96 protein-coding genes and 1 tRNA gene (1 of these 97 running past the window's edge) are annotated in these 115,343 nt (G+C 67.7%); 56 read left to right on the plus strand and 41 right to left on the minus strand.

Annotation, left to right across the window (positions count from 1 at the left end; genetic code table 11):
* The 8 genes from IP93_RS03315 to IP93_RS03350 form a co-directional block, all read left to right on the plus strand.
* Positions 1 to 380 carry the 3' portion of a YceI family protein gene (locus tag IP93_RS03315; RefSeq protein ID WP_242006716.1) on the plus strand. Its footprint begins 109 nt before the window's first position, so the window shows 380 of its 489 coding nt (coding positions 110-489); the start codon falls outside the window, past its left edge; its stop codon occupies positions 378 to 380.
* Entirely contained in the window at positions 377 to 2,365 is a 1,989-nt protein-coding gene (locus IP93_RS03320) for a phospholipase D family protein (RefSeq protein WP_144811969.1), read from the plus strand. Before IP93_RS03315 ends, IP93_RS03320 begins: the two co-directional genes overlap by 4 nt.
* Before the next feature lie 281 nt (positions 2,366 to 2,646).
* Positions 2,647 to 2,907, plus strand: a complete 261-nt coding sequence (locus IP93_RS03325; protein WP_144811971.1) for a hypothetical protein — start codon at positions 2,647 to 2,649, stop codon at positions 2,905 to 2,907.
* 44 nt (positions 2,908 to 2,951) lie between these two features.
* Complete coding sequence (locus IP93_RS03330) at positions 2,952 to 3,398, plus strand: hotdog fold thioesterase (RefSeq protein ID WP_144811973.1); 447 nt, start codon at positions 2,952 to 2,954, stop codon at positions 3,396 to 3,398.
* A gap of 81 nt (positions 3,399 to 3,479) precedes the next feature.
* A complete protein-coding gene (locus IP93_RS03335; RefSeq protein ID WP_144811976.1) occupies positions 3,480 to 4,283 on the plus strand; it encodes a lysophospholipid acyltransferase family protein in 804 nt (267 codons plus the stop codon).
* Between the two features lie 3 nt (positions 4,284 to 4,286).
* Entirely contained in the window at positions 4,287 to 5,273 is a 987-nt protein-coding gene (locus IP93_RS03340; RefSeq protein WP_144811978.1) for a YheT family hydrolase, read from the plus strand.
* A gap of 57 nt (positions 5,274 to 5,330) precedes the next feature.
* Positions 5,331 to 7,403, plus strand: a complete 2,073-nt coding sequence (locus IP93_RS03345) for a tetratricopeptide repeat protein (RefSeq protein ID WP_158636260.1) — start codon at positions 5,331 to 5,333, stop codon at positions 7,401 to 7,403.
* A gap of 77 nt (positions 7,404 to 7,480) precedes the next feature.
* Entirely contained in the window at positions 7,481 to 8,107 is a 627-nt protein-coding gene (locus IP93_RS03350) for a YbhB/YbcL family Raf kinase inhibitor-like protein (RefSeq protein ID WP_144811982.1), read from the plus strand.
* Between the two features lie 25 nt (positions 8,108 to 8,132).
* Here IP93_RS03350 and IP93_RS03355 read toward each other — a convergent pair whose 3' ends face one another.
* Positions 8,133 to 8,987, minus strand: a complete 855-nt coding sequence (locus IP93_RS03355; protein ID WP_144811984.1) for an undecaprenyl-diphosphate phosphatase — start codon at positions 8,985 to 8,987, stop codon at positions 8,133 to 8,135.
* A gap of 240 nt (positions 8,988 to 9,227) precedes the next feature.
* Between IP93_RS03355 and glnA the strand changes: the two genes are divergently transcribed.
* The 5 genes from glnA (at position 9,228) to IP93_RS03380 (ending at position 14,162) form a co-directional block, all read left to right on the plus strand.
* On the plus strand, positions 9,228 to 10,637 hold the full coding sequence (gene glnA / locus IP93_RS03360) for a type I glutamate--ammonia ligase (RefSeq protein ID WP_144811987.1): 1,410 nt from the start codon (positions 9,228 to 9,230) through the stop codon (positions 10,635 to 10,637).
* A gap of 400 nt (positions 10,638 to 11,037) precedes the next feature.
* Positions 11,038 to 11,760: a TorF family putative porin gene (locus IP93_RS03365; protein ID WP_144811988.1), complete on the plus strand. Its 723-nt coding sequence runs from the start codon at positions 11,038 to 11,040 to the stop codon at positions 11,758 to 11,760.
* A gap of 47 nt (positions 11,761 to 11,807) precedes the next feature.
* Complete coding sequence (locus IP93_RS03370; RefSeq protein WP_144811990.1) at positions 11,808 to 12,146, plus strand: P-II family nitrogen regulator; 339 nt, start codon at positions 11,808 to 11,810, stop codon at positions 12,144 to 12,146.
* 17 nt (positions 12,147 to 12,163) lie between these two features.
* Entirely contained in the window at positions 12,164 to 13,582 is a 1,419-nt protein-coding gene (locus tag IP93_RS03375; RefSeq protein WP_425480017.1) for an ammonium transporter, read from the plus strand.
* A 163-nt stretch (positions 13,583 to 13,745) separates the two neighbouring features.
* A complete protein-coding gene (locus IP93_RS03380) occupies positions 13,746 to 14,162 on the plus strand; it encodes a hypothetical protein (protein WP_144811993.1) in 417 nt (138 codons plus the stop codon).
* Between the two features lie 21 nt (positions 14,163 to 14,183).
* Here the strand turns inward: IP93_RS03380 and IP93_RS03385 are convergent, their stop codons facing one another.
* From IP93_RS03385 to IP93_RS03395, 3 genes are all read right to left on the minus strand, one after another.
* Positions 14,184 to 14,750 carry an NADPH-dependent FMN reductase gene (locus IP93_RS03385; RefSeq protein WP_144811994.1) on the minus strand — a complete coding sequence of 189 codons (567 nt, stop codon included), beginning with the start codon at positions 14,748 to 14,750 and terminating at the stop codon, positions 14,184 to 14,186.
* Between the two features lie 102 nt (positions 14,751 to 14,852).
* The gene (locus IP93_RS03390) at positions 14,853 to 16,277 is read right to left on the minus strand and encodes an amino acid permease (protein ID WP_144811997.1); all 1,425 of its coding nucleotides are present in this window, start codon (positions 16,275 to 16,277) and stop codon (positions 14,853 to 14,855) included.
* 129 nt (positions 16,278 to 16,406) lie between these two features.
* Positions 16,407 to 16,919, minus strand: coding sequence for a YybH family protein (locus IP93_RS03395; RefSeq protein ID WP_144811998.1), 513 nt, complete (start codon positions 16,917 to 16,919; stop codon positions 16,407 to 16,409).
* 204 nt (positions 16,920 to 17,123) lie between these two features.
* On the opposite strand from IP93_RS03395, the gene IP93_RS03400 reads away from it, so the two are divergent.
* The 5 genes from IP93_RS03400 (at position 17,124) to IP93_RS03420 (ending at position 23,266) form a co-directional block, all read left to right on the plus strand.
* Positions 17,124 to 17,384, plus strand: coding sequence for a DUF2249 domain-containing protein (locus tag IP93_RS03400; protein WP_144812001.1), 261 nt, complete (start codon positions 17,124 to 17,126; stop codon positions 17,382 to 17,384).
* A 99-nt stretch (positions 17,385 to 17,483) separates the two neighbouring features.
* Positions 17,484 to 19,613, plus strand: coding sequence for a GGDEF domain-containing protein (locus IP93_RS03405; protein ID WP_144812003.1), 2,130 nt, complete (start codon positions 17,484 to 17,486; stop codon positions 19,611 to 19,613).
* A gap of 320 nt (positions 19,614 to 19,933) precedes the next feature.
* On the plus strand, positions 19,934 to 20,128 hold the full coding sequence (locus tag IP93_RS16065; protein WP_084087489.1) for an MbcA/ParS/Xre antitoxin family protein: 195 nt from the start codon (positions 19,934 to 19,936) through the stop codon (positions 20,126 to 20,128).
* Between the two features lie 1,054 nt (positions 20,129 to 21,182).
* Entirely contained in the window at positions 21,183 to 21,848 is a 666-nt protein-coding gene (locus tag IP93_RS03415; protein ID WP_144812005.1) for a hypothetical protein, read from the plus strand.
* An 86-nt stretch (positions 21,849 to 21,934) separates the two neighbouring features.
* On the plus strand, positions 21,935 to 23,266 hold the full coding sequence (locus IP93_RS03420) for a nucleotidyl transferase AbiEii/AbiGii toxin family protein (protein WP_158636261.1): 1,332 nt from the start codon (positions 21,935 to 21,937) through the stop codon (positions 23,264 to 23,266).
* Between the two features lie 336 nt (positions 23,267 to 23,602).
* Here the strand turns inward: IP93_RS03420 and IP93_RS03425 are convergent, their stop codons facing one another.
* Both IP93_RS03425 and IP93_RS03430 read right to left on the minus strand, forming a co-directional pair.
* Positions 23,603 to 24,586: a hypothetical protein gene (locus IP93_RS03425; RefSeq protein WP_144812011.1), complete on the minus strand. Its 984-nt coding sequence runs from the start codon at positions 24,584 to 24,586 to the stop codon at positions 23,603 to 23,605.
* A 40-nt stretch (positions 24,587 to 24,626) separates the two neighbouring features.
* The gene (locus tag IP93_RS03430; protein ID WP_144812013.1) at positions 24,627 to 25,853 is read right to left on the minus strand and encodes a hypothetical protein; all 1,227 of its coding nucleotides are present in this window, start codon (positions 25,851 to 25,853) and stop codon (positions 24,627 to 24,629) included.
* Between the two features lie 141 nt (positions 25,854 to 25,994).
* Here IP93_RS03430 and IP93_RS03435 point away from each other — a divergent pair.
* A protein-coding gene (locus tag IP93_RS03435; RefSeq protein WP_144812015.1) for an IS3 family transposase occupies positions 25,995 to 27,130 on the plus strand; the annotation gives its coding sequence in 2 pieces (ribosomal slippage) (positions 25,995 to 26,253 and positions 26,253 to 27,130; 1,137 coding nt in all).
* Positions 27,131 to 27,156: 26 nt separating this feature from the next.
* On the opposite strand, the gene IP93_RS03440 is transcribed toward IP93_RS03435, so the two are convergent.
* The gene (locus IP93_RS03440) at positions 27,157 to 27,504 is read right to left on the minus strand and encodes a site-specific integrase (protein WP_242006717.1); all 348 of its coding nucleotides are present in this window, start codon (positions 27,502 to 27,504) and stop codon (positions 27,157 to 27,159) included.
* Between the two features lie 82 nt (positions 27,505 to 27,586).
* Positions 27,587 to 27,772 carry a hypothetical protein gene (locus IP93_RS03445; protein ID WP_144812018.1) on the minus strand — a complete coding sequence of 62 codons (186 nt, stop codon included), beginning with the start codon at positions 27,770 to 27,772 and terminating at the stop codon, positions 27,587 to 27,589.
* Between the two features lie 206 nt (positions 27,773 to 27,978).
* On the opposite strand from IP93_RS03445, the gene IP93_RS03450 reads away from it, so the two are divergent.
* On the plus strand, positions 27,979 to 31,488 hold the full coding sequence (locus IP93_RS03450) for a DUF4020 domain-containing protein (RefSeq protein ID WP_144812020.1): 3,510 nt from the start codon (positions 27,979 to 27,981) through the stop codon (positions 31,486 to 31,488).
* A 144-nt stretch (positions 31,489 to 31,632) separates the two neighbouring features.
* On the opposite strand, the gene IP93_RS03455 is transcribed toward IP93_RS03450, so the two are convergent.
* The 4 genes from IP93_RS03455 to IP93_RS03470 form a co-directional block, all read right to left on the minus strand.
* A complete protein-coding gene (locus tag IP93_RS03455; protein ID WP_144812022.1) occupies positions 31,633 to 32,133 on the minus strand; it encodes a hypothetical protein in 501 nt (166 codons plus the stop codon).
* Positions 32,133 to 32,921: a hypothetical protein gene (locus tag IP93_RS03460; protein WP_144812024.1), complete on the minus strand. Its 789-nt coding sequence runs from the start codon at positions 32,919 to 32,921 to the stop codon at positions 32,133 to 32,135. The genes IP93_RS03455 and IP93_RS03460 overlap by 1 nt, the downstream gene beginning before the upstream one ends.
* A gap of 5 nt (positions 32,922 to 32,926) precedes the next feature.
* Positions 32,927 to 33,391: a hypothetical protein gene (locus IP93_RS03465; RefSeq protein WP_144812026.1), complete on the minus strand. Its 465-nt coding sequence runs from the start codon at positions 33,389 to 33,391 to the stop codon at positions 32,927 to 32,929.
* Positions 33,392 to 33,663: 272 nt separating this feature from the next.
* Entirely contained in the window at positions 33,664 to 34,407 is a 744-nt protein-coding gene (locus tag IP93_RS03470) for a hypothetical protein (protein WP_144812028.1), read from the minus strand.
* Positions 34,408 to 34,901: 494 nt separating this feature from the next.
* Here IP93_RS03470 and IP93_RS03475 point away from each other — a divergent pair, with 494 nt between their 5' ends.
* The 10 genes from IP93_RS03475 (at position 34,902) to IP93_RS03520 (ending at position 50,537) form a co-directional block, all read left to right on the plus strand.
* The gene (locus IP93_RS03475) at positions 34,902 to 37,397 is read left to right on the plus strand and encodes a hypothetical protein (RefSeq protein WP_144812030.1); all 2,496 of its coding nucleotides are present in this window, start codon (positions 34,902 to 34,904) and stop codon (positions 37,395 to 37,397) included.
* A gap of 209 nt (positions 37,398 to 37,606) precedes the next feature.
* Entirely contained in the window at positions 37,607 to 38,389 is a 783-nt protein-coding gene (locus IP93_RS03480; RefSeq protein ID WP_144812033.1) for a hypothetical protein, read from the plus strand.
* A 686-nt stretch (positions 38,390 to 39,075) separates the two neighbouring features.
* Positions 39,076 to 39,780: a hypothetical protein gene (locus IP93_RS15835; protein ID WP_242006718.1), complete on the plus strand. Its 705-nt coding sequence runs from the start codon at positions 39,076 to 39,078 to the stop codon at positions 39,778 to 39,780.
* A gap of 125 nt (positions 39,781 to 39,905) precedes the next feature.
* Positions 39,906 to 41,954, plus strand: coding sequence for an N-6 DNA methylase (locus tag IP93_RS03490; protein ID WP_144812037.1), 2,049 nt, complete (start codon positions 39,906 to 39,908; stop codon positions 41,952 to 41,954).
* Positions 41,951 to 43,189: a restriction endonuclease subunit S gene (locus IP93_RS03495; RefSeq protein WP_144812040.1), complete on the plus strand. Its 1,239-nt coding sequence runs from the start codon at positions 41,951 to 41,953 to the stop codon at positions 43,187 to 43,189. The genes IP93_RS03490 and IP93_RS03495 overlap by 4 nt, the downstream gene beginning before the upstream one ends.
* A 25-nt stretch (positions 43,190 to 43,214) precedes the next feature.
* Complete coding sequence (locus IP93_RS03500) at positions 43,215 to 46,451, plus strand: type I restriction endonuclease subunit R (RefSeq protein WP_144812041.1); 3,237 nt, start codon at positions 43,215 to 43,217, stop codon at positions 46,449 to 46,451.
* Between the two features lie 213 nt (positions 46,452 to 46,664).
* Positions 46,665 to 47,876, plus strand: a complete 1,212-nt coding sequence (locus IP93_RS03505) for a two-component system sensor histidine kinase NtrB (RefSeq protein ID WP_144812044.1) — start codon at positions 46,665 to 46,667, stop codon at positions 47,874 to 47,876.
* Positions 47,873 to 49,429 (plus strand): nitrogen regulation protein NR(I), encoded by a 1,557-nt coding sequence (ntrC, locus tag IP93_RS03510; protein ID WP_144812047.1) that lies wholly within the window; start codon positions 47,873 to 47,875, stop codon positions 49,427 to 49,429. Before IP93_RS03505 ends, ntrC begins: the two co-directional genes overlap by 4 nt.
* Entirely contained in the window at positions 49,426 to 49,995 is a 570-nt protein-coding gene (locus IP93_RS03515; RefSeq protein WP_144812049.1) for a superoxide dismutase family protein, read from the plus strand. Before ntrC ends, IP93_RS03515 begins: the two co-directional genes overlap by 4 nt.
* A gap of 62 nt (positions 49,996 to 50,057) precedes the next feature.
* Positions 50,058 to 50,537, plus strand: a complete 480-nt coding sequence (locus IP93_RS03520) for a GNAT family N-acetyltransferase (protein ID WP_144812052.1) — start codon at positions 50,058 to 50,060, stop codon at positions 50,535 to 50,537.
* Positions 50,538 to 50,555: 18 nt separating this feature from the next.
* Here the strand turns inward: IP93_RS03520 and IP93_RS03525 are convergent, their stop codons facing one another.
* On the minus strand, positions 50,556 to 51,482 hold the full coding sequence (locus IP93_RS03525) for a hypothetical protein (RefSeq protein WP_144812054.1): 927 nt from the start codon (positions 51,480 to 51,482) through the stop codon (positions 50,556 to 50,558).
* Positions 51,483 to 51,716: 234 nt separating this feature from the next.
* Here IP93_RS03525 and IP93_RS03530 point away from each other — a divergent pair, with 234 nt between their 5' ends.
* Entirely contained in the window at positions 51,717 to 52,994 is a 1,278-nt protein-coding gene (locus IP93_RS03530) for an acetyl-CoA C-acetyltransferase (protein WP_144812056.1), read from the plus strand.
* Between the two features lie 107 nt (positions 52,995 to 53,101).
* Here IP93_RS03530 and IP93_RS03535 read toward each other — a convergent pair whose 3' ends face one another.
* Genes IP93_RS03535 through IP93_RS03545 form a run of 3 tightly spaced genes read right to left on the minus strand, consistent with a single transcriptional unit; the run spans position 53,102 to position 56,152 of the window.
* The gene (locus IP93_RS03535; RefSeq protein ID WP_144812059.1) at positions 53,102 to 54,355 is read right to left on the minus strand and encodes a heme biosynthesis protein HemY; all 1,254 of its coding nucleotides are present in this window, start codon (positions 54,353 to 54,355) and stop codon (positions 53,102 to 53,104) included.
* Between the two features lie 11 nt (positions 54,356 to 54,366).
* Positions 54,367 to 55,344, minus strand: a complete 978-nt coding sequence (locus IP93_RS03540) for a hypothetical protein (RefSeq protein ID WP_242006719.1) — start codon at positions 55,342 to 55,344, stop codon at positions 54,367 to 54,369.
* A 34-nt stretch (positions 55,345 to 55,378) separates the two neighbouring features.
* Entirely contained in the window at positions 55,379 to 56,152 is a 774-nt protein-coding gene (locus IP93_RS03545; RefSeq protein WP_144812064.1) for a uroporphyrinogen-III synthase, read from the minus strand.
* Between the two features lie 63 nt (positions 56,153 to 56,215).
* Here IP93_RS03545 and IP93_RS03550 point away from each other — a divergent pair, with 63 nt between their 5' ends.
* From IP93_RS03550 to IP93_RS03570, 5 genes are all read left to right on the plus strand, one after another.
* Positions 56,216 to 56,674 carry a YiiD C-terminal domain-containing protein gene (locus IP93_RS03550; RefSeq protein ID WP_144812067.1) on the plus strand — a complete coding sequence of 153 codons (459 nt, stop codon included), beginning with the start codon at positions 56,216 to 56,218 and terminating at the stop codon, positions 56,672 to 56,674.
* Positions 56,675 to 56,738: 64 nt separating this feature from the next.
* The gene (locus IP93_RS03555) at positions 56,739 to 57,158 is read left to right on the plus strand and encodes a hypothetical protein (protein WP_144812070.1); all 420 of its coding nucleotides are present in this window, start codon (positions 56,739 to 56,741) and stop codon (positions 57,156 to 57,158) included.
* Positions 57,159 to 57,373: 215 nt separating this feature from the next.
* Positions 57,374 to 57,811: a rhodanese-like domain-containing protein gene (locus IP93_RS03560; RefSeq protein WP_144812073.1), complete on the plus strand. Its 438-nt coding sequence runs from the start codon at positions 57,374 to 57,376 to the stop codon at positions 57,809 to 57,811.
* Between the two features lie 193 nt (positions 57,812 to 58,004).
* Entirely contained in the window at positions 58,005 to 58,523 is a 519-nt protein-coding gene (secB, locus tag IP93_RS03565) for a protein-export chaperone SecB (RefSeq protein ID WP_144812074.1), read from the plus strand.
* Positions 58,524 to 58,535: 12 nt separating this feature from the next.
* Complete coding sequence (locus tag IP93_RS03570) at positions 58,536 to 59,561, plus strand: NAD(P)H-dependent glycerol-3-phosphate dehydrogenase (RefSeq protein ID WP_144812077.1); 1,026 nt, start codon at positions 58,536 to 58,538, stop codon at positions 59,559 to 59,561.
* A 94-nt stretch (positions 59,562 to 59,655) separates the two neighbouring features.
* On the opposite strand, the gene IP93_RS03575 is transcribed toward IP93_RS03570, so the two are convergent.
* The 11 genes from IP93_RS03575 to IP93_RS03625 all read right to left on the minus strand — a co-directional run bounded on the left by IP93_RS03575 (position 59,656) and on the right by IP93_RS03625 (position 70,272).
* The gene (locus IP93_RS03575) at positions 59,656 to 60,273 is read right to left on the minus strand and encodes a hypothetical protein (RefSeq protein ID WP_144812079.1); all 618 of its coding nucleotides are present in this window, start codon (positions 60,271 to 60,273) and stop codon (positions 59,656 to 59,658) included.
* Positions 60,274 to 60,477: 204 nt separating this feature from the next.
* Positions 60,478 to 61,032: an OmpO family porin gene (locus tag IP93_RS03580; protein WP_144812082.1), complete on the minus strand. Its 555-nt coding sequence runs from the start codon at positions 61,030 to 61,032 to the stop codon at positions 60,478 to 60,480.
* Positions 61,033 to 61,183: 151 nt separating this feature from the next.
* On the minus strand, positions 61,184 to 62,461 hold the full coding sequence (locus tag IP93_RS03585; RefSeq protein ID WP_144812085.1) for a sensor histidine kinase: 1,278 nt from the start codon (positions 62,459 to 62,461) through the stop codon (positions 61,184 to 61,186).
* A gap of 41 nt (positions 62,462 to 62,502) precedes the next feature.
* A complete protein-coding gene (locus tag IP93_RS03590; RefSeq protein ID WP_144812087.1) occupies positions 62,503 to 63,906 on the minus strand; it encodes a sigma-54-dependent transcriptional regulator in 1,404 nt (467 codons plus the stop codon).
* Between the two features lie 98 nt (positions 63,907 to 64,004).
* Positions 64,005 to 65,228 carry an ABC transporter permease gene (locus tag IP93_RS03595; RefSeq protein WP_144812090.1) on the minus strand — a complete coding sequence of 408 codons (1,224 nt, stop codon included), beginning with the start codon at positions 65,226 to 65,228 and terminating at the stop codon, positions 64,005 to 64,007.
* Between the two features lie 17 nt (positions 65,229 to 65,245).
* Positions 65,246 to 66,556 (minus strand): ABC transporter permease, encoded by a 1,311-nt coding sequence (locus IP93_RS03600; RefSeq protein WP_144812092.1) that lies wholly within the window; start codon positions 66,554 to 66,556, stop codon positions 65,246 to 65,248.
* Positions 66,557 to 66,565: 9 nt separating this feature from the next.
* A complete protein-coding gene (locus IP93_RS03605; protein WP_144812095.1) occupies positions 66,566 to 67,306 on the minus strand; it encodes an ABC transporter ATP-binding protein in 741 nt (246 codons plus the stop codon).
* Positions 67,307 to 67,328: 22 nt separating this feature from the next.
* On the minus strand, positions 67,329 to 67,541 hold the full coding sequence (locus tag IP93_RS03610; RefSeq protein WP_144812098.1) for a hypothetical protein: 213 nt from the start codon (positions 67,539 to 67,541) through the stop codon (positions 67,329 to 67,331).
* Between the two features lies 1 nt (position 67,542).
* Entirely contained in the window at positions 67,543 to 68,835 is a 1,293-nt protein-coding gene (locus IP93_RS03615) for an efflux RND transporter periplasmic adaptor subunit (RefSeq protein WP_144812100.1), read from the minus strand.
* 238 nt (positions 68,836 to 69,073) lie between these two features.
* A complete protein-coding gene (locus IP93_RS03620) occupies positions 69,074 to 69,553 on the minus strand; it encodes a tRNA (cytidine(34)-2'-O)-methyltransferase (RefSeq protein ID WP_144812340.1) in 480 nt (159 codons plus the stop codon).
* 11 nt (positions 69,554 to 69,564) lie between these two features.
* The gene (locus IP93_RS03625) at positions 69,565 to 70,272 is read right to left on the minus strand and encodes an SDR family oxidoreductase (protein ID WP_144812103.1); all 708 of its coding nucleotides are present in this window, start codon (positions 70,270 to 70,272) and stop codon (positions 69,565 to 69,567) included.
* 244 nt (positions 70,273 to 70,516) lie between these two features.
* Between IP93_RS03625 and IP93_RS03630 the strand changes: the two genes are divergently transcribed.
* The 3 genes from IP93_RS03630 to IP93_RS03640 all read left to right on the plus strand — a co-directional run bounded on the left by IP93_RS03630 (position 70,517) and on the right by IP93_RS03640 (position 75,025).
* Complete coding sequence (locus IP93_RS03630) at positions 70,517 to 73,399, plus strand: M16 family metallopeptidase (protein ID WP_144812105.1); 2,883 nt, start codon at positions 70,517 to 70,519, stop codon at positions 73,397 to 73,399.
* Between the two features lie 149 nt (positions 73,400 to 73,548).
* On the plus strand, positions 73,549 to 73,872 hold the full coding sequence (locus IP93_RS03635) for a DUF4156 domain-containing protein (RefSeq protein ID WP_144812107.1): 324 nt from the start codon (positions 73,549 to 73,551) through the stop codon (positions 73,870 to 73,872).
* A 136-nt stretch (positions 73,873 to 74,008) separates the two neighbouring features.
* Positions 74,009 to 75,025: a 3-oxoacyl-ACP synthase III gene (locus IP93_RS03640; RefSeq protein WP_144812109.1), complete on the plus strand. Its 1,017-nt coding sequence runs from the start codon at positions 74,009 to 74,011 to the stop codon at positions 75,023 to 75,025.
* A gap of 155 nt (positions 75,026 to 75,180) precedes the next feature.
* Here IP93_RS03640 and IP93_RS03645 read toward each other — a convergent pair whose 3' ends face one another.
* Positions 75,181 to 75,813 carry a hypothetical protein gene (locus IP93_RS03645; RefSeq protein WP_144812112.1) on the minus strand — a complete coding sequence of 211 codons (633 nt, stop codon included), beginning with the start codon at positions 75,811 to 75,813 and terminating at the stop codon, positions 75,181 to 75,183.
* 260 nt (positions 75,814 to 76,073) lie between these two features.
* On the opposite strand from IP93_RS03645, the gene IP93_RS03650 reads away from it, so the two are divergent.
* The 7 genes from IP93_RS03650 to IP93_RS03680 all read left to right on the plus strand — a co-directional run bounded on the left by IP93_RS03650 (position 76,074) and on the right by IP93_RS03680 (position 86,306).
* Positions 76,074 to 76,997, plus strand: a complete 924-nt coding sequence (locus tag IP93_RS03650; protein ID WP_242006721.1) for a M15 family metallopeptidase — start codon at positions 76,074 to 76,076, stop codon at positions 76,995 to 76,997.
* Positions 76,998 to 77,082: 85 nt separating this feature from the next.
* Positions 77,083 to 78,129: a PAAR domain-containing protein gene (locus IP93_RS03655; RefSeq protein WP_144812115.1), complete on the plus strand. Its 1,047-nt coding sequence runs from the start codon at positions 77,083 to 77,085 to the stop codon at positions 78,127 to 78,129.
* A gap of 73 nt (positions 78,130 to 78,202) precedes the next feature.
* Complete coding sequence (locus IP93_RS03660) at positions 78,203 to 78,568, plus strand: hypothetical protein (protein WP_144812119.1); 366 nt, start codon at positions 78,203 to 78,205, stop codon at positions 78,566 to 78,568.
* Between the two features lie 341 nt (positions 78,569 to 78,909).
* Positions 78,910 to 80,466 carry a hypothetical protein gene (locus IP93_RS03665; RefSeq protein WP_144812122.1) on the plus strand — a complete coding sequence of 519 codons (1,557 nt, stop codon included), beginning with the start codon at positions 78,910 to 78,912 and terminating at the stop codon, positions 80,464 to 80,466.
* 22 nt (positions 80,467 to 80,488) lie between these two features.
* Positions 80,489 to 84,454 (plus strand): type VI secretion system membrane subunit TssM, encoded by a 3,966-nt coding sequence (gene tssM, locus IP93_RS03670; protein ID WP_144812124.1) that lies wholly within the window; start codon positions 80,489 to 80,491, stop codon positions 84,452 to 84,454.
* On the plus strand, positions 84,454 to 85,440 hold the full coding sequence (gene tagF / locus IP93_RS03675; protein ID WP_144812127.1) for a type VI secretion system-associated protein TagF: 987 nt from the start codon (positions 84,454 to 84,456) through the stop codon (positions 85,438 to 85,440). Before tssM ends, tagF begins: the two co-directional genes overlap by 1 nt.
* Positions 85,437 to 86,306, plus strand: a complete 870-nt coding sequence (locus IP93_RS03680) for an OmpA family protein (RefSeq protein ID WP_242006722.1) — start codon at positions 85,437 to 85,439, stop codon at positions 86,304 to 86,306. Before tagF ends, IP93_RS03680 begins: the two co-directional genes overlap by 4 nt.
* A 122-nt stretch (positions 86,307 to 86,428) precedes the next feature.
* Here IP93_RS03680 and tssA read toward each other — a convergent pair whose 3' ends face one another.
* The 5 genes from tssA to IP93_RS03705 all read right to left on the minus strand — a co-directional run bounded on the left by tssA (position 86,429) and on the right by IP93_RS03705 (position 91,241).
* Positions 86,429 to 87,496, minus strand: coding sequence for a type VI secretion system protein TssA (tssA, locus tag IP93_RS03685; RefSeq protein ID WP_242006723.1), 1,068 nt, complete (start codon positions 87,494 to 87,496; stop codon positions 86,429 to 86,431).
* Between the two features lie 275 nt (positions 87,497 to 87,771).
* Positions 87,772 to 88,467 carry an autotransporter domain-containing protein gene (locus IP93_RS03690; RefSeq protein WP_144812132.1) on the minus strand — a complete coding sequence of 232 codons (696 nt, stop codon included), beginning with the start codon at positions 88,465 to 88,467 and terminating at the stop codon, positions 87,772 to 87,774.
* A gap of 67 nt (positions 88,468 to 88,534) precedes the next feature.
* Positions 88,535 to 88,611: transfer RNA gene (locus IP93_RS03695), tRNA-Arg, on the minus strand.
* A 79-nt stretch (positions 88,612 to 88,690) separates the two neighbouring features.
* On the minus strand, positions 88,691 to 89,980 hold the full coding sequence (locus IP93_RS03700) for a putative bifunctional diguanylate cyclase/phosphodiesterase (RefSeq protein WP_158636263.1): 1,290 nt from the start codon (positions 89,978 to 89,980) through the stop codon (positions 88,691 to 88,693).
* Between the two features lie 10 nt (positions 89,981 to 89,990).
* Positions 89,991 to 91,241 carry an HD-GYP domain-containing protein gene (locus tag IP93_RS03705; RefSeq protein WP_158636264.1) on the minus strand — a complete coding sequence of 417 codons (1,251 nt, stop codon included), beginning with the start codon at positions 91,239 to 91,241 and terminating at the stop codon, positions 89,991 to 89,993.
* 151 nt (positions 91,242 to 91,392) lie between these two features.
* On the opposite strand from IP93_RS03705, the gene ubiA reads away from it, so the two are divergent.
* Positions 91,393 to 92,298, plus strand: coding sequence for a 4-hydroxybenzoate octaprenyltransferase (gene ubiA, locus IP93_RS03710; RefSeq protein WP_144812140.1), 906 nt, complete (start codon positions 91,393 to 91,395; stop codon positions 92,296 to 92,298).
* A gap of 3 nt (positions 92,299 to 92,301) precedes the next feature.
* Here ubiA and IP93_RS03715 read toward each other — a convergent pair whose 3' ends face one another.
* Positions 92,302 to 93,009 carry a ComF family protein gene (locus IP93_RS03715; RefSeq protein ID WP_425480021.1) on the minus strand — a complete coding sequence of 236 codons (708 nt, stop codon included), beginning with the start codon at positions 93,007 to 93,009 and terminating at the stop codon, positions 92,302 to 92,304.
* Between the two features lie 241 nt (positions 93,010 to 93,250).
* Between IP93_RS03715 and bioB the strand changes: the two genes are divergently transcribed.
* The 5 genes from bioB (at position 93,251) to IP93_RS03740 (ending at position 98,480) form a co-directional block, all read left to right on the plus strand.
* Complete coding sequence (gene bioB, locus IP93_RS03720) at positions 93,251 to 94,309, plus strand: biotin synthase BioB (protein ID WP_144812347.1); 1,059 nt, start codon at positions 93,251 to 93,253, stop codon at positions 94,307 to 94,309.
* Between the two features lie 3 nt (positions 94,310 to 94,312).
* Positions 94,313 to 95,512: an 8-amino-7-oxononanoate synthase gene (gene bioF, locus IP93_RS03725; protein WP_144812146.1), complete on the plus strand. Its 1,200-nt coding sequence runs from the start codon at positions 94,313 to 94,315 to the stop codon at positions 95,510 to 95,512.
* Positions 95,513 to 95,548: 36 nt separating this feature from the next.
* On the plus strand, positions 95,549 to 96,346 hold the full coding sequence (gene bioH / locus IP93_RS03730; RefSeq protein WP_144812350.1) for a pimeloyl-ACP methyl ester esterase BioH: 798 nt from the start codon (positions 95,549 to 95,551) through the stop codon (positions 96,344 to 96,346).
* Positions 96,347 to 96,463: 117 nt separating this feature from the next.
* A complete protein-coding gene (bioC, locus tag IP93_RS03735) occupies positions 96,464 to 97,384 on the plus strand; it encodes a malonyl-ACP O-methyltransferase BioC (RefSeq protein ID WP_144812148.1) in 921 nt (306 codons plus the stop codon).
* Positions 97,385 to 97,475: 91 nt separating this feature from the next.
* Positions 97,476 to 98,480, plus strand: a complete 1,005-nt coding sequence (locus IP93_RS03740) for a multidrug resistance efflux transporter family protein (protein ID WP_242006724.1) — start codon at positions 97,476 to 97,478, stop codon at positions 98,478 to 98,480.
* 48 nt (positions 98,481 to 98,528) lie between these two features.
* On the opposite strand, the gene IP93_RS03745 is transcribed toward IP93_RS03740, so the two are convergent.
* The 4 genes from IP93_RS03745 to IP93_RS03760 all read right to left on the minus strand — a co-directional run bounded on the left by IP93_RS03745 (position 98,529) and on the right by IP93_RS03760 (position 102,181).
* On the minus strand, positions 98,529 to 100,022 hold the full coding sequence (locus IP93_RS03745) for an ArnT family glycosyltransferase (protein WP_144812150.1): 1,494 nt from the start codon (positions 100,020 to 100,022) through the stop codon (positions 98,529 to 98,531).
* A gap of 78 nt (positions 100,023 to 100,100) precedes the next feature.
* Entirely contained in the window at positions 100,101 to 100,640 is a 540-nt protein-coding gene (locus IP93_RS03750) for a cytochrome b (RefSeq protein ID WP_144812153.1), read from the minus strand.
* Positions 100,641 to 100,772: 132 nt separating this feature from the next.
* Complete coding sequence (locus IP93_RS03755; protein ID WP_144812154.1) at positions 100,773 to 101,198, minus strand: ketosteroid isomerase-related protein; 426 nt, start codon at positions 101,196 to 101,198, stop codon at positions 100,773 to 100,775.
* Complete coding sequence (locus tag IP93_RS03760) at positions 101,195 to 102,181, minus strand: pyridoxal-phosphate dependent enzyme (protein ID WP_144812157.1); 987 nt, start codon at positions 102,179 to 102,181, stop codon at positions 101,195 to 101,197. The genes IP93_RS03755 and IP93_RS03760 overlap by 4 nt, the downstream gene beginning before the upstream one ends.
* Positions 102,182 to 102,318: 137 nt before the next feature.
* Between IP93_RS03760 and IP93_RS15750 the strand changes: the two genes are divergently transcribed.
* The 4 genes from IP93_RS15750 to IP93_RS03780 all read left to right on the plus strand — a co-directional run bounded on the left by IP93_RS15750 (position 102,319) and on the right by IP93_RS03780 (position 107,419).
* Complete coding sequence (locus IP93_RS15750) at positions 102,319 to 102,858, plus strand: hypothetical protein (protein WP_199747076.1); 540 nt, start codon at positions 102,319 to 102,321, stop codon at positions 102,856 to 102,858.
* A 498-nt stretch (positions 102,859 to 103,356) separates the two neighbouring features.
* A complete protein-coding gene (gene mnmG / locus IP93_RS03770; protein WP_425480018.1) occupies positions 103,357 to 105,282 on the plus strand; it encodes a tRNA uridine-5-carboxymethylaminomethyl(34) synthesis enzyme MnmG in 1,926 nt (641 codons plus the stop codon).
* Between the two features lie 118 nt (positions 105,283 to 105,400).
* Complete coding sequence (locus IP93_RS03775; protein WP_144812159.1) at positions 105,401 to 106,726, plus strand: sialidase family protein; 1,326 nt, start codon at positions 105,401 to 105,403, stop codon at positions 106,724 to 106,726.
* A gap of 81 nt (positions 106,727 to 106,807) precedes the next feature.
* Entirely contained in the window at positions 106,808 to 107,419 is a 612-nt protein-coding gene (locus IP93_RS03780; protein WP_144812161.1) for a response regulator transcription factor, read from the plus strand.
* A gap of 66 nt (positions 107,420 to 107,485) precedes the next feature.
* Here IP93_RS03780 and IP93_RS03785 read toward each other — a convergent pair whose 3' ends face one another.
* The 3 genes from IP93_RS03785 to glyS form a co-directional block, all read right to left on the minus strand.
* The gene (locus IP93_RS03785; protein ID WP_144812164.1) at positions 107,486 to 111,367 is read right to left on the minus strand and encodes a translocation/assembly module TamB domain-containing protein; all 3,882 of its coding nucleotides are present in this window, start codon (positions 111,365 to 111,367) and stop codon (positions 107,486 to 107,488) included.
* A 2-nt stretch (positions 111,368 to 111,369) separates the two neighbouring features.
* A complete protein-coding gene (locus tag IP93_RS03790) occupies positions 111,370 to 113,160 on the minus strand; it encodes an autotransporter assembly complex protein TamA (protein ID WP_144812166.1) in 1,791 nt (596 codons plus the stop codon).
* A 99-nt stretch (positions 113,161 to 113,259) separates the two neighbouring features.
* Positions 113,260 to 115,326, minus strand: coding sequence for a glycine--tRNA ligase subunit beta (gene glyS, locus IP93_RS03795; RefSeq protein ID WP_144812357.1), 2,067 nt, complete (start codon positions 115,324 to 115,326; stop codon positions 113,260 to 113,262).
* Positions 115,327 to 115,343: the final 17 nt, after the last annotated feature.

Consider the following 115,343-nt stretch of genomic DNA (forward strand, 5'->3'; position numbering starts at 1 on the left):
GCCGCCACCAGGTGCGGCTGAGCCTGTCGGTCGCGTCGATCGAAGTGGCCGACTCCCCGTACTACACGCAGATGGCGCGCGGGCCGGAATTCTTCGATGCCGCGCGCTTCCCTCATGTCGATTTCCTGTCCGAGCCGTATCGCCCGTCGCTGGCGCATGACGGCGGCAAGCTGCGCGGCAAGCTGACCCTGCGTGGCGTGACCCGTGCCGAGTTCTTCACACTGCAACCCGCGGAGTGCGCGCGGCCGGGGTGGGATTGCGACGTTGTCGCCACCGGCATCATCAATCGCGCCAACTACGGCCTGAGTGGCTACCGGCTGGCGCTGGCCGACCGGGTACGCTTCACCATGCGGATCAGGCTGAAGAACGAGGACGAATGACGGGTTTGCGATCCATCGTGGTCGCCATGCTGCTGCCATGGCTGGCAGCGTGTGCGACGTTGTCGTCGGCGCAGCGCGAACAGGCGGCCAGCGTGGCCGCGCAGGCGCGCACCACCACCGTGGACTGCGTCGCGGCCGATGCGTGCGCGCAGCCTTCACCACTGCGGCGACTGGCGGGCGAAGCATTCGCGACCTCCACCGCGGAGGCGCCGCGCCATTACGCCCTGATCCTGGACAACGGCCCCGACGCGCTGCTGGCGCGGATCAACCTGATCCGCAGCGCCACCACCGCCATCGACCTGCAGACCTACATCTTCAACGAGGATGACGCCGGCCGGCTGGTGATCGACGAGCTGCTGGTCGCCGCCCGCCGCGGCGTGCGCGTGCGGCTGTTGCTGGACCAGCTGTCGGCGCTGGAAAAGGTCGAGACCCTGGCCGCGCTGGCCGGCATCCACGCCAATTTCCAGGTGCGGGTGTACAACCCGGTGCTCGGCCGCGCGCGAATCACCTATCCGCAGTACGCGCTGGCCGCGGCCTGCTGCTGGCGGCGGCTCAACCAGCGCATGCACACCAAGCTGCTGCTGGTGGACGGCGCGGTGGGCATCACCGGCGGGCGCAACTACCAGGACGACTATTACGACTGGGACGCCAGCTACAACTTCCGCGATCGCGACGTGCTGGTGGCGGGCCCCGTCGCGCGCGAGATGGACGCTGACTTCGTGCGCTTCTGGGACGATGCGCGCAGCGTTCCCGCCGAGCGCCTGAGCGACGTGGGCCGCGAGCTGCTGGCACGCGGCGTGCCGACCCTGCCGCCCGCGCGGTTCCGGCGCCCCGAGCGCGCCGAGCGGATGCGCGCCGACGCCGCGGACAGCGCGTTGGTGGCGCAGCGCCTGGCCGCGCCGGCGTTGCCGGTGGGCGTGGTGGGCTACATCTCCGACACGCCGGCCAAGCACGAAGGCGATGGCTCCGGGCACGCCCGCGCCTCGCGTTCGATGCGTCGTCTGATCGAGTCGGCACGGGACGAAGTGCTGCTGCAGACGCCGTACCTGGTGTTGTCCGAGCCGGCGCAGGACATGTTCCGCGAATTGCGTGCGCGCGCCGATCCGCCGCGCATCGTGGTCTCGACCAACAGCCTGGCCGCGACCGATGCGTTCATCGCCTACGCGTTGTCGTACAAGTACAAGCGCCGCTATTTGCGCGAATTCGGATTCAACATCTACGAGTTCAAGCCGTTCCCGGCGGATGCGCCGATCGACGTGGCCGCCACCGGCGCCGAGTTGTCGCCCGTGGAAACGGACAATGGCGGCGAGCCGGGCACCACGCGGGCAGCGCCGGTAACCGCAGGTCCCGACGCGGCCGTGGCGCAGGCGCCGCCGATGCAGCGCGCGCGCCGCGATTTCAGCAGCGTGCGACGGCCGACGATCGCCTACCGCGCGCCCCTGTCGCGCGAACACACCGCGTTGCGCTTTGGTTCGCGCGGGGCCAACGAACCGGTGCCGCTGAAACGCGCCGGCGTACGCATCGGGCTGCACGCCAAGTCGCTGGTGATCGATGGCCGGATCGGCGTGATCGGCACGCACAACTTCGATCCGCGTGGCGACGACTACAACACCGAAAGCGCGGTGGTGATCGAGGATGCCGCGTTCGCGCAGGCGCTGGCGGCCAGCATCCGTCGCGACATCGCGCCGGCCAACGCGTGGGTGATCGCGCGCCGCGACCGTCCGCCGGTGTTGTCGGGACTGAACTATTCGCTGGGCAAGGCGTTCGAGGCGATGCCGGTGTTCGATCTGTGGCCGGTGCGCTACGCCACCAGCTACGAGTTCGTGCCCGGGCCCGAATGCCCGACGCCATTGCCGCCGGACGCGCCGGGGTTCCGCGCGTGCTACCGCCCGGTGGGCGACTTCCCCGAGGTCGACCTGGGGTTGAAGAGCCTGACCACGCGCATCTTCACCGCGTTCGGCGCGGGCCTGGCGCCGATCCTGTAGAGCGACGGCGCCGGGTAGCGCCCCCGCACGGAATCCGGGCATCTACCGGCGCAGCCCGGCGCCATTGGCACCGCCGTTCCGGGGCCGTGCCGGCGGCCGGCCCTGTCATCAGTCATGGCAACCAATCGCCCCTTGGGGCGATCCAAGTCCTTGATTCCGCAGTGTGCGATCCCCGTCTGCCACCAGGTCTTTGGTGGGGTGACTTCTGGCCCATGGCGGAATCGAATTGGTGTTGTACTTTACCAACACACCAGATCACACCCCACCCGAAGGACCCCGCCATGAACGCCATGACCATCGCCCACCTCCGCGCCGAAGAACGCCGCAACGCCGAACGCCGCCTGGTTGAACGCCGCATGTCGGCCAACCGCCGCCAGGCCGACCGCCAGGACGCCGCCCCCGCGCCGCTGGCCACCGTCACCCCGATCCGCCACCAGCACCGCGAGCGCGACTTCGGCGTCGGCTACGGCAACAGCAGCGGTTACGCAGCCCGCGGGCGCTACACCACCAACTGGAACCAGCCGCACTTCCGCGTTGCCTGAACCAGGGCTCGCCTGAGGGGAATGGGGTCCGTTATCGTGGGAGCATGGACCGCTCCCACGACCACCCGCCCTCGCCGTTCCGCCGTCCGCCGGACCTGGATGCGCTCAACGCGCTGTCCCGCGGCAACAGCATCGAAACCCTGGGCATCGTCTTCACCGACATTGGCCCCGACCACATCACCGCCACCATGCCGGTGGACGCCCGCACCCGCCAGCCTTACGGGCTGCTGCACGGCGGGGCCTCCGTGCTCCTGGCCGAGACGCTGGGCAGCAGCGCCGGCAACCTGTGCGTACCCGACGACCGCATCTGCGTCGGCATCGAGATCAACGCCAACCACCTGCGTGGCGTGCGCGACGGCGTGGTCACCGGCACCGCACGCCCGCTGCACGTGGGCCGCAGCACCCAGGTCTGGGAGATCCGCATCGAGGATGAAGCCGGCCGCCTGGTCTGCATCTCGCGCCTGACCCTGGCGGTCGTGCCGCGCGGTTGAAGCCGCGGCCCCAGACCCGCCCCCGCCACGGCGTGACACCGTGTCTGGTCGCGCCGCCGCCGCTTCGGTATCGTTTCCGCGATGAATGCGCCGTCTTCCCCCGCCGGCGTGCCGGCGCCCTCCGCGTCGCTGGCGCGCGCGTTCCGCTATGCCTACCGCGTGCCGCTGCTGTTGTGGCACCTGCTGGTCGACCTGCCGTTGACCTTGCTGGCCATGATGCCGGGCGTGGGTGCCTTGGAATTGCGCGGCGAACGCCTGGACCACCTGGCCGTGCGCTGGTGGTCGGCCGGGCTGATGCGCGTGTTCGGCTTCCGCCTGCGCCGGGTCGGCGAACCGTTGCGCGGCGGGGTGATGTTCGTCGCCAACCATGTCAGCTGGATCGACATCATCACCATGCATAGCCAGCGCATGATGGGCTTCGTCGCCAAGCGCGAGATCGAGCGCTGGCCGGTGGTCGGCTGGCTGGCCTCGCGCGGGCAGACCATCTTCCATCACCGCGGCAACGCCGAGTCGCTGGGCGGCGTGCTGCACGAAATGCTGGCGCGGCTGCGCGACGGCCACGCGGTGGGTGTGTTCCCCGAAGGCGGCACCCGGGGCGGCGGCGAGATCGGGCCGTTCCACGCGCGCATCTTCCTGGCCGCGGTCGAGGCCGGGGCGCCGGTGCAGCCGGTGGCGCTGCGCTACGGTGAGGGCGGCAGCGCGCAGCGCACGGTGGCGTTCGCCCCGCGCGAGCATTTCCTCGGCAATTTCCTGCGTCTGCTGGGCGAGCCGCCCCGCGTCGCCGAGGTGCACTTCCTCGAGCCGATCGTCGCCAGCGAAGCCGAAGGTCGCCGGCGCATCGCCGAAACCGCGCGCCAGCGCATCGTCGAGGCGATGACGGGCTGAACCATGCTCTCGGCCGCCGACTACCGTCCTGTGTGGTGGGCCCGCAGCGGGCACGTGCAGTCGCTGCTGGGCTCCAACCGCTGGCGGCAGTCGCTGGGCGAACAGCGACTGCAGGCGACCGGCGCGCAGACCCGCGAACACCTGCTCGACGCCGGTGACGGCGTGCGCCTGCTGGGCCTGCACAGCGTGGTCCCTGGGCGGACCCCGCGCGGCCTGGCGCTGCTGCTGCACGGCTGGGAAGGCAGTGCCGAGTCCAGCTACATGCGCCATACCGCCGCGCACCTGCTGGAGGCGGGCTTCGAGGTGTTCCGCCTCAACTTCCGCGACCACGGCGACACCCACCACCTCAACGAGGGCATCTTCCACTCCAACCGCATCGACGAGGTGGTGCGCGCGGCGGCGGAGCTGGCCCGGCATTTCCCGGCCCGGCCGATGGTCGCCGCGGGCTATTCGCTGGGCGGCAACTTCGCCCTGCGCCTGGCGATGCGCGCCCATGCGGCGGGGGTGCCGCTGCAGCGCGTGGCGGTGGTGTGCCCGGTCCTGGACCCCGCGCGCACCATGTCGGTGATCGAGCACGGGCTGCCGGTGTACCGCTGGTACTTCCAGCGCAAATGGACCGCGTCGCTGGCGCGCAAGCGCGAACTGTTCCCGCACCTGCACGACTTCGACGACCGCGTGCTGCGGATGGACATCCGCGCGCTCACTGGCTGGCTGGTGGAGCGGCAGACCGAGTTCGGCAGCCTGGAGCGCTACTTCGACGGCTACTCCATTGCCGGCGACCGGTTGGCGGACCTGCCCGTGCCCGCACGGATCCTGATGGCCGCCGATGACCCGGTGATCCCGGTGGACGATTTCCACCACCTGCAGCTGCCAGGCAGCGCCCGCCTGGAAATCTCCCGCTGGGGCGGGCACTGCGGCTTCGTCGAGGACGGGCATCTGGATGGATTCGCCGAGCGCTGGATCGCCGCGCAGCTGTTGGCCGGGGACTGACCGGCAGACCCTGCGGCTGCGGCTACAATGCGGGTTTGCCCCGTCTCCAGGCTGTTCATGTACGAAACCATCCTCCAGGCCCTGCGCAGCGGTGATGCCGCCGCCGGCGTCGCCGCCGCGCGCGACGCGGTCGCCGCCAACCCGCAGGACGCCACTGCCCACCGCCTGCTGGCCACCGCATTGCGCACGGCCGGCGAGCGTGACGCCGCCCTGGCCGCCATCGGGCGGGCGATCGAACTGTCCCCGGACGATGCCGGGCTGCACCTGGCGCATGCCGGCCTGCTGCTGGAGGAGCGCCAGCTGGGCGAGGCCGAGGCCGCGCTGGCACGCACGATCGGACTGGACCCCAACCAGTTCCCCGCGTACATCGTGCAGGGGCAGCTGGCGATCGCCCGCGGCGACCTGGACGAAGCCGAGCGGGTGGCCCGCGTGGCCGCGCGCATCGCGCCCGAACACCCGCACGTGGCCACGATCGTGGGCACGGTGGCATTGCGCCGCGGCGATGCCGACGGCGCGCTGGCGACCCTGGCGCGCGCGGCCGAGCGCGCGCCAGGCGACGAGCAGGTGCGACATGCGCTGGGCCTGGCCTACATGGCCAAGGGCCACCTGGCCTTCGCCGAGCAGGCGTTCCGCTCGCTGCTGGAGCTGCGCCCCGACTCGCGCCCGTTGCGCTTGCTGGTCGCCGACCTGGCCAACCAGCAGGGCCGCAAGGCCGAGGCCGCCGATATGCTGGCACCGCTGCTGGACGCGGGCGCCACGCCGGCGCTGCTGCGCACCTTGGGCATGCTGGAATACGACGGCGGGCGCGTGGAGCGCGCGCGCGAGCTGCTGCGCCAGGCCTTCGACGCGGCACCCACCGATCGCGCAACCCTGGCACCGCTGGTCGAGGTGTGGCGGCGCGAGGACCTGGCCGACGAAGCGCGCACCGCGCTCGATGCCGCGCTCGGCGCGCACCCGGCCGAGACCGCGCTGTGGCACGCGCGCCTGGTGTTCGAACCGTTTGCCGGCGACGAGGCGCGCGCGGTGGTCGAACGCTGGCAACAGGCCATGCCCGACACCCTGCCGCCGCTGATGGCGCAGTGGGCAATCGAGGATGCGTCCGGGGCCCTTGAAAAGGCCGATGCCATCGCCCTGCGCATCACCGAACTGGAGCCCGGCCACACCGCCGCGGAGATGCGGGTGATCGATGCGCTGCTGCGCACCGATCCGGATGCGGCGATCGCGCGCGTTGACATGCTGATCACCCGCGCCAGTGATGCAGGGGTCAAGCGCGCGTTGCGCCAGCTGCTGGGCCGCGCCTACGACGCGGCAGGCCAGCATGAAGCGGCCGTGGCGACGTGGGCTGAAGTCCACGCCGAAGTGGCCGATCAACGCCTGCCGTACCCGCCGCTGAGCACGGCGCGCAGTGACTGGCCGGAGCTGGCACCGCTGCCGGACGACGCCAAGGGCGTGCTGCTGCTGTGGGGCGCGCCGGGCAGCCTGGTGGAGCGGATCGCCGCCACCTTCGAAACCAGTGGCGCGCCGTTGCGGGCCGACCGCCTGGGCGCAAATCCGCCCAACGATTTCCTGCAGCGTTATCCGACGATCGAACAACTGTCGGCGGGCGATGCGGAAACCCGCGCCGAAGCGCTGGTGGACGAGTGGCGTTCGTTGCTGCCCACGCGTGGCATCGAGGATGGCAACGTGTTCGACTGGTTGCTGTGGTGGGATAACGCCCTGCTGGCCGCACTGCGCCCGCACCTGCCCGAGGCGGTGCTGATGGTCGCACTGCGCGACCCGCGCGACATGCTGCTGGACTGGCTGGCGTTCGGCGCCCCGGTGCCGTTCCAGCTGGAGTCGCCGGACGCCGGTGCGCGCTGGCTGGCCCAGGTGCTGGCGCAGGTGGCCTACCTGCACGAGCAGGACCTGTTCCCCCACCGCCTGGTCAGGCTGGACGACATCGCCCAGGACCCCAAGGGCATCGCCCAGGCCCTGGCCAACGCGCTCGAAACCCAGGTGCGTATCCCGCCGCAGGGCGTGCTGCAACCCGAGCGCTTTGCCGCCGGGCACTGGCGCGCCTACAGCGGGGCGTTGGCGGAAGCATTCACGCTGCTGACACCGGTGGCCAAGCGCCTGGGGTACCCCGAGTGAACCCATCGCGGGCACGGGCGGCCTCGTGCCGCGTGCGCCCGCGTCCCTGACCTGCCAAACGCGTTCCGGAGGCGACCATGCAGATCCGCAGCAACAGCTTCGAACACCGCCAGCGCCTGTCGCCGGAATTCGCCGCAGGCCAGCCCACCGCCGACGGCTTCGGCTTCGCGCCCAACCGCAACCCGCACCTGGCGTGGGACGAGGTGCCGGCCGGCACGCGTTCGTTCGTGCTGCTGTGCATCGATCCGGATGTGCCGACGGTGGCGGAAATGGTCGGCCGCAGCGATGTGCACATCCCGGTGGAACAGCCGCGCTGCGACTTCGTGCACTGGGTGATGGCCGACATCCCCGCCGACGTGCGCGAAATCGCGGCCGGTGCCTGCAGTGATGGCGTGGCGCCGCACGGCAAGGCCGAACCGGCGGGCCCCATCGGCAGCCGCCAGGGACTGAACGACTACACCGGCTGGTTCGCCGGCGACGAGGCGATGGCGGGCGACTGGCGCGGCTACGACGGCCCGTTCCCGCCGCCCAACGACCTGCGCCTGCACCGTTACTTCTTCCGGGTATTCGCGCTGGACGTGGCCGGCCTGCGGTTGCCCGAACGCTTCGCCGCGGCCGACGTGCAGGCGGCGATGCACGGCCACGTGCTGGCCGAAGCGGCGATCTACGCCACGTATTCGCTCAATCCCGGGGTCAAGGGCTGAGCGCCCCTGGTCGGGGCCGGTCGGATCAGTCCCCGGCCGGGACCAACGCCAGCAGTGCCACGCCCAGCACCACCCGGTATACCGCGAACGCGGTGAAGCGGCGCGACTGGATGTAGTGCAGCAGCCACTTCACCGCCACGAACGCGGTCACCGCGGACGCCACGAACGCCACGCCCAGCGCGGTCCAGTTTTCCTGGCCGATGCCGCCAGCGCGCGCCATCGACAGCAGTTCGTAGCCGGTGGCGGCGAACATGGTGGGAATGCCGACCACGAACGCGAACTCGGTGGCCGCCACGCGGCTGGTGGTGCCCGCCAGCAGGGCGACGAAGATGGTCGCCGCCGAGCGCGAGGTGCCCGGGAATACCCCGGCGACCACCTGTGCCACGCCCACCAGCAAGGCCGTGGTCCAGGCAATGTCGGTGCGCTCGCCCTCGCGTTCGGCGCGTCGGGCGGCGAGCTGTTCGGCCAGCACCATCCAGGCCGCGCCGATGATCAGCGCCCACGCGATGGGTTGCACGGTGTGGGGCAGTTGCCAGCCCAGCGCCTTGACCAGCACGCCACCGACCGCAGTCACGGCGAATGCGGCCAGCAGCTTGAAGGCGTAATCGCGCGATTGCGCCGGCGTGGCGGTCACGCCCAGCGGATCGTACGGCGCCGGGGCGTCATGGCCGAGGAACGCCACCAGCATGCCCCACAGCCGCTTCCAGTAGATCACCACCACGGCGAGGATCGCGCCGGCCTGGATGGCGATGTTGAACAGGTCGCTGCGGTGGCCAAGCCAGTGCTGGGCGATGAGCAGGTGGCCGGTGCTGGAGATCGGCAGGAACTCGGTGATGCCTTCGATGATGCCAAGCAACAGCGCGGCGAGCAGGTCGGTCATGCGGCTGGGTGCGGAAACGGGTGCGCCAGCATAGCCGATGGCCCGTTGCGGCCGCCGATGCACGATAATGGTGCAAATACGATTTTTCGCACAGTCATGGTGCAATTTCTCATTGTTGGCTTGCCCTACACCATGAAAATCAGTGTCTTGCGCGATGATCATGGCTGGCACACAACTTGCTTTGTCTACGCTGAGCCGCCCCCGCGGCCCTGACATCCCAATCCCAGCCGAGGCCACCCCATGTCGTTCGAACACGTCGAAAAGCTGATCAAGGACCACAAGGTCGAATTCATCGACCTGCGTTTCACCGACATGCGCGGTGTGTGGCACCACGTGACCTTCCCCAAGTCGGTGGTGGAACCGGGCCTGTTCGAGGACGGCAAGATGTTCGACGGCAGCTCGATCGGCGGCTGGCGCGGCATCCACCAGTCCGACATGGTGCTGCTGCCCGACGCCGGCAGCGCGTTCCTGGACCCGTTCACCGCCGACCCGACGCTGGTGCTGACCTGCGACGTGCTCGACCCGACCACCATGCAGGCCTACGAGCGCGACCCGCGCGGCATCGCCAAGCGCGCCGAGGCGTTCCTCAAGTCCAGCGGCATCGCCGAGCAGGCGTTCTTCGGCCCGGAGCCGGAGTTCTTCATCTTCGACAGCGTGCGCTACGCCAACGACATGGGCCACACCTTCTTCCACGTGGATTCGGAAGAGGCGGCGTGGAACTCGGGCCGTGAATACGAAGGCGGCAACACCGGCTACCGTCCGGGCGTGAAGGGCGGCTACTTCCCCGTCGCCCCGCTGGACACGCTGCACGACATCCGCGCCGAGATGTGCAAGACGCTCGAGGCCATCGGCATCGAAGTGGAAGTGCACCACCACGAAGTGGCCAACGCCGGCCAGTGCGAGATCGGCACCAAGTTCAGCTCGCTGACCCGCAAGGCCGACGAGTTGCAGATGATGAAGTACGTCATCAAGAACGTCGGCTACCGCAACGGCAAGACCGTGACCTTCATGCCCAAGCCGCTGGTCGGCGACAACGGCAGCGGCATGCACGTGCACCAGTCGCTGGCCAGGGGCGGCGTGAACCTGTTCAGCGGCGACGGCTACGGCGGCCTGAGCCAGATGGCGCTGTGGTACATCGGCGGCGTGTTCAAGCATGCTCGCGCGATCAATGCGTTTGCCAACTCGGCCACCAACTCGTACAAGCGCCTGGTGCCGGGCTACGAGGCGCCGGTGATGCTGGCCTACTCGGCCTCCAACCGCTCGGCGTCGTGCCGCATCCCGTACGTGTCCAACCCGAAGGCGCGCCGCATCGAGTTCCGCTTCCCGGATCCGGTCAACTCCGGCTACCTGACCTTCGCCGCGCTGATGATGGCCGGCCTGGACGGCATCCGTAACCAGATCGATCCGGGTGCGCCGAGCGACAAGGACCTGTACGACCTGCCGCCGGAAGAAGAGAAGAACATCCCGACCGTGTGCCACTCGCTGGACCAGGCGCTGGACGCGCTGGACAAGGACCGCGAGTTCCTCACCGCCGGTGGCGTGTTCACCAACGACTTCATCGATGCCTACATCGGGCTGAAGATGAAGGAAGTGACCCAGTTCCGCGCCGCGGTGCACCCGCTGGAATACCAGCTGTACTACACGATCTGACGCGAGTTCCGCCGCGCCTCCACGCGGGGCGCGGCGCGGCAGGATGCCGCTCGCCGTAGCGACACCGGCACCGCTTCACCCAGCACCACACAACAGGCTGCAATCCCGGCGCGACCTGCCCGAGCAGGCGCGTACGGGCGCGGCGCGGGGCGACTCGTGCCGGAAAACGCGACAAGCCACACCGAGTGCATAACCAGGGAGGGCCTTTCGAGGAGCCTGGTTCATGAAGTCTCGCAACACGACGTTCACTAACGCGACATCCAGCAGCACGGCATTCCGTTGCATGCAGTGTTGTTCCACTTCCGCCGCGCGCGTCGCCCGTGGTGTTCGCCCTAGCGGCCTCGGCGACGCGCCGGATCGACGGGGCAACTGCCCTGCCGCGCGCGCGATGGCGGGTGTGATGGCCTTGGCGATGATGGGATTCGCACCCGCACATGCCGGCGTCATCGGCTCGGTGACCTTGGCCAGTGACTACATCTTCCGCGGCGTATCGCAGACCAACGGCGATCCGGCCGTGCAGGCGGGCGTGGAATACGCCGCCGACAGCGGCGTCTACGCTGGCGCCTGGGGCAGCAACGTCAGCTGGCTGTCGGACTACGGCGCCACTGGCCTCGCCGTTTCCAACAGCCTGGAGCTGGACGTCTGCGCCGGCTATCGCGGCAAGCTGGGCGAACGCGTCAGCTACGACGTCGGCGCGCTGTACTACGGCTATCCGGGCGACTATCCCGCCGGCTTCAACCGTCCCGACACCGGCGAGGTCTACGCCGGCCTGACCGTGGCCGCCACCGACGCGTTGTCGCTGGGCGCCAAGTATTCCCATGCGGTCACCGACCTGTTCGGCTACGTCGACTCCGACGGCAGCGGCTACCTCGACGTGAACGCCACCTACGCGCTCGGCGGCGGTTGGACGCTGGTCGCGCACGGCGGCGAGCAGTGGATCGAAGGCAACGAGGCGTACGAGTACGCCGACTGGAAGCTGGGCGTGAGCAAGGCCTTCGACAACGGCTTCTCGCTGGGCCTGGCCTATACCGACACCGATGCCGACGAGGCGCTCTACACCAACGGCTATGGCCACGACATCGCCGGCAGCGCCGTGGCGCTGTCGGTCAGCAAGGGGTTCTGACGCATGCGCATTCGCAATCACGCATTCCATTGCCAAGGGGACAAGCGATGAAACTCATCACCGCCATCATCCGGCCGTTCAAGCTCGACGAGGTGCGCGAGGCGCTCGCCGAAGTGGGCGTGTCCGGCATCACCGTGACCGAAGTCAAAGGCTTTGGTCGACAAAAGGGACACACCGAGCTGTACCGCGGCGCCGAGTACGTCGTCGACTTCCTGCCCAAGCTCAAGCTGGAGTGCGCGGTCGCCGACACGATGCTCGACGCGGCACTGGAAGCGGTGCAGAACGCCGCCAGGAGCGGCAAGGTCGGCGACGGCAAGATCTTCGTCACCTCCATCGAACGCACGATCCGCATCCGCACGGGCGAGATCGACGAAGACGCGCTGTGAACCGGGGGACACGAACCATGATGAGCAATGACCTGGGCCGGCGCGCGCTGGCCGTGACCGCCCCGACGGGCAACCGGTTGACCAACCGTCTGGCACACGCTGTCTGGGGAGCGGCGGTGCTGGGTGCGCTGGCGGCATCGCTGCCGGCGCATGCGCAGGATGCCGCGGGGGTGGCGCAGGCCGCCACCTCCGCGGCCGCGCCGGTGGTGGAGAAGGGCGACGTGGCGTGGATGCTGACCTCCACGCTGCTGGTGTTGATGATGGTGGTACCGGGCCTGGCGCTGTTCTACGGCGGCCTGGTGCGCAGCAAGAACGTGCTGTCGGTGCTGATGCAGGTGCTGACCGTGTTCTCGCTGATCGTGCTGCTGTGGGTGGCGTACGGCTACTCGCTGGCGTTCGCTGGCGGCAACGCGTTCATCGGCACGCTGGACCGGGTGTTCCTGCTGGGCATCACCAAGGACTCGCTGGCGGCGACGTTCACCGCGGGGGTGTCGATCCCCGAGTACGTGTTCGTGGCGTTCCAGGCCACGTTCGCCGGCATCACCGGGGCGCTGATCGTTGGTGCGTTCGCCGAGCGCATCAAGTTCCGCGCGGTGCTGCTGTTCTCGGTGCTGTGGTTCACCTTCGCCTACCTGCCGATCGCGCACATGGTGTGGTACGCGCCGGATGGCTTCCTGTTCGCGAAGGGTGCGATTGATTTCGCCGGCGGCACGGTGGTGCACATCAATGCCGGCATCGCCGGCCTGGTGGGTGCGTACTTCGTAGGCCCGCGCACCGGCTACGGGCGTGACGCGATCAAGCCGCACAACGTGACCTTCACCATGGTCGGCGCGTCGCTGCTGTGGGTGGGCTGGTTCGGCTTCAACGCCGGCTCCAACCTCGAGGCGACCTCGGGCGCGGCGCTGGCCTTCATCAACACGCTGGTGGCCACCGCCGCCGCGGCGATCGCGTGGACGCTGGTGGAAGCGGTGCACAAGGGCAAGCCGTCGATGCTCGGCGGTGCCTCGGGCGTGGTCGCGGGCCTGGTCGGCATCACCCCGGCGTGCGGCACCGTCGGGCCGCTGGGCGCGATCGCCATCGGTGCGATCGCGGGCATCGCCGGCGTGTGGGGCGTGACCGGGCTCAAGCGCCTGCTGCGCGCGGACGATTCGCTGGACGTGTTCGGCGTGCACGGCGTGGGCGGCATCGTCGGCGCCCTGTTGACCGGCGTGTTCACCGCGCCGTCACTGGGCGGCACCGGCGCGGCCGATTTCTCCATCGCACACCAGGTCGGCGTACAGGCGCTGGGTGTCTGCATCACCGTGGCGTGGTCGGGCGTGGTGTCGCTGCTCGCGTTCGGCATCGTCAAGCTGCTGGTGGGCCTGCGTGTGCCGGAAGAGGCCGAGCGCGAGGGCCTGGACATCACCTCGCACGGCGAGGTCGCCTACGAAAGTTGACCGTGCCATGACAAGGCAATGAAGACGGGCTTACCCTCCCCCCGTTTTCGCACTTCGGGCCCGGTTTCCGGGCCCTCTTTTTCTGGCGACTGGAATTCCACGGAGGGTGTCGACACCCCGGTCGCGATGGGGATGCCGGTGAATTTCCAGTATCCGTGGCCGGTTGCTGGCGCTTTACACGTGGTGCAACCCCGATGCCATGGAAACTCCTGATGGCGCGGAAAAAGAGTTCAGCGTGACCACCGTTCTCCAGTTCGACCAACATCGTCGGCGCGCGGCAGACCCCGACGCCACCCCGGTCTCCGTCACCGCGTTCGGGTTCTGCGTCGGCCCCACGTTCGTGGCATGGCAGGCGGTGTCGACCATCCACGCTGGTCGCGTGCACGGCATGCCGTGCGACGACGTCGTGCTGGAGTTTGCCGCGCATGGCAAGAACTTGCCGGTGCGCGCCTCACAGCCGGGCTTTGCGGCGTTGGAGGCTGCCATGGTTGACGCCTTTCCGGACACGGCGGGTTGGCGTGAGGCGCTGCAGGCATCGCTGCGTCCGCGCGGGCGCATGCTGCTCTATTGCCGGCCGTGAGCCACTCCTGCGCCGCGGAGCCTAGCTTGTCGCCTTGTGCGCCGCGACGAATGCCGCGAACCCGCTGACGAAGGCCGCCAGCTGGCGTTGCACGAGGTCGTTGACCAGCGTGCCTTCGGCATCGAAGGCCTCGTGCGCGCGTGACACCATCAGCCGTCCGCCGGTCCAGTGCTGCGCGCCCAGCGTACGCAGCACGGGCAGCCAGGCGTTCTGCGAGAGGATGGTGCCGAAGCCGCCGGGTGAGGCCCCCAGCACGGCCACCGGCCGCCCGCCGAACAGCGCCGGGATCTCGCCGGCCGGGCGCGACAGCCAGTCGATCGCGTTCTTGAACACCCCGGGGATGCCGTTGTTGTACTCGGGCGTGACCAGCAGCAGGCCGTCACAGGCCAGCACGCGCGCCTTCAACGCCTGTACCGCCTGCGGAATGCCGTCACGCGCCTCGACGTCGCCGTCGTACAGGGGAATGCCGTGCAGCGTGGCGATATCCAGGGTGACGCCATCGCCGGTTGCGTGCTGCGCGGCGCGCAGCAGTGCGGTGTTGTAGGACTTGCTGCGCAGGCTGCCGGAAATGCCGAGAAGGCGGGTCATGGACGACTCCAGGGAGGGGGTGATGTCAGGCGCCGTCACGCCGCCCGATGCGGGCAGACGGCAGGATGGCCCGATCGTACGGGATGGCCCGTGAGTTGCCGATCACGCGGCGTTGCCGCGTGCCGCGACAGTCGCGCGTCGATGCTGCGCCCACCTGCACACCCCGGCAATCGCCAGCGTCAGCACCACCGTCGACAACAGTTGGGTGCGCGAGGCTGGCGACAGCAGGGTCAAGGCGAAGATCAGTGCGAGGATGCCCAGCCCGGCCAGGGTCAGCTGCGGAAACCCGGCCATGCGGAATGGCAGTGCCGTGCCCGCGCGGTCGGCACGGCGGCGCAACACCCACTGCGAGGCCAGCGTGATCGTCCACACCATCAGGCAGGTGGAACCGACCAGGTTGAGCAGTGCCGGCAACACCTTGCCCGGCCAGCGCAGTTCCAGCGCCGTCGTGAGAAAGCCGAAGGCCACGCTCGCCACCACCGCCGCCACCGGCACGCGGCGTGCGCTCAACCGGGCCAGCGCGCGCGGCGCCTCACCGCGTTGCGCCAACGAGTAGATCATCCGCGAGGCGCCATAGAGGTTGGCATTGAGCGCCGACAGCAACGCCACCACCGCCACCAGGGTGATCGCCGCGGCCGCGCCGGGGATGCGCGCCACGTCCAGCACCGCCGCGAACGGCGACTTCAGCGCCTCGCTGGTCCACGGCACCACCGCGATGATCACCGCCAGCGAGCCGAGATAGAACACCAGGATGCGCCATGCCACCGTGCGGATCGCCCGCGCCAGGCTGCGCCCCGGGTGTTCGGATTCGGCTGCCGCAATAGCCACGATCTCGGTGCCGCCGAAGGCGAACACCACCACCAGCAGCGCCGCGCCGATGCCGGCCCAGCCGTTGGGCGCAAAGCCACCATGCGCGGTGAAATGGGACCAGCCCGGTGACGCCACGTCCGGCAGCCAGTCCAGCAGCAAGGCGATGCCGATGCCGATGAAGGCCAGGATCGCCACCACCTTGACGATGGCGAACCAGAACTCGAACTCGCCGAAGTTGCGCACACCCAGCAGGTTGATCGCGGTGAACACCAGCATGAACCCCAGCGACAGCCACGGCACCGGCAACGCGGGCCACAGCGTGGCCAGCAGGCCCGCCGCGCCCACCGACTCGGCGGCGACGACGATCACCACCTGCAGCCACCACAGCCAGCCCACCGTGGCGCCAGCCACCGGGCCGAAGGCATCGGCGGCATACACCGAGAACGCGCCGCTGGCCGGCCGCGCGGCGGCCATTTCGCCCAGCGCATGCATCACGATGATCACCAGCGCGCCAGCGATCAGGTACGACACCAGCACTGCCGGCCCCGCGGCCTGGATGCCCACGCCCGAGCCGAGGAACAGACCCGCCCCAATGGCCGTGCCCAGCCCCATCATGATCAGTTGGCGCGGCTTGAGCGCGTGCTGCAGCGGGGCGCCCGCAGGGTCGGTCGAGGACTGGCCGCTCAGGCCGGGTGCGGTCGGGTCGAGGTGGGACATCGGTTGGAAGGACGCTTTATGGCGGATGGCGGGAAGGGCGTCACCTTACCGCGTCGACCACGGCCGCTGGGCGTCCGCCCGCGCCTGCGCCCATGCCATGCGGTGGCGCGGCGCCGCACGCGACCGGGGTCAGGGCGCTTTCGGCGCACATACCGGACTGCCCTTGTCGAAAACCACCTTCCACACGCCCGGCGCCTCGCGTCGCCAGATCGAGTTGAAGCGGGCGATGACCGTGCCGGTCGCATCGCGCACCGGTCCGGTGCTCAGCGCCAGCGTACCCGATGCCAGCACCTGCACCTGGTCGGGTTCCCACGAGAATGGGGGTGTCGGGCCCGCATACAGCCGCGCCCAGGATGCCGCCACCGCAGCGCGCCCGCGGGCGGCCTGCTCGCCGGAGAAGAACACCGCTTCGTCGGCGAGGAACCGCGCGAAGGCCGCGTGGTCGCGGTCCGCCATGGTCCGTGCGAAGGCGCGTTCGGCGGCCAACACCTCGGCTTGCGCGACCAGCAGCGCATCGCCTTCGGCCGCGGGCGCGGTTGCCGCCAACAGGACGGGTTCGCCGGAATCAGGGGAAGCCGACACGGGCAAGGCGAGTGTCGCGGCGAGGAGCGGCGGCAGGAACAGCGGGGCGCGGCGGACCATGGTGGCGGTTGGGAAGTGGAGAAGCGGCCAATACACGCCAATGCGGCGGCGCGGGCACGTCCCAAAGGTCGGGGTGCCTTCCTGTACCGTCACGGCGCCGGATGCGGCAAGCGCCCGCCAAAGGCGTCTGGCTGACCTGGGTCAGCGCGCGCTCGCCCGGAGGGTCGTAGCGTGGCGATTCCACCGCTTCTTCCGCATACCGCCATGTCCAACTGCAGCAGCGCCACCCCCAACCCCGAAACCGCCCACCTGTTCGACGCCCGCGGCGTGGCCCGCCGCTTCCGCCATTCCGCCATCTTCGGCGCACTGGGGGCCCTGTATCCGGGCGAGACCATGCGCTTCGTCAACGATCACGATCCGATCCCACTGCTGGGCCAGTTGCAGGAGAAGTTTGGCGATGCGCTCAGCATCACTTACCGCCAGCGCGAGCCGGGGGCGGTGGTGATCGATTTCACCGTGGTGTGACACCAGTCATGGATCGCATGCCCTTGGCGGATTGGGCGCCAGCGCTGCCGATACAATAGTACGCAGACCACGGCAGGATTTCGGTTCGTGGAAGGCGGCATGGGCAAACGGCGAAGCACACTCGCGTGGGGCATCTGGGTGCTGATGGTGGCTTGGCCGCTGTCGGCGGTGGGTGCCGAGCCCGCGATCCGGACGCTCCGCGATCCCCTGGAGTTGCGTGCATTGGGCGAGCCCCGGGCCGTGTTGCAGGAACTGCACGCGGCGTTGGCCGAGGCCAACCAGCACAACGACCGGCACCGCCGTGCCCTGTTACTGCTGGCCCGTGCCAACGCCTGCCGGGTGATCGCCGACTGGGATTGCCAGCGCATTGCAGGAACCGAAGTGCAGGCCATCGCACGCGGCCTCGATGACCCGTTGCTGGAAGTTCGCGGTCTGATCAACGAGGCGCTGGCGGACGTTGCGCAACGACAGTACAGCCACGCCGGGCAGAGGCTCGGGCAGGCCGAGCTGGTGCTGAAACGGCAGCCGGTGGACGTGCTGTATGCGGATATCCAGCTGGGTTTCTCGGCGATGAGCGCAGCCTCGGGCAAGCATGCGATGGCCGCCCGTTACGCCGAACGCGGATTGGCGGCACTCGGCGCCGGGCAGGTTTCGCCGATACGGGCGCGCTTGCTGCGCAACCTGGCGCAGGCGCAGATGGGACTGGACCAGTGGAGCGCGGCGCGCACGACCCTGGTACAGGCGCGACGGGCGGTGGAGGCAGTCAAGGATCCCAAGCTGGAGGCGGAACTGGCGCTGGCTTGGGCGCGTCTGGCGCGCACCAGTGGGCTCGTCGCTCAGCAGCGCGAGGAAGGCGAGCGCGTCCTCGCCATCGCTACGACCCTGGAAAACGCCCAGTTGGAAGCGATGGGCCGCGAGGTGCTCGGCAACGCGGCGGCCGATGCGGGTGACAGCGTGGCGGCAGCGCGTGAGTATGCTCGAGCCGCGGCGCTGTTCCGCCAATTGGACCTGCTGCGCGAGGAGCAGCGGCTGTTGCGTCAGCTGATCTCGGTCCAGGCCAGGTCTGGCGTACCCTCCGCGCTGCGCGAGGACGCTTTCGCGCGTTTCCTGGCCGTGGATGAAGCGGTGGAATTTGCCGATCGCGCGCAGGCCCTGGATGAATTCGAAGCGCAGCTGAAGTACGCCCAACAGGCGAAGGACGTTGCCAGGCTCGCACACGAGACCGAAGTCGCGCAGCATCGCGCGACCGCCCTGGCCGAACGCAACCGCCTGATCGTGGGGCTGCAGATCCTGACCGCGGTGGTCCTGATGCTGATGCTGGGCTCGTACCGGCAGGCACGCCAGCGCAACCGACGCCTGCGCGAGGCGCTGGACACCGTGCGCGAGCGTGAGGCGCAGACTTCGGGGCTGATGCGCGTTACCCGCGGCTGCGTGCTGCTGCACGACGTCGCGGGGCGGATCATCCTCGCCAACCCGGCCGCCGCCGAGGCGTTCGGCGCGGACAGCGTGGAGGCGATGCGGGGGCAGTCGTTGCAGGCCCTTCTGCCAGGGGGCGTGGCGGAAACCGTGGACGCCTACCTGGCGAAGGTGCGCAGCGAGGGAACCGGCGAGGGCGTGCTCGGGGTGCCGGTCGCGGCGGGTGGCAACCGCTACTGGCAATGTGCCAGCAGTTACGTCGAGCCCGCCGATGCCACGCCCTACATCGTTACCCAGGCGGTGGAGGTGACCTTGCACAACCTCGAACTGGAAGCATTGCGCGAGCAAGGGTTGCGCGACGCGCTGACCGGCGCCTACAACCGTCGCGAACTGGAGCGGTTCGAGCAGCGCCATGCCGATGGCGCCAGCTGGGCGGTGATCGCCTTCGACCTGGACGAGTTCAAGCAGATCAACGACCGGCAGGGCCACGAATTCGGCGACGCGGTGCTGAAGGCGACGGTGCGATTCCTCGCCGACCGGGTGCGGGCCGATGACGTGGTGGTGCGGATGGGCGGCGACGAGTTCGTGGTCCTGTTGCCGCACAGCGGCGCCGCGGCGCTGGAGCGCATTGTCGAACGCTTGCGCGAGGATGCCCGGCAGGCACCGTGCAGTTACTCGATGGGCAGTGCCCTGCGCGAAAACGGTGAGTCGCTGGTGGCGACGCTGGCGCGTGCCGACGCGGCGATGTACATCGGCAAGCGGGCGTTGGGCATGTCGCAGCGCAGTCAGACGGTACTGATCAGACAACCATAGGCCGAACCGGGAGCCAAGCATAGTTGCTACGCCGAACGCTCAGAAATGGCAGGACATTGATTGGGTGAACAGCCATAACGAGCGCAAAGTGTTTCAAATCAAGGGCATAAACCCCGAATCTCCCGTCGCCAAACAATCAAAGTGGGTGTCACTGAGTCCACGAGGCGAAGTACCAGCACGAGCACCACATGCGACTTGTCTAGGCGTAGAGTCATTCGTGCACCGTTCGCACGGTCCTGAATGCAGCCTAGAGATAAACAGGAGACGCCGACGTGAGGCATGCGAAGCCCCTGGGTTCAGATCTAGCCGACGCAAAGAGGATGCTCCGGGACGCCATCGCCGCGCAGGGAGGACCTTCAGTCGATTACGACGTCGACGCGTGGGTTGAAGAGTGGATCTTGCGGCCGCAGCCGGCATTGGGAGGCGTCTGTCCCTCAACTCTTCTGCAGACAGAGGAAGGGTTGGACCGCGTTCGTCGCCTACTCGGTGCAATTATTAGCGGCGCGTTTCAATAGTATTTCGTTCTGCATGAAGCCTAGGGCAGGTCCTAGAATGATCGCGCTGAACGGTGCATGGGAAAGGGCCATTTAGTGTGCGGCCAAAGTGGACGGCGGGCCCTGCCTGGCCTGCTCACGAACTTAAACACCTTGGCTGGTACTCATAACCGTACCGTCGGGAAGTGGGGATTGGTAATCTGATCCCGTAAAAGCTTGGGAGGCGAAATGGCTGAGAAGCACACGAACAACTTAGATGGATCAGTCTCGTCGGGCACGTCAGTTGACCCCCCGCAGGTCGGGTTGACGGAGGAGATACCAGAGTTCACTCCAGAACAGTGGGCATGGATCAAGGCTGAGTCGGCTCGTTACGAGCGAGGCTACAAGCCAACATCTTCGTTGATCGAAGGGCTTTAGGAACCTACCTCTTCTAGCGAGCACGCTCCTCCTGACTCAAAGCGTTCAGTGCCGGCCAAGCCGCGAGCTTAGCGGATCGCGCACGAGCGCAGAGCAGTGCGGCACGGCTTGGTCGAGCGCGTCGTAAAGCGCGCCGGCACGTCGTCCCCGCACGATCGATCTCTGAGCTTCGTAAGCGGGCCTGAGCTCAAGGCGACAGCACCTCGTATCAACCGGTGGGGCGCGGAAAGGATTGGTCCAACAAACTTGCAGTTCAGTACTGTGATCCGGTCGAGAAGGTACGAGTGATCATGCCTCGATGTGAAGTACTGAATCGACCTTTGTTCCTTAGGTGCCAGATGTTCGACTGTGGCCGCTAAGGACCTGGGCGCTTCCCGACCCGAAGCGGACACGAACATTCGAACTGCCTCTCCCGGTCAACTTATACGCGCAGTTATTGGCCGGACCCAGTCAATCTAAGATCGCCAGGGCAAGTCCATGCCCATTACGCGCTGTCGCGCGTGGTGGGCGACGCTCCACAATGTCCGCCGTGGACAAGCCGTACAGTTGGGTCCCTTGCATCCGGGTTCCCGCTAGTAGATGGTTCGTCACACGGGGGTGTGACACCTAGGATTTCTATGTCGAAGACGACACGAGTAGTCGCCATGAAGGGGGGAGAATGATCGAGAAGGTGCGCGTATCACTGTGGGACATCTTTACGTTCTTCATGACTGGCCTACTAGCCTCGGCGGCGACCACCGCATTTGTGGTGTACGTAGGACCGTGGACCGCTGGGGACCTCTTGTCTGGTCTATCGAAGGTTCCGGCCTCGATTACACTCGTCGTCGCCCCCTTGGTATTCACGCTACTCGGTATGCTGATTGAGCCACTGGCGAACTACGTTGATAGGTACATTCTCAAGTACGTGCTTGGCTGGGCAACAACCCCGAAAGCGCGTACGCGCGAAGCGGAGGAGAATCTGCTCAAAGAGGAAATCCGCGCGCGCTATCTCGGGGATCTGGGTGGGAAGATTGATAATCCATACCAGCTTTGCAAGGACTACGTTGAGCACAAGCAACTCAGCACAACTTTTATGGTGTTCCTTGCCCGATACGGTTTTTACCGCAACTGTGCTTTCATTTCTGTTGCTGCAGGCGTCGCCGCTGCGCTGATATCTACTACAGCGTGTGGGGCTATCTCGTCCCTGATCATTTCCCTTGTTGCAACGGTCATTTTTCGCAGGAGGGCTGAAGAGTTCTACAGCTATCAGGCTCCGGCCATCTATCGTGCATTCCTGCTAGACAAAGTCGCCTGGAAGATCCAAGAGCGGGAGGGTGCGACTTGATTGGGCGCGGGGAGATAGATGCCGCTGCAGAGAGTATGGGCGTCCACGTTGCGCATGTACAACGCGATTACGTCTTTGGTTGGCTGTTGAAGTCCATCTCAGAGGATGCATACCTTGGGCGTCTTCTGACGCTTAAAGGAGCAACGTGCTTCAGAAAAATATATCTCCCCGAATCAAGATATTCGGACGATCTAGATTTTTCTTCCGCAAGCGTGATTGATGAGCGCGCTTTTGCAGAGGCATTGAACAGATGTTGTTCAACCATTGAGGGTGTCACAGCGGTCCATTTCAATGTTGAGCGGACCAGCGTTGGGCTGCATCGCACGGTCGTTGGGCGCGACGAGGTCGTTAAAGAAGTTTACAGGGCGCGCCTGTTCTTCTCGGACTTCTACGGGAACGATGAAGAACTATCAATTGCTGTCCAAATGGATGTTTCTACGCTAGACACCCCGGTGCTGGCCTCCAAGTCGCTCCCCATCATCCACCCGTATTCCGACAGGGGTCTTTGTGCGGCGTCAATTCAATGTTTGGCCGTAGAAGAGTTGCTTGCAGCAAAACTCAAATGCCTTCTCCAGCGACGGCATGTCTTGGATCTTTTTGATATGGCATACGCCCACCTCTGGCGCAACGAGTTGGGCGTAGATCGAAGCAAGATTGTGTCTGCCTTTCTAAGGAAGACCATATTCGAGCGTAGCCCGGGTGCGGCACGGGAGATCCTGCTCGCTGTGCCAACTGACGGCCTTGAGGAAGACTGGCGAGACCGTCTGGTATGTCCAGCCGATAGCCGTTTCGATTTAAGGTCCGCTTCTGAGCGCCTGGCCGGCTTCGTCAGTGAGATCTTCGCCGGAACCGAAACCCGCGACGTAGAGACGGAAGCATTCTTCCCCGCTGCACTAAGGTTTCCGATACTCAGAGCAGGATCGGAACGGCGACTGATACGTCTAAATTACGACGGCACCTCTCGATTGGTGGAGCCGTATGCTCTTCTGTTCAAGAAGCCAGAAAATGCGCCTTCGAGAGAGTACTTCTACGCTTGGAATCTTCAAGGAGGAAGCAGTCCTCCAGGTTGGAGAAGCTTTCTTGGGCACAAGGTTCTAGGGCTAGAGCTGACCGATGTCGAGTTCGAGCCGCGGGTGGAGATCCAGCTTTATAAAGCAGCAGAGGCTTCCCGGGTCTCGAACTTCAGGCGGGAAAGTGGAAGGAATTCTGCTATTCGTTCCGCGATCACAAAACAGCCACGGCCCGTACGGCGGTTGAGCTCGAAGCCGTGGCCTTCATTCAAGGCATCCGAGTTCGTACTGCAATGTCCTTACTGCCAGAAGAAGTTCAAGAGAACGTCGCGCGATAGCACGCTGAGACCGCATAAGGCCCCCGGAGGCTACGTGTGTGGCGGGCGGCGCGGCACCTTCATAACCTGAGTTCCTTCCGCATATGCGCAGGGCTTTGTTCCCCCTTCGGTGCTGACGAGAATTCCTTGGGGCCTAGCAACGGCGACTACCCATGAATGGCGATGGGCGACGCGAACGGTAAGAGGAGCTCAGTCGATACGCAGACGAGAACCTTCGGCCGCTGTATCAGATGATTTACAGCCTCGCTGCTACCCTTCGGGAGGTTGGCGCCGCTGCAGTGCGAACCATTCTCCAAAAGCAAAACGGACACTTCTTCATCCCCGCCACCGTCAACACTGCCTTCGCTGTCGAACTGCTGTCCTACAGGGAGCTAGTCTGAAACTTCGACACGCAGCGGAGCGAAGGCTATGTCGTCCCGAGAACAGTACGGCACGCGTCACGAACTCGATAAAGGGTTTGGATATGTGGGGCGGCGCCAATCAAGAGGGCAGCGAGTTTCTCGTAGGTATTAGGGACGGCGGCCTTTACGCCGAAGTGGATGGTGTTCCGCGAATCTCGCACAGCGTCGCTCCATACCTGAACAAGGCGAAGGTCCTTTAAACGCACTTCGCAAGCCTTAGCAACGGGGCCGAACAAATCTTGGTGATCGTAGATCGCCAGCACTGCCTCGATCTTCTTCATTGTGCCGGCCATAGGATCCAGAAGTACGTCTCGCTGCCTTGAATACCTGCCCTCGTCTGCATTGGGAATGACGTCTACTAATGCTTCCCCAAGTTCAAGCCAAGCGCCCTCCGACGCTTTTCCCAGCATCGCGAAGGAAGCTGTGTAGAGTTCAGAGCGAAAGCATTTAACGGCTTCGCGAAACGCGCCAACAACATCGCCATGCATGGTGTCGACGCCGATGGTGCGGAGATACAAGTCTGGCTCGCTCAAGAACAGATCCTCCCCATTCTCGAGCGACGGGGCGCGGCGAACCAAGTTTGGAATCGGCAGCTTCGTGGCATCGAATCGCCAGCTAGACGACTCGCCGCCGCTGCCGGGTATTACTGTTGTCCATTGAACTGGTATTGCGTCTTCACCTGTGAGGTTGGCGCTGAGCGGTAACAAATAGCCCGAGTGGATCAGAGACCAAATTGCCTCTTTTCCTGCGAGAATCCACGAGAGCGCCTCAGCAGCGGCGGAAACTTGTCCTGCGGTGTCTGTCTTAGCATGCACGATCACCGGCCGTGGTAACTCAGCTGCATTCGCCTGTAACAGCTCTTCGACTAGCCTATCGCTAGAATTGTTTGTGCGTGCAAGGTTCAAGATTATTCCCTTGGCGATCGTCACGCGTTGCGGAGTAACTGAGATTCGCCTCTCGATTTCTGAGCGAGCTTCGTCTGGAGTCATGGGTAGGATCCTGGCGGTACTCAGGGGGAGGAGAAGCCAATCAATCAGGCCTGCTGTGCATCCAACATCGCAGCTGCAGCTGGTGGGACAGTACATGCGCAACCGCGCGATACACGTGCTCGTTGTAATCCAAAGACTGGCGGGATGGCCAGTCTTTCGGAACACTGATGTGTGCGCGACCATCGTAGGGTCCGGATGCAAGGTCGCTATTGAGCATGTATTGAACCAAGGGGTGAGTTACATCGCTGGTTGCGACATGCGCGTATCCGCAATACCCCTCATCCTTGGGATACATCTCGATGTACGCTTTCGCGGCGGATCGACCGGCATGAGTGGCCGCCGCAAAAGCAGTCGCAATCACTTGGCCGGCGTCGGGCGGCGGACTGCTTATTACGATAGGCGTAACCAGGTCGGCGTCTTCAAGGCCCTCGATTGTTTGTGCATCCAAGTTGCCGTTCTTCTCTACCGCTTCTATTACTTCCTGCAGAACGATAATTCTGCTATTCGCGATCACGGCTCTATCAAACGGAGTGCTGTAGTTGTTGTATCCAGCAAGGTAGTAGCCCGTCAGTAGCGATTGAATCTCGGTGGCCTCTTCCTTGCTCCACACAATGATGCAAAGTTTGCTGAAGTGCGCGCCTTCGCTTCTTCCCTTTAGCAACGGAAGGCCTGGGATCGGGCTGTAGCAGCCCTGTCCGTCCATTGACCATACGAACTCTTCATCTTTATCACGTACTCGCCAGCGCCATTCACGCTCGTGACTCCAATCGATCCAGTGGTCGCCACTCGGGCTGTACGCGACATATCTGTACTGTTCAGACCTGGGAAGGATGTGCTCGTGGAATATGCGGTGGTACGCATCGTTGTGCACGTATGTCACGTCTTCAGATGCAAGGCCATAGATGGCGGGCCGTCCTCCGGCGGCATAGAACTCCGCCTTCAAAAAGGCAATGCCGTATGCCGATACATTCTTTTGGTTAGACTGTTGTCTTGCATATAGAGCAAACGAGTAGAGCGGCATTTCTGTCGCACATACAACAGGTTGACCACCGTAGACAGTGGTTCTTCCCCTACGAAACGAGCGGCCGGGGATGAGTCCACCTAGGCGAATTATCGTCTGGAGGACGGCGAAAGCGCTTGCGTCCGGTTCAAGCTCGCCAACGACATTACTATCGCCATAATCCTCACCATCCCAAAATGGAAAGTCTTGGCTAGGGATGCGATCCCGAACAAAGTGGATTAGCCAAGCTGTATGGTCGCGACGCATGGGTGGCAGGTGATATTGAAAAGGTGACCAATTGTAGTGGGCTTTAGCCAAATGTAAGGGGCTTCTTGACGGGGTGACCTGCCCCCCGTTTTCAGGACCAGTCTGACTTAAGTAGAGTCCGTTCCCAAAGAGAGGACGGACATGAAGAAGCGGTTCACCGACGAGCAGATCATCGGTTTCCTGAAGCAGGCGGCGGCCGGCGCGCCGATCAAGGATCTGTGCCGCAAGCACGGCTTCAGCGACGCGTCGTTTTACTTATGGCGCCGCAAGTTCGGCGGGATGGACGTTCCCGATGCAAAGCGCCTGAAGTCGCTGGAGGCCGAAAATGCCAAGCTCAAGAAGATGCTGGCCGAGGCGATGCTCGACATCGAAGGTTTGAAGGTTGTCGCGCGGGGAAAATTCTAGGCCCGCAGGCACGACGCAACGCCGTCACGGCCATGCGGGCCAAGGTCCAGATGTCGGAACGGCGGGCGTGTCGCCTGCTGGGGCTCTCGCGCAGCGTTCTGCATTACGCTTCGCAGCGGAAAGAGGACGGGCTTCAGGAGCGCTTGGTGGAGTTGGCCGGCGAGCGTCGACGTTTCGGCTACCGTCGCCTGCACATCCTCATCGAGCGTGAGGGCTACGTGGTCAACCACAAGCGCGTGCATCGCCTTTACCGGGCGGCAGGGCTTGCCGTGCGCAAGCGCCGCAAGCGTGAACGCGTCGCGGTGGAGCGCAGGCCGCTACAGGTGCCGCCGGGACCGAACCACACCTGGTCGATGGATTTCGTGTTTGACGCACTGGCCAATGGCCGGCCGATCAAGTGCCTCACCGTGGTCGATGACTGCACCAAGGAAGCGGTCGAGATCGCGGTGGGTCGTCGCATCAATGGCCAGGGCGTGGCCGATATCCTCGAGGCAGTGTGTCGCTTCCGTGGCTATCCGGCGGCCATTCGCACCGACCAAGGGCCTGAGTTCACTGGTCGGGCACTCGATCAATGGGCCACGGGCAACGGCGTGCGGCTGATGCTGATCCAGCCCGGCAAACCGACGCAGAACGCATACGTCGAAAGCTTCAACGGCAAGTTCCGCGACGAATGCCTCAACGAGAACTGGTTCGTGTCGCTGGATCACGCCAAGGCCGCAATCTCCGCATGGCGACGCGACTACAACGAGGTACGCCCGCACAGCTCCCTTGGCAAGCTCACCCCTTCCGAGTTCGCAGCTCAACTTCGCGAGCACGGCTCCCTTCAACCCCACACGAGCGCTAAGCTCGCAACCTTGGACTCTACAAAGTAACGCGTGGCCCTAAGACTGGGGGCAGGTCACGAGGCCTTCAGATCGGCATGGGTGATCCAAGCCTGCACGGCCTCGCGAGTTGACTGGGTGATCTCGAACTGGACCGGTCGTCCGGTCTTCTGCTGCATCACCATGGCGCGGGACGCCATCTGACCGCCGTGTGAGACATCGGATACTCGGAGCTTCACCAAGTCGCAGGCGCGTAGCTTGGAATCGATCGCCAGGTTGAAGAGGGCGAGGTCACGAACCTTGTGGCCGAGCTGAAGGCGAATGCGAATAGCCCAGATGTCTTTCAGCTTGAGCGGGGCCTTCTGCCCGATTAGCTTGCCCTTGTTCCAGGGCTCGTGGTGCTGAGATGTGTGAAGAATGGCCATGACCAACTCCTGATGAAGGGTTGGTCAGGCTTCTCCTGGGCTCAGAAAAAAGGCGTGATGCGACCCTGAGCAGACATCGAACTTAACCAATTTCGTTGCTCAGGCGTGCAACGCTGTCTATGAGCGCGAACGCGGGTGATTGCAGACGCCGACTGCCGCCGAACTTCTCCACGTGGGCATGACGGCACCAGTTGTGGATCAGGCGTTTGGCGTCATGGTTGCGCTCGCCATGCCGAATCGTGCGCTCGATATCCCGATCCCGACTCACCAACTCGCTCCTGTCACGATTGTCTGTCTCCCCAGCAGAGTCTACCCGTCGCCTGCCCGGAGCATGCCTAGGCCCTCTTGGCCCTGCCACCACGTTCCATACTTTTGCGTCGCACGCACTTTACCTCCTCGAACCCAGTGTGATTCTTCCTGGCATAGACTGGACAGGGGTTCTGCCCGGAACCCGCTAGTCATAGAGAGAGAAGCATGCCGCGACTGGGAAACCTCGATTTCGACGATCGGATCCTTGATGCCATCAAGAACAGCCAGCTCGTCGTCTTCGCGGGCGCTGGCGTCTCGATGGGGCCGCCGTCGAATCTGGACAACTTCTGGAAGCTCGCCGAGAAGATCGCCCGCAACACCGGACTGACGCCAGTACTTCCGGTCGACCGGTTCCTTGGCGTGCTGCAGCATCGGGGAGTCGCCGTTCACCAGCGCGCCGTGGAATTGCTCTCGCCGGAAGGCAGTGCTCCCAATGACCTGCACCGCGATCTCATCCGCCTGTTCGGTGCTGCGGATCGCATCAAGTTGGTCACCACGAACTTCGACCTCCACTTCGAGACGGCGGCGCAGGAAGTATTTGGCAGCTCGCCCGAGGTCTACCGAGCGCCCGCGCTTCCCTTGGGTTACAGGTTCCACGGCATCGTGCATGTGCACGGCGCCCTGCCGCACGCGTCGAGCGTTGTACTCACCGATGCAGATTTTGGCCGGGCGTACCTGACGGAGGGATGGGCACGCCGTTTCCTGCTGGACGTCTTTCGCACTCATACCGTCCTGTTTGTAGGTTATAGCCACGACGATGTCGTCATGAACTACCTGGCTAGGGCGCTGCCGGCCGACGGTTCGGCAGGCCGATACGCAATAACAGAAACTGACGGGAACTGGAACCTTCTCGGAATCCAACCCATTCGGTTCGTCAAGGGCGAAGGCGCTGAGGCATTTCGACAGCTCTACCAGAGCGTGGCGAAGCTTGCCGAACGGGGCGCACGTGGGACGCTTGACTGGCAGTCACGGATGCTGGAGCTGGTCGGACGAGCGCCCCCAGTAGACCCCGAGTTGGTTGGTGAGATCGAGGAAGCGCTGAGAGACGTTTCGACTTGCCGCTTGTTCACTGACGTGGCCCGCGATGTCTCATGGCCTAAGTGGCTGAACGGAAGGAAGCACTTGGAGGCGTTGTTCCGGCCTGGCGAGCTTCGCGAGCGCGAAGCCCAGCTGGCGTTCTGGCTCGCTAAACATTATGCGATCGAGCACTTTGACGAATGCTTCGATCTCATCGCGGGACACGGCCTCCAGCTCAATACCGTGCTATGGCATGCCGTGGGTCGAGAGCTTGGACTGGAGAACGACAAGCCAATCGAAGCCGCCACGCTGCGACGGTGGATCCATCTGCTGCTTGAGAGCGTGCCAGAAAGAGCAGATCGCCACGTGTTCATGTGGCTTTCGGAACGTTGTGAGGCACTTGGCCTGGCTGACGACGCTCTGTCACTCTTCTTGCAGATGTGCGTCCACAAGTTTGAGCTCAAGCGCGGCTACGGCTGGCGAGAAAGCGAGGACGACGAAGAGCGCTCGCGGCTGACGGCCGAATGCTCGCTCCAAACCGACCACTGGTCACTGAACGAAGTATACGAGAATCAGATACAGCCCCATCTCGCCGAGCTGGCCGAGCCTTTGCTGTCTGGGCTGATCCATCGATTCGAGCGCATGCACGCGGACTTGACCGCGTGGTCGGGTGCGCGGGACGAGTGGGACTCGATGAGCTACCGACGATCCGCGATCGAGCCTCATGAGCAGGATCGCTACACCGAGGCGTCGGATGTGCTCATCGATGCCGCGCGTGATGCCATGGAGTGGCTCGGGGCAAACCACCCCGCGCGACTCGACGCGCGGATCGAGTACCTGTCGAGCTCGAGGATTCCCTTGCTTCGTCGATTGGCGGTGCACGCAGAGGCTTCGCACCCTGGCAAATCGCCGGACGAACGGCTCGCGTGGGTTCTGGCGCATGTTGGCCTTGATTCGATTGCCGAGCACCATGAGGTGCATCGCTTGGCGGCGCTCAATTATCCCGACGCTACGGACGCCGCGCGTCAGGCATTTATTAACGCCATTGTGGCCACCGCCTTTGAGGACGCAGACAACCGGTCGGTCGACGCACGCGCCCAGCGCTTCCAGTTCGATTGGTTTTCGTGGTTGTTGGTGGCGAAGCCAGACTGTGCGCTTGCAGGGGCCTTTCTGGCACCCATTCGTGCGCGTTTTCCGCAGTGGGTCGCCTCTGAGTATCCCGACCTCACGCACTGGATGGGCTCGGCGGGGTGGGTCGGATCAAAGAGTCCTTGGTCCACCGAACAATTGGTCGCGCAGCCACCGAATGAGCAGCTTGACGCTCTCTTGGAGTTCAGAGGCACCGACTTCGACGGTCCCAGTCGGGAGGGACTGCTGTCGGCCGTGCGGGATGCGGCCAAGTCAGTCCCGGACTGGGGCTTCGAGTTGGTCGCCGAACTGGAGCAGCGGGCGCTGTGGTCATCCGACTTGTGGTCGGCGACGCTGCGGGGATTCCAGGACGCAGACCTTGATAGCACACAATGGCACCGCTTGCTCGAGGCGGTCGCCCGCAATGATTTGCATACCGAACATGCCCGGGACATCGCTGATGTCCTGCTACGACTTGTCAAGGATGGTGGCAAGCCGTTCGCGTCCGAGTTGCTGGCCATCGCGAACCGGATCGCGGATCACCTGTGGGCCGCGCTGGCCCCCGACGACGATGCCGACTTCGACAACAACTGGCTGACGCGGGCCATCAACCGGCCGGGTGGTGTGCTGGTCGAGTACTGGCTCGCCGCGCTCTCGCTCACGCTCAAGGGCGAGGAGGGCGCGGATTGGGCGATGCCTGCCTATTACCGCGAACGATTTACCCAAGCGATCCACGATCGGTCGTCGAAAGGAGCGCATGCGCGTTCCCTGTTGGCGAGCCAAGCCGCCTTCCTGTTTCGGCTCGACGAAGCGTGGGTGCGGGAGCACTTGATACCCCTGTTTCAGGACGCGGATTCGCGGATATTCGCGCAAGCGTGGCATGGCTTTCTCGCGTGGGGACGACTGTATCCGCCGCTGGTTGAGGCGTTATTGCCAGCTTTCCTGACGGCCGTGGCACGAGCTCCCGCGGATCTGCCGGAACATCGCGCGCGACTGATCGAGTTCTACGCGGCCTTGTGTGTCTTCCACGTCGCCGATCCCCTGCAGCAGCTTCTCCCCAACCTCTTCCAGTACGGCGCGGAGGAGGATCGAACCACGTTTGCATCGCAGATCGAGCACATGCTGCGGCAACTGGACCCGCCGGGCATCGACAAGGTCTGGAACGGTTGGCTCTCCCGGTACTGGCAGGATCGACTCCATGGTGTGCTCGCGCCGCTTGCCCCGGCGGAATGCCGGGAAATGGTCGAGTGGCTTCCCCGTCTTGGCGCGAACTTTCCCGCGGGGGTGGAACTGGCGACCCGCATGCCGGCGCTGGCCGCGGAACATAGTCATGTCCTGTTCGAGCTGCGCACCAGTGATCTGGTCACACGTTTCCAGGAGGCGACGGCTCAGCTGTTGATCTATCTGTCCAACGGCGTTGCGGGGCACGAACTGGCTTACCTCACTGAAGTGGCTGCGCGACTCGACGCACTGCCGGAGCCCGTTCGACTCCGTCTCCAAGAGGCATTGGTACGAGCAGGTGCTCGTTGAGTCCCTAGTTCGTGCAGATGACCGGTTCTGGCCGATAGCGGACATGGTCCACTGCAATGAAGCGGTCAGCCCGGCGGTACCAGCGATCAGCCCGATGGGTACCTGCAATTAGGGGCGCTGACCGGCAGAGCCGGCGCAATTGCGCTAGACCTTTATACGGGTCGCAATTCCGGTAGCCTGCAGCATCGCACCAATCTTGAGTAGACCCGAGCGCTCGTGCTTGGGCGGCAGATAGAGCGCGTCAGGCGGCATGACCAGACCCTTCTCCCGGCCGGCTGCGAGGCACAGGAAGCCTTCTTCCCATCGGTCGCGATCGTGCCAACGAAGGAAGGCCTCGGCATGACGCTCTACGAGGGCGTCCACGTCCGGCGAGCGGAACATTGCCTCGGCCGCCATGCCAGCTACATGGTCGTATGCGTTCCAGACGAGCTCGGTGAGCCGGTCGCCCTCGAATGCGGCGTGAAAGCGCTCCCCGATGAAAGCACCGCCGCCCTCGTATCCCGCGAAGAAGCCGGCGATTCGAGCCGGTGCATATTCGGTCCAGGAGAAAAACCAGCGACAGCGGAAGGGTGGCGTAAGCGTGGAACCACGGTCTTCCCACTTGCCGGCGATTACGTCCCTCCTACGAAATGGGCTCGGTGCCATCAGCGGGATCGGACCAGCTGGCGGGCCAAGCCAAACAGCCCGGCCTCGATCGCGGCGACCGTGAGGTCGGGGAAGTGCTCGAACTGCAGCCGGCGTAGGTCGTGGATGAAGAGGTCATAGCCCGTGGGCGAACGGGCGTACCCGAGGCCCTGCTCGACGATGTCGTCGAGCACCGCGTAACGGTCCGGACGCAGGTGCCGAAGGTGCTTGCTGGCGAACGAGACGCCGAATCCTCCTAGCGCGAGGCCGCCGGCGATCGCGCGCGAGGGCGTCGGAGCGTCCAAGGCCTCGGAGAACCACCCCGCGAGCAGGGCGCCCAATTTCGAACCATGGCGGCTCTTGAGCTTGCCCCACACACGCTCACCATCTCCCCACTCGCACACTGCCTTGGAGAACTCCCAGGCCGTGTTGGCGTCGCCTGACGCCAGGCGGTGTGCTCGTTCAGCGAGATTGATCGTTGTCGGATCGTCCTCGACGGCCGCTGACGCGCTAAGTAGCGCGCGGCGGGTGAATCTGAGCGTTGGCAGCTCGTACACCGTGCTCGGGGACTCCTCGTCATGCACCGTAACGAAGAGCCCGTCCGCGAGTGCAAATGGCACTCCATGGTCGGTATCCCACCGGAGCGCGTAGCGCGAGTCGGGCAGGCGAACGTCAACCCGATCGCGGGATTTGAACGGGCCGAAGTCAAAGCTCGGCCGATCGTTCTTCAGGACCTTGCGGAGCGTGCCGCCGTGGATCCACGCACCGTTGAAGTCGTGTGCGAGAGGCGCACCTCGATCAAGCGTCATGCTACTCACTCCTGGAACTGCGCCAATCTCTGCCGGGCTCGCTCTACTGCCTCGATCGAGAACGCCTGCGGGTGTCTCGCGACGACGGCCTCGTAAGCGAAGTTGTGCAGGCCCGCGTCCCTGAGATTCTTGAAGCCGGCGGCGCCGTCAGGTCGGTTGACGAAACCCTCGAACGCAGCAATCAACCCTTTGTTGTCGACCGCCTGGCGTGTGCGTCCAGCCCGCAGTCGCCGGCCGTGCGTCATGAAGAGGATCTCCTCGTAGGCGTAGATCGCCTGTACACAGTCGCGCTTCACGTCGTTGGTCGGAGGTGGCAGGTGCGATGCCGTCCGCAGATTGACCTTGTGCTGCAAGGCCTGAGGTACGAGGTCCGGACGCCCCTTTGCGGTTGCGTTGGTTATCAACCGATCGCAGTCCTCCGGCGTTTTGCATCGGAGCACCAAGTCGTCGAGCGGTGTCGGTTCCGCCATGCGTCCTTCCCCTGTTTGTCCGTCTTTCGGCGTCGCCCGACGCGGTCGCTACATTGCTGGAGCTTGCGCGCGTTCGCCGTAGCCTCATCGCCGCACTAGCATAGCTAGACCTGCAGCGCCTGCTCGGCCTGGAGGTGCTTATTCGCCAGTCGGCGAGGTCGGCCCACCACATTGTGCCAGCTCTGCAGCGTCCCCGTTTTGGAACTCACGGGCCGGCGTCTGCTACTGACAGAGAGTAGCCCTCGATCGAGGCCAAGCCCGTTCATCGATGATCAAGTAGAGAAAAGGCCCACGCGATCAGGATCCGGAAGCCGATCGCGTGCCTTCTGATCGGGCGACATCGACCTATAGCGACTAAGAAGTCTCTCCGTTTCGAAAGGATCCAGCGTCGCGATCCCATCCACAAACTCCCGGAGCATGAAGTCTGCTACGGAGTCCGGAAGATCGTGCTGCAGTGGGTTCATGAACGCCATCCCGCGGCAGGCTGCCAACACGCCTCGTGCATGGTTGCCAACAAAGTCCCAAGTTTGGGGCTTCAGGGAAATTGCCCGCCCCTGATACTTGAAGCCGCGAAAGAAGTGGCTATCCGCATAGTCCCAAATCCGCTCAGCCGCGGTACGCCTGTACGGGCATGCAGAGAGCATCAACAGACACCGGGCTAGACGCATAGCCAAGTGTGCGGCCAGCTCGGGCTGCTCCCGGCCCCGCGCACAGCGGAACGCTACGAGGTGCACGGCTATCCGGTCCAGCGCGCCGCCCTCCAGGGCAATAGCGCCCGCCGCCAGTTCCCCTAGTAGTTGCAGTTCCTGGGTGGTTGCTCGGCTCTTGCCGGTCAGCACGAATAGCTGCGTGCTCAGCCAGCCCGTGGTCCGATCAAGGTCCAGGCATTCCCAAACCCGCGAGTTCCAGACCTCTACCGCCCGGGGAAACTCCGCCAGGAGCCTCTCCAGCATTCTCTCGCCGGGACGCGCCCGCCCGGACAAATAAACCTCTCGCCGGTCGAGGCGCAGCGACAACCAAGCGTCCTTTAGCCCTGAACGCGGTCCCGCGCGAAGTGAGTGGCGCTCGGACGCTTCCGAGACAGCCGCAAAGAATGCGGCTCGGCGCATGACTGCCACAGCGGTAGGGGCGGTCTTCAAAGGCCCTCTTGTAAATTCCCTGATGAATAGGGGGTGCGTTCTAATAAGAACAATAACTTACAAGATATTCAGTGACAAAAAATGGTCTAGCGGTCAAGCCGCACACGCCCTAGCATGGAAGTCCACGAAACGACCGGTAGCCCCATCGCCCAATAGCCACAACGCCGTCTCGCCACACCGAACCGCTCTGCGGAAACGGATAAAGGAAAGGCCCAAGGGATTGCGCCCCTCAGGCCTTTCGCTGATTTGCCGACTTGACCCGTCTGCCAACTCAGCATCCGCCGCCCGGACATCCATGTCAATAGCCCGGCTTTGGGAGGGGGAGGTATTGCCCCGCTGCCAGCCCGGCTTGAACAAGGCTGAGTTGCCTCATGACCGAAGAAGAAGCCCGCGCAGACAGCCACTCGGCTGCGCCTTTCGCAGACGGAACGCTTGAGCCCGTTGAGTTCTCGTATGAAACGCCAACGGAAAAGCTGTCCGTCGAAATCCGAATGGACCTCTATCACTCGCTCGCCCTCAATACGAGCCAGATCGCGACGCTAGAGGAGATGATCGCCGCGTCGCCCGCCCGAGTGGTGGGTGATGGAGCGCTCAAGAACGTTCGGACGGCATACTTCTCGGCAAAGAACGCGGGGCTACGCCATACCGAAAGCCATACGTGTGAACAGGTTTACGCCTACCTCCTGGAACTGGACCCGGATGTGTTGGGTTACTACACGCAGGTCCAATGTCGAGGCGTCGAGCGACGCTCCGGTGATCGTCGTCATATCACCAGCTCGACGCTCGACTTTCTCGTCTTTCGTAAGGACTCCATCCAGCTCGTCGAATGCAAGACAGAAGAGTGGCTACTGCGTCACACAACAAAGAAGCCCGAGTACCAACTAGTCGACGGGGAGTGGAAACACGAAGCCTTCTCTAACTGGGCAGAGGCACAGGGCATCGAGTTCAGCGTTTACGCTCAAAATTCTCCGTTTGGCATTCACCTTCAGAACCTTGAAGCTTGCTGTGCGCTGGTTGACGCTCCGCTCTCCGATGCGGAGCTGGCCATTTGCGCCCGTGTCGAAGCCAAACTTAAGCAAGGCACAACGTCTTTAGAGGCGATGTCGCGAGCAATCCCCAAGTTCAATGGCAGACTCGCCCTTTGGATGGTCGCCAATCGAAAGTCATTCGCAGCCCTTCGGACGACATCGCCACTCGAGCCCGCGACCTTCTGGATCTTTCCAACAGAATTGCAAGCTCAGGAGGCCGACAGACGCGCCTATTCTGAGGTAGCGCAACGATTCTCACAGCCGGTGGTAACTGACCCGTTACTGCGTGCCTCGGCGACTGCAATGGAGGCCGCTAAGCAAAGACTGCGGCGGCTCGAAGACATTGAGCAGGGAAAGTCGGAGCCCACGCGTGCGACGCAATCGCTCGCGAAACAGTTGGCGACGAAGTGCACGGATGGAATGTCTCCTGTGGCCGTCGCGATTCCAAACTTCCACCTTTGCGGAAATCGACAAGGGCGCCTGCTTCCGTTGCAGGAGGAAGCCCTCGCGGTCGTGGTGGCGCAGTGGAACAAAGGATTGCACCCTAGCCAAGTTGTCGCCTGGTTGGCACTGCAAAATCTCTGTGAAAAGCAGAGCGTACCCACGCCCTCTGCAGAAACGCTCAGGAAGCGGCTGAAAAAGCAGGACCCCACCAAGCGCGCGCTCACGACCGGTGGCATCCGCCAGTATCAGGCAGCGAAGCCGCGGGCGGGATCGGACGTCAGGTCACTGCCGCCTATGGGCTACGGATACAAGCTGATCATCGATTCGTCAGGCTTGGACAACCGATGTGCGCCGAACATCCTTACGCAGTTCCCTGCAGAAAAACCACGGTTCTATATTGGCATCGACGCCGCCACTGGCGACTCCATGGCGTGCGCGTTTGTGTTCGGTCCGGCCAGCACATACGCACTAGCAATACTGCTACGTGACTATGTTCTGCGCCACGGCTTCCTTCCGAAAGTAATCCAGGCTGACCGAGGTCCAGAGAATACCTCCGAGTGGCTCAAAGTGTTCTGCAAGCAGCAGGGCATCAGTCTGTGTCATCCACCGACAGGAGGGAGCAGGTTCAACGGTCAAGCAGAAAACACGATAAAACAAGTAAACACGCAGGTGTCGCACCGCCTTGCAGGAAGCAGCGAACCCGATAGCATCGGTCGAAAAGTAGATGGCCGTTTCAAAAGCTATCAAACCGCAAAACACACCTTCGAAGAGCTCTACGGCGAATTTCGGGCGTTTGTATTCGATGACCTCCCCCAGACCCCGGATGGTGAGGGCTTCACCCCTGCGGAGAAGCGGGAGTACGTGCTGAACACCGTAGGGTCCTTGGGCATCCCTTGCGCCTATGACGATGCGTTTCTGATCAAGACCGCCATTAGCCTGGCCGTTCCGAAGAGGGCCACGGAACGCGACGGAATCCGAACCGGATACGGGTATTACACCAGTGAGGGTCTACAACGCGCGCTCCGGACCGGCGTTCCTACTGAGGTCAGGCAGGATTGCGTCGATCCTTCAGTCCTGTACGTCAAGGTCCAGAACGTCTGGTGGAAGGGCTTCCACAAGACGGCCCAAACGCTGGCACTGAATTCTGAGCCTGCCCGAATCTTTGCGCTGCTGCGGCGGTCCAAACTCAGCCGAGATGCTGCGAAAGCCAGGCTCGAGGTCAAAGCGACGCGCCATAACCGGCAAGCGGCAATGGCATTGGAATCCCGCCCCGCTACAGATCACGTTGCTCCAAAAGCAGCATCAGACTTCCAAGACCGAGAAGTCGTCAAAACAAAGGCCGGAAAATCCGAGAAACGTGAGCCCATTGATTGGGCCGCGGTTGAGTCGTACTGAGGCGCCTGATGATAAGCATAAAGCACAGAAACTACGTTCGCGCCGGAGGCCAATTGCTCAGGTGTATCGACAACCATAGGCCAGGGCGTCTGATCTTCCTAATCGGAGTCGGTGGTGTTGGAAAGACGACGCTACGACGAAACGTGCTCAGGGCTATCTATGGCAAACCCGCGCATTGGCAAGGTGGCATGATCCCTTGCATTGAAGTAATGACGCTTCTGGCCGAGAACTCATACTTCAATTCCAGAGGCTTGGCCCACGATTGCCTGGAGCAGATGTTCGTACCAAACATTGACTGGCTCATCGATGACGCAGAAGCGCGCGATTTTCATGAAGGCGGGAGCGCATTGTCAAAGTCTCGCGAGGTGTGGGCTGGGCTAAGCAAGGACGTAACGGAGATCAAAGCGTGGTCCCTGTTTCGAAATAACGCGAAAGCCCGGGGTCTGAAGTTGCTCAGCCTCGAGCACGCTTCCGCGATGTGCATCAACCATCGAGATAAATCTCCTGCTCAGCACATCATGAACATTATGTCTCTGACAGAGGACATAGGAGCGATGTCCTTGATGACCTCGATCCAGAACGGACCAAAGCTTTGGGAGGGCAGGTCCGAAATAAGGCGCCGCGCCGATGTGATCTGGTTGGCGCCATACGACGTCTCGATCAAAGAGGACCGCCAATGCTTCCTGCGAATGCTTAAGTCGATATGCGAACGTTACCAGTTTCGGACCGCCGATCTGCCTGCGAAGCTTGCGCCGGAGATCGCCGTCACCACGGCCGCCGTATGCGGGGAAGTTGTCAATCTCTTTGATCGCGCTGCACAGCACGCCTCAGATGCAGGCCGCGTGGAGATCATCAAGTCCGACATTGAGCAGGCGTACTACCCCAAAGCTGAGCTGGAGACTCTCTGGCAGGACGTTCGCGAGTTCTGGATCGCGTATAAATCGCACAATCCAGCAGAAGTCTCACGTCTTGCTACGGAGATATGGGTGTAGGACAAGTCCCCCGAATAGCGCCCCCCAGAATGCTAATCCACAACTGGACACCTTTGCCGCCACTGCCTCTGAGGCGGGACGAGGCATCAGGGACGACGGAGTCGTTGTATCACTATGCCCTCCGAATGTCGGACACATGCGGCATATCGATCCATCTCCTCGCATCGATCCTTAAGAACGAAGCCGGGGAGCCAGGCTCGCGTCAGAGTGCAAGGTACATGTCGAGCTGGACGGGGCCCCGAAGCCATTACAGGTGGCTGATGGAAGCCCTTATGAAACTGACAGGGCAGCCAGACCTATTTCGAGGAACCTTCCATAACGTAGCAGGCGTGTTGGGTCGGCAAGGCCTTTCCACGCGGGACGGTCGAGAGCACCAAAGGCGCTGGTGTCCCCGTTGTTACCTTGAATGGAACGAAGGGACCAGCTTCGAGCCTCTCCATCTGGCGTTTTCACAGCTATCCACCTGCCCAACACATGGTGTATTGCTCGAAGGTAGGTGTTCTCAGTGCGGCGCAGCGCAGTCATTCCTAAGGTCGTATGCGAGCAGGCGCAACTGTCAAGCGTGCCGCTGTCCATTGGGTCATTCGGGCGAGTGGCGCGAGCTTGAGGCGTTTCCAAGGTGGGTCGACGGAGTGTTGCGGCGATTCGGGTGCTACGTTTCCGCTCTTGACGATCCAATACCGGAAATGCGCATTGAAGTCTTCATGGCAGGGCTTCATAAGCGGATTCTCTCGGGCGAAAGGCTTCCGCCTGCAGTTCGCGGGTATCTGTGGAACAGAGTTGAGAGCCGTAGGCGCCATAACGCCCTGCCGACTCTTACTCAGTACTTGAATCTCTGTGCATTCCAAGGCTGCGAAATCGGGGACATCTTGGAGCGACCTGAAGAGGTATCCTCCGCCTTTCTGTTCGATCGCGCCGATGGTTTCACTCAAGTGCCTCTGAGGCGGCGGGATATTCAAGGCAACCTCGCCATGATTGGGTCGTGCATGGACCGTCTATGTTCCGACGCAGAAGTCCTGCCGCCACTGGCGCTCCTTTGTCGCGAGTTCGGCGTCTGGGCGGACGTGGTCCGGGAGCACTATCCCGACCTCCACCACAGATACCGGTCAAGGTACTTGGCGCAGAATGGGGAGTTCTCCCGTACTCACGTCAAGCGAGCACTCGAACGGGCTCTTCAAGTTGTCAAAATGAATGAATGCGCCAGCGGACGCGAGCGTCAAAAGGACATTGCGCTTCAGGTGATGCAGGTGGTCCAGGTGGCCCCCGAGCTTGCACTCCAATGCGCAAAGTCGATTACGGTCATGCGGGAGTTCTCTAAGCGCATCCCGTCGACGCGTGTGGATTTCCCCTTCAACCTCCAGGGTATGGATGCGTGGCAGAGCGGGAAGTGATCCCGTAACCCCGCCCTGATGGTAATAGCCGGATTCGCCGGTGTTCGAGCGCAGCCACAGTGACAAGGCCTCGGCAGGCTTGGCCTGCCTATGCTTGTGGCTAGGCATTTGCCACAATCCCCGGCATGAGCCAACTCCAGAATATCGAAGCCATCGAGAAGCGCCTTTGGAGCGCTGCTGACCTGCTGCGCGCCAATTCCGGCCTGGCAAGCAATGAGTATTTCATGCCCGTTATGGGGCTTATCTTCCTGCGGCATGCCTATAGCCGGTTCCTGGCAGTTAAGCCCCAGATAGAGACCGGGCTGCCCAGCCGTGGCGGCAAGGTTCGCGCCCTGACCAAGGAAGACTTCAGCCAGCAGGGTGCCATCTTCCTGCGGCCCGAAGCTCAATTCGACCATCTGGTCAGCCTTCCGGATTCCGCCGACCGCGCTGCCGCCATCATCGCCGCGATGGAGGGCATCGAAGCCGACTACGCCGCCCTGCGCGGCGTGCTGCCCAAGGCGGACTACCAGAAGATCGGCAACGAGGACTTGGGCGAGCTGCTGCGCAAGCTCAACCCGGAGGAGCTCAAGACCGCTAGCGGCGACATCTTCGGTCGCATCTACGAATATTTCCTGACCCAGTTCGCCGACCAGGGCGCGCACGACGGCGGCGAGTTCTTCACGCCCATCTCCATCGTGCAGATGATCGCCAACCTGATCGAGCCCGAGCGCGGCAGCGTGCTGGACCCGGCCTGCGGGTCCGGCGGCATGTTCGTGCAGAGCGCCAACCTGGTGGAGCGCAACCACGGCGACCCCAGCAAGGCGCTGACCTTCTGGGGCATGGAGAAGAACGCCACCACCATCAAGCTGACGCAGATGAACCTGGCCGTGCACGGGCTGCAGGGCAACATCGCCGAGGCCATCAGCTACTACAGCGACCCCCACGAACTGCTGGGCAAGGCCGACTACGTGATGGCCAACCCTCCGTTCAACGTGGACGAGGTGGACGCGGAAAAGGTCCGCAACGACCCGCGCCTGCCGTTCGGCCTGCCCGGCGTGAACAAGGCGGGCAAGGTCAGCAACGGCAACTACCTGTGGATTTCCTACTTCTACAGCTACCTCTCGGCGCAAGGCCGCGCGGGCTTCGTGATGTCCTCGCAGGCGTCCAGCGCGGGGCGCGACGAAGCCAAGGTGCGCCAGAAGCTGGTGGAAACCGGCGACGTGGACGTGATGGTGGCCATCCGCGGCAACTTCTTCTACACCCGCACCGTGCCGTGCGAGCTGTGGTTCTTCGACAAGGCTAAGCCCGCGCAGCACCGCGACTACGTGCTGATGCTGGATGCCCGCAACGTCTACCGCAAGGTGACGCGAAAGATCTACGACTTCAGCCCGGAGCAACTGGCCAACCTGACCAGCATCGTCTGGCTTTACCGCGGCCAGCAGGGCCGCTTCCTGGCGCTGGTGCGGGAGCATCTGCTTGCCTGCATCCAGGCCGCCCTGGCCAGCCAGGCCCCGCTGCGCGAGGCGTACGGGGCGCTGGCCGCGTGGGCCAACCTGCTGCGCAGCCAACTGCAAGAGGGAGAGGCATTCGCGGCGCAGAGGGCATTGGATGATGCCGTCGAACAGTTCCACCGGGACTTCGTGGCCTTCAACACCCAAGCCAATGCCGTCGCCGCGGACGGGATCCCGGACGGTGCGGGCAACAGCGAGCTCCACGAAGCTGCAGCCAGGCTGGCGCCGCTGGCCGACGCCAGCCGCGACCTGGTCAAGGCGGTGGATCACCTCTACAAACTGGCCGGGCATGCGCTGGACGCCAGGCAGGGCGACGCCAACAGCCGCGACCTCAACCGCCAGCGCAAGGCCGCGGACGAGGCCCGCAGGGCGGCGGTGGAGGCGCTGAAGCCGGTGCGCTATTTCCACCGGCAGGCGCTGTGGCTGCAGGAACGCTTCCCGGAAGCCGAGCTGCGCGATGTGCCGGGGCTGGTGAAGCGGGTCAGCCGCGCCGAGATCGAAGCCAACGACTGGTCGCTGACGCCCGGCCGCTATGTGGGCGTGGCGCCGGAGGAGGTGGACGAGGACTTCGACTTCGAGGCCGCACTGCGCGAGATCCACCTAGAGCTGTCGGGCTTGAACGAGGAGGCGGGGGCGCTGGCGGCGACGATCGCGCGCAACTTCGAGGAGTTGGGGGCGTGAGCTGGACCATGCTTCCTTTCGAGGATCTGTACGAATTGCCCTCCCGTAACGGCATTACACGCCCCTCAAAGGTGCGCGGGGCGGGCTTCCGGATGATCAACATGGGGGAGCTGTTCGCCAATGATCGTATTGGCGACATTGAGATGGAGCTTGTGCAGCTCAACGAAAAAGAGCTTGACACTATGCTGGTCAATCCCGGGGACCTGCTTTTTGCACGGCAATCGCTGGTTCTGTCTGGAGCAGGAAAGTGCTCAATCGTTGTGGATGCCAAGGAGCCTACGACCTTTGAGTCTCACCTCATTCGAGTGCGGCTAAAGGCTGGGGTTACAGATCCGCGCTTCTACCACTACTACTTCAAATCACCGGCCTCACCGATGCGGTCAATTGTCACCCAAGGTGTCCAGGCGGGAATCAGAGCAAACGACCTCAAGCGATTGATGGTGCCTTGTCCGCCACTAAGCGAACAGGAATGCATCGCCGATATTCTCTCCACCTACGACGACCTGATCGAAAACAATCGCCGCCGCATCGCGCTGCTTGAGCAATCCGTCCGCCTGTTGTACCGCGAATGGTTCGCGCACCTGCGCTTCCCCGGCCACGAGCACGTCAAGGTGGTGGATGGTGTGCCGGAGGGATGGGCAATATTTGCCGTCTCTGAAGTGGCGGACTTGTATCGTGGGATCAGCTATTCAAGCGATCAGCTTGTTGAGGACGGCGGGAAGCCGTTCGTCAACTTGAAATGCATAAATCGATTCGGAGGATTCCGGGTCAGTGGCGTCAAGCGATTTCTTGGAGAGCATAAGTCGCAGCATGTTGTTAAGGCTGGTGACATAGTTGTTGCCGTAACAGACATGACTAGGGATGCCATGATCGTGGCTCAGGCGGCAATTGTTCCGAAGATCGTGGGCGATGATGCTGTCTTTTCCATGGACATGGTAAAGCTGGTGCCAAAGCCAGCGTTCGCCTCCCATTGGTTTCATGCACTTCTGCGCTTCTCTTCGTTTTCTTTGGAGGTGCGAGAAAAGGCAACCGGAGCCACCGTTCTGCATCTTCGCCCAAAACACATCGAAGAGTGGCGGACTCCAGTTCCTCCGCCCGCTTTGCGTGATGAGTATGCAGAGTATGTGTCCCCAATGTATGCGCTGATGGACGAGCTGGAGCTACAGAACGAAAAGCTCCGCCAAGCCCGCGACCTGCTGCTCCCCCGCTTGATGAGCGGCGAACTAGCGGTTTGATAGGCTGGGAACAGGGGGCTTCCGCATGCCGTTGAACGAAGACACGCTGGTCCAGCAGACCACCGCCGACTACCTACGTGACGCGCTGGGTTGGCGCAGCGAGTATGCGTACAACACCGAGGTGCTGGGCCCGGAGGGGAGCTTCGGCCGCAAGAGCGAGCAGGAGGTGGTGCTGACCCGCATCCTGGGCGAGAAACTGATTGCGTTGAATCCGGGCCTGCCCGACGCCGCCTACCGGGATGCGCTGCGCCAGATCGTGGAGGTGGGCGCCGGCCTGCGCGGCATGGCGGCCAACCGCGAGAAATACCAGCTTCTCCGCGACGGGGTGAAGGTCAGCTACCGCAAGCCCGACGGCACGCTGGAAGCGCGCACCCTGCGCGTGTTCGACTTCGACACCCCGGAGAACAACGACTTCCTGGCCGTGCGCGAGCTGTGGGTCAAGGGCGAGCTGTACCGGCGCCGGCCCGACATCATCGGCTTCGTCAACGGCCTCCCGCTGCTGTTCATCGAATGCAAGACCATCCACAAGAACCTGCGCAAGGCCTTCGACCAGAACCTGAAGGACTACCAGGACACCATCCCGCATCTGTTCCACCACAACGCCTTCCTGCTGCTGGCCAACGGCAGCGAGGCCAAGGTCGGCGCGCTGGGCGGCAAGTACGAGCACTTCCACAACTGGAAGCGGCTGGAGGAAGCCGAGCCCGGCGTGGTGGACATGGAGACACTGCTGAAGGGCGTCTGCGATAAGCGCAATTTCCTTGACTTGTTCGAGAACTTCATCCTGTTCGACGACGTGGGCGAGCGCACCATCAAGATCGTGGCGCGCAACCACCAGTTCCTGGGCGTGAACCGCGCCATCCGCGCCGTGGCCAATCGCGCGCAGAACCAAGGCAAGCTGGGCGTGTTCTGGCACACGCAAGGTAGCGGCAAGAGCTATTCGATGCTGTTCTTCACCCGCAAGGTGCACCGGCGGGTGGGCGGCAACTACACCTTCGTGATCGTCACCGACCGCGAAGACCTGGACGGCCAGATCTACCAGACCTACGTGGGCTGCGGCGTGGTGGGAGAGGGCGACGACGCCCGCGCGGCTAGCGGCACGCACCTGAAAGCCCTGCTGGGCCAGCACAAGGGCTACGTCTTCAGCCTGGTGCAAAAGTTCAACGAGCAGGTGGACCCGGACAACCCGTATTCGCGGCGCGACGACGTCATCGTGATCAGCGACGAGGCGCACCGCACCCAGTACGGCACGCTGGCGCTCAACATGCGCAATGCCCTGCCGGGCGCCAGCTACATCGGCTTCACCGGCACCCCGCTGATGGGCGACGACGAGGTGACGCGCCGGGTCTTCGGCGACTACGTCTCCACCTATGACTTCCAGCGCGCGGTGGACGACGGCGCCACCGTGCCCCTGTACTACGACGCCCGCGGCGAGAAGCTCAAGGTCGCCACCGACGACCTGAACCAGCGCATCGCCGACAAGCTGGCCGAGTTCGAGGACGAGCTCAACGCCGATCCGGACGCCCAGCGGCGGCTGGAACAGGCCATGGGCCGCGATTACCACGTCATCACGGCCGGCGAGCGCCTAGACCGAATTGCCCGAGACTTCGTGAAGCACTACGCCGAAGGCTGGGAAAGTGGCAAGGCAATGTTTGTATGCATTGACAAGCCGACCTGCGTGCGGATGCACGGGCTAATTGAAAAGTATTGGACGGAGCACATTCATGCGCTGAGCATCGAGAAGAATCGGGAATCAGACCTCCAGGCCTTGGCCCAACGTGAGCGCCAGCTCAGGTGGATGGGCAGCACCCGCTTTGCTGTGGTGGTGAGCGAGGAGCAGGGCGAAGTTGAGCGGTTCCAGAAGCTAGGTCTGGATATCAAGCCGCATCGGCGGCTCATGAAGGAAGGCTGGAGCGTCCCCGGTGCCCCGAGGCCGCTGAGCATGGAGGATGCATTCAAGTCGACCGAGCATCCGTTCCGGGTCGCGATTGTGTGCGCCATGTGGTTGACCGGATTCGACGTTCCCAGCTTGGGCACGCTCTATCTGGACAAGCCACTTAAGGCCCACACCCTCATGCAGGCCATCGCCCGCGCCAACCGCGTGGCCGAAGGTAAGACGAACGGGCTGATCGTGGACTACTGCGGGATTCTGAAGAACTTGCGGCACGCCTTGGCCACCTTTGCTGGAACGGGGGCGGACGGTGTGACGGGCGATGGCGAGGGGACAGATCCCGCCCAGCCCGAGGAGGCGTTGCTCGATCGACTGGATGCCTCGCTTGCCGAGCTTTCTGTGTGGATGGAAAAGCGCGGGATCCCACTGTCGACAATCCTGGATAGTGCTGGGTTCGCACGCAATAAAGCCATCGTGGACGCCAAGGAATCCATCAATGAGAACGACGAGGTGCGGAAGCGCTTCGAGCTCATGGCCAGGGATGTTGCCAACCGTTTCAAAGCCTGCGTTCACGTCGATGGCGTTAATGCACGGCGCGCCCGCGTAGACGTGGTCAATGTCGTCTACAAGAGCCTGCAGCAGGATGTGGAAAAGACGGACATCAGCCACATCATCAACGCACTGCGGAGTGAGGTCGATTCAGCGATCGTGACAGCCGAGCCCCCGGAACTTGGGCCGGATGGTCGATCGCTCAATGATCGGCATCTCTTCGATATCAGCAAGATCGACTTCCAGCAGCTGCTGAAAGAGTTCCAGAGCAGCCGGCGAAAGCACACGGTGGTCCAAAGCCTAAAGGCAATCATCGAGTCGCGCTTGGCCCAGCTGCTCAAGTTGAATCCCCTGCGTAATGACTTGCAGGCGCGGTACGAAGAGATCGTGGCCGAGTACAACAAAGAGAAGGATCGAGCCACCATCGAAGCAACTTTCCAGCATCTCACCTTGCTGACTGAGAAGATGAGCGAGGAAGAGCATCGGGCCGTGGAGATGGGCTTGGACGAAGAGTCCTTGGCCCTGTTCGACCTGCTTCGCAAGCCCGATCTGGACAAGGCAAGCATCGAAAAGCTGAAGACGGTGTCCAAGGGCCTGCTATCGGCCGTGAAGATGCGTTTGGCGGAGATCTCCAACTGGCAGGCCACGGAGACCAACCGGGATGCGGTTCGCGTCGTGATCCACGACTATCTTTACGCTGACGCCACCGGGCTTCCGGTCGATGCCTACGACGAGGACGATATCGACACCTTGGCGGGCGATGTTTTCCGGCATGTCTGGAGGGCATACCCCACGTTGCCATCGCCCATTTATGCGAATAGCTGAGGCTCGAACCCGCTAGACGCATAGGTATATTTTCACATATATCAGCAACATACCGTGTTTTCGTGCGTCTCACTGTCGCACGCCCCAACCATAGTTGGAACAGCGGGAAACAACCAAACGTCGAACAAAGTGTCGGAACTTTGGTTGTGTGCCCAGTACTGAAAGGCTGACTGCGCCTCGCCCGTTGTGCACTGGTTGCACTATATTGGTGCAATGACCGGCACCGCCCCCGAGCTCGAGAGCCTGACGACGCCCGTGGCGTGGCTGGACGCGGTTGGGGTCATCGCCGGATGCAACCAGGCCTTCGCACGCTGGCTGGGGGTCGGCGCGCGAAGGCTGGTCGGGTGGCCGCTGGTTGGGCTGGACGGCGGCGACGAGCGTCTGGCCACCGCACTGGCGCGGGTCGCGATCGACGACGGCGCACCGCTGCGCGTGCGCCGGCTGGGCCTGTGCTTCCCCGATGGCGCGCCGCGCTTCGCCGACCTGTGGCTGAGCCGGCGCGACGATGGCGGCACCCTGGTCGAAGCGCATCCGGTGGATGAATTCCCCGGCGAGGACCCCGCGCAGGTGCTGCCCTCGGCCCTGTCCGCCGCGCTCAAAGGCCTGGCCCACGAGCTGCGCAACCCGTTGGCCGGGGTCAAGGGCGCCGCACAGCTGCTCGCGCGCCGGGCCGCCGCGCGCGAGGACAACGCCGACGAACGCGAACTGCTGGCCCTGATCGATGGCGAAGTCGCGCGCCTGACCGGCCTGCTCGACCGCCTGCTCAACCCCGCGCCGCCGCAGGCGCACGCCCTGCTCAACATCCACGCCGTGCTGGAGCGTGTGCTGCGCCTGGCCGAGGCCGACGCCGGCTGGGCGGTGCAGCTGGTGCGCGACTACGACCCCAGCCTGCCCGAGTTCGACGGCGACGCCGACCGCCTGCAGCAGGCGCTGTGGAACCTGGTGCGCAACGCCATCGAGGCCGGCGCCACCCACATCACCCTGCGCACCCGCGCCGACCATGGCCTGCGCCTGGGCGACGAGCTGCATCCCGTCGCACTGCGCCTGGAGATCAGCGACGACGGCCGCGGCGTGCCCGAGGAGCTGGCCGAGCGCCTGTTCCTGCCGCTGGTCACCGGTCGCGCCGAAGGCACCGGCCTGGGCCTGGCGCTGGCGCAGCAGGTGGCGCGCGAACACCGCGGCACGCTGGTCTACCGCTCGCGTCCCGGCCACACCGTGTTCACCCTGCACTTGCCGATGCGGCTGCCCGAACCGCCGGTCGATGTCGCGGACGAAGCGACGATGGTGCCGAACGCGAACGACGATGGCCGTGCGGAACGCGACAGCGTCGCCGCCACGCCCGCCGCCGCCCCCACCGTCCATTCGCCCATCCCCGGATCTGGAGAGCACGTACAGGATGCCTCCGGCGAAGGACGTGACGGATGAGCACCCCTTCGCACGGCCGCATCTGGCTGGTCGACGACGACCGCGGCGTGCGCCTGGTATTGGCGACCGCGCTGCGCGAGGCCGGTTACGCCGTCGACGCCTTCGAATCCGCGCGCGATGCGCTGGCCGCGCTCGACACCCGCAGCGCCCCCGACCTGCTGTTCACCGACGTGCGCATGCCCGGCGACGATGGCCTGGCCCTGCTCGAGCAGCTCAAGGCACGCGTGCCGCAGTTGCCGGTGATCGTGATGAGCGCCTACACCGACGTCGCCAGCACCGCCGGCGCGTTCCGCGGTGGCGCGCACGAGTTCCTGTCGAAGCCGTTCGACCTCGATGAAGCAGTGGCGCTGGCCGCACAGGCGATCATCCGCCGCGATGAAGGCGCCGCGGGCGTCGACGCCGACGCGCCGCCCGAACCCGCGCCCACTGACGCCGCCACCTCCCTGGTCGGCACCGCGCCGGCGATGCGCGCCGTGTTCCGTGCCATTGGCCGCCTCGCGCAGGCGCCGCTTTCGGTGCTGGTGACCGGCGAGACCGGTACCGGCAAGGAACTGGTGGCGCGCGCGCTGCACCGCGAATCGCCGCGCGCCGACGGCCCGTTCGTCGCGCTCAACACCGCCGCCATCCCCGCCGACCTGCTGGAGTCGGAGCTGTTCGGCCACGAGGCCGGCGCGTTCACCGGCGCCAGCAAGCGCCATATCGGCCGCTTCGAACAGGCGCACCGCGGCACGCTGTTCCTCGACGAGATCGGCGACATGCCGTTGCCGCTGCAGACCCGCCTGCTGCGCGTGCTGGCCGAAGGCGAGTTCTTCCGCGTCGGCGGCCGCGAGCTGATCCGGGTGGACGTGCGCGTCATCGCGGCCACCCACCAGCATCTGGAGGCACTGGTACGCGAAGGCCGCTTCCGCGCCGACCTGCTGCACCGCCTGGACGTGGTGCGCCTGCGCCTGCCGCCGCTGCGTGAGCGCCGGGAGGACATCCCGCTGCTGGCCAAGCGTTTCCTGGCCATGGCCGCGGCAAGGTTCCAGGCGCCGGCCAAGCGCTTCGCCAAGCCGGCGCTTGCTGCGCTGGTGGCGCACCCCTGGCCCGGCAACGTGCGCGAGTTGGAGAACGTGTGCTGGCGCCTGGCCGCGCTGGCCCCCGGCGAGACCATCACCCGCGCCGACGTGGACGCCGCGTTCGGTGGTGCCGGATTCAGCGAAAGCCGCGCGCATGCCGCGTCGGCTGCCAGCCCTGCCGCCGACAACGGGCGCACCGAGAGCGGGACGGATGCCGTTGCCGTTCCGCGCCGCGTACCGATCGCGCCAGCGACCGCGGCGTGGTGCGAACCGCTGGCCGACTGGGCCCGGACCCAACTCGCTGCCGGTACCACCGACCTGCACGCCCGCGCCACGGCGCTGCTCGACCGCACGTTGCTCGATATCGCGTTGGAGCACACCGGCGGCCAGCGTGGCGCCGCCGCGGCCCGGCTTGGACTCGGCCGTAACACCCTCACCCGCAAGCTGGGCCCGGGCCGCCGCCGCCCCCCATTCCCCAAAGGAGACTCCGCATGAAGCACGTCCTCGTCGCTACCCTCGCCACCGGCCTGCTGGCCGCCTGCGCCACCACCGCACCCACCGGAACCGCATCGCAGTCGACACCCGCAATGGCCAGCCGTTCCACCGTGGCCAGCGCCCACGTCGCGCTCTCGCCTGCCTCGGCCAGCCTGGTCAGCGGCAAGCTCAGCCTGATGCCGATGGGCAACGGCGTGCACCTGACTGGCGAGATCGGCGGGCTGGCCCCGGGCAGCACCCACGCCATCCACATCCACGAGAAGGGCGACTGCAGCGCGGCCGACGCCACCAGTGCCGGCGGCCACTTCAACCCCGGCGCCAGGCCGCACGGCCGCGTGGGCCACGGCGACCACCACGGTGGCGACATGGACAATATCGTCGCCAACGCCGAAGGCGTGGCCAAGGTCAACGCACATGCCGAGGGCGTGGTGCTCGGCGGTGGCGCGGCCAACGATGTGGTCGGGCGCGCGGTGATCGTGCATGCCGCGGCCGACGACTACACCACCCAGCCCACCGGCAACGCCGGCGCGCGCGTGGCGTGCGGGGTGATCAAGGCTTCGCCCTGAGGTGTGGTGGGTGCGTGGATTCCAGTGCGGTACACAGTGGTGTGGGCAGAGGACGGTCGATGATGAAACTGCGGGTTCGCGAAGCGCATGCCGCCGACGTTGAGTTGCTCGCGCAGTGGGCGCGGGCGATGGCGTGGGAGACCGAGCACAAGCGGCTCGATGAGCGGACGGTCCATGCCGGCGTCGCCGCGGGCCTCGCTGACCCGGCCAAGGCGCGCTATTTCATTGCGATGCATGAAGCCGCGGTCGCCGGCCACGAAACCATCGCCGAACCCGTTGGCACGCTGATGCTCACCCGCGAGTGGAGCGACTGGCGCAACGGCGACTGGTGGTGGATCCAGAGCGTGTACGTACCCGAAGCACACCGCCGCCAGGGCGTGTTCGCCGCCCTGTACCGCCACGTCGAACAGCTCGCCCGCGCCACCGATGGCGTGGTCGGCCTGCGCCTGTACGTGGAGCGCGACAACGCCAACGCCCATCGCACCTACGAAGCCCTCGGCATGAAGGACGCCGGTTACAACCTGCTCGAAGCCGAGTTCTGAGTCCCGCCCCCCAGCAACTCAGGTCAGCGCTTCACGCGCCAATCCCGCGTCATCGCAGTGCACGAAATTCACCGCCACCCCATGCGCCGCCAGCACCGCGGCGATCTGCCGCTGCCGCGCCTCGAAATGGCGGTGCTGCCGGTACTGGCGCTCGCGTCCTTCCTCGCTGTCACACGGCGCATCCGGCGCATAACGCGCGTGCCACGCGGCCGGCGTGAACATCGCGATGCGCGCCTCGCCCTGCGCGTAGCGCACCAGCGGCTCGGGCAGTGCATCCAGCCATGCTTCGCCGTCGGGTTCCAGCAGCGCGGTTTCCAGCAGCGGCCACAGCGGTGCCAGGCCGGCGTGCTCGTACTGCATCGCCATCATCGCGGCGAGGTCGTGCACGGTCAGGTAGCGCGCGTGCTCCACCGCCAGCCCGAACGCGTCCTGCGCGGCCAGCGCGGTGTCGGCGCCGGCCATGCCGCGCTCAAGCAGGTCGCGTTCGAAGGTATCGCCCACGCGCGCGACCACCTCGGCCCCGCCCGACAGCACGAATGGCACCAGCCGCAGCGGCCCACCGATGAAATCCGCCGACGGTGACAGCGCGCCGGGCAACTGCTGCTCGTGTGCGCCGAAGGCGATGACGCGGCCGGCGTCCAGCGGTGCGGCGGGGTCGCGCGGAGCGCGCGCGGCCAGTTCATCCAGCTCGCGGTGCAGCGGCCAGCCCGGACGCAGCAGCTCGATCGGATCGAAGTGCGCGCCCACGGTCACCAGTTCCAGCATTGTCGCCTCCGGGGCGAGCTTGGCCAGATCGCGCGCCACCAGCGCGGCCAGCGCACCAATCTCGGTAGGGGCCAGACGGTCGCGGGCCACCGGCGCATCGCCGCGCAGTTCCAGCGCGAGCGCGCCCAGTACGTGCAGGGCGGAGGCGGGGGGCGGAGCGGTCTGCGGGGCGACGGACATGGGCTTCCTGGGGACAATACGGGGGCGTTTGGAAAGGCGCCGGGCGGGCGCTACACTCAACCCACATTATGCCCGTCCGGCCGGCTGCTCCCGTTGCAGTCACGCCCACGGTGCCGTTCCGATGGCCGCCAGCCGTTGCCCTGCCCCTCCGGGCGCACAGGGTGCGACGAGGCACCCGGTACGGCCCGTGCCAGGTTTTGCCTCCCCACCACCACCCGTCCGAGGTACCGCCCGATGCGTCCAGTCCGTCCCGTTGCCGTGTTGGGTGGCGTCCGCATTCCGTTCTGCCGCCAGAACACCGCCTATACGGATGTCGGCAACCTCGGCATGTCGGTGCGCACGCTGGGTGCGCTGGTCGAGAAGTTCGGCCTGCACGGCCAGCAGCTGGGCGAAGTGGCGATGGGCGCGGTGATCAAGCATTCCTCCGACTGGAACCTCGGCCGCGAGGCGGCGCTGTCCTCCGGCCTGTCGCCGCTGACCCCGGGCATTACCCTGCAGCGCGCGTGCGGCACCTCGCTGGACACCATCGTGCACATCGCCAACAAGATCGCGGTGGGCCAGATCGAGGCCGGCATCGGCGGCGGTTCCGACACCACCTCCGACGTGCCGATCGTGTACGGGCAGAAGCTGCGCCGCCGCCTGCTCGCCGCTGCCGCGGCCAAGACGCCCAAGGACAAGCTGGCCGCATTCAAGGGCTTCAAGCTGGCTGAACTCAAGCCCGATTTCCCCGGCGTGGCCGAGCCGCGCACCGGCAAGTCGATGGGCGAGCACTGCGAGGACATGGCCAAGGAGTGGAACATCGCCCGCGACTCGCAGGACGAGTGGGCGCTGTCCTCGCACAAGAAGCTGGCCGCGGCGTACGAGCGCGGCTTCTTCGACGACCTGGTGGTGAGCTTCCGCGGCGTCTCGCGCGACAACAACCTGCGCGCGGACTCCACGCTGGAAAAGCTGGCCTCGCTGAAGCCGGCGTTCGACAAGACCTCCGGCCGCGGCACGCTGACCGCCGGCAACTCCACCCCGCTGACCGATGGCGCCTCCGCGTGCCTGCTGGCGACCGATGAGTGGGCCGCCGCGCACGGTCACGAAGTGCTGTGCCACCTGCGCGACGCGCAGGTCGCCGCGGTCGATTTCGTGCACGGCGAAGGCTTGCTGATGGCGCCGACCGTGGCCGTGGCCGAGATGCTGGCGCGCAACAACCTCACCTTGCAGGACTTCGACTTCTACGAGATCCACGAGGCGTTCGCCGCGCAGGTGCTGTGCACGCTGCGCGCGTGGGAAAGCGAGGAGTACTGCCGCACGCGCCTGGGCCTGCCCGCGGCGATGGGCCGCATCGACCCGGCGAAGATCAACCCCAACGGCTCGTCGCTGGCGGCGGGTCACCCGTTCGCCGCGACCGGTGCGCGCATCGTGGCTGCAGCGGCCAAGGAGCTGAAGCTGCGCGGCGGTGGACGCTGCCTGGTCAGCATCTGCACCGCCGGTGGCATGGGCGTGGTGGCGATCCTGGAACGCTGATTTTGGCTGTGGCTGTGGTTGTGGGTGCGGGAGCGCGATGCCCCCCGCAAGTCGCGGCCCGTTATCCGCTTGGTTGCGGCGCCCCAGTGCCTGTCACCCGCAACTGCTCACATGCCGCGCAGGCGCGGCACGCCGTGCGCGTCGCGTTCCTCGATCGCGGCGGCATCGACGATGCGTTGCTGCAGGTCGCGGCCGGACAGCTCAGTCGGCGCCTCACCGCGCGCGACAGCCAACGCATTGGCATAAGCCATGCGCGCCCGCGCCTCGTCGCGCGCCTGGGTAAAGCCGTGGCCGAGCTCTTCCCAGGCCTCCGCCCCGGCGCCCTGGGCGATGGCGCGGTGCAGGGTGTCCTCGGCGCGCGCCCATTGCCCGAGCGCACGCTGCAACCGTGCCCAGGTCAGCAACAGCCCAGGACTGGCCGGGTGCGCCTGCAGCCAGTGCTCGACATTGGCCACGCGGTGCTCAACGCGGCCGATCGGCAAGCGGCCATACAGTACAGCCAGGGACTCGTCCCAGTGGTCATCCAGTGCGTGCTCCAACGCTTTGACGGCGGCGTCGTCCCAGCGCAATGCCGCCGCGCGTTCGGCGTAGGCGGCCACCGCCCCCGGTTCGCTGCGTAGCGCGACCGGCAACGCGTCCCAGCGGTCGGCCAGCACGTTGGCATCGGCCGCCTCGCGCAGACCGTGGGCGGCCCAGTGCGCTTCGCGGCGCGCCAGTTCTGCCGGCGGCAGCGCCTGCTGCTGGCGCAGCGCGCCGAGCAGCCCGTACGCCTCCCCGGCGCGGCCCACCGCGGCCAGCGCCTGCGCGCGCAACGCCAGCCCGCGCGGCGGCAACGGCTGCGCCCTGGGGACGTCCAGTGCGGCCAGCGCATCGGCCGGGCGGCCGTCGTCCAGGGCCAGTTCGGCGGCCAGCACCGCGGCGCTGGCCGGGTGCCCGCTGCCCAGTGCCTCCAGGTGGCTGGCGACGGCGGCCGCATCGGCGCGCGCGTGCGCCGATCGCGCCGCGCTCGCGTGCGCCAGCGCCGCCTGGTCGGGATCCTTGGCGGCGTGGGCCAGCGCCTTTTCCGCACGCAGCCAATGGCCCTGCAACACGCCGTCCATCCCTTCGGCCAGGCGTTGGCGCAGCAGGCGCTCGCGACGTCGGCGAACCGCCGCGAACGGCAGGCTGGCCAGCGTCCACAGCAGCCACGCGCCGGCCAGCACGGCCAGGCCGATCACCAGCGCCATCGCCAGGGTGGTGCTGTAGTCCATGCCGCGAAAGCGCACCAGCACGTAGCCCGGGTCCTCCACCAGCAACTGGGCCACCAGTGCGCCGGCCAGCGCCAGCACAAGCCAGAACAACAGGTTGCGGAACAGGGACATCGGAGCTCCGGTCAGGGCGCGGCGCGCAACTGCCGCAACTGCTGCAGTGTGCTGCCCAGCGTTGGAAGCGGAAGTGAAAGCGGCAGCGCCGCCAGCGCCTGCAGGCGCTGGCGTTCCTGGCGCAGCGCCGGCGATTCGGGCCACAGGCGGGTCAACCACGCGTCGGCGCGACCCAGGGCCTGGCGGAAGCCGTCCGCGTCGCGCCGCTCGGCCGCTGCGCGTGCCAACGACAGCTCGATCTGCAAGCCAAGCTCGGCCTGGCGGCGGTCGCCGCCGTGCAACGCGACGGCGCGTTCACTGGGCTGCACCTGCACCAGGCGGCCGAACGCACGTTGCCACCACGGCGCCGTGGTCGGCGACCCCGCCGAGGCGCCGGGTGGCGGTTGGGCGCGCAACTGCCGGTCGAATGCATCAAGGCGCGCGAGGGCGGCGGCGCGGGGTTCGGTGCCCAGCGCGTCCAGCGCCGCACGCTCCTGCACCAGCACCTGGCGCAGGCTGAGATAGGCCGGGTCGTCCACGCCCTCCAGCACGCCGCTGGCGAGGGCATACGCGCGCCGGGCACCGTCCAGGTCGCCAGCGATCAGCAGACGCTGCTCGCCCAGCACCAGCAGCAGCTCGGTCTCGTCCAGGCGCAACGCCTGCGCGCCGTGACGGTCGGGGTCGGCGAAGCGCGCGATGCTGTCTTCCAGCAGGGCCGCGCGCTGGCCGACGCCCAGCAGTTCGTCGCGCAGCACGCGGTTGGTCGCGTCGGCCTGCTGCAGGCGCTGCAACTGCGCCCGCTGATCGCGGCGCAGCGCGTCGATGCGACCGGTGAGGGCCGCCATCCGCTCCTCGGTGCTGGCGGCCACCGCATGTTCCTGCGCGGATCGCGCGCGCCACCCGGTCCAGCCGCGCCAACCCAGCAAGGCGGCCAGGACCAGCAGCACCAGCCACACCCAGGCAGGGGTGCGGCGCAGCGTGGGGGTGGGGACAGGTGAGGGCGCGGACACGGGGGCAGGGTCGCACGGGGGAATGCCGGCCATGCTACCGGATGCGCACCGCCTGCCCCGCCGCGGCGACCAGTTGCGCGGGCCGGGGCCCCTCGGCGCGGTGCACCCGGGTAAAACCCTGGTCGCGGGCGATGGTCGCCAGCCGGTCGCTGGCCGCCACCACCGGGCAGGCGCGCAACCGCGCCACCACGTCCGGTGGCCAGGTGGCGCACACGTGCGTCAGGGCCTCACCGCTGCTCAGCGCGACGACTGCCGGCACCACCAACGCCCGTAGCGCCTGCACCGCGCGCGGCGCGGGCGGCAACGGCACGCGCTCGTACACATCCGCGCGCAGGATCGTCGCGCCACGCGCTTCCAGCGCCGGCGCCAGTTCGCCGCGACCGCCGGGCGCGGTGACCAGCGCGAGGCACTGATCCGATACGTCGCGCAGGTCCGGCATGTCGAGCAGGCCCTCGGTATCCATCCGCGCAGGCGCGCTGACCTCGGCCACCCCGGCGCGCCGCAATGCCGCCGCCGTGCCGGCGCCGACCGCGAACCACTGCTGGCCACGGCCAGCGCGCAACGGCTGCAGCGCCGCGGCCGCACGCGCGGCGGCGGGGCTGGTGACGATCACCTTCGGCAGCGCCAGCGCGTCGCGCAGGCGCGCGCGCGATCCAGCGTCGTCGCGCGGCCGCAACGCCCACGGCGACACGGCGATGCAGCCGGCGTCGATCCGGCGTGCCGCCCTGCGCATTTGGTCGTGCTGGCCGCGGGGCCGCAGCGAGATCACGTACCATCGCGGCGGCCGGCGGGGTGTGGGTGCGTGCATCCGGCCAGCTTGGCACAGCCGCGGCGTCCGCCGCACCCCACGCCTTCCCCCAGCACACTCCCCATGCGCTATCCAGAACTGCTGCAACAGTTGCAAGACCATTACCAGTCCATGCCGCCGGTCGTGGCGATGAACCTGTCCATCGGCGGCTACGACGGCCAACGCCTGCGCCTGCACGCCGCGCTGGCCGACCATGTCAACGACAAGGGCTGCGCCTTCGGTGGCAGCCTCGCCTCGATGATGACCCTGGCCTCGTGGGGCCTGGTCTCGCTCAAGCTGCACGAAGCCGGCATCGACGCCGACGTGTACGTGGCCGACAGCCAGTTGCGCTACCTCGCGCCGCTGTATGCCGACCTCGACGTCACCGCCGAACTGGGCCCCGACGCCGACCTCGCCACGTTCCTGTCCACCCTGCGCGAGCGCGGCCGCGCCCGCACGCAGCTGGTGGCGCGCGTGCTGACGCCGCAAGGCGTGGTCGCCACCGACTTCACCGCGCGATACGTGGCCATCGTCCGCACCTGAGCAGCCGCGACCGGCTACCATCCGGGCTGACGCGGGCGGCGCCCGCACCAGCCAGGGAGTGACGATGCGCCTGTTCCGTGCGGTGATGGTGTGGGGCCTGCTGCTGGCCGTGGCCGGCTGCGCCTCGATGAGCCAGCAGGGCGACAAGCTGGACCAGCAGCAATATGCCTGGTCCGGCGCGATCCGCTGGGGCGAGGTGGAAGGCGCGGCCAACCTGATCGACCCCAAGGAGCGCGAGAAGCACCCGGTCACCGACCTGCAGCTGGAGCGCTGGAAGCACATCCAGGTGACGTCGTACCGGGACATCGGCTCGGATCGCAACCTGGAAAAGGGCCTGGCCGTGCGCGAAATCGACATCGGGGTGATGAACCGCCACACGATGGCCGAGCGCACCGTGCGCTACCGCGAGACCTGGCGCTGGGATACCGAGGGCAAGGTGTGGTGGCTGACCAGCGGCCTGCCGGACCTGTGGGCGGGGCAGTAACCGTTCCGTGGGGCGGCGCTCGGCGCGGGCGTTGCTCCGCGGCTCCGTCGGCGCTTCCTGCGCCGAGTCGCCGCCGCGGACCATCCATGGTCCGCTCTACGCAACGCCCGCGCCGAGCGCCGCCTTCGGCGGTTCCTTGCCCTGGGTGGTGAGGTTTTTGCGCCCGCGGCGGGCGTAGGCGACAATCGCCGGCCCTGCCTGACCGTGCTGATGCCGTGACCATCGAAGAACTGCTGGCCTTTGCCGGCCGCCACCCCTACCTGTCGATGGGCCTTGCCGGCATCACTGTCGCGCTCATCTTCACCGAGGTCTCGGGCCTGTTCCGCGGCTACAAAGTGCTGCGCCCGGCCGAGCTGACCGGGCTGATCAACCGCGACGAGGCGCTGGTCATCGACCTCTCGCCCATCGGCGACTTCGAGAAGGGCCACATCGCCGGCAGCAAGTCGGTGCAGATGAGCCAGTTCGACCCGGAGAGCAAGCTGCTGGCCCCGGCCAAGTCGCGGCCGGTGGTGGTGGTGTGCCGCACCGGCGTGACCGCCGCGGGCGCCGCCAAGCGGCTGAAGAAGGCCGGTTTCGAGCACGTGTACCTGCTCGATGGCGGTGTCGCCGCGTGGCGCCAGGCCGACCTGCCGCTGGTGAAGGGCCGCGCCTGATCCAGGTGGGACGGGTGCCTGATTGCCGCGGGCGCGGTGCCCGTGCGACACCGGGTGGCGCGGCCGCGAAACGCGCGCCACCGACGTCCGTCCCCTTGCACTGTCGCCATTCGCCCCCAGACTGATCCCGAGGCCGCGCGGGGAGCGCGTGCCATAATCGAACCCTTGACGCTTACAAGCTGGAGTTGTCCCAATGTCCGAAGAAACCCTGAACGGCGCCGTCGCCGCTGACGAATCCGCCACCGGTCCGGCGTTCTCGGTCGAGAAGATCTACGTGAAGGACGTGTCCTTCGAAGTCCCCGGCGCCCCGGCAGTGTTCAACGACACCACCCAGCCGCAGCTGCAGATGAACCTGCAGCAGAGCGTGCAGCGCCTGAACGACAACGCGTTCGAGGTCGTGCTCGGCGTGACCCTGACCTGCAACGCCGGCGACAAGCCGATGTACCTGGCCGAGGTGAAGCAGGCCGGCGTGTTCGGCCTGACCGGCTTCGACCCGCAGACCATGGACGCCATGCTCGGCGTGCATTGCCCGGGCGTGCTGTACCCGTACGCGCGCCAACTGATCAGCGACCTGATCCAGTCGGGCGGCTTCCCGCCGTTCTTCCTGCAGCCGATCAACTTCGAGGCGCTGTACGCCGAAGGCCTGCGCCAGCGCGCCGCGCAGCAGGGCCAGGCCGGCCTGGCCGACGCCGAGACCGCCGGCAACGCCTGATTCCGCACCGCGATGGAAGCGAAAGCTCCGCGCGTTGCGGTACTGGGCGCCGGCTCCTGGGGCACGGCGCTGGCGGCCCTGATCGCCCGGCACGGTCACCCGACCGTGCTGTGGGGCCGTGACGCGGCCACGATCGACGCGATACAGAACCGCCACGAGAACCCGCGCTACCTGCCGGGCATCGCCCTGCCCGACACCCTGCACGCCACCACCGACCTGCCCGTCGCGCTCCACGGCGCGGACCTGGTGCTGGTGGTGGTGCCGTCGCACGCCTTCGCCGAGACCCTGCGCGCGCTGGCGCCACACCGCCCGGCGCGGGCCGGCGTGGCGTGGGCGACCAAGGGCTTCGAGCCGGGCAGTGGCCGCTTCCTGCACGAGGTCGCCGGCGAGGTGCTGGGCGAGGGCGTGCCGCTGGCGGTGGTCACCGGCCCGTCCTTCGCCAAGGAAGTCGCCCAGGGCCTGCCGACCGCGTTGACCGTGCATTCGGATGACGCCGATTTCGCCCAGCAGGTGGCCGACGCGCTGCATGGCCCGACGTTCCGCGCCTATACCGGCGACGACATGCTCGGCGCCGAACTGGGCGGGGCGATGAAGAACGTGCTGGCGGTGGCCACCGGCGCGGCCGATGGCATGCAGCTGGGACTCAACGCCCGCGCCGGCCTGATCACCCGCGGCCTCAACGAGATGCTGCGCCTCAACCAGGCCATCGGCGGCAAGGCCGAGACCCTGATGGGCCTGGCCGGCCTCGGCGACCTGGTGCTGACCTGCACCGGCGACCTGTCGCGCAACCGCCGCCTGGGCCTGGCCCTGGGCCGCGGCCAGAGCATCGAGGACGCGGTGCGCGAGATCGGCCAGGTGGTCGAATCGGTGCAGACCGCCGACGAAGTGATACGCCAGGCCGACAAGTACGGCATCGAGCTGCCGATTTCCAGCGGCGTGCGCGACGTGCTGCACGGCGTCACCACGCCCAAGGAAGGCCTGCAGCGGTTGCTGGCCCGCGAACAGAAACCGGAGTATCCGGAAGGATTGTTCGGGTAGGCGTCGTCGTGCCTGCCGATGGCAGGCGACTGGAACGAATGAAAAAGCCCGGCTTGCACCGGGCTTTCTCTTGCACGCGGGATGCTGGGCAGGCTTAGAAGCTTGCGCGCACGCCCACGAGGTAGCGGGTGCTTTCCTCGATGACCTCAACTTCGCCGGTCATGCCCCAGGTGGGGTTGAACTTGAACAGCAGGCCGGCATTGCCCGCGAACGTGCCGTCGAAGTCGCCGCCATCCGCATAGCCGAGCTTCAGCCAGCCTTCCAGCTTGGGCGCCATCGCGCCGCGGATGCCGACGTTGATGCGGCCGCCGGTGGCCTGCCCGTCGACGATTTCCCCTTCGCCGGTCATGTCGGCGCTGACATCCTCGCGGACGAACGCCAGTTCGGTGAGGAAGTCGAGGTTGTCGCCCATGGCCTGGTGGTAGCCGATGCCAAGCTCGGCCTGCTTGATCGCGACGTCGAGCTTGATGCCCGGGAAGCCGGTGTCGAAATCATTCGAAACGCGGGCGTAGCTGCCGAACGCGTAGAAGCTCGGGCTGATCGCGACGGAGCCGCGCAGGTAGCCGCCATCCGCCTCGGGGCTGTCCAGGTCGTCGTCATCGACGTGCAGCTTGTTGTAGCCGCCTTCGACATAGGTGTAGCTCAGGCCATCGGCGAATGCGAGGTGCGGTGCGGCGGCCAGCACGGCGGCCAGCATGAGACGCTTGTACATGGTGTGGATCCTTTCCCCATGGGTTCACGGGACGCGTGGCCTCCCGTGCCGCGACGCGGCGCCGCTACGGTAGTGATGCGTGACGCCCATCACAATGCGAGTTTTTCGCAGGCAAAAAGAAGCCCGGCCGTAGCCGGGCTTCGAATCGCGACGCCTTGGGGGGAGAGAGAGATCGCGATTGGTGCTGCGTTTCGCCGGGCGCGCTTAGAAGCTGACGCGCGGACCGACGAAGTACTGGGTGTCGCCGTCGATGAACTTCACGTCGCCCGACAGGCCCCAGGTCTGGTTGAACTTCACCTGGCCACCCAGGCGGCCGTAGAACTCGCCGTCGTACTCGTCGCCGTCCTCGTAACCGGCCAGCGCGTAGCCTTCGAAGTTCGGGGCCAGCGCCGAGCGCACGCCGGCTTCCACGCTGTAGCCGTCGAAGTCCAGGCCCTGGCCGAAGTCGTACTTCTCGTACGCCACGCGGGTCAGCAGGTCGGTGTTGGCGGTGATGTCGCGGTTGTAGCCCACGCCGACGCGGAAGTGGTCGACGTCGATGCTGGTGTTGTCGATTTCCTGCTTGTCGAACTCGCCAAACAGGTGGAAGTTGGGGGCGATGGCGCCCGAGCCCTTGATGGCCCAGCCGTCGGCGTCGCCGGCATCGGTGTTGGTCGCGGTGTAGCCACCCTCGACATAGGTGTAGGACACGCCGTCGGCGGCGGAAGCGGCGAACGGCAGGGCGGCCAGCAGGGTCAGGGCAAGCAGGGTGCGCTTCATGTGGGTCTAAGCCTCGTTATTGTTGGGGGCCGGTCGGGGGACGCCCGTCGGGGGACACGGGCGGACCGGTTGGGGCCAGTATCCGCAGGGACTTTCAATGCCCCCTGAATAATGAACGATGCAGTTCAGGAACTATCCAGCGTGAACGGTGTCACGCCGGCACGGTCAGGCTGACGCACAGCCCGCCGCCGTCGCGGTTGAGCAGGGCGATGCGCCCGCCGTGGGCCTCGGCGATCTCGCGGGCCAAGGCCAGGCCCAGTCCGGTGCCGTTGCGTTTGGTCGAGTAGAACGGCAGCAGCGCGTTGGCCAGCACCGCCTCGTTCATGCCCTGGCCGCGGTCGAGCACGTCGATGCGCCAGTCTTCCGGCAGGCGGCGGATCGCCAACTCCACCTCGCCAGCGGGCGAACCGGATTCGTGCGCATTCTTGATCAGGTTGAGCAGCGCCTGCTCGAACTGCGCGGCGTCCACCCGGATGCTGCCGGCAGGCACCGGACCGTCCACCGCGAACACCACCTGGTCGCGCAGCTGGGCGACCAGTCGGCACCAGTCGACCGGTTCGGTGCGTGGCGCGGGCAACTTGGCGAAGCGCGCATAGCCGCGGATGAAACCTTCCAGGTGGCGGGCGCGTTCCTCGATGGTGGCCAAGGCCGCCGGCACGCGCTCGGGCTGGCCGCGGCGCAGCAGTTCGGCGCCCGAGTGCGCCAGCGAGGCGATCGGTGCCAGCGAGTTGTTCAGCTCGTGGCTGATCACCCGGATCACCTTCTTCCAGGTGTGTACTTCCTGCCGGCGCAGCTCGGCGGTCAGCTGGCGCAGCAGCACCAGCTCGTGTTCGCGGCCGTTGAGGCGGAAGCGGCGGCGCGAGAGGTGGTAGATGTCCTCCTCGTCCTCGTCGCCGATGCTGAACATGCCGTCGCCGCCGCGTTCGAAGGCGTCGCGCATCGCATCCGGTGCGGCCGCGAGCAGCGCGTCGAAGGCGTGGCCTTCCAGCCGCCGGCCTTCGCCCAGCAGTTTGCGCGCGGCGAGGTTGGCCAGCACGATGCGGCGGGCCGGCTCCAGCAGCACCATCGCCACCGGGGTGTTCTGCACGATGGTGTCCAGCAGCAGTTCGCGTTGCACCAGCGCGACGCGCTGTTCGCGCAGCGCGTTGTGGCTGGCGACGAGGTCCCCCAGTTCGCCGCCGCCGGCCCACGACAGGCTGAAGCCATAGTCGCCGTCGCGGTAGCTGCCGACGGTACCGGCCAGCGCGCGGAACAGCGAGCGCATCGGCGCGAACGCGCGGTGGACGTGGTACGCGAGCAGCGGGGCGAGTGCCAGCAGCGCCAGTGCCCCGGCGGCCAGCGGCGATGCGGTCCAGCGCGACAGCACCCAGGCCAGCGCGACGGCAGCAGCCATGTAGCCCAGCGCGACCGCGCTGAACGCCAGGCTCATGGGAAGGCGTTGGCGCAGGCGCACGCGCAGGGCCTCGGGCGTCAGGACCGCGACGGCTCGTCGCGGCGCAGGCCCAGCCGCTCCAAGCGTCGATACAGTGCCTGCCGTGACAGGCCCAGGTCCTGTGCGGCCTGCGCGAGCACGCCGCCGTGGCGCTGCAGTGCGGCTTCGATGGCGGCGCGATCGGGTTCCTCGGCACCGCCATTGCCCGGAGGCGTCGACAAGGCGCCCGTTGCCGAGGCGTGCGTATTAGCGGCATTGCCTGCGGCCACCGTGGGCAGGCCGAGGTCGCCCGCGCCGATGCGCTCGCCCGTTGCCAGCAGGGCTGCACGCTGGATGGCATTGCGCAATTCGCGCACGTTGCCCGGCCAGCGGTGTGCCAGCAGCGCGCGTTCGGCGCTGGCATCCAGGCGCTTGCCCTCGGGCAGGAAATGCCGGGCCAGTGGCAGGATGTCGTCCACGCGCTCGGCCAACGGCGGCAGCGCCAGTTCGATGGCGTTGAGCCGGTAATACAGGTCCTCGCGGAATTGTCCGGTACGGATCAGCGCCGGCAGGTCGGCGTTGGTGGCGCTGACCACGCGCACCTTCACCTGCCGCTCGCGGTTGCTGCCCAGGCGCTCGAAGCGGCCGGTCTCCAGCACGCGCAGCAGCTTCACCTGCCCGGCCGGCGGCAGCGTGCCGATCTCGTCGAGGAACAGGGTGCCGCCATCGGCCGCCTCGAACTTGCCCTCGCGTGCGCGCTGCGCGCCGGTGTAGGCACCGGCTTCGGCACCGAACAGTTCGGCTTCGATCAACTCCGCCGGCAGGGCACCGCAGTTGAGGGCGACGAACGGCCCGGCCTTCACTGCGGAATTGGCGTGCACGATCTCGGCGATCTTCTCCTTGCCCGCGCCATTGGGCCCGGTGACCAGCACCGGCAACTCCGAGCGCGCCACCTGGCACGCCAGCGCCAGCACGCGCTCGGTGGCGGCGTCGGCGAACACGTAGCCGCGCAGGTCGTGGCTGCGCTCCAGCGCGTTGCGCCGCCGCTGCGCGCCATCGCGGTGGCGGGCCAACTCGCGCCGTGCCTGCGACAGCGCCAACAGGTTGTTGACCGTGGCCAGCAGCTTGCGGTCGTCCCACGGCTTGGCCAGGTAATCGGCGGCGCCGGCCTTGACCAGGTCCACCGCGCTTTCCAGGTGCGTCCACGCAGTCAGCAAAATCACCGGCAGGTCAGCATGCTGCGCGCGGATCCGCTCGAACAGCGCCAGGCCTTCCTCGCCCGAGGTGGTGTCGGCCTGGAAGTTCATGTCCTGCACCACCAGATCGACCGGCTCGCGCGCCAGCAACGCAAGCCCGGCCTCGGGCGATGGCGCCACCCGCGTGTCGATGTCGTGCAGCGAGAACAGCGTCTCAAGCGCCGTGGCGACCGCGGGGTTGTCGTCGATGACCAGGATCGTGGGCATGCGCTGTTATACCTGCTTCAGCCAAGCCGCGGCAGGCGAGCCCCTGGTGGCTGATCGTCCGCCGGGGTCCCGCGCCTCCCACCCGGAACCGGTAGTGCTCATGCGGTCCGCGTCGCCACCGCCGGCGGCACCGCCGCAGCGCGCAGTGCCGGCCCCAGCACCGCTGCCTGCCCCAGGCCCCACAGCACCACCGCGCCCGTAGGCAGGTAGAACAAAGGCAGCCGCGGCAGTTCGTAGTGCTGCATCAGCAACTGGTTGAGCGCGTATGCGCCGAGCATGCCCAGTACGATGCCGATGCTCGCCAGCAGGAAGTTCTCGGTCTGGAAGTAGCGCAGCACCTGCGAGCGGGTGGCGCCCAATGCCCGGCGCACGCCGATCTGCTTGGTGCGCTGCTGCACCCAGAAGCTGGCCAGGCCGACGATGCCCAATGCGGTCACCACCAGCAGCAGCACGCACACCGCCACCAGCAGCCAAGCCATCGAACGGTCCTGGCGGTAGTACTTGGCGATGACGTCGGTGAACGGATCCTGGCGCAGGATGATGCGCCGCGCGCTGTTGCGCTCCAGCACGGTCACTGCGGCGGCCTGCACTTCGGCGCGACGCGCAGGGTCGGTGCGCAGCGCGAACCTTCCGAAGGTCACGTTGCGCACTGGCAGGATGATCGAATAGCCGCTCTCGGCCGCGCCGCCGTTGTCGTTGGGGCGGATCAGCGTCTCGACCACGCCGACCACGCGGTGCGGGATGTCATCGCGGTTCCAGCTGTAGATCAGCTTGCCGACCGCACTTTCGCCGGGGAAGAGCTTTTGCGCGACCGCGCGCGACAGGATCACCGTCGGCAGGGTGAGCTTCGAATCCGGCGCGTTCAGCGCATCCCAGTCGGCGTATTCCTCGGCAGTGAAGTCACGGCCTTCCACCAGCGTCAGGCCCAGCGTGCCGATCAGATTCTCACCCAGGTACACCGCCGTGTTGAGGTTGGGCATCGGTTGCCCCGGCTTCAGGCTGACCGAACTGTTCCACGAAGAGTTGTCGAAGGGCACGTGGTTGAGCGCGGTCGCGGCCTTGACCCCGGGCAGGGCGCGCAGGGCGGCGACGTCGCGCTGGGCCAGCTCGCCGGCGTTCTCATCGTCGCCTATGCCGGTGATGTTGATGCGCACGATCTCGCTGTCGGCCATGCCGGTGGGGCGGTCCATGCGCTGCATGCGGGTGCTGATCAGGAACACCGCGTTGCAGATGATCGTGCATGAGAGGGCGACTTCCAGCACGATCAGCGCGGCGGCGGTCTTGTGCCGGCGCAGGGTGGAGAGGATGGGGCGGATGTCCATGGTGGTCCTCGACGGGGTCACTGGCTCTTGAGCTGGATGGCGGGCGCGACCTGGCAGGCGCGCCAGGCGGGCAGCAGCCCGGCGAGCACGCTGGCCAGCAACGCCAGCGCGAAGGTGGTCAGCAGCATGGCGCCGTCCATCCGCGCCAGCGCCGCGTATTCCGCCGGCTGCTGACGCACGGCCCACAGCCCCAGCCACGCCAGCGCAAGGCCAAGCACGCCGCCGGCCATGCCCACGGTGCCGGCCTCGACCAGGCACTGGGCGAAGATCGCGCGCCGGGTGGCGCCGAGCGCGCGCCGCACGCCGATCTGCGAGGCACGGCCGAGGAACTTGGCCAGCAGCAGGCCCACGGTGTTGAGCAGGCACACGGCCAGGAAGCCGAGTGCCAGCCACAGCTGCAGGCGCACGTCGCCGGGCACCGCCTCGCGGTTGTCCAGCCACTCCATCACGCTGTGCAGGCGCACGTCGCCGGGGCGTTCGAAGCGGCCCGCGGCGCGCTGCTGGTCGGCGTAGTTGCCCAGGTACTGGCGGTAGGCGGCAACTTTCTGCGGCGTGCCCAGTTCCACCCAGTACTGCAGCCAGGCGCACGGCGCGTTGGCACCCTGCGCGCCTTCGGGGTCGCTGCCCGTGTCGTCCCAGCAATTCATGTTGCCCTGCGTCGGGAACTTCAGTGCGCGCGAGGTCCAGAACGGCACGAACACCTGCTCCACTTCGCTGAAGAGGTCGTTGGTCACGTCGTAGAAGCGCGGCGTGGGCCGCCACTCATCCAGCACGCCGATGATGCGCAGGCGCTGGTTGCCGGCCAGCAGCGTCTGGCCGACGCTGTTGGCACCACCGTACAGCTTGTCGTTCAACGCCCGCGAAATGACCGCAACCTGTGCGCGCGACTCGTCGTCGGCGCCGCTCCAGCCGCTGCCGTAGCGGAACGGCACGTCGAACATCGGGAAGAAATCCGCGGTGGTGTAGCGCGAATCGACGCGGAACGGTTCGATGCGACCGTCCGCCGCTTCAATCGCCAGCGTGCCGCCGGTCATCAGCGCCTGGCGGTCGCCGCGCTTGTCGCGCAAGAGCGCCTCCGCGTCGAAACGCGTCATCTGCGATTCCGGCTCGTCGCCGGGGGTGAAGCCGTTCATCGAGCGCGGATCCAGACGCGGATAGAACAGCGCGCCGCTCTTGCCCGGGATCGGATCGCCGGACAACACGTGGAATACCGTCAGCGTGGTCATGCTGGCACCGATGCCGAGCGCGATCGCCAGCACCATCAGCGCGGTCAGCACCTTGTTGCGGCGGAGGCTGCGCAATGCGAGTTCAAGGTAGTAGCCGAACATGGGGCCTCCTCAACCGATCGGGTCGGCGGCGCGGGCTTCGGCCTCGGCCGCCAGTTGGCGCGCGCGCACCAGGCTGGGCTCGACCGCCACGTCGGTGGCCATGCCGTCGACGATGTGCACGTTGCGCTGCGCGCGCGCGGCCAGTTCCGGGTCGTGGGTGACCATCACGATGGTGGTGCCGGCGGCGTTGATCTCCTCCAGCAGTTCCATCACCCCGCGCGCCATCTGCGAGTCGAGGTTGCCGGTGGGTTCGTCGGCCAGCAGCAGGCGCGGCTGGCCCGCCAGGGCGCGGGCGATCGCCGCGCGTTGCTGCTGGCCACCGGACAGTTCGGCCGGGTAGTGCTTCATCCGCGACGCCAGCCCCACCTGCGCGAGTGCATGCTCGATGCGCTGGCGGCGGTCGGCAGCGGGCAGGCCGCGGTAGCGCAGCGGCACGTCCACGTTGTCGAACAGGTTGAGGTCGGGGATCAGGTTGAAGCCCTGGAAGATGAAACCGATCTTGCGGTTGCGCAGGCGCGAGCGCGCATCGTCCGACAGCCCGCTCACGTCTTCGCCGTCGAGCTGGTAGCGGCCGCCGGTGAAATCTTCCAGCAGGCCGGCGATGTTGAGGAACGTGGTCTTGCCCGATCCGGACGGACCGGTGACCGCGACGAACTCGCCCTCGCGCACGTGCAGGTCGAGCGAGCGCAGTGCGTGCGTCTCCACCAGTTCGGTGCGGAAGACCTTGGTGACTCCTTGCATGTGCAGCATGGACGGGCTCCTGGGGGCAGGTTCAGCGGTAAACGTGGAAATGGGTCGGCAGCGCGGCGTTGCGCGCATAGCCTTCGCGCAGGGTGCGGCGCGCCGTCGTCGCGGCATTGGCGGCGCTGGCGCGGTGGTCGGCGACAGCGAAGTCCAGCACCTCGAACAGGCGCAGCGGAACCGCGGCGGCCAGTTCCTGCGACGACCAGTGCAGCGAATACGGGAAGTGGGACGAGGCGTTCATGTCACTCTCCTGAGACGCGGACGCGTTCGGCATCGCCGAACAGGTCGGTGCCGGCCACGACGATGCGGTCGCCGGCACGGGCGCCATCGACGATTTCGACGGCATTGAGGCTGCTGGCACCGGTGCGCACGGCGCGCTTGACCGCGGTGCCGCCATCCATGACGAAGGCGCTGTGGCCGCCGCCCTGTTCCAGGAACGGCCCGCGGTCGACCATCAGCACGTTGCGCCGGGTGTCGAGCACGATGCGCGCGCCCAGGCGCTGGTTCTGGCGCAGGCCCGGCGGCGCCTTGCCGGTGAAGCGCAGGCGGCCGGTGACTTCGCCGTTGACCACTTCCGGCGACACCGCCGAAACCGCGGCGGCGTAGCTGCCGCCCGGGCCGCTCAGCTGCGCCGGCATGCCGATCGCCAGGTCGCGGGCGAAGCTCTCCGGCACCTGGATCTCGACTTCGAACACGGTCAGGTCGACCACGCTGAGCACCGGTGCGTTGAGCCCCACGTTGCTGCGTTGCGCGGCCAGCACCTGGCCCACCTGGCCATCGAACGGCGCGCGCAGGGTCAGCGCATCGACCTGGCGCTGCACTTCGGCCACCACCGCGCGCTGGCGGTTGGCGAGCAGGTGCTTGTTGCGCGTGTCCAGGCCCGCGCCCTGGCCCTGCAGCTGCAGGTCCTGGCGCGCATGCGAAAGGCCGATCTCGGCCTTTTTCAACTCATCGCGCGCGCGCAGCACGTCCACCTGCGGCACCGCGCCGCCGTCGAAGCCGCGCTGGTTGCGCTCCAGTGCACGTTCGGCGGCCTGGCGGTCGACCATGGCCTGGTCGAGCAGCTTGCGTGCGGTCGAACGCGCCAGCGCCGCATCCAGCGCCGCGCGGCCGGCTTCGGCCTCCAGGCTGGCGAGCGTGGCCTGCTCCTGCGCCAGACGGCTGCGCAGCTCCGGGCTGTCGATCTCGGCCAGCGCCTGGCCGCGCTTGACCGCATCGCCGGCCACCACCTGCAGGGTGAGCGTGCCGCCGGCAATGGCGTACAGGGTGGGGTTGTTGGCGGCGATCACCCGGCCATCGGCGGCGATGTCGCGCACCAGGTCGCCACGGCGCACCTCGGCGATGCGCAGGCGGCTGGCGTCGACCGACCGGCCGCCGGCACTCCAGCCCTGCGCCAGCCAGACGGTGGCCAGCAGCAGCGCACCGCCACCGGTGGCGAGGAGCAGGTTGCGACGACGACGCGAACGGTGGGCCAGCGCGTTTGCGGCGCTGGCGCCAATCGTCTGGTCCTGCGCGGAGGTGTCACGGATGCTCATGGGGTCCTGTATCGGGGCCGGGTGGGTGGCCGCGTTCACAGAAGTCAAAGCAATCGTCGTGCCAACTTTTAACTGATTGTTTTCGCTGTGTTTTGCGCGGCTTCATCCAGTGTCCGCGCATGTCCGGACACGTCCGCCGGACGCCTGCCTTCGCATGTGCTGGCCGCCGGCGCGAGGGGCGAGCCGGGTGCGGGCCTTGCAGCAGGTGCCCCGTCGCTTGCGACGCGCCTTGCGTGGCTCACGCCCCGCCGGCAAACCCCTGCTGTCGCCACGCCTCGAACACCACCACCGCCACCGCGTTGGACAGGTTCAGGCTGCGGTTGTCCGGGCGCATCGGCAGTCGGATGCGTTGCCCGGCAGGCACCTGTTCCAGCACGTCCGCCGGCAGCCCGCGCGTCTCCGGCCCGAACAGGAACGCATCGCCCGGCCGATAGGCCACCGTATCGTGGCGCACGCTGCCACGCGTGCTCAGCGCGAACAGCCGCGGCGGTGCGCCGTTGGCCGCGGCGATGGCGTCCAGCGCGGCATCCAGCCCGTCGTGCACCTGCAGCGTGGCGTACTCGTGGTAGTCCAGCCCGGCGCGCTTGAGCTGCTTGTCCTCCAGCGTGAATCCCAGTGGCGCGACCAGGTGCAACCGCGCCCCGGTATTGGCGCACAGCCGGATCACGTTGCCGGTGTTGGGCGGAATCTCGGGCTGGAACAGGATGACGTCGAACATCGCACCATCGCTCACCACGGCACCGGTTCGCCGTGCCGGTTGAGAAAGCGGCCACTGTCCGTCGGCGTGGCTCCATCGACCACGCGCAGCATCGCCGCCACCGCATCGCCGGCTGGCAGTTGCGCGCCATCGCCGCCCATGTCGGTCATCACCCAGCCCGGGTGGAAGGCCAGCACGGTCGCGCCGCGCTCGGCCAGCGCCTGCGCCAGCAATGCGGTGACCATGTTCAGCGCCGCCTTCGACACTGCGTAGGACGGCGTGTGGAAGCCATCCACCGAGCCGATGGAGCCCAGCACCGACGACAGGTTCACCACCTTGGCGCCGGTCACGAAATGAGGCGCCAGCGCCTGGGTCAGCAACAGCGGGCCCACCGCGTTGGTGCGGAAGCTGTCCTCGAAGTTGCCAGCCGTCAGCTGGCCGAAGCGCTCGCCCGAATGCAGCACGCCAGCGTTGTTGACCAGCAGGTCGATGCCGCCGCCCACCAGCGGCAGCTCGCGCACCAGCTCGGCGTGCGACTTGGCTTCGGTGATATCCAGCGGCAGCACGTGCAGCCGACCCGGATGTTCGCCGGCCAGCGCATTGAGCGCGGTCGCCCGGCCCGGGTGGCGGCAGGTGGCCGTGACCCGGTCGCCGCGCGCGAGCAACTGGCGGGTGAATTCCAGGCCGATGCCGCGATTGGCGCCGGTGACCAGGCAGTGCAGGGAATGGCGAGCGGTCATGGTGGCGACTCCGTGGGAACGTGCATTCTCGCCCAAAGCGCGAATGCCGGCTCATCCCGTCGGGGGGGGTCATGACGATGCGGCAGGCGCTTGCTGTCCATGTGTCCGCAAGGCGGACCGCACCACGGCTTCGGCGCAACGCGTGCGCCGGCGTTCCCCCTACCGGGACTTGTGGCCTAGTGCCTGCACCTGGTCCCATCGCTACCATCGGGCCTCCGCCCGATCCACCACAATGGAGTGTCGAATGACCACGTTTGCCCGGCCGCGTGCCGCCGCCCTTGCCCTTGCCCTTGCCACCGCGATGGGCGGGCTGACCTTTACCCCGGCCCCTGCGCTGGCCAAGGCACCGGCCAAGGTCGACATCGCCCATGAGCAGTTCACCCTGCCCAACGGCCTGCGGGTGATCGTGCACACCGACCGCAAGGCGCCGATCGTGGCGGTCAACCTCTGGTACCACGTCGGCAGCAAGGACGAGCCCAGCGGCCGCAGCGGCTTCGCCCACCTGTTCGAGCACCTGATGTTCAACGGTTCGGAGAACCACCCGGGCGAATACTTCGAACCGTTCGAAATGGTTGGCGCCACCGACATGAACGGCACCACCAACCAGGACCGCACCAACTACTTCCAGAACGTGCCCAGCACCGCGCTGGACATGGCGCTGTGGATGGAGTCCGACCGCATGGGCCACCTGCTCGGCGCGATCGACCAGAAGACACTGGACGAACAGCGCGGCGTGGTCCAGAACGAGAAGCGCCAGGGCGAGAACCAGCCCTACGGCCAGGTCTGGACCAAGCTGGGCCAGGCGCTGTACCCCAAGAGCCACCCGTACGGCCACACCGTCATCGGATCGATGAACGACCTCAACGCCGCGTCGCTGGACGACGTGAAGCAGTGGTTCCGCACCTGGTACGGCCCCAACAACGCCGTGCTGGTGCTGGCCGGCGACATCGACGTGAAGACGGCGAAGGAGAAGGTCGGCAAGTACTTCGGCCACATCCCCGCCAGCCCGACCATGGCCCAGCCCAAGGCCGACGTGGCGGTGCGAGCGGCGTCCACCCGCGAGGTGATGCAGGACAAGGTGCCGGCGGTGCGCATCTACCGCGCGTGGAACGTGGCCCAGTTCGGCACCGCCGACATCGACCGCCTGCAACTGCTCGGCTTCGTGCTGGGCGGCAGCAAGAGCTCACGCCTGGACACCCGCCTGCTGCACGGTGACAAGCTGGTCGACAACATCAGCGCGGGCGCCTACGCCTCGCAGCTGGGTTCCAACTTCATGATCAGCGCCACCCTCAAGGACGGCGTCGATCCGGCCAAGGTCGAGGCCATCATCGACGAAGAGCTGCGCAAGCTGGTCGCCGAAGGCCCCACCGCCGCCGAACTGGCGCAGGCCAAGACCGCCACCCGCGCCGGTTTCATCCGTGGTATCGAGCGCATCGGCGGCTTCGGTGGCAAGGCCGATGCGCTGGCCGAATGCGCGATCTACACCGGCGACCCGGGTTGCTTCCGCGATTCGCTGAAAGCCATCGAGTCCACCACCGCCGCCGACCTGAAGGCCGTGGGCAGCAAGTGGCTGGGCAAGGGCGACCACACCCTGGTGGTGGCCAAGGGTGAGCGCACCCCGCTGCCGGAAGACCCGGCCGCCACCCCGGCGCCGTTCCAGTTGCCGGCCGTGGACGGCAAGTACGGCACCACCGCCAGCACCGTCGACCGCAAGACCGGCGTGCCTATGCCGACCCAGTTCCCGCAGCTGGCGTTCCCGTCGCTGCAGCGTGCCACGTTGTCCAACGGCACCCGGCTGATCCTGGCCGAGCGCCATGACATCCCGGTGGTGCAGATGAGCTACCAGTTCAATGGCGGCTACACCGCCGACCACGGCGGCAAGCTCGGCACGTCTAGCTTCGCGATGGGCATGCTGGACGAGGGCGCTGGCGATCTGGGCACGCTGGCGTTTGCCAACCGCGCCGAAGCGCTGGGTGCCAACCTCGGTGCCGGCGCCTCGCTGGACGGTGGCAGCGCCTACCTGTCGGCGCTGAAGGAGAACCTGGACCCGTCGCTGGACCTGTTCGCCGACATGCTGCGCGCCCCGCGCTTCGAGCAGGCCGAGGTCGACCGGATCAAGGCCAGCTGGATCGCCGGCATCAAGCAGGAGAAGGCGCGCCCCAACTCCGCCGTGCTGCGCGTGCTGCCGCCGCTGCTGTACGGCGGCGACCACGCCTATGCCATCCCGTTCAGCGGCAGCGGCACCGAAGCCTCCATCGCCAGCCTGACCCGCGATGACCTGGTCGCCTTCCACAAGGCGTGGGTGCGTCCGGAAGGCGCCACCCTGATCGTGGTCGGCGACACCACGCTCAAGGCCATCGTGCCGATGCTGGAGAAGCACCTTGGCGACTGGAAGGGCGAAGGCGTCGCGCCGGCCGCGACCGCACCCGCCGCAGTGGCGCGTCCGACGCAGCCGCGCGTGTTCCTGGTGGACCAGCCGGGCGCCGTGCAGGCCAACCTGTTCGTCGGCCAGCTGATGCCCTCGTCCAAGGATCCCGGCGCGGTCAGGCTGGAAGTGGCCAACGACGTCATCGGTGGCTCGTTCACCGCGCGCCTGAACATGAATCTGCGCGAGGACAAGCACTGGTCCTACGGTGCCCGCACGCAATTGGTCAGCGCCCTGGGCCCGCGCCCGTGGCTGGCCGTCGCCCCGGTGCAGATCGACAAGACCGTGGAGTCGATGCGCGAAGTGCAGCGCGAAGTCGCCGACTATGTCAGCGGCAAGGCGCCGCCGACCGTCGCCGAGGTGGCCAAGATCCAGGCCAACGAGAGCCGCAGCCTGCCGGGCGCCTATGAGACCGCAGGCGCGGTGATGGGCACGATTGGCGGCATCGTCCGCTACGGCCGCCCGGACGACTACGTCACCCGCCGCAATGCCGAGATCGCGGCCCTGACCCCGGCGCAGGTGGCCGAGGCCGCCAAGGCCATCGACCCCAACGCCCTGACCTGGGTGGTGGTCGGCGACCTGAAGCAGATCGAGGCGCCGGTGCGGGCGCTGAACCTGGGTGCGGTGCAGGTGCTGGATGCGGACGGGGCGCCGGTCGCGACCGGCCCGGCCCCCGCGGCCAGCGGGACCAAGGCGAACTGAGCTTCGTCACCCCGGCATCCCGCCCCCGATGGGGCGGGATCGGGCGGCGCCGAAGTCATCCACGATTCATCGCAGCGGTTCTCAAGCTGGACGCCCCGGGCGACAATCCGGGGCGTCGCCATGCCCGTTCCCGACGTCTGGAGCTCCCGATGCGCCCATTGTTGCTGCTTGTCGCCGCCACCACCCTGATCGCCAGCGGCTGCACCTGGGTGCACATGGCGCCTGGCGCCAGCCGCGTGCGGGTGATCGCCGCGGGCACCGGCCCGGCCGGCTGCGAGAAGCGCGGCGAAGTCGAGGTTTCGGTCAAGGACCGAATCGGGCCCTATGAGCGCAACGACCTGCGCGTGCGTGAGGAACTGGAAACCCTGGCCCGCAACGAGGCCCCGGGCCTGGGCGCGGACACCGTGCAGCCGCTGGACGCGCCGCACGATGGCGAACAGCGATTCGCCGCCTGGCGTTGCACGCGCGGCTGAGGCGGGAACCGGCCGCCAACGTGCGGTCAACGTCCGACTTTCGTCATCCGGTGAACCGGTTTGCGGGCCCGGCGGATGCGCCGTGGCCGCGAAGGCGTTAATCTTTCGTGTTCCACGCCTTCTGGTTCCAACGCCCATGCTGTTCCAACACGTCGCTATCGCTGGCCTGGCCCACATCGACGCGCCGCGCCGGTTGAGCTCGGAAGAGATCAATGCCCGGCTCAAGCCAACCCTTGACCGGCTGGGCATCCGCACTGACGTACTCGGCGACATCGCCGGCATCCACGCGCGCCGCCTGTGGGACGGCGACGTGCAGGCCTCCGATGCCGCCACGCTGGCCGCGGTCAAGGCGCTGGCCGACGCCGGCATCGAACCTGATCGCGTTGGCCTGCTGGTCAACACCTCGGTCAGCCGCGATTACCTGGAGCCGTCCACCGCGTCCATTGTTTCCGGCAACCTCGGCTTGCCCGACACCTGCCAGAACTTCGACGTGGCCAATGCCTGCCTGGCCTTCATCAACGGCATGGACATCGCCGCGCGCATGATCGAGCGCGGCGAGATCGAGTACGCACTGGTGGTTGACGGCGAGACCGCCGACCTGGCCTACGAGAAGACGCTCGAGCGCATGACCCGTGCCGACGTCACCGACGAGGACTTCCGCAACGAACTGGCCACCCTGACCCTGGGTTCCGGCGCGGCGGCAATGGTGATGGCGCGCAGCGAACTGGCGCCGGGCGCGCCGCGCTACAAGGGCGGCGTCACCCGTGCCGCGACCGAGTGGAACAAGCTGTGCCGCGGCAACCTCGACGGCATGGTCACCGACACCCGCCTGCTGCTGATCGAAGGCATCAAGCTGGCCACCAAGACGTTTGAGGTGGCCAAGCAGAAGCTGGGCTGGGTGGCCACCGAACTGGACGAGTTCGTCATCCACCAGGTCAGCAAGGTGCACACCGCCGCCTTCACCAAGGCGATGGGCATCGACCCGAAGAAGGTCATGACCATCTTCAACGAGCACGGCAACATCGGCCCGGCCTCGGTACCGATCGTGCTGAGCAAGCTGCGCGAGATGGGCCGGCTGAAGAAGGGCGACCGCGTGGCGCTGCTCGGCATTGGCTCGGGCCTGAACTGCTCGATGGCCGAAGTGGTCTGGTGACACCCCGCATCGCGGTGCGCGTGCGGTAACGATGCAACCCGGTCCTTCACAGGGCCGGGTTTTTTCATGGCCGGCTCAGTGCTGGGTGCAGGTCTTGGGATCCACGCCAGCGCGTTTGCACGCCCGCTGGCGGCACCAGTGGCTGCGCAGGTTGTTCACTGGTCCAGCTCCGCGCGCAATGTCGCGGGTGCTGGTGCTGGTGCTGGTGCGGTTGCCGGTTGTGTGGAATTTCCATCGTCTTTCGGGCCAGCCGTCGCCGGCATGGGTTGGCGATCCAGGCGTCGCGCCAGCCGATCCATCGCCCGGGTGTCGCGGACCGGTTCGGCAGGCTGCCGGATGTTCTGCATCAGCGCCTGCAGCAAGTCGGGTTCGGGCGCTACGCGGGTCGGGGTGCCGGGTGCGGCCGTTGTCTTGGCGGTGGCAGTCGCGGTGGCGGTGCCGCGACTCGGCGCTGACACGGCCGCGACCGCCGCCGTCGCAGCGGGGTGGGTCTCCTCGTGCGGTGCCGGTTCCAGAGCGCTGAATGGATTGCTGGCGCTGGCGACGACCGTTTGGGTTGACTCAGTGGGCGCATCGGCCGGAGGGCCGAACGGGTTGGCCACGGCGGTCACGCTCCCGGCGCTGGCATCCAGCAACGTCGCGGTGTCGGAGACGGCGTCTGGCGCTGTGGATGCGCTGATCGTGGCGACGGTAGCCGACGGCGCTGGCGCAACGGCATCCGCCTGCGGGGGCGCCAGCATCCAACCCAACGTGGCCACGCCAAGGACACACAGGCCACCCACCAGCATCGCGCGGAGGAGTTTAGACCGTCGCGGCCGACGTGGCATGGGCGTGGGCGTGGGGACCGCATCTGCTAGGATGCGCGCCGGCTGGCTGCCGGGCGCAGGATGTTGCGATCCGGCACCCGCCATCAGGCTGGGGCGCCGTGGTTTGGCATCGTGCCGATCCACGTGGACTCCTTTCCGATCCGGTCACTACCGGATCACGCGACCGCATTCTGGAATGTGGTGCGGTAGCCGTCAAATACCGTCGCCAGGGAAGGTGCCGCGTGATTGCTGTCTGGATGCTGCTGTTGTTCGTCGCGCTGTCGCTAGTGGCCTGGTTGCTGCTGTTTGACGATGCGCGTGCGCGCGTGGCCGCGCACCTGGGGCGCTGGCAGCGCGCGGTGGGCGCGCGGGCCACGCGGGGCTGGTCGCATACCGCCAACGCGGCCGGCGCATCTACCCGGCAGGTGGCGGCCGGCACGGGCCGGCTGCTGCGCGGCGTGCACCGCCAGCGGCTGTGGCTGCTGGGCGCGCTGTTGCTGGCCGGCGTACCGCCGTTGCTGATCCTGACCCTGCGCCAGCGCGTGCAGTTGGACAGCTACGACGCCACCTTGGTCCGGGCCGAAGACGAGCGCATCCTGCAACTGCTGCGCGGCGAGCGCCTGGCCCCGCCGCCGCCGTTGCCACCGGAACTGTTCCTCGCCGCCGAGGCCGGGATGATCCCCGCCGAGCCCGACGCCGTGACCAGCCCGGCGATGGGACAAACCAACAACACCTTCGCCCTGGACCGCATCGGCAGCGCCGACCGCCGCTGGGAGCGCATCCACCCCGAGTTCCAGCAGCGCGTGCTGGCCATCTACCGGGTGATGGAGCAGCAGCACGGCTACCGCATGGTGCTGGTGGAAGGCTTCCGCAGCGCGCAGCGCCAGGCGGAGCTTGCGGCCAAGGGCGGCGGCGTGACCCGTGCCGGCGCCGGCCAGAGCTGCCACCAGTACGGCATGGCCGTGGACAGCGCGCTGTACCGCGACGGCAAGCTGCAATGGGACATGCGCGACCCGTGGGTGCGCCGCGGCTACTTCCTCCATGGCGAACTGGCCCAGCAGGTCGGCCTGGAGTGGGGCGGCAGCTGGCGCTCGATCAAGGATTACGTGCACCTGGAGTGGAAGGCGCCCTGCCGCGAGGCCCGCCGCGCCGCCCGCGCCGGGTGAATCGGCAACGGGTTGCTGCTATCGTTCACCCCCGACGCATGGATTGCGTCCGGCCGCCACGGCCGCCACCACGGAGCACGGTGCCATGTCCAAGCCTTTCATCGTCCTCGGCGACAAGACCGACCACGGCGGCACGGTGGTCGCGGTGTCGTCGCAGACCGACATCGATGGCAAGCCCGTCGCCCGCGTGGGCGACCAGGTGTCGTGCCCGAAGTGCAAGGGCACCTTTCCCATTGCCGCCGGTGACCCGACGGTGATCATCGACGGCCAACCGGTGGCGCGACATGGCGACAAGACCGCGTGCGGCGCGACGTTGCTGTCGGGGCAGTCGCGGGTGTTTGTTGATGCCGGCAGTAGCGGCGCTGCCAAGCACGCTGCGACAACCGTGGGGGCGTTGTCCCTTTCCCAGGTTGCAACCAACATCGGCGGACCAGCCGATAGCGCTGGGGCCGTGACGACGGAAAACCTCCGTCGCGGAAGAGGCTCGGCGCGAGGCGAGTGGCGAGTCGCCGACGTTTTGAAACGCTTGTGTCCCCAGGACAAGGCCGTTGTCGATGAGATGGCGAAAACGCAGATCACGGCCAGCGACGAAATTTATTTCGATGACCTTCGATTTGACGGGCGTGAATGGGTTGTTGATCGATTTCAGGCAGGCGGAACCCAGGGGGATGGCAATATCGGCCTATTGCGCTCTGCCTCTCCGGAGGCCGCAGCTACGACGATCTATCACGAGGTCTGGCACAAGAAGCAACCGGCATCAATGAGTTGGGTCGACAAGGAAGTCGAGGCCTACTACGAAACGGAGCAGTGGACTATCCGGCAAGGAATGTCCGGCCAGAAGGAGGGGTTCCGCACGCGAAATGCTAACGGAAACTGGACGGCGGATAGACACAAAATTTCCGCGTACGTGCGCGCCAAGTACCCCGTATCGACGGACTCAACCAAGCCGTTTCCTGTCGAGCGTGATGAGAACGGAGACGTGGTGCTCAGTGATGGCAGCACTCGCCCGCCGCAGCGAGGAGACCGCATCAGTGGAGAGGAGATGGCAAAGAACAAGCGTTCCATCCCTACCTCGGCATGGAAGTGTCCGGGACCTGAAGAGGAAGCACGGAGGTCCGACGGTGCTGGCTAATGGGTTTGCTTGGCTACTCCTCGCTTGCATGGGTGGAATCGGCTGCACTGGCGCGACGATGGGAGAGGGACGAATGCAAGCAACAGAGCGTGAAGTCGTAGCAGAGCTGTCGTTGGCTTCTGGATCGATAAGCGTAACTACCCAGGATTTGGGCGCAATAAAGCAAGCGCTGCGGTCGGCACTGGTTGAGCGGGAAAGGGAGAATCCAGCCGACTACGCCCCACTGCTTGTCGAGCTTGACGCGGCACCGGTGTGGATCAGTCACGGCATTGCAAACCTCGGGCCGTGGAAACTAACCACGCGCGAGGATCGGATCGTGCTTGTGCGTCGGACACCTCCCACGCCGACGCGGTTGTTCCACGTTGCAACGCTTGAAAGGGTTGGTTCTGTCGCGTGGCACGTCAAGAACCTTGAGGTCGAAGTTGTTCATCCACGCTGAGGTTTGCCATCGGTCGCTGCTCCACACAGCCGCCGACGCGGTGGTGGGCATTTGACGCCATGAATCCTGGGGCGTGCACAAGCGGCTAGTTGAAGTTGGCGGCGTGGTGTGGCAGTTCACCATCAACGGTGCCGCAAAAGCCCAATGGACGAGCGGAGAGACGGTCCGTTTTCTGGGTTGTGAGGCAAAGGCGTGCGGTCCACTGGTCATGGATCCATTTGTCGATCCATCCGAGCTATAGTGAAAGAGCTTGGCGCGCATGAAGAGCGCCGCTTGTCGCTGCGGACCGCGACAATTCTCCATGGATAGGAAGGCAGTCAAGGAAGACAGATGTGAATGGCATGTCCTACATGCGCCTGTGGCTGACGGGCGGCGGCGTTTATCTGCTCTCCGGAGCGGGTGCCGTTTCGGTATGGCGCGCCACCGGTACCAGCCCTGGTGGCAGCGACCTGCTGATCTGGTTGATCGGCCTGCCGACGGCGCTTCTTGGTACGGCCTGGATGTTTCAGCGGTGGCGGACGAACCGGGCGACCCCTGCGTCTTCGGAGGCGGCCGCTGAATCAACGGTCAGCGACGAGGTCGCCGTTCTCTCCCCGGACGCAGCGCAAGCCACGACCCTGTCCGTGGTCGCCAGTGCGCTATGGCTGCCCGCTGGCCGCGATGCCGTTGACGTCACCACCACGCTGCGTCGGCACCAGCGCCCCGGCCTGCATGCCACGTTGCGTGACCTGCACGGCTTCCCGGTCAGCGTGGCGGCGGTTCAAGACGTCGACGAGGCGGACGCCGACTGGGCCATGGACCCGGATGAAGACGTGGACGATGCCGTGCGCCGCGCGTTCGCCCTGTTGCGCCCGGTGGCCGAGGACCTGCTGCTGGCGGCGCTGCCCGAGGTGAGTCCCGACGCCATGCGCGATGCCATGGCCGCCGAGGCCGACGACGGCCCGACCATGCACCCCTACGCGATGCATCATTCACAGTCGTTGCGCGCCCCTGCGGCGCAGCAGCGGTCCACGTTGCGCATCGTGCTGCTGGCGCCCGCGCACTGGCCGGAGCCGCTGCGCACGTCGGCTGCAGTCGCCCTCGGCGAACTCGCCACCACCCTCGGCCACGATGCCGACCACGTGGAAACCCTGACGCAGCCGGTGCAGCGCGAGGACGAAAACTGGCGCCTGCTCGCGATGCTCGCCGATGACCTGCACGCCAGTTCCGTACGCCGCGACCGGGTGCTCGTGCTGACCGCCGACTCGTGGGTGAGCGAGGCCATGGTCGAGCGGCTGCATGCCGACGAGCGCCTGCTGCGCAGCGACGTATCGGAAGGCGAAGTGCCGGGCGAAGGCGCCGCCGGCCTGCTGCTCGCAGCCGCGGGTGACGCGTCAGGCGGAGCCGCGGCTCGTGCCCCGGGTGCACCCGGGGCGACTGGCGACCACCCGGATACATCGGCAGCCGAAGCGGACCTTGCCGACCCGCAGATCCACCTGCATCTGCCGCTGCAGGCCCGCCTCGCGGACGCCACGCGCCCGCGCGAAGCGGCGCGTACCACCGCCGAGCTGATCGCCCGCGCGCTCGACACCGCCGGTTGCACCGGCGATACACCGCTGCAGGTGGTGACCGGCGCCGACCACCGCCCCAGCCGGATGGTCGAGGCCGCCACCGCGCTGGTCGCGCAGCGCCCCGAGCTCGATCCGGTCGAAGACGCCCTGCACCTCGGCGTCGCCTGCGGCTCGATGGGCGTGGCCGGTCCGCTGGCGTTGCTGGCAGTTGCCGCTGCCCACGCGCGCGAAAGCGAGACCCCCACCCTGGCCCTGGCCCTGACCGATGCCAGCACGCGCGCTGCCGCGGTGCTGGCGCCGGCCACGCACGACTCCCTTTTCCCTGCGGCCGCTTCGGCGGCAGCCTGACCCGCGTCGATGGACTGACCCCATGTTGAGCAACCTCCGATACTGGCTGAGCGACTACCGCGTGCTGGCCGCGCTGGCCCTGGTCGCCACCGCCGCCGTGGCGTATTTCGGCATGGACAAGCTGGGACGCATCGGCGTGTGGCTGGTGCTGCTGCTGGCCACCCTGGGCGTGGTCTGGCTGGTGGTCTGGATCGTGCGCCGCGCACGTGCGCGCCGCGCCGCCAACGCCATCGAAGCGGTGGTCAACGCGCAGGGCGAGCAGGCGGTGACCAACGCCACGCCGGCCGCGCGCGCCGATGCCGAGCAGCTGCGCGAACGGATGGGCGAGGCGGTCAAGGCCATCAAGTCGTCCAAGCTCGGCCAGCTCAAGGGCAACGCCGCGCTGTACGAACTGCCGTGGTACGTGATCATCGGCAACCCGGCCGCGGGCAAGAGCACCGCCATCCTCAATTCCGGCTTGCGCTTCCCGTTCGAGGACAACCGCAGCAACGTGATCCGTGGCCTCGGCGGCACCCGTAACTGCGACTGGTACTTCACCACCGAAGGCATCGTGCTCGACACCGCCGGCCGCTACTCGGTCAGCGCCGAGGACCGGCTGGAATGGCTGACCTTCCTCGACCTGCTCAAGCAGCACCGCTCGCGCGCGCCGATCAACGGCATCCTCATCGCCGCCTCCATCGGCGAGCTGTCGGGCAGCAAGCCCGAGTTCGCCATCGAGCTCGCCAAGAACCTGCGCCAGCGCGTGCAGGAGCTGACCGAGCGGCTGGAAGTGTTCGCGCCGGTATACGTGGTGTTCACCAAGGCCGACCTGATCGCCGGCTTCAACGACTTCTTCCGCGGCCTGGACCCGAGCGAGCGCGAGAACGCGTGGGGCGCCACGCTGCCATACGCGATGGAGCGCCCGGGCGAGCCGCGCGTGGACACCGATGCGCTGGCCTCCTTCGACCATCACTTCGACCTGCTGGCCGAAGGCCTGCGCGAGATGGGCGTGGCGCAGATGGCGATGCTGCGCGGACGCGACGTGCCGCCGGGGCTGCTGACGTTGCCGATGGAGTTCGCCGGCATCAAGCCCGCGTTGCGCACCTTCATCGCCACGCTGTTCGAGGAAAACCCGTACCAGTTCAAACCGGTGTTCCGCGGCTTCTACTTCACCAGCGCGCTGCAGGAAGGCGTGACTGTGCAGCCGGCGTCCGACCGCGTCGCGCGCCAGTTCGCGCTGTCGGCGGCCAACGGCCAAGGCGAGCGCCTGCCGGTGCTGGAAAGCAGCCACTTCCTGCTCGGCCTGTTCCGCAAGGTGATCTTCGCCGACCGTGACCTGGTCAAGCAGTACGCCAGTCCCAAGCGCAGCCGCCTGCGCTACGCCGCGTTCGCCGCGGGCGCTGCCGTGCTGGCGCTGGCGCTGGCCGGCTGGGCCTGGTCGTACACCGGCAACCGCCAGCTGGTGGCCAACGTCACCGCCGACTTCGACAAGGCCGTGGCGATGCAGCGCGAACGCGTGGACCTGCAGTCGCGGATCGAGGCGTTGCTGATCCTGCACGACCGCATGGCGCAGCTCGACCAGTACCGCCAGGACAATCCGGTCGCGCTCGGCCTGGGCCTGTACCAGGGCGACCGCATCGAGGCCAAGCTGCGCAGCGAGTTCTTCCACGGCATGCGCCAGCTGATGCTGCAGCCGGTGACCGCGCGTCTGGAAGGCTACCTGGGCGAGGTGATCGCCAACCGCGGCCAAGTGCGCATGGTCGCGGCCGGCATGGGTCCGGTCGGCGTAGGCGCTGGTGCCGCGGCGGCGGCCACCGCCGCAACGGGCGCGGTGGCGGGCATGTCGCCACCGTCGGTGGATAGCGCCATGGCGGCGTCCAACCCGGCCGCCATGGCCACCGGCGACGACCCGCTGTATCGCGAACCCTCCGCCACCGATGCCGAGGACGCCTACAACGCGCTCAAGACCTACCTCATGCTCGGCGACCGCAGCCGGGTGGAGGCCAGCCACCTGGACGACCAGCTGACCCGCTTCTGGCGCAACTGGCTGGAGGCCAATCGCGGCAGCATGCCGCGCGAGGACCTGCTGCGCGCCGCCGGCCGACTGATGAGCACCTACGTGGCGCTGGCGGCCGATCCGCAGTGGCCGCTGATCGAACCCAAGTTCGGCCTGGTCGACGACGGCCGCGAGACCCTGCGCCTGGTGATGAAGGGCACGCCGGCGCGCGACCGCGTGTACGCGCAGATCAAGGCGCGGGCCGCCACCCGCTTCGCCCCGGTCACCGTCGCCAGCCTGCTCGGCGAGGACGGCGCGCGCGGCGCGGTGCAGGGCAGCCATTCGGTGCCGGGCACGTTCACTTGCGCCGCGTGGGACGACTACGTCAAGGACGCCATCGGCGAAGCCTCCAACGCCGAGCTGAGCAGCACCGACTGGGTGCTGGAAGCCACCGTGCAGGACGACCTGACCCTGGCCGGCAGCCCCGAGCACGTGGCCAAGGAGCTGACCGCGCTGTACAAGGCCGACTACGCCCGCGAGTGGGCGCGCTTCCTGCAGGGCGTGAGCGTGGCCGAGTTCGGCAGCTTCGAGCAGGCCGCCGCGCAGATGGACCGCATCGGCGATCCGCGCAGCTCGCCGCTGCGCAAGCTGCTGGAAGCGGTGAACCGCGAGACCGTATGGGACAACCCGAGCGCGCAACGCGGTGACGAAGGCGGCGGCATCGTCGCGTGGTTCAACCGCGTGGTGCTCGGTCGCACCCCGCAGGGGAGCGGCACCGATGGCAAGCCCGCCGCGGTGGCGATGGGCCCGATCGGCCGCGAGTTCCAGGGCCTGGCGCGCCTGATGCACCCACGCGACGGCCAACCGCCGCTGGCCGACGCCTACTTCGAAGCGCTGGGCAAGCTGCGCAGCCGCCTCAACGCGATCAAGGGCCAGGGCGACCCCGGCCCCGGCGCGCGCAAGCTGATGCAGGAAACGCTGGACGGCAACAGCGGCGAGATCGGCGAGGCGCAGCGTCTGGTCGACGAGCAGATGCTCAACGGCCTGAGTGATTCGCAGCGCCAGGCCCTGCGCCCGCTGCTGATCCGCCCCGTGGTGCAGGCGTTCGCCGCACTGGTGCGCCCGGCCGAAGGCGAGCTCAACCGCACGTGGGCGGCGCAGGTGTACCAGCCGTTCGAGCAGGGCATCGGCCGCAAGTACCCGTATGACGCGGCCGCGAGCGTAGAAGCGGCCGCCGCCGACGAGGCGCAGATCTTCGGCCCGGATGGCGCCATCGCCCGTTTCAGCAACGAAGCGCTGGGTTCGCTGGTGATCCGCCGCGGCAATACCATGACCGCGCAGCGCTGGGCCGACATCGGCATCAACCTGCGCCCCGAGTTGATGGACGGTTACGCCGGCTGGGTCGTGCCCGTGGGCGGCGCCGGTGCAGGCACCGCTGGCACGGGTGGACCGAGCATGGTGTTCGAGATCCGCCCCGGCCCGGCGCTGGGCCGCGAATACACCATCACCGTTGATGGCCAGCAGCTGCGCTACCGCAACACGCCGGCCACCTGGAGCACCTTCACCCTGCCCAACCCGCAGGGCACGCCGGGCGTGCGCATCGAGGCAGTGACCGCCGACGGTCGCAACGTCGAGGTGTTCAACGCGCCGGGCACCAAGGGCATGTCGCGTCTGTTTGAAACCGCACGCACCACGCCGGTCGCCGACCAGCACTACCGCATGGCGATCGGCGAAGGCGATGCCACGGTGTCGATGGAGCTGCGCATCGTCAGCGTCAGCCAGGCGCAGGAGCGCCAGACCACCGGTGGCAAGCGCGGCGGGCGCCTGCCCGCGGTGGTGGCCGGGATGGTCGCGCCAACGGCGTCCGTCACGGCGGCAAGCGGGACGGGCGCACCCGGCAGCGCAGCGGCCAACACGACCGCACCAGCACCCGCGACCCCGGGTGCAACGCCCGCTGGCACGGCCGGCGCCAGCCGCGGTGGTCCCGCCGCCAGCCCGGCAGGAGCGCGCTGATGACCGCCGTCATCGCCACCACCTGGCCAGTCGGCTACTTCGGCAAGCTGCCCACGCGCGGCGACTTCGTGCGCGCCGCCGAATACGCGCCGTTGATGATGCAGCTCGACCACTGGGCCGAGCAGGCGGCTGAACTACTCGCCCGCGACCCGGACTGGAAGCGCATCTACGACACCGCGCCACCGATGCACTTCGCCTTCCTCGGCTCGCGCAGCAGCACGGCGGTGGGCGGGCACATCCTCGCCAGCCGCGACGCCTCCGAGCGGCGCTTCCCGTTCATGGTCGCGACCCGCTTCGACGTGGCGCAGCCTTTGCCGTTCCTGGCACGCAGCCCACTTGCGTTGAGCCGGGCGTGGGTCGGTATGGCGCGCCAAGCGCGGCAGGCCGTGGCCGCCGATGACCCGTCGCCGGTATTGCGCGAGCTGGCGGAGGCGCGCGTGGGCCTGAGCGTGGAGCCGACGCATTACGAAGCGCCGTTCCTCGACTTCCTCGACCTGCAGGACCTCGGCGCCCTGCAGGGACTGCTGCAGGACGCCGGCCACGGCGGCCGGCTGGCCTGGACCCTGCCGGCGCTGGGCCTGCTGCTGCAGCCGGTGCTGACCGGCGGCGGTGCACAGATCGACAAGGGCCTGTCGCTGCCGCTGCCGCGCGACCCGCTGTACCGGCCACTGGTGGCCGCGTTCTGGCTGGACCTGGTCGGGGGCTTCCTCGGCCGCGCCTCGTTCGAACTGGCCGTGCTGCTGCCCGAAGGCCCCAGCCCGCGGCTGGTGATCGGCTTCAACGGCACCGATGGCCGCACCCTGCACGCCGCCCTCGATCCGCGCGCGGCGGACGAACAACTGATCCGCGTGGACGATGCCGAATGGGTGGAGGAGCAGGTGGCGGAGGACTACGCGCTCAACCGCCTGGTCAGTTTCCTCGACCGCGAGGAACTGCCGCTGCGGATGGCACGCAGGCTGTTTGCTGAAACGTATCTCGGGACATGAGCATGGCCAAGGACAGGATGGGAGCGGTGGGCGCGGCGTCGATGGCGCTGCTGGCGGCACTGGTGGCAGCGCCGGCCCTGCTGCGCGCGCAGACCGGCGCCGGTGGTGGCATCACGACGGCGCTGGCGTCGCAGGCGACGGCCCCGAATGTCGCGGCGGCTACGGCGCCCACCGGCGGCAAGCCGGTGGTGGTGGCGGGCATCGTGCCCGACGAAGCCACGCGTGCGGCGGTGCTGACCCGCCTGCGCGCGCTGTACGGCGCCGAGCGCGTGGTCGACCGAATCGAGGTCGACGACGTGGTCGCGCCGCCCAACTGGCAGTCGCACGTGGTCAACCTGCTGGGCGATGACCTGCGCCAGGTCTCGGGCGGGCAGTTGGACGTCAACGGCAACGTGGTGCGCCTGCAGGGTGAAGTGGCCAACGAGGCCCAGCGCCAGCAGCTCGCCAGCCGCATGTCCACCGCGCTCAACCGCACGTGGACGGTGCACAACGGCCTGCGCGTGGGCGAGTCGAAACAGGCGGTGCTGGACCAGGCGCTGGCCAACCGCACCATCGAGTTCCAGAGCGGCAGCGCCAACCTGACCGCGCAGGGCATCGCGGTGCTGGAGCAGATGGCCGCGGCCATGCGCGAGATCGGCAGTACGCGCGTGCGCATCAGTGGCCACACCGACAACGTGGGCGCGCGCGCGGCCAATGTCGCGTTGAGCGCGGCGCGCGCTGAAACGGTGCGTCGCTACCTGCAAAGTACCGGCATCGAGGCGGCGCGCATGAGCGTGCAGGGCCTGGGCCCCGACCAGCCGCTGGCTGACAACAACAGCGCCGAGGGCCGCGCGCGCAACCGGCGCATCGAGTTCACTGTGCTCTGATCGCTACCGCGTCCCGTTCCGGTTCCGGCGCCGAACGCAGAATTCAGGGCTTCGGTCATGCTGCTCCCGAAGACCGACGACTGTCCTGGAGAACGTAAACTGTGCGCCCTGTTGGCAGTCGATCAGTCCAGCGCCTCACCGTTCTCGCCGATATCCAGCAGCTCCTGCATCTGCGCCAGCGTGCTGTCGTCCTTGATCACGCGCTTGAGCCACACGTGCAGTGGCATCTCGCCCCAACTGGCAGCCTTGTCAGCCAGGTAGGCGACCGGGCTGTGCGGCTCGGTGCGACGGAAGAAGTCGGCCACGCGGCGCAGCTGCGCGATGGCCTCCTTGCGCGTGGTGATGGCGCCGTTCGCTGCCACCGGTGCTGCGGCCGCCAAGGCCGCACCAGGACCCGGCTCCAGCGATGGTGGATCCGCAAACGACTCCGGCATCGGCACGGCGGAATCCTGCGTATCGCCGTCGAGCAGCACGCCGGCCTCGCGGGCGAAGCGGCGCGCCACGTCTTCCAGATGCCCCAGCTGGTCGCGCGCGGAGGTGAAGCTAGGGCCCTCCATGCCCAGCCGCGCGTCCACGGACTGCTCCAGCGCCTGCAGTGCTGCTCGACATTGCGCCACGGACTCGACCAGCTGCACGTAGAACCCGTGCGGACTGGCGCGGCGCGCGGCTTCCATCGTGGCCAGCGGCACGCCATCAGAGTCATCGCCACGACGGGCGCGTGCGGCCTCGAACTCGGCCAGCCCAAAGCGGCCCTGTGGCGCCTGGGTCAGCGGCGACTCACGCATCCACGTCATCGAATGCGCCAGCAGCCAGGTCAGGGTGCCGATGCGCTGCTCGAAGTCGCCATCGTCGGCCTGCGGGTGCAGCGTGTCCCAGAACCCGTCGCACAGGCCCGCCACCAGCCGGTAGCCGTCGGCCAGCCCGGCGAAGCCGCGCAGCCGGCTTTGCGCCTCGGTCCACCACACCGCCAGCTGCAGGTCCTTGCTCTGCGCGCCCAGCAGCTCGCCGCAGCGGCTTGCCACCTGCGGCCAGTCGGCGGACTTGAGGTCGGTGACCCATTCGCCCTGCGCCAGGGTCGGGTCGTCGGCACGCCGCGCTTCGCGGATCGCGTCGTAGTCGTTGGAGAACGAAAGGTCGGCGCCGGCAGGCGCATCCCCGGCGAGCGGGGTGAGGAGAACGTCCAGTTCCACGGGTGCAAGTCCATTGCGTGGTTGTGGCGCCATCCTAGCACCGTGGCCCGCCAACCCGAACTTGCCACCGACGAGGCATGGACGTGAGCGGGCCGTACGAGCGCTACGGCATCGACTTCTGGATCGAGGGTGAACTTGCCCGCACGGAGGACGGCGGCATTGGCATGTGACGCCGCCAGCGACCGCCGAGGGCGGCAGCCGGCTGATTGGTCCCGGTTGCGCGGACCCGCGTCGCCACGCAGCCCGGTCCAGGGCATGCGTGGCGACGCGCGTGATCAGGGGCCGGCGGCAGACCGCGGGCAGCGCCGGCCGCGACACGTCCGGCCGCTGTCCTCGCCGGACGCACTGGCAGGATCCGCCGTCACCTCACCGCCGTGGCCGGTCTGCGACGCACCATAGGACACGCTCAGGCCGATACGGTTTGCGCTGCTGTCGTTGCGGCCCTGCTCATGGCCCAGTAGCACTGACAGCGCCCAGCCACGGCCGAACTGCACGTCCAGGCCGGTGCCCACCGAGAACAACCGGTCGTTGTAACTGCGCATGTCCAGCAGATAGTCGCGGGCGGCCGGGCTGTTCACGTAGTTGATCGCGGCCTGGCCCTGGTTTTCCAGCGCATGCCGGTATTCCAGGTTCCAGAACGGTCGATAGCGCACGCGATCACCGCCGAAGGCATGGCTGCCTTCCAGGCCCAGCGCCACCGCGCGGTTGTCGACCGTGTGCTCGCGGTAGGCCAGGTCATGTACGCCCAGCCCGCGCAGCACCGGGCCCGCTACCTGCTCCGGGAAGTCCTTGGGCAGATTGGCCTCGACGTCGGCGATCACGCCGGGCGTGCGGGCAATCAGGCCGTCGAGGATGGTTTCCATCCCGTGCCCGTTGTCGTCCAGCACACCAAATCGTTTGCCGAGTCCAAGCCAGTGGCGGCGCTGGATCTCCTTCATCTTCCAGTGTGCGTTGGTCGTGCGGATCGCCATCGCCAGGCGGGGCCGAGATCTCGTCGGCGGTGCAGCTCGATCCGGATCTGGAGGATGGGCTTGGGCATGGCGCGCCTGGAGGGATTCGAACCCCCGACCAATGGCTTCGGAAGCCACTACTCTATCCGGCTGAGCTACAGGCGCGTGGTGCTGCTCTCCGCCGGCATCAGCCACGCGGGAGGTGCATTCTAGCCGGAAACCCCGGCGCGCGCGCGCCGCCGGCTCAGGCGGCGGGCAATCGCTGCTGCAACCAGCCGCGGAAGGATTCCTGCGGCAGGGCTTCGGCGAACAGGTGGCCCTGCACGGTGTCGCAGCCGCGCGCACGCAGCGCCGCCAGCGTGGCCTCGTCCTCGACGCCCTCGGCGACCACGGTCAAGCCGAACCGGTGCGCGAGATCGATGATGAGCGTGGCGATGTCGGCGCACGCCGGGTCATCCAGCAGTCCGGCGACGAACGACTTGTCGATCTTCAGCTCGTCCGCGGGGATGTCCTTGAAGTACGCCAGGCACGAGTAGCCGGTGCCAAAGTCGTCGATCGAAACCTTGACCCCCTGCTCGCGGACCTGCGACAGGATGCGGAAGCTGCGGGCCGGGTCGGCGATCAGCGAACGCTCGGTGATCTCCAGGATCAGTCGCGTGTCGGGACGGCCCCACAGCCGCAGCGCGTTCTCGACCAGTTCGGGCAGGTCCTCGCGCGCGACCATGTCGGCCGGCACGTTGACCGCCACCGACAGCGGTGCCGCGCCCGGCGGCCAGTCCGCGGCCTGGCGCAACGCACTGTTCAGCGCCCACACCGTGATCGGACGGATCTGCCCGGTCTGCTCCGCGATGGGGATGAACCGGTCGGGCGGAACCAGGCCGCGCGACCGGTGCTGCCAGCGCATCAGCGCCTCGGCGCCGATCGGACGCAGCGTGTCCGCCGCCAGCTTGGGCTGGTAGCGCAGGAACATCTCGCCGCGCTCGATGGCGCCCTGCATCTCGATCTCCAGGTCCCACCATTCCGAAAGTCCGCCGGCCTGGGCGCCATCGTCCGCCGGAAACCGCCAGGGCTGGCCGGCTTCACGGGCGAGGGCCAGCGCCTTCTCCGCCTGGCGCAGCAGGAAATCGGCGTGGCTGGCATGGCTGGGGCAGATCGCGACGCCGGCGCTGCAATGCAGGCGCACCGCATGACCACCGGAGGAGAAGGCCTGCTCCAGCCGGCGGAACAGCTTCTGCACCGCAAGCTCCGCATGTCCCTTGTTCATCAGGCGCGTCAGGATCAGCGCGAAGCGGTCGTTGCCCAGGCGCGCCGCATAGTCCTGGGGGCGGATCAATTGGCGCAGTTCATCCGCGACGTGGCGCAATGCGGCGTCGCCGAAGTCGTAACCGTGGGAGGCGTTGATCCGCGCGAAACCGTCGATGTCGAGCACCACCACGGCCAGCAGGGTCTGGCGTTCGACCGCCATCAGCACGTGGCGCCTGAGCAGGGCGAGGAAGCTGCGGCGGTTGTGCAGGCCGGTGAGTTCGTCGTCCACTGTCGCCACCTCAACCCAGGAACAACTCGTTGCCATCGATGCCGTAGGCGCCGATCGGCAGGCCACGCTTGACGGTCAGTCCGGGCTCGTGCGCATCGGGTTCGGCGGTGCCCAGGTTGACGATGCGGAACTCGGGCAGCGGTTGCTTGTTCGCATCCAGCAGCAGCATTACCCGCGGACGCAGGCGCTTGAGGCTGTGCACTTCGATCACTACACCGACCTCGCCGCTGGTCAACTCCACCAGTGAGCCGGTGGGGTAGATGCCGCAGGCCTGGATGAACTGCTCGACGATTTCCGCCTGGAACTGGCGGTCGCGCTGTTCGTACAGCTCGGCCACCGCCTGGTGCGGTGACAGGCTGGCGGCATAGGGGCGCATGGAGGTCATCGCGTCGTAGCTGTCGACCACGCCCATGATCCGCCCGAAGATCGGGATCTGGACGCCGCGCAGGCCATGCGGATAACCGCTGCCATCGTGGCGTTCGTGGTGGGTGGCCACGATCTCGATCACGCGCGGCGATGCCCCCGGCGTGCTGGCCACGATGTCCAGGCTGTGCTGGACGTGGTGGCGCACCAGGATCGCCTCCTCGGCGTTGAGCGCGGTCTGCTTGGCCAGCAATTCCGGGGGCAGGCAGGCCTTGCCGACGTCGCACAGCAGGCCGCCCAGGGCCAGGTCTTCCAGCTCTTCGCGGATCAGGCCCAGGTGGCGACCGAAGCTGGCCGCCCAGATCGAGCTGCCCATCGCGCGATGGTAGGTGTAGTCGTCGTGCCGCTTGAGTTCCTTGAGCCAGGCAAGCGCGGCGGGATTGCGCAGGATGGATTCAATCATCGCCCGGACCCCGGCGCGCAGCTTGTCGAGGTCGAACCGGCGACCCTTGCGCAGGTCGGCCATGACTTCGGCCATGCGTGACTTGAGCGCGACGTGCGCCGACTCGGCGCGTGGCAACTCTTCTTCCACGTCCGCTTCGAGCTGCCAATCGTGGCGGTACAAGCGCTTCAATTCGGGCGACTCGCGCACTTCGCGATGCACGGGCACGCTGGGCAATGGCGCGAGGTGGCGCAGCTCGGGTTTGGCGCCGGCCTGGGTGTCGATCCACACATGCGCGCAGATGCGCATCAGCGCCAGCACCTGATCGTCGTTGTCCAGGCGCATGCCCTGCAGTGGAAAGCTGGTTTCCAGCCAGGGCCGGTCCAGGCGGGAGACGAACATGCCGCAGGTCAGCCCGCGCACGCTGATCCTGACTTCCCTATCGCCGATGTCCATGCGTCCCTGCCCCCGTGGCCGCCAACCATTGAGCATAGCCCCAAGCGCCGAGGGCGGCTACCGCGGTGCGATGCGGGCTGGCGTGTGCGACGTCCCGATGCGATTGCGCGACAATGGAAACCGTCGCGACACCTGCACAACCGCCCTCCGCATGTCCTACGAACGATTCGAATCGCCTGTCACGCGTGACATCCCGCCATGGCGCCACAAGTTGACGCTGTACTGGCAACTGGTGCGCGGCGACCGGCCCATCGGCTGGCTGCTGCTGCTGTGGCCCACGTGGTGGGCGCTGTGGCTGGCCGCCGACGGCGTGCCGCCGCTGTGGACGCTGTTCGTATTCAGCGCCGGCGTGTGGCTGACGCGCTCGGCCGGCTGCGTGATCAACGACTACGCCGACCGCTGGCTGGATCCGCACGTGGAGCGCACCAAGGGCCGGCCGCTGGCCACCGGCGCGGTGGGCGGACGCGAGGCGCTGGCGGTGTTCGCGGTGCTGATGCTGGTGGCGTTCGCACTGGTGCTGACCATGAACCGGCTGACGGTGTGGCTGAGCGTCGTTGGCATGTTCCTCGCGGCCACGTATCCCTACCTCAAGCGCCATACCTACCTGCCGCAGGTATATCTGGGCCTGGCCTTCGGCTGGGCCATTCCGATGGCGTTCGCCGCGGTGCAGGGCACGGTGCCGCCGGTCGCGTGGTTGCTGTACGTGGGCAACATCCTGTGGACCACCGCCTACGACACCTGGTACGCCATGGTCGACCGCGAGGACGACCTGAAGGTGGGCAGCAAATCCACCGCGATCCTGTTTGGCGAGATGGACCTGGTGGCGCAGGGTGTGCTGTATGCGCTGGCGTTCGCCGCGTTCGCGCTGGTCGGGCAGCGTGCCGGGCTGGGGCTGTACTGGTGGCTGGGGCTGGCGGTTGCGGCGTTGCTGGTGGTCCATGAGTTCGTCATCGCGCGCAGCCGCACACCCGAGGCCTGTTTCAGGGCGTTCCTGCACAACCACTGGGTGGGCGCGGCGATCTTCGCCGGCCTGGCGCTGGATCGCGCGTTGCACTGACCCCTACAGCGCACGCGCGACCACCCAGGCATCCACCCGCCGCACGCCCGCCTCGCGCAGCGCCCAGGCTGCGGCATGCAGCGTGGCCCCGGTGGTCATCACGTCGTCCACCAGCACCACGTGTGCAGGCAGCGGACCGGTATCGCGCACGGCGAAGGCGTCGCACAGGTTGGCTTGGCGGGCGTCGGCGTCCAGTTTCGACTGTGGTCGGGTGTGGCGGATGCGTTGCAGCAGGCGGTCGCGCAGCGGTACCCCCATCTGCTGGGCCAACGGGGCGGCGATCTCGCGCGCCTGGTTGTAGCCGCGCTCGCGCAGACGCTTGCCGTGCAGCGGCACCGGGACCAGCGCGTCGGGTAGAGGCAGCTCGGCGAAGCGTTCAGCCATGAGCCGGGCGCACAGGCGGCCGGTGGCCAGGTCGCCGTGGAATTTCAACCGCGGCAGCAGCCGGTCGACCGGAGCGGCGTAGGTGAAGGCGGCATGGGTGTGGCGAATGGGCGGTGGCTCGTGCTCGCACAGGGTGCAGGTTGCGGCTTCCCCTGGCAGGGCGGCAGGCAGCGGCAGGCCGCACCGGACGCATGCCGGGCCGCTCCAGGGCAGTTGCCGGTCGCAGCGGCCACACAGGTCGCGGCCATCTTCGCCCGGGTCGCCGCACACCAGGCAGCGTGCCGGCCATAGTGCGGTCGCCAATGTGCCGGCACCGGCCCGCAGCAGGCGAAAGAGCGGGTGGTCCGCATGGCCATGGGCAGCCACGCCAACGGTCCGCGTGATCCGGGACCCGGCCCCGCTCAGTCCGTCGGGTTCGCCCACGATCGCGGCTGTGTCGTCACGGTTGTCAACTTTAAAGATGGAGTTTTGGTTGACAGGGTCGGCCATGCTTTCCAGACTGCCCGCCTTCCCCGTTGCCGTCTGTCAGGCGCTGCCCATGCAAGTTGTCAGTGAGAACCCCACCGTGCTGTCGGCACCGCTCCGCCACGACTGGTCCCGCGCCGAGGTCCGGGCCCTGCTGGACCTGCCCTTCACCGAACTGCTGCACCGTGCCGCCAGTGTGCATCGCCTCCACTTCGACCCGGCCGAGGTGCAGGTCAGCACGCTGCTGTCGGTGAAGACCGGCGGTTGCCCGGAAGACTGCGCCTATTGCCCGCAGGCCCAGCGCTACCACACCGGCGTGGACGCGACCAAGCTGATGAGCACCGAGGTGGTGCTGGAGAAGGCCAAGGCCGCCAAGGCCGCCGGCGCCAGCCGTTTCTGCATGGGCGCGGCGTGGCGCTCGCCGGCCGACCGCGACATCCCCAAGGTCGCGGCCATGATCCAGGGGGTCAAGGCGCTCGGACTGGAAACCTGCGCCACCCTGGGCATGCTCAGCGGCACCCAGGCCCAGGCGCTGCGCGAGGCGGGGCTGGACTACTACAACCACAACCTCGACACCGCGCCGGAGTTCTACAACCAGATCATCCACACCCGCGAGTTCCAGGACAGGCTGGACACGCTGGCGCACGTGCGCGACGCCGGCATGAAGACCTGCTGCGGCGGCATCGTCGGCATGGGCGAGAGCCGCGAACAGCGCGCCGGCCTGTTGCAAACCCTGGCCAACCTGCCCGCGCACCCGGACTCAGTGCCGATCAATCGGCTGGTGCAGGTGGAAGGCACGCCGCTGGCCGGGACCACCGAACTGGACCCCTTCGAATTTGTGCGTACTATCGCAACAGCCCGCTTGTTGATGCCGCAGTCTATGGTGCGGTTGTCGGCCGGGCGCGAGGCCATGAGCGATGAATTGCAGGCGCTCTGTTTCCTCGCCGGCGCCAACTCGATCTTCTATGGGGAGAAGCTCTTGACCACCGGCAACCCGGACACCGAACGGGACCTGGCCCTGTTCGCCCGCCTTGGCCTGCGCCCGATGCAGGTCGCGGTGGAGGCGAAGGCCGGCACCGTGCACGCCGACATCATCGAAGGATCGAACCAGTACGGCGCGGATGCCGGCGGCTGCGGCGGCAATTGCACCTGCGCGGCCTGAGCCATGGCCCGCGCAGTCTGGCGTGACCGCATCCAGGCCGTCCGCGCGCAGCGCGCGGCCCAGCACCGGGTGCGCGAACGCCGCACCGTGACCCACCGCGACGGCGCCCGCTGCGAGGTGGACGGCCGCTGGTTGACCGGCTTCTGCGGCAACGACTACCTGGGCCTGTCGCAGCACTTCAAGGTAACCGGCACGCTCGGCGACGTCGCCGCGCGCGAAGGCGCCGGCGGCGTGGCTTCGCACCTGGTCTGCGGCCACCACGCCGCGCACGAGGCGCTGGAGCGCGAACTGGCCGACTGGCTGGGTGCGCCGCGCGCGCTGCTGTTCGGCAGCGGCTACCTGGCCAACCTGGCCGTGGTGCAGGCGCTGCTCGGCGACGAGGACGTGTGCGTGCAGGACCGGCTCAACCACGCCAGCCTGATCGACGCCGCGCGCCTGGCCGGTTGCCGCCTGCGCCGCTACCCGCACGCCGATGCCGAGGGTGCGATCCGCCAGCTGCGCAGCGTGCCCGACGGCATGGCGATGCTCGCCACCGACGGCGTGTTCAGCATGGACGGCGACATCGCGCCGCTGCGCGAGCTGGCGCTGGCCGCGCGTGTGCAGAAGGCGCTGATGTACGTCGATGACGCGCATGGTGTGGGCGTGGTCGGCCCCGAGGGTCGCGGTTCGGTTGCCGCCGCGCGCCTGGGCGTGGAACAGGTGCCGCTGCAGCTGGTCACGCTGGGCAAGGCGCTGGGCGGCCATGGCGCGGCGGTGGTCGGCGATGCCGACCTGATCGAGCACCTGGCCGGCACCGCGCGCCCGTACATCTACACCACCGCGCTGCCGCCGGCGCAGGCCGCGGCGACGCAGGCGGCGGTCAAGCTGGCGCGCAGCGAGCACTGGCGCCGCGAACGGCTGCGCGAACTGGTCCTGCGCCTGCGCGAACGCAGCAAAGCCCACGGCTTTACCCTGCTGCCATCGGACACGCCGATCCAACCGCTGGTCTGCGGCGACGAACGCGTCGCACTGGCCATGGCGCACGCACTCGAAGCGCAGGGCTTCTGGGTCGCGGCGATCCGTCCGCCCACCGTGCCCGACGGCAGTGCGCGGCTGCGCATCACCCTGTCGGCGCTGCACACCGTGGCCGATGTGGATGCGCTGGTCGAAGCGCTGGCGTGGGCACGCGATGCGATCGAGCATGGGTACGAGGCGGTGGCGTGATCGCCCGCCTCTTCCTGCCCGGATGTTGAGATGACGCTGCATATCGAATCCCACGGCCAAGGGCCGTCGCTGGCATTGGTCCACGGCTGGGCCATGCACGGTGGCTTGTTCATGCCGTTGGTCGAGCGGCTGGCTGACCGCTACACGCTGCACCTGGTCGACCTGCCCGGGCATGGTCATTCGCGCGATTCGACCCTGCCGCTGTCGCCCGAGGCATTGTCGGACGAACTGGTCGCGCGCGTGCCCGATGCGGTGTGGCTGGGCTGGTCGCTGGGCGGACAGTTCGCGCTGCGCGTCGCGCTCGACCATCCCGAGGCGGTGCGCGGCGTGGTGATGGTCGCCTCCTCGCCGCGTTTCGTCAGCGGCGAGGATTGGCCACATGGCGTGGGTCCCGACCTGTTCCGCGATTTTGGCGCTGCGCTGCGCCGTGACTTCCGGGGCACGCTGGAGGGGTTCCTCGCGCTGGAGTCGCTGGGGTCGGCCACCGCGCAGGAGGACCTGCGCAATCTCAAGGGCCACGCCTTCGAGCGCGGCGAGCCGGCCGAGCGCGTGCTGCAGGAAGGGCTGCTGCTGCTCGACCGTGTCGACCTGCGCGAGGAACTGACCCGGCTGAAGGCGCCCAGCCTGTGGATCTCCGGGCGCCGCGACCGGCTGGTACCGGCCGGGGCCATGCCCGCCGCGGCGAAGCTGGCACATGCGGCGCGCAGCGTGGTCATCGCCAACGCCGGCCACGCGCCGTTCCTCAGCGCCACCGCCCAGGTGGCCGACGCGATCGACCAATTCGTGCAGGCGCTGCCTCCGGTTCCGGGCGACAATAAGCGCCTGGCTGGCTAGGCGCCGGCCTCCCACTCATCGCAGGGGAGGCGCGATTGCGGGCCACGCGCCGGCCCAACGGTCGCGCGACACGGAGCGCGTCGGCCCGCGCCGCGGCAGCCCCACTGCAGGACATCCATGACCGAACTGTTCGACCATCGCCAGGTGCGCCGCAGCTTCTCGCGCGCCGCGCAGCACTACGACTCAGCCGCCGCGTTGCAACGCGAGGTGGGCGCGCGCCTGGCCGAGTCGCTGGACTATTTCGAGGACAGCGCGCGCAATGCCCCGCCGCCGCAGGTCATCGTCGACCTGGGCTGCGGGCCGGGGCATGCCGCCGCGGCGATGCAGAAACGCTGGCCGAAGGCGCAGGTGATCGCGCTTGACCTGGCGATGGGCATGCTGCGGCAAACCCGTGCCAATACCGGTGGCCGCCTGCCCGCGTTCCTCGACTTCGCCCGCCGCCCGGCACCGGTGTGTGGCGACGCCGCGCGCCTGCCACTGCGCGACGCCAGCGTCGACATCCTGCATTCCAACCTGTGCCTGCAGTGGGTGGACGACCTGGAGGCGGTATTCGCCGGCTTCCGCCGCGTGCTCAAGCCCGGCGGCATGCTGCTGGTGTCCACCTTCGGCCCGGACACGCTGTTCGAGCTGCGTGGCGCCTTCTCGGAAGCCGATGCGGCGCCGCACGTCAGCCTGTTCCCGTCGATCGCGCAGTTTGGCGATGCGCTGATTGCCGCCGGTTTCAAGGACCCGGTGCTTGATCGCGACGAGTTCACCGCGCGCCACGACGACATGGCGCTGCTGATGCGCGAGTTGCGCACGCTGGGCGCGACCAACGCGATGCAGGACCGGCGGCGTGCGCTGACCGGCCGTGCCCGTTTCGCCCGCGCGGCGCAGGCCTACGAGCAGCTGCGCGGCGACGACGGCAAGCTGCCGGCCACCTGGGAGGTGATCTACGCCCACGCGTGGGGGCCGCCGCCGGGTGCGCCGATTCGCGTCGGGGGCGTGGACGAGGTGCAGGTGCCGGTATCGGCGATCAAGGTGAGGAAGCGTTCGTGAGGCCACGCCGCGGCGCACGGGGCGCAGGCTTCGTCCATCGCGCTGCGTCGGCTACGGGTGACGCCATCCTGGGTGCGATGGGGTGGGTCCCGTGAGTGCCGTATCCCACAAGGCCAGTCGGGTCGCGCTGTCGGCGGTGGCCATCGCGCTGCTGTCGGCACTGTTCTTCACCTGCACCTACGTGCTCAACCGCGCCGCCGCCACCGGCGGCGGCCACTGGGCATGGACGGCCAGCCTGCGCTACCTGATCACCCTGCCGCTGTTGCTGCTGGTGATGCCGTGGCAGGGCGGCATCGGTCCGGTGTGGCGGGCGATCCGCGCACACCCGTGGCCGTGGCTGGGCTGGAGCGCGGTGGGCTTCGTCGGGTTCTATGTACTGCTCAGCTATGCCGCGGCCAGTGGGCCGTCGTGGCTGGTGGCCGGCACGTTCCAGTTGACCGTGATCGCCGGGATGCTGTGCGCGCCGTTCCTGTACCGCGATGCGCGGGCGAAGGTGCCGCTGCCGGCGCTGGCGGTCGGGTCGCTGATCGTGGTCGGCGTGCTGATGATGCAGCTTGGCCACGGCGGTGGTCTCGACCGTAACGGCTGGATCGCGCTGCTGTGCGTGGCGGTGTCGGCCTTCGCCTACCCGCTGGGCAACCGCGGCCTGCTGCTGCACCTGGAGCGCGTGGGCGTCGAGCTCAACGCCACCCAGCGCGTGTTCGGGATGACGTTGGCCAGCCAGCCGTTGTGGCTGCTGGTGGCGGCGTTCGCGTGGCAGCAGGCGGGCACGCCGTCGAGCGGACAGGTGTGGCTGGCGGCGGGCGTGGCGCTGGGCGCGGGGATCATCGCCACGGTGCTGTTCTTCCAGGCCACCGGCATGGTGCGCAACGATCCGACCGCGCTGGCCGCCGCCGAGGCGATGCAGGCCGCGGAGCTGCTGTTCGCCACGCTGATCGGCGTGCTGTGGCTGGGCGAGGCGTGGCCGCAGGGGCGTGCGTTGTGGGGCGCGGTGGTGGTGATCGTCGGTATCGTGGCTTTCAGCGTGGTCGCGGCGCGGGCCGTGGCCGGCAACCGTCGGCAGACCGAGGCGCTGCGCGGCGACCACGGTGCGTGAGTGCCCCGCGGCGTCTTGTCGCAGGGCCCGCGGGCTGGCCGCACACGATCAGTGCGGAGCCGGCTCCACGCGGAAGATGATGCGTCCGCGGTACGGCGTGCCCAGCGCGGTGGCGCGGTAGCCCAGCGCCTCGATGCGCGGGCGGAGCTCGCCCCAACGTTCCTGCTTGCATATCCACACCACGTTCGGCTCGCGCTCGTCCAGCTCCTCCGCGAGGTCGCTGTCGTTGACCGGACCGAAGCGGGCCTGTGGTTGCGGGTCGAGTGCGATCTTCTCGACCTCCGCGCCCAGGTGCAGGTGCAGCCCGTAGCGGGCCATGTCCTCGAGGAAGACCACTTCCTGCACCGGTGCATCGGTGCGCGCACGGATCGCGTCGGCCCATTCGGCAGCGTTCTTGTGCGTCGGCCACAGCGCCGCGCCCAGCTTCAGCGCCAGCAGCACGCCGGCCCACGCCGCCAGCCACGGCCAGCGCGGCAGCCCGCGGCCTTCCGATTGGCGTTGCGCGGCGATGGCCAACGCGATGGGCGCGAACAGCGGCAACAGGTACAGCGGCAGGCGTGACTGCGAGAAACAGAACACCAGCAGCGGCAACAGGAACCACAGCGCCACCAGCAGGGCGGAGGCATCGGCGCCGCGCGCGGCCCGGTCGCCATGCCAGCGGCGCACCCGCGCCGGCAGCGCACGCAGCCAGCGCCACAGTGACGCGGTCCATGGCAGCGTGCCGATGAGCAGGGTCGGCACGTACACCTGCAGCCAGCCGAACCACCCGCCATGGCGGCCGAAGCTGTTGGTCGTCACCCGGTTCACCACTTCATCACCGATGAAGTATTCGAACAGGCCCGGGTTGTCGAGGATCACCGCCACGTACCACGGCAACGCCAGCAGCACGAACAGCGCCAGCCCCCACCAGTGCAGGGTGCGGCGCCGCTGCGCGGGCGGCAGCAGCAGGTTGAAGGCGAACACCACCAGCAGCGGCAGCAGCGCCGGCGGCCCCTTGGTCATGAACGCCAGCGCGAAGGCCATCCACATCAGGGCGATCCAGCCGAGCGTGCCAGCATCGCGCTCCTTTCCGCCGCCCCACAGCGCCTCGACGAAGGCGTACAGCGCCAGCGTCTCGAACGCGGCCAGCAGGTAATCGGTGGTGATCAGCTGCGACGCGCCCAGCGGCAGCAGCATCGTCGCGTACACCACTGCGGCCTGGTGCTCGGTGCCGGGCTGGAGGCGCCGCGCCAGGCGCCACACCAGCCAGGTCGACAGCAGGTAGGCGAACGCGGCCGGCAACCGTGCGGCCCACGGGTTGTACCCCAACACCGCCACGCTGGAGGCGATGGCCCAGTAGGTCAGCGGCGGCTTGGTCCAGTGCCCGACTTCGTGGTGGCGGCGCGGGTTGAGCCAGTCGCCGCTGTCGAGCATGTTGAGCGCGACGTTGGTGTAGCGGCCCTCATCCGGGTCCCAGATGCCGCGGGTGCCGAGGAACCCGAAGGCCAGTACCAGCGCCAGCACACAGACCCAGAACCCGCGTGTACGCAACGCTGTTGGCATGGCAGGCCCGCCGGATGGACTGCGCGGACTCTAACCCAAGGCACGCTGCGGCAATTTGACCGCCGCGCCACGGCTGGCTCAGAGCATGCGGCGCAAGGTGTCGTCGCGGCGCACCAGGTGGTGGTACAGCGCGGCCAGCACGTGCAGGCCAATGACCCAGTAGAACGCTTCGCCGATGGTGCCGTGCAGATCCTCCAGCCGGTGCGCCAGGTCCTTGTCGGGAGCCAGCAGCGCCGGCAGCGCGACCTGGGTGAAGGGCACGTACAGGGTCTTGTCGTCGGCCCAGGCCGTGGCCAGGCCCAGCAGCGGCATCACCAGGATGAAGGCGTACAGCGCCAGGTGCAGCAGCTTGGACGGCACCGCCTGCCACGCCGGGAGCGCCGGGGTGATCGGCGGCACGGTGCCGCGCATGCGCAGCGCCACGCGCCAAACCGCCAATGCGAGGACGGTCAGGCCGGTCCAGAAGTGCGCCTGCGCCATCGCCGCACGTTCGGGTGTACCGCGCGCGAACAGCCCGCGCTGCTCGATGAAGAGGTAGGCGGCCAGCACCAGCAGCGCCACCAGCCAGTGCAGGTGGCGCAGGCCAGCGGTGTATCGGGGGCGGGACAGGGCGTTCATGGTGGGCTCCAGTGTTGGCGCCAGGGCTGGCTTGCAGGGCAGCCCGGGACGGCCGAATCGGGTTGGGGACGCAGGTGCGTGCAGCGGGGTTCGCGATGGACCCGAAAACGCCCCACCGCGTCGCGCGTTGACTCAGCGGACCTGTGCGATCCAATCCTCGAGGTTGTAGTAGTTGGTCACGCGGTGGATGCGGCCGTCGCGCACCTCGAAGAAGGCACCGCCGGGCAGCACGTAGGCCTGCCCGTGCGCTTCGGGCAGGCCCGGGTCGCTGGCCAGGTAGGTGCCGTGCACCACGTACTCGGCGGCCGCGCGGGTGCCATCGGGCGAGGTCATCACCACGATGTCGCGCAGCTGCTCGCGGTAGCTGGCGTCCATCCGCGCCAGGAACCGGGCGAAGGCGGGCCTGCCGGTTTCACGCGCGCCCTGGTTGAGGTCGTGCACGATGCCTTCGTCCAGCAGCGCCAGCATGCCTTCCCAGTCGCCGCGGTTGAACGCCGCGTAGTAGTCCAGCACCACCTCGGTGGCGCGGTCGTTGCTGCGGGTTCCGTCGATCTTCATGCGGCGTCCTCGGCACGGGCGAACAGGGCGGGCAGGGCGTCGAGGTCGACGTTGCCGCCCGACAGGATGATACCCACGCGTTGCCTCGCGAAAACCTCCGGGTGCGCCAGCACGATGGCCAGCGCCACCGCCGACGACGGTTCCACCAGCAGCTTGGTGCGCTGCCACAGCAGGCGCATCGCGGCCACGGTCCGTGCATCGGTCGCAGTCAATACCTGCACGCCGTGGCGCTGCAGCAGTGCGAAGTTGGGCGCGCCCAGCGTGCCTCGCAGGCCGTCGCACACGGTGTCGGGGGTGAAATCGGTGACGCGCTCACCGCGTTGCAGCGAGGCGAAAGTCTCGGCCGCTCCCGCGGGTTCGGCGCCGATCACCCGACATCCCGGTGCGCGTGCCGCGGCGGCGATGGCGGTGCCGCCGATCAGTCCACCGCCACCGACCGGTGCCACCAGCGTGTCCAGGTCCGGCACCGTGGCCAGCAGTTCCAGCGCGGCGGTGCCCTGCCCGGCGATCACCCGCGGATCGGTGTACGGGTGGACCAGGCTGGCGCCGGTCGTGGCCTGCACTTCGGCGCAACGCGTCTCGCGCGCCTGGATGGTCGGCGCACATGGATGCAGGGTGGCACCGTAGGCGCGGATGGCGGCGAGCTTGGCCGCCACCGCACCCTCCGGCACGACCACGTGGCAGGCGATGCCGCGCGTGCGTGCGGCCAGCGCCAACGCCGCACCGTGGTTGCCGGAGGAGTGGGTCACCACGCCGGCACGCGCGGTGGCGTCGTCCAGGGCCCACACGGCGTTGCAGGCGCCGCGGAACTTGAACGCACCGCCACGCTGCAACGGCTCGGCCTTGAAATGCAGTTCGCAGCCGGCCAGGGCATCGAGGCTGCGCGAGCACAGCACGGGGGTGGCATGGGCATGCGGGGCGATGCGGGCGGCCGCCTCGAGGACATCCTCGTAGGCAGGCAGGGTTGCGGCGGAATCGGTCATCATCAGAAGCCTAGCGCAGTTGCCGGGCGACACGGGCGGCCCCGTGGCTGAAGCACGGGCAACGGGGCGCGGGCCGCACGCGCCATGGCCCGCCAGGATTAAGCCATAGTTCAATGGGTTGGCCGCAGATTGCGGACATGACCCCGGGGGTTCCGACCATGTTGCGCAAACTGCTACTGCCTGCCGCCGCCATGTTCCTCGTCGCCGGCTGCGTCACCACCGACTACGGTTACCGCGGTGGCCAGGGCGACTACTACTACGGCTCGCCAGCGACTGAGTACCGGCATCAGGGGGGCTACTACCCCTATGGTCCGTATCCGTATGGTTACTACGGTCGTTACCCGTACGGTTCGTACGGCTATCCGTACTACGGCTACCCCTACGGTGGCTATTACCGGTATCCGTACTACTACCGTCCCGGTTACCCGTCCCACCCGCGCCCGCCGCAGCATCGTGAGCCCCGCCAGGACCGTCCGGCGCCGTGGCGCGACTACGACGAGATGATTCGGCGCCGCCAGGGCCAGCCGTCGACGCGTGTCGGCGACGCCCCGGCACCGGCGACCGTTGCGCCACGGTCGCGCCCGCCAGTGCAGCGCGACTCGGGTTCGCGCATGCAGAAGATGATCCGCCAGGCCCAGCAGCGCGACGGCGAGGGGCGTCGGCGGGATGAGCCGTGACAGGCGCACCGACCCGGGTGGCCGGGTATTGACAGATTGCGTCGCAATGCGACGTAATCGGCATGCACGAGCCTAGGTCGGTACCCGCCGAGGAACCACGGACCCCCCTGTTCCGCCCTCGACGGGTGCCGGCGCCCGGGCTGGCACCGCCACCAATGGCGGTCACCTCCGGCGGATCTGCCGATAGCCGTGTTTCCCGCTTGATTGCGTCATGCAGCAGCACTATCGTGCGGCCTCGTGGCTGCCGGCCAGCGGCAGGCACCAAAAGAAAGGGGGCCGATGTCCCCCGACATGCGGCCCCCTGGGCTTCCCCTGCAAGTACGTGGCGGGCCCCTGTTCCAATGCCTGCCGGCGCGTAGCGCCTGTCCTGCCGGGTGCACGGAGGTATACGCAGGAAGCGTGCCAACTTCTTGCGGGTGCCCCCGACCATCCCCTCCAAGCGTCCCGCCCGGTGCCATGATCGCGACGCAAGCTGCTGATCGGCGTAGACTTTCTCTGATGAGCAACTTCTTCCAGTACGACGTGATCGTGGTCGGTGGCGGCCACGCCGGCACCGAGGCCGCGCTGGCTTCGGCGCGGGCCGGTGCGCGGACCCTGCTGCTGACCCACAACGTCGAGACCGTGGGCGCGATGAGCTGCAACCCGGCCATTGGCGGCATCGGCAAGGGCCACCTGGTCAAGGAAATCGACGCGCTGGGCGGGATCATGGCGCGCGCCGCCGACGCCGCCGGCATCCAGTGGCGCCGGCTCAACGCCAGCAAGGGCCCGGCGGTACGCGCCACCCGCTGCCAGGCCGACCGTGCGCTGTACCGCCGCTTCATCCGCCGCGCGGTGGAGGCGCAGGCCAACCTGACCGTGTTCCAGGCCGCGGTGGACGACATCCTGTTCGCGGGCGCCACGTCGGGCGGCGACACGCGCGCCGACGCCGGCCGCGGCCACGTGCGCGGCGTGCTCACCCAGGCCGGGTTGGCCTTCCACGCACCGGCGGTGGTGCTGACCGCGGGCACGTTCCTCGCCGGCAAGGTGCACATCGGCCCGACCACCTATGCTGCCGGCCGCGCCGGCGACCCGCCGTCGGTGGCGCTGGCGGCCAAGCTGCGCGAAGGCCCGTTCGTGGTCGACCGGCTCAAGACCGGCACCCCGCCGCGCATCGACGGCCGCAGCCTCGACTACAGCGTGATGGAGGAGCAGCCCGGCGACGACCCGCGCCCGGTGATGTCCTTCCTCGGCAGCCGCGACGACCACCCGCGGCAGGTGTCGTGCTGGATCACCCACACCAGCGAGCGCACCCACGAGATCATCCGCGGCGCGCTGGACCGCAGCCCGCTGTACACCGGCCAGATCGAAGGCATCGGCCCGCGCTACTGCCCCTCGATCGAGGACAAGGTGGTCCGCTTCGCCGAGAAGGACAGCCACCAGATCTTCGTCGAGCCCGAGGGCCTCGATGTCACGGAGATCTACCCCAACGGCATCTCCACCTCGCTGCCATTCGATGTGCAGCTGGCGCTGGTGCGCAGCATCCGCGGTTTCGAAAACGCGCACATCACCCGTGCCGGCTACGCCATCGAGTACGACTTCTTCGACCCGCGCGGTTTGAAGAGCACGCTGGAGACGAAAGCGGTGGAAGGCCTGTTCTTCGCAGGCCAGATCAACGGCACCACCGGCTACGAGGAAGCGGCCGCGCAGGGCCTGCTGGCCGGCGTGAATGCCGCGCGCTTCGTGCGCGGCAACGATGGCTGGAGCCCGCGCCGCGACGAAGCGTACCTCGGTGTGCTGGTCGACGATCTGATCACCCATGGCACCAGCGAGCCGTACCGCATGTTCACCAGCCGCGCCGAGTACCGGCTGCAGCTGCGCGAGGACAACGCCGACCTGCGGTTGACCCCGGTGGGTCGCGAGCTGGGCCTGGTCAATGACACGCGCTTTGCCGCGTTCGAGGCCAAGCGTGAGGCGATTGAGCGCGAGAACCGCCGTCTCGGTGCGGTGTGGGCGGCGCCCAACAACGCACTCGGCCGCGAGGTTGGTGACGTGCTGGGCGTGGACGTCAGTCGTGAGACCAGCGCCCGCGACCTGCTCAAGCGCCCGGAACTGGACTACGCGAAATTGATGACGGTGCCATCGCTGGGTCCTGCGGTGGACGACGCGGCGGTGGCCGAACAGGTGGAGATCGGCATCAAGTACGCCGGTTACCTCGACCGCCAGCGCGAGGAGATCGAGCGCCAGCGTCGCCACGAGGACACCGCGATTCCGCCGGACTTCGACTACGCCGCCGTGCGCGGCCTGTCGGCCGAGGTGCAGCAGAAGCTGCAGCGGGTGCAGCCGCAGACCATCGGCCAGGCGCAGCGCATACCCGGCATGACCCCGGTGGCGATCTCGCTGCTGCTGGTGCACCTGACGCGGCAGCGGCGCAGTCGGGTGGCGTGAGCCGCGGGGGCGTCGAGTCCGGGGTCCGCGGGGCAAACCCAAGGCACGGGCAAGCGGAATACCCCGGGCAGGCCCAAGGGGGCATGACGCCGTCGCCCGGTGCGGCTACGCTCGGAACATGCGATCCCATCTGACCCTGCTGGCCGCCGCCTTGGCGGTGTCCGCCTGCCAGCCCACCACCGACCGCACTGCCAACACCGCAAGCGCCACCGCATCCGGCGTGGACACTGCCGCCGTGCCGCGCGACCCCGCGCCCGTGGTGCAGGCCGATTGGCCGTTGCCGGCCACGGGCCAGGCGGCGCAGCCCGATCTGGTGGCCGCACCGGATGGCACGCTGGTGCTGACCTGGATCGAAAAGGCCGACAAGATCCATACGCTGCGGCTGGCGACCCGTGCGCCCGGCGCGACGGACTGGTCTGCGCCCCAGACCGCGGCCAGCGGCCACGACTGGTTCGTCAACTGGGCCGACACCCCGCACGTGGCCATGACCGGCGACGGCGCGCTGTGGACGCACTGGCTGCAGAAGTCCGCGGCCGCCACGTACGCGTATGACGTGGCGCTGGTGCGCTCGGGTGACGGCGGTCGTACCTGGTCGAAGCCGGTGCTGGTCAATGCCGATGGCACGCCCACCGAGCACGGTTTCGTCTCGTTGTGGCCGGCAGGTGGGGACCGGGTGGGCGTGGCGTGGCTGGATGGCCGCCACACCGCGGAGGGCGCCGGCACGACATCCACGCCGCGCGACGGCAACGCGCTGCCGGCGCCATCCACGCCGATGATGACCCTGCGCACCGCGCACTTCGATGCCGCCCTGCAGCGCCATGACGAACAGCCGCTGGACCTGTCCACCTGCGATTGCTGCCAGACCGACGCGGTGGTCACCGCCGGCCGCACCATGCTGGCCTACCGCGACCGTACCGAAAGCGAGATCCGCGACATCTTCGTCGCCCGCCACGATGGCCAGCGTTGGCTTACGCCGGTTCGCGTGCACGCCGATGACTGGAGGATGCCCGCCTGTCCGGTCAACGGCCCGTCGCTGGCCGCGCGCGACCGCGACGTGCTGGTCGGCTGGTACACCGCCGCCGGTGACGTGCCCACGCTGAAACTGGCGCGCAGCACCGCCGCCGGCGACGCCTTCGCCGCACCGGTGGTGGTTGACCGCGGCGACGCCGTGCAGGGCCGCGTCGACGTCGCGCTCGACGCGCAGGCGGCGTGGGTGCTGTGGGTGCGCGAGACCGCGCAGGGCCAGTCGCTGCATCTGGCCCGCTACGCGCCCGACCTGTCCCACGAACTGCAGCGGCTGGAGGTGGCCCGCCTGCAGGGCCGCGGTCGCGCCACCGGCTTCCCGCAGCTGGTGCTGGCCGACGGCGGCGCGTACGTGGTGTGGACCGACGTGGTCGACGGCCAGCCGCTGCTCAGGGGCGCACGGTTGGCCCCCCGTGGTTGAGCCGCCAGCCATGCGGCGTGCGCGGTTGTCATTGGGAAACATTCTCTGGGGGGCCAGCGGACCCGCTGGCACACTGCTTTGATGATCCGGATCCTGCTGGTCGACGACCACGCCATTGTGCGCGAGGGCTTCAAGCGCCTGTGCGAGGCTGCGCCCGACCTGCAGGTGGTGGCCGAGGCCGGTAGCGCGGAAGAAGCACTGGCCGCGGTGCGCTTGCACGCCTTGGACGTGGCGCTGGTGGACATCTCGCTGGGAGCGCAGAGCGGCCTGCAGTTGCTGCCCGCGCTGCTGGCGATCGCGCCGACGCTGAAGCCGGTGATCGTCAGCATGCACGAGGATCCGGCGCTGGTGGTGCGGGCGATGGACAATGGCGCGCACGGCTACATCACCAAGGGCGCCGCCGCGCAGGAACTGCTGTCGGCGCTGCGCCGCGTGCACGCCGGCGAACGCGTGCTCAGCAGCGACCTCGCGCCGATGCGTCCCAATGCCGATGCCACCCGCCTGAGCCAGCGCGAGCGCGAGACGCTGCGTGGCCTGCTGTCGCAGCAGGCGCCCAAGGCACTGGCGATCGACCTGGGCATCAGCGTGAAGACCCTGTACCGGCACCGCGCCAACCTGATGGAGAAGCTGGGCGCGCGCAATCCCGCCGACCTGGCACGCATCGCGCAGGAGCGTGGGTTGCTGATCGGATAACACGTCGGCCAGGTCCGCCGGCCCACGGAATGTCCACCGGGGGCAAGAAGGTTGCCTGGAGCAGGATTACTTTTCCGTGCGCCAGTTGACCGAAGCGCGGTTTTCCAGCGTGCTCGATTCGATCTCGATGTCGAAGCCCCTGCGCAGCAGGTACTTCAGCGTCAGCACCTGGCCGGTGCCGAGCAGCGACACGCCGTAGCTGACGTACAGCCGGGGCGACAGATACTTGCCCACGCCGAACACGCGTTCGCCCAGGGCGCGGCTTTCCATCACTCCGGCGTCGTCCAGGCCGATGCGTGCGCCCAGCTGCGAGGCCAGCAGGCTGCCACCGGCGGTGAGCGCGGCGCTGGCGGCGTTGAGCTGGCGGCTCTCGTCGCGGCTGGCGCTGGAAAGCGGCCGACCGAGCGCGAGATATGCCAATGCCTCGGACTGCGAGCTGGCCGGATTGGACCATACCGTGGCCTCCGGTGCGCTGGCGCGGCCGCGGATGTCCACGCCGGCCGTGACGTCGCCGACTTCGCGTTCAGCGCGGATGTTGAGGATCGGGTTGCCAACCGGGCCGCCTGACCACACCAGCTCGCCGCGGGTGATGGCCAGCTTCTGCCCGTAGGCGGTGTAGCGTCCGTCCACGTCGAGCTGGCCGCTGGCGGTCATCTCGCGGCCGGGGCGGGCGCGCACGCGCAGCTTGCCTCCCAGCGTGCCATCCAGGCCGAAGCCGTTGAGCTGCACGTCACCGCCCAGCGACAGGGTCAGGTCCAGGTCCAGCGGCAGGGTGCCGGTGTCCTCGGGGTCGACCGGGTCGAGTACGACCACGTCGTCGGACGCGGACACGCCTTCGTCCAACCGCTCCAGGTCCATGCGCGCCGAGGGTATGGTCACGGTGCCGGTGACCTGCAGCGGCTGCCTGGCGGCGTAGCGCACCACCACGTCGGGGCTGGCGACGGCGCGCAGGTCGCGGGTGTCGGAGACCAGCACGTTGTCGCCGCGCACGTTGAGTACCAGCGGCGTGTCATCGCCCTGCCAGCCCAGGGTGCCGTCGATGTTGAGGGTGCCTTCGCCAGAGCGTACGCGGCCGGTGATGCGCGCGGTGCCATCGGGCTGCGCATCCAGGCGCAGGTCGCCCTCGCGCAGCTGGATGGCGAGCGCGGGCAGTTCGGTGGCGAAGTTGCCCAGTTGCGCGTTGCCGCCCAGCAGCGGTTGGGCGCGCGTGCCGGAGAGCTGGATGCGCCCGACGAGGCGGCCGGTGGGCTCGACGATGTCGGGGGAGAACAGCTCCATCCACGTCAGCTCGTCGGTGTTCACCGCGACCTCGCCGACCAGCGGGGCGTAGCCGTCCCAGCCGGTGGTGATGCGTGCGTCCACCTGGCCATCGTCGTTGAGCGTGGCGTCGAGTTCGGCGGTCAGGCGCTGCGGGTCGAAGGTGGTGCGCAGACTGAGGTCGCCGTAGCGCACCAGTTCCTGCCGCGCGCGCTCGTTGAACTTCAGGCCGCCACCGGCGGATGTCAGCGTGGCGGTGCCGCGCCACGCGTTGCCGACTGGGCGCACCTGTGCATCCAGGGCGACGTCGCCACGCAGCAGCCACGGACGGCGGTCGCTGCGCTCGGGCAGGTACGGCTGCAGCAGGGCCAGCGGCAGGCCGCGGCCTTCGACATCCAGGCCGCGCCGTGGCCAGTCGGCGCTGGCGCACAGGGTGCCGCCGCCACTGGAGGCGAGGCAGGCATGGGTGAGTGCACCGTTGCGCCCATCCCAGCTGAAACGCGCGGGTTGCTGCAGTCGCCACTGCGCCCCCTTGGACGGGTCGAAGGCGAGGCTGGCCAGCGCACCCTGCCAGGTCGCGCCACGCTTGTCGGCGTTGCCGGTCAGTCGCAGCATGCCGAGGTCGCCCGCGGCGCGCGCATCCAGTTGCAAAGCTTCCACCGCGCCGCGCGCGGTCAGGTCCAGCGTGGTGAACGGCACCCCGGCCTGCAGGCCGGTGGCGCGTACGTCCAGCGCACCGTCGCGGCCGCGCCACGGCAACCGGCCGCGTGCGTGCAGGGTGTCGACGCGGTAGTCGCCATGGGCCAGGTTGTGGCCTTCCAGGTCCACGTCCACGTCGGGCGCATTGCGCGGGCCGCGCAGGTGCAGCTGGCCCTGCAGCGTGCCCTGTCCGCTGGGCAGCAGGTCGGCCAGGTGCAGCGGCGCGAACGTTGCGTCCACGTCCAGCGTGCGGCCGAGCGCGCCCTTGGCCTGCACCTGGCTGGCGCCGAGGCGCAGCGCGACATCGCTTTCGTAGCGGTCCTCGCCACCGGTGGGCGGCGCGCCGTGCAGGGCGAAGCGTCCCTGGCCGGACAGTACGCGGCCACGCAGCTGGCCGCCGAGGCGCGACACGTCCAGCGTGGCCTCGAGTCCGCGATCCTTGCGGGTGTGGCTGCGGCTGGCGAGCACGCCATTCACCGCGCCCTTCCACGCCGGCGCGAAGTAGCCGGGGTCGAAGCCGGCCAGGTCGGCGTTGAGCACCCATTGCAGCGATGGCGTCCACGCCACGTCGCCGCGCGCATCCAGGGTGCCGGTGGGCATGCGCGCATGCAGCGTCTTCAACGTCGCGCGCTCGGTATTGCCGCGCGCATCGAAGCGCAGATCGGCCGCCTGGCCATCGCGCTCCAGTCGCGCGGTGCCGATGGCCGCCCATGCCTGCAATGCGCCGGCCACGCCAAAGTCGCCGTTGGCGATGATGGCCGGGGTGCCGTCGGCGCCGCCCCAGTGCAGGTTGCGCGCATTCACCGCAAAGCGCAGCGTGCCGTGGTCGGGATCGCGCAGCTCGGCGCGGCCGCGCAGGGTGGCGGTGCCCTCCAGCAGCGCCAGCGCCAATGGCTGCACGTCGAGCACCTGCTCGTTGAGGCGCACTTTGGACGGCAGCACGGTGACGGTCTGCCCGTCGCGGGTCACTTGTCCGCGCAGGTCGGCCGCGCCTTCCACGCCATCGGCCTGCAGCGTCCACGCCAGCGGCACGCCGGGTTCGCCCGCCATCAGCAGGGCCGGGTCGAACGCCTCGACGGTGCTGCGCAGCTGCCATTGCGGGTGCTCGCGACCGCGCAGGGTCACGCTGGCGCGCAGCGCGCCCGGCGCGCGTCCGGCCACCGCCACGTCCATCCGCGACAGGTCGCCGCGCGCCACCAACCCCAGCCGTGGCGCGGTGCGGCCGGTGGGTGCGGGGAACACCGCGGTGGCGGTGAGGTCGGCGCGGTAGTCGTCGTGCGGGACGTAGTCGCCGTGCAGGGTGAAGCGGCCACGGTCGCTGTCCACCGCGAGGCGCTCCATGTGCAGCCTGCCCGGCTGGGCATCGATGCCGCCACGCAGGTGGGTGATGTTGACCAGCGGCGCACCGGCGCGGGTCACGCGCAGCCCGTCGATGCGCACGTCATCGGCCTGCAGCGCCAGCGGCGGCTGGATGTCGGGCAGTACGTCCGGCCAGCGCGGCAGCTCGAACGGCTGGTTGTCCTCGGGCAGGTCGAGTGTGGCGCCGTTGACCCGCAGGGCATCCAGACGAAGGCGGCGGCCCAGCAACGGGCGGATCGCCGGGTCGAGCATCACCGTGTCGGCGGTGAAGACCACCGGGCCGCCTGGCGTGCACTTGGGTTCCTCGGGCGGACACGCCGGCGTGTAGGCGAAACGCACGCCGCGCAGGGTCAGCGGCCCCGCGGCCGGGCCCTCGGCCGAACGCCATGCCAGCGTTGCGCCATCCGGCAGCCGCGCCACGATCTGTTTCAGCAGTGCGTCGCGTCCGCCGATGGTGTTGAGCAGCCAGTACAGCAGCACCGCGCCCGCCAGCACGAGCAGGCCGGCCACCAGGCCGCTGCGCAACGCCAGCCAACGCAGGCGCGCCCGCCGCCGCGCCCGTAGCTCGGCGATGCGCGCCTCGCGTTCCTCGGGCGTGAGTTGTTGCACCTCGTTGCGTCGCCGGAAGGCCATGGCTACAGGTCCGGGCCGATGTTGAGATACAGCTGGAAGCCCGAGTCCGGATCATCCAGCCCGCGTGCCACGTCGATGCGAAGCGGCCCCACCGGGGAGCGCCAGCGCAGGCCGACGCCGACGCCGGTGCGGAAGTCCGGCGCATCGTTGAACGCGCTGCCGCTGTCGACGAACACCGCCGCGCCCCAGGCCGCGTTGAAGTACTGCTCGAACTCCACGCTGCCGGTGATCACGTTCTTCGCCCCCACCGGAAACTTGTCGCCTTCGTCGCCGATCCGCGGGCCGACCTCGCGCCACGCATAGCCGCGGATGCTGCGGTCGCCACCGGCGTGGAAACGCAGGTTGGGCGGCAGGTCGACCAGCGAATCGGTCAGCGTGTGGCCCACTTCGCCACGGGCGATCAAGCGGGTGCGTTCGCCCAGTCCGCGGTACAGGCGCGCGGTGACCTGGGCCTGCAGGAAGTTCGCATCCGAGCCCGCGCCGTCCAGCCCACCGCGCAGCACCACCGCGCCGCCGATGCCTCGGCGCGGGTACAGCCGGTCGTCGGTATCCAGGTATTCGCCGCGCAGCGACGGGTAGGTGTAGCTGGCATAGCGGTAGTCATGGGGACCGATCGTCCCCAGCCGGCGTTCGGCTTCATACGCCCAGCGCTCGCGCAGCGCATGCACCGCCGCCACCGCGGTCCAGTTGGCGTTGATCTCGCCACTGCGCGCGCCGACGAACTCGATGCGCCGGTTGTCGATGTAGTCGGTCTGCTCATCGGCGGCCTGCGCGCTGATCGTGTACCAGCCGTCGATCCAGCCGAAGGCCGGGATCCGGTACTGCGTGGTCAGCGTCTTGCGCCGAACCGCCCAGTCCACCTGCGCCAGCGCCTTGTGGCCGCGGTCGTTGACGTAGCGGCGCTCCAGACCCAGGCGCACGCCCGCGCCACTGTCGGTGCCGTAGCTCAGGCCGGCGGTGTAGATCGAGCGCTTGGCCGGGGTCAGCGTCACCGTGGTCGGCACGCGCCCGTCGACCGCCTCTTGCGGACGCGGCTCGATGTCGATGCTGGAGAAGTAATCGAGCTTGGCCAGCGACTCGCGCAGCCGGTCGAGTTTGCCCTGGTGGTAGTAGCTGGCCTCGTCCCAGTACACGAAGTGCTCGACGATGCCGTCGCGCAGGATGCGCCGCGGCGATTGCACGAACGTGGTCGGGCCCATGTCGTAGCGGTTGCCGCTGTCCCAGCGCAGGTCGATGTCGGCGGCATGCTCGGTGCGCGTCACGGCCACGCGTCGCGAGGTGAAGTCGGCGTCGAGATAGCCGCGCTCGGCCAGGCGACGGGTGATGCGCGCCTTGCTGGCCTCGTAGATGCCATGGTCGAAGATGTCGCCGGCGGCCGGGGTGAACGCCGCGATTTCCTGGTTGAGGTAGCGGTCGTCCGCGCCGGGTCCATCGATGGCGATGGCCGACTCGCGCACCCGCACCGGTTCCCCGGGCAGCACCGTGATCACCACCGAGGTGTCGCCGGTGTCGTCGTCGCGATCGCGCTCGACGGTGATCGTCGCCGAGTAGTAGCCAAACGGTTCAAGCGCCTCGCGCGTCTCGTTCTCGGCTTCGCGCACCAGGTAACCCAGGCGCCGGCCGGACACGTCGCGGTCGATGGCGTCCACCAGCGACAACGACGTGCGCACGTTGATGGTCATCGCCTCGTCCAGCCCGCGGATGTCGACGCGGGTGACCTTGGCCGCCTGCGCCGCGCCCGCCATCGACAGGCCGAGCAGGGCAACGATGAGGTTCCGGGCGATGGGGCGCATCGCCGCAGCATACCCACGACGTGTCAAAGCACGATTAACACCGGCACGAGGTCCTGGCGCGAATCCTTTCGCCGCGTTCGGCATGCCGCGCGCCGCGGGTCAGGTCGCCAGCTGCTCGATTGCCGCCACGCTGCCCAGCCGGTCGCTCAACCGCTGCAGCAGCGCGAGGCGGTTGTTGCGCACCGCCGCGTCGTCGGCATTGACCATCACCGAATCGAAGAACGCATCGACCTGTGGGCGCAGTCGCGCCAATCGCCCCAGCACGGCCACGTAGTCGCGCGCATCCAGCAGCGCGTCGGTGTCGGCGACCGCCTCGTCCACGGCGGCGGCGAGTTCGCGCTCGGCGGGCTCGCTCAGCAGGGCGGCATCCACCGAGGTCGGCACCGCGCCTTCGACCTTGCGCAGGATGTTGCGGCTGCGCTTGTTGGCCGCGGCCAGCGCCGCTGCCTCCGGCAGCTTGCCGAACTCGCCGATGGCGCGCAGCCGCGCGTCGAAGTCCGGCAGCGATTCGTGCACCACGTTGAGCACCGCGTCGAACTGTGCCGCCGGCACGCCCTGCTCGGTGTAGTAGCCGCGCAGGCGGTCGTACACGAACTGGGTGATGTCCAGCGCGCTCAGCTCCGGGTGGCTCACCGGTTGCAGCGCCACCGCGGCTTCGACCAGTGCGTGCAGCAGCACGTCGTGGCCACCTTCCAGCAGCGTGCGCGCCAGACCCAGCGCATTGCGGCGCAGGGCGAAGGGGTCCTTGTTGCCGGTCGGGCGCAGGCCCGCGGCAAAGCCACCGGCCAGCGTATCCAGGCGCTCGGCGATGGCCAGCACCTGGCCCAGCGCCGAGGGCGCGATGGCGTCGCCGGCAAAGCGCGGCATGTAGGCCTCGTCCAGCGCATTGGCCAGCGCGATCGGTTCATTGGCGACGGCGGCGTAGTAGCGCCCGGCGATGCCCTGCAGCTCGGGGAACTCGTTGACCAGCCGCGACTGCAGGTCGGCCTTCGACAGCTCCGCCGCACGCCGCGCCAGCACCGGGTCCACGCCCACCGCCTGCGCCACGCGCTCCGCCAGCGCGGCCACGCGCGCGACCTTGTCGGCCACCGTGCCCAGCTTGGCCTGGTAGGTCACCGTCTTCAGGCCCTCGTTCATCGACGCCAGCCCCTGCTTCATGTCCTCGACGAAGAAGAACTTGGCATCGGCAAAGCGCGGACGGATCACGCGCTCGTAGCCCTTGCGGACCTCGGCCTCGTCCTGCGACTCGATGTTGGCGATGCCGACGAAGTGCTCGCTGAGCTTGCCGTCGGCGTCCAGCACCGGGAAGAACTTCTGGTTGGTCTCCATCGTGGCGATCAGCGCTTCCTGCGGCACGGCCAGGAACTCGGGCTCGAAGCTGCAGGCCACCGCCTTCGGCCACTCGGTCAGGCCGTTGACCTCCTCGAGGATGCCGGCGTCGATGCGCGCGGTGCCGCCGGCGGCACGCGCGGCCGCCTCGACCTCGGCGGCGATGCGCGCACGCCGCTCGTCGGGATCGACCAGCACCTTGGCGCCGCGCAGCGATTCCACGTAATCGCCCGGTGTGCTGAACCACACCGGCTTGTCGTGCATGAAGCGGTGGCCACGGCTCATGCGGTCGCCGCGCACGCCCAGCACCTGCGCATCGACCACGTCGCTGCCCAGCAGCAACACCAGCCAGTGCACCGGCCGCGCGAAGGCGTATTCGTTGGCGCCCCAGCGCATCGGCTTGGGGATCGGCATCGCCGCGATCGCCTCGCGCACGATCTCGCCCAGCAGCGCGGCGGTGCGCACACCCGGCTTCACCGCACGGTGCACGAAGCGTTCGCCCTTGGCGTCGCTGGTCTTTTCCAGCGCGGTCCACTCGATGCCGGCCTTGGCCGCGAAACCCTGCAGCGCCTTGGTCGGCTGGCCTTCGGCGTCCAGCGCGATGTTGAGGTAGGGGCCCAGCACCTCGGACTTCTGCTCGGGCTGCTCGCCGGCCACGCCGGGCAGCAGCACCGCAAGCCTACGCGGGGTGTACAGCGGCTTGGCGCCGTCGCGCTCGAAGGCGATGCCGCGCTTGTGCAGCCCGTCGATCACGCCATCGAAAAACGCCTGTGCCAGCGCGTGCAGTGCCTTGACCGGCAGCTCCTCGGTGCCCAGTTCGATCAGCAGCGGTTGCATCGCCACGCGGTGCTCCT

The sequence above is a fragment of the Aerolutibacter ruishenii genome, assembly GCF_007830115.1.
GTDB lineage: Bacteria > Pseudomonadota > Gammaproteobacteria > Xanthomonadales > Xanthomonadaceae > Aerolutibacter > Aerolutibacter ruishenii.

What these genes read in the sequence shown, in the direction of transcription:
- IP93_RS03655 (WP_144812115.1), top strand. Translation starts at nt 77,083, where the DNA reads ATGTCCAAGCCTTTCATCGTCCTCGGCGACAAGACCGACCACGGCGGC.
- IP93_RS03515 (WP_144812049.1), top strand. Translation starts at nt 49,426, where the DNA reads ATGAAGCACGTCCTCGTCGCTACCCTCGCCACCGGCCTGCTGGCCGCC.
- IP93_RS15750 (WP_199747076.1), top strand. Translation starts at nt 102,319, where the DNA reads ATGACCCCGGGGGTTCCGACCATGTTGCGCAAACTGCTACTGCCTGCC.
- mnmG (WP_425480018.1), top strand. Translation starts at nt 103,357, where the DNA reads ATGAGCAACTTCTTCCAGTACGACGTGATCGTGGTCGGTGGCGGCCAC.
- IP93_RS03615 (WP_144812100.1), bottom strand. Translation starts at nt 68,835, where the DNA reads ATGAGCATCCGTGACACCTCCGCGCAGGACCAGACGATTGGCGCCAGC.
- IP93_RS03775 (WP_144812159.1), top strand. Translation starts at nt 105,401, where the DNA reads ATGCGATCCCATCTGACCCTGCTGGCCGCCGCCTTGGCGGTGTCCGCC.
- IP93_RS03520 (WP_144812052.1), top strand. Translation starts at nt 50,058, where the DNA reads ATGAAACTGCGGGTTCGCGAAGCGCATGCCGCCGACGTTGAGTTGCTC.
- IP93_RS03580 (WP_144812082.1), bottom strand. Translation starts at nt 61,032, where the DNA reads ATGAAGCGCACCCTGCTTGCCCTGACCCTGCTGGCCGCCCTGCCGTTC.
- IP93_RS03370 (WP_144811990.1), top strand. Translation starts at nt 11,808, where the DNA reads ATGAAACTCATCACCGCCATCATCCGGCCGTTCAAGCTCGACGAGGTG.
- IP93_RS03325 (WP_144811971.1), top strand. Translation starts at nt 2,647, where the DNA reads ATGAACGCCATGACCATCGCCCACCTCCGCGCCGAAGAACGCCGCAAC.
- IP93_RS03555 (WP_144812070.1), top strand. Translation starts at nt 56,739, where the DNA reads ATGCGCCTGTTCCGTGCGGTGATGGTGTGGGGCCTGCTGCTGGCCGTG.
- IP93_RS03525 (WP_144812054.1), bottom strand. Translation starts at nt 51,482, where the DNA reads ATGTCCGTCGCCCCGCAGACCGCTCCGCCCCCCGCCTCCGCCCTGCAC.
- IP93_RS03465 (WP_144812026.1), bottom strand. Translation starts at nt 33,391, where the DNA reads ATGGCGGAACCGACACCGCTCGACGACTTGGTGCTCCGATGCAAAACG.
- IP93_RS03640 (WP_144812109.1), top strand. Translation starts at nt 74,009, where the DNA reads ATGCTGTTCCAACACGTCGCTATCGCTGGCCTGGCCCACATCGACGCG.
- secB (WP_144812074.1), top strand. Translation starts at nt 58,005, where the DNA reads ATGTCCGAAGAAACCCTGAACGGCGCCGTCGCCGCTGACGAATCCGCC.
- IP93_RS03570 (WP_144812077.1), top strand. Translation starts at nt 58,536, where the DNA reads ATGGAAGCGAAAGCTCCGCGCGTTGCGGTACTGGGCGCCGGCTCCTGG.
- IP93_RS03460 (WP_144812024.1), bottom strand. Translation starts at nt 32,921, where the DNA reads ATGACGCTTGATCGAGGTGCGCCTCTCGCACACGACTTCAACGGTGCG.
- IP93_RS03590 (WP_144812087.1), bottom strand. Translation starts at nt 63,906, where the DNA reads ATGCCCACGATCCTGGTCATCGACGACAACCCCGCGGTCGCCACGGCG.
- IP93_RS03585 (WP_144812085.1), bottom strand. Translation starts at nt 62,461, where the DNA reads ATGAGCCTGGCGTTCAGCGCGGTCGCGCTGGGCTACATGGCTGCTGCC.
- IP93_RS03330 (WP_144811973.1), top strand. Translation starts at nt 2,952, where the DNA reads ATGGACCGCTCCCACGACCACCCGCCCTCGCCGTTCCGCCGTCCGCCG.
- IP93_RS03415 (WP_144812005.1), top strand. Translation starts at nt 21,183, where the DNA reads ATGATCGAGAAGGTGCGCGTATCACTGTGGGACATCTTTACGTTCTTC.
- IP93_RS03665 (WP_144812122.1), top strand. Translation starts at nt 78,910, where the DNA reads ATGTCCTACATGCGCCTGTGGCTGACGGGCGGCGGCGTTTATCTGCTC.
- IP93_RS03430 (WP_144812013.1), bottom strand. Translation starts at nt 25,853, where the DNA reads ATGCGTCGCGACCATACAGCTTGGCTAATCCACTTTGTTCGGGATCGC.
- IP93_RS03450 (WP_144812020.1), top strand. Translation starts at nt 27,979, where the DNA reads ATGCCGCGACTGGGAAACCTCGATTTCGACGATCGGATCCTTGATGCC.
- IP93_RS03760 (WP_144812157.1), bottom strand. Translation starts at nt 102,181, where the DNA reads ATGACCGATTCCGCCGCAACCCTGCCTGCCTACGAGGATGTCCTCGAG.
- IP93_RS03630 (WP_144812105.1), top strand. Translation starts at nt 70,517, where the DNA reads ATGACCACGTTTGCCCGGCCGCGTGCCGCCGCCCTTGCCCTTGCCCTT.
- IP93_RS03475 (WP_144812030.1), top strand. Translation starts at nt 34,902, where the DNA reads ATGACCGAAGAAGAAGCCCGCGCAGACAGCCACTCGGCTGCGCCTTTC.
- IP93_RS03490 (WP_144812037.1), top strand. Translation starts at nt 39,906, where the DNA reads ATGAGCCAACTCCAGAATATCGAAGCCATCGAGAAGCGCCTTTGGAGC.
- IP93_RS03375 (WP_425480017.1), top strand. Translation starts at nt 12,164, where the DNA reads ATGATGAGCAATGACCTGGGCCGGCGCGCGCTGGCCGTGACCGCCCCG.
- IP93_RS03505 (WP_144812044.1), top strand. Translation starts at nt 46,665, where the DNA reads ATGACCGGCACCGCCCCCGAGCTCGAGAGCCTGACGACGCCCGTGGCG.
- IP93_RS03785 (WP_144812164.1), bottom strand. Translation starts at nt 111,367, where the DNA reads ATGGCCTTCCGGCGACGCAACGAGGTGCAACAACTCACGCCCGAGGAA.
- bioC (WP_144812148.1), top strand. Translation starts at nt 96,464, where the DNA reads ATGACCGAACTGTTCGACCATCGCCAGGTGCGCCGCAGCTTCTCGCGC.
- IP93_RS03390 (WP_144811997.1), bottom strand. Translation starts at nt 16,277, where the DNA reads ATGTCCCACCTCGACCCGACCGCACCCGGCCTGAGCGGCCAGTCCTCG.
- IP93_RS03500 (WP_144812041.1), top strand. Translation starts at nt 43,215, where the DNA reads ATGCCGTTGAACGAAGACACGCTGGTCCAGCAGACCACCGCCGACTAC.
- glnA (WP_144811987.1), top strand. Translation starts at nt 9,228, where the DNA reads ATGTCGTTCGAACACGTCGAAAAGCTGATCAAGGACCACAAGGTCGAA.
- IP93_RS03610 (WP_144812098.1), bottom strand. Translation starts at nt 67,541, where the DNA reads ATGAACGCCTCGTCCCACTTCCCGTATTCGCTGCACTGGTCGTCGCAG.
- IP93_RS03550 (WP_144812067.1), top strand. Translation starts at nt 56,216, where the DNA reads ATGCGCTATCCAGAACTGCTGCAACAGTTGCAAGACCATTACCAGTCC.
- IP93_RS03705 (WP_158636264.1), bottom strand. Translation starts at nt 91,241, where the DNA reads ATGGACATCGGCGATAGGGAAGTCAGGATCAGCGTGCGCGGGCTGACC.
- IP93_RS03620 (WP_144812340.1), bottom strand. Translation starts at nt 69,553, where the DNA reads ATGTTCGACGTCATCCTGTTCCAGCCCGAGATTCCGCCCAACACCGGC.
- IP93_RS03350 (WP_144811982.1), top strand. Translation starts at nt 7,481, where the DNA reads ATGCAGATCCGCAGCAACAGCTTCGAACACCGCCAGCGCCTGTCGCCG.
- IP93_RS03455 (WP_144812022.1), bottom strand. Translation starts at nt 32,133, where the DNA reads ATGGCACCGAGCCCATTTCGTAGGAGGGACGTAATCGCCGGCAAGTGG.
- IP93_RS03600 (WP_144812092.1), bottom strand. Translation starts at nt 66,556, where the DNA reads ATGTTCGGCTACTACCTTGAACTCGCATTGCGCAGCCTCCGCCGCAAC.
- IP93_RS03690 (WP_144812132.1), bottom strand. Translation starts at nt 88,467, where the DNA reads ATGGCGATCCGCACGACCAACGCACACTGGAAGATGAAGGAGATCCAG.
- tssM (WP_144812124.1), top strand. Translation starts at nt 80,489, where the DNA reads ATGTTGAGCAACCTCCGATACTGGCTGAGCGACTACCGCGTGCTGGCC.
- IP93_RS03755 (WP_144812154.1), bottom strand. Translation starts at nt 101,198, where the DNA reads ATGAAGATCGACGGAACCCGCAGCAACGACCGCGCCACCGAGGTGGTG.
- IP93_RS03680 (WP_242006722.1), top strand. Translation starts at nt 85,437, where the DNA reads ATGAGCATGGCCAAGGACAGGATGGGAGCGGTGGGCGCGGCGTCGATG.
- IP93_RS03405 (WP_144812003.1), top strand. Translation starts at nt 17,484, where the DNA reads ATGGGCAAACGGCGAAGCACACTCGCGTGGGGCATCTGGGTGCTGATG.
- IP93_RS03345 (WP_158636260.1), top strand. Translation starts at nt 5,331, where the DNA reads ATGTACGAAACCATCCTCCAGGCCCTGCGCAGCGGTGATGCCGCCGCC.
- IP93_RS03780 (WP_144812161.1), top strand. Translation starts at nt 106,808, where the DNA reads ATGATCCGGATCCTGCTGGTCGACGACCACGCCATTGTGCGCGAGGGC.
- IP93_RS03595 (WP_144812090.1), bottom strand. Translation starts at nt 65,228, where the DNA reads ATGGACATCCGCCCCATCCTCTCCACCCTGCGCCGGCACAAGACCGCC.
- IP93_RS03440 (WP_242006717.1), bottom strand. Translation starts at nt 27,504, where the DNA reads ATGGCCATTCTTCACACATCTCAGCACCACGAGCCCTGGAACAAGGGC.
- ubiA (WP_144812140.1), top strand. Translation starts at nt 91,393, where the DNA reads ATGTCCTACGAACGATTCGAATCGCCTGTCACGCGTGACATCCCGCCA.
- tagF (WP_144812127.1), top strand. Translation starts at nt 84,454, where the DNA reads ATGACCGCCGTCATCGCCACCACCTGGCCAGTCGGCTACTTCGGCAAG.
- bioF (WP_144812146.1), top strand. Translation starts at nt 94,313, where the DNA reads ATGGCCCGCGCAGTCTGGCGTGACCGCATCCAGGCCGTCCGCGCGCAG.
- IP93_RS03340 (WP_144811978.1), top strand. Translation starts at nt 4,287, where the DNA reads ATGCTCTCGGCCGCCGACTACCGTCCTGTGTGGTGGGCCCGCAGCGGG.
- IP93_RS03530 (WP_144812056.1), top strand. Translation starts at nt 51,717, where the DNA reads ATGCGTCCAGTCCGTCCCGTTGCCGTGTTGGGTGGCGTCCGCATTCCG.
- ntrC (WP_144812047.1), top strand. Translation starts at nt 47,873, where the DNA reads ATGAGCACCCCTTCGCACGGCCGCATCTGGCTGGTCGACGACGACCGC.
- IP93_RS03535 (WP_144812059.1), bottom strand. Translation starts at nt 54,355, where the DNA reads ATGTCCCTGTTCCGCAACCTGTTGTTCTGGCTTGTGCTGGCGCTGGCC.
- IP93_RS03480 (WP_144812033.1), top strand. Translation starts at nt 37,607, where the DNA reads ATGACGCTTCTGGCCGAGAACTCATACTTCAATTCCAGAGGCTTGGCC.
- IP93_RS03355 (WP_144811984.1), bottom strand. Translation starts at nt 8,987, where the DNA reads ATGACCGACCTGCTCGCCGCGCTGTTGCTTGGCATCATCGAAGGCATC.
- IP93_RS03320 (WP_144811969.1), top strand. Translation starts at nt 377, where the DNA reads ATGACGGGTTTGCGATCCATCGTGGTCGCCATGCTGCTGCCATGGCTG.
- IP93_RS03625 (WP_144812103.1), bottom strand. Translation starts at nt 70,272, where the DNA reads ATGACCGCTCGCCATTCCCTGCACTGCCTGGTCACCGGCGCCAATCGC.
- IP93_RS03335 (WP_144811976.1), top strand. Translation starts at nt 3,480, where the DNA reads ATGAATGCGCCGTCTTCCCCCGCCGGCGTGCCGGCGCCCTCCGCGTCG.
- IP93_RS03605 (WP_144812095.1), bottom strand. Translation starts at nt 67,306, where the DNA reads ATGCTGCACATGCAAGGAGTCACCAAGGTCTTCCGCACCGAACTGGTG.
- IP93_RS03545 (WP_144812064.1), bottom strand. Translation starts at nt 56,152, where the DNA reads ATGCACGCACCCACACCCCGCCGGCCGCCGCGATGGTACGTGATCTCG.
- IP93_RS03400 (WP_144812001.1), top strand. Translation starts at nt 17,124, where the DNA reads ATGTCCAACTGCAGCAGCGCCACCCCCAACCCCGAAACCGCCCACCTG.
- IP93_RS03575 (WP_144812079.1), bottom strand. Translation starts at nt 60,273, where the DNA reads ATGTACAAGCGTCTCATGCTGGCCGCCGTGCTGGCCGCCGCACCGCAC.
- IP93_RS03660 (WP_144812119.1), top strand. Translation starts at nt 78,203, where the DNA reads ATGCAAGCAACAGAGCGTGAAGTCGTAGCAGAGCTGTCGTTGGCTTCT.
- IP93_RS03645 (WP_144812112.1), bottom strand. Translation starts at nt 75,813, where the DNA reads ATGCTGGTGGGTGGCCTGTGTGTCCTTGGCGTGGCCACGTTGGGTTGG.
- IP93_RS15835 (WP_242006718.1), top strand. Translation starts at nt 39,076, where the DNA reads ATGCGCATTGAAGTCTTCATGGCAGGGCTTCATAAGCGGATTCTCTCG.
- IP93_RS16065 (WP_084087489.1), top strand. Translation starts at nt 19,934, where the DNA reads ATGCTCCGGGACGCCATCGCCGCGCAGGGAGGACCTTCAGTCGATTAC.
- IP93_RS03750 (WP_144812153.1), bottom strand. Translation starts at nt 100,640, where the DNA reads ATGAACGCCCTGTCCCGCCCCCGATACACCGCTGGCCTGCGCCACCTG.
- IP93_RS03425 (WP_144812011.1), bottom strand. Translation starts at nt 24,586, where the DNA reads ATGACTCCAGACGAAGCTCGCTCAGAAATCGAGAGGCGAATCTCAGTT.
- IP93_RS03635 (WP_144812107.1), top strand. Translation starts at nt 73,549, where the DNA reads ATGCGCCCATTGTTGCTGCTTGTCGCCGCCACCACCCTGATCGCCAGC.
- IP93_RS03385 (WP_144811994.1), bottom strand. Translation starts at nt 14,750, where the DNA reads ATGACCCGCCTTCTCGGCATTTCCGGCAGCCTGCGCAGCAAGTCCTAC.
- IP93_RS03790 (WP_144812166.1), bottom strand. Translation starts at nt 113,160, where the DNA reads ATGCGCCCCATCGCCCGGAACCTCATCGTTGCCCTGCTCGGCCTGTCG.
- IP93_RS03365 (WP_144811988.1), top strand. Translation starts at nt 11,038, where the DNA reads ATGGCCTTGGCGATGATGGGATTCGCACCCGCACATGCCGGCGTCATC.
- IP93_RS03745 (WP_144812150.1), bottom strand. Translation starts at nt 100,022, where the DNA reads ATGCCAACAGCGTTGCGTACACGCGGGTTCTGGGTCTGTGTGCTGGCG.
- glyS (WP_144812357.1), bottom strand. Translation starts at nt 115,326, where the DNA reads ATGCAACCGCTGCTGATCGAACTGGGCACCGAGGAGCTGCCGGTCAAG.
- IP93_RS03395 (WP_144811998.1), bottom strand. Translation starts at nt 16,919, where the DNA reads ATGGTCCGCCGCGCCCCGCTGTTCCTGCCGCCGCTCCTCGCCGCGACA.